Genomic DNA, 114,370 nt, shown 5'->3' with positions numbered 1-114,370 from the left:
GCGCAGCAGATCGTCCGGGGTTCCCTCGAAGACGATCCGGCCGCCGTGCCGGCCCGGCCCCGGTCCGAGGTCGATCACCCGGTCGGCCGCACGGACGACGTCGAGGTTGTGCTCGATGACGACCACCGTGTTGCCCCGGTCGATCAGATGGTCGAACAGCTGGATCAGCGTATCGATATCGCGCAGATGCAGCCCGGTCGTCGGCTCGTCGAGGACGTAGAGGGTGTGCTGGTCAGCGCGCGCGAGTTCCCTGGCGATCTTCAGCCGCTGGCATTCCCCGCCGGACAGCGTGGTCAGCGACTGCCCGAGCCGCAGATAACCGAGTCCGACCTCGTCGAGATGCCGCAGGCCGCGCGCGACGGCGGGCAGTCTCCGGATGGCCTCCGCGACGGTCAGATCATCGATATCGGCGATGGTCAGGCCGTCGACGGTGTAACCGAGCACCCGATTGGTGAACCGGCGACCCTGGCACGCCGAGCACACTGTTTCCTGACCGTCCATGAACGCCAGATCGGTGTAGATCGCGCCGGCGCCCTCGCACACCGGGCAACCGCCCTCGGAGTTCGCGCTGAACAGCGCGGCGCTCACCCCGTTCCGTTTCGCGAACAGGGTGCGTACCGCGCCCGCGATGCCGGCGTAGGTGAGTGGCGTTGACCTCCGATTGGTGCCGACCGGACGCTGGTCGACCACGGTCGCCGGATGTTGCCGCACCAGTTCCGCGGCCAGACTCGACTTACCCGACCCCGCGACGCCGGTGAGGACGGTCAGCACACCGGTTGCGATGTCGACCGAGATGTCGCGCAGATTGTTGCGAGTCGCGTTGTCGATGCGCAGTTTTCCGGTCGGCACCCGCGGTGTGCGGCCGGTTCGGCGGATCCGCAACGCCCGCCCGGTAGGCGTGTCCGCGGCCGCCAACCGATCGAAGTCGCCGGTGAACACGATTCGCCCGCCGTCCGCCCCGGCTCCCGGGCCGACCTCGACGATATGGTCGGCCACTCGCATCACATCCGGATCGTGTTCGACCACCAGGACGCTGTTGCCCTTGTCCCGCAACGATTTCAGCAATTCGGTCATCGGCCGCACATCGTGCGGATGCAGTCCGACGGTGGGTTCGTCGAAGACGTACAGCATTTCGGTGAGGCTGCTGCCGAGATGGCGAACGGTCTTGATGCGCTGCGATTCTCCGCCGGACAGCGTCGTCGTCGGACGCGAGAGCGACAGATAGCCGAGTCCGATGTGGGTGAGGGCCCTGAGCCGTTCGTGCAGCGCGGACACCACCGACACGGTCTCGGGGGCGCGCACCCCGATGATCAGCTCGGCGAGCTCACCGATCTCCATCCGGCTCATCTCGACGATGGTGCGGTCGAGTACCCGCGCCGAGCGGGCCGCCGGATTCAACCGTTGCCCGTCGCATTCCGGACACGGCCCGGAGTGGGTGAACCGTTGCAGCACGGCCTGTTTACGCTCGGACAGGTTGTCGGAGGTGTGCAGGTACACCCGCTCGAACAGTTCCAGCACCCCTTCGTAGTCCTTCGGCGGGCGCGGCCGCAGGGCGGTGGCGGCCGGCCCGCCGTGCAGTAGTGCTTCGCGTTCGGCGGGCGTCCAGTCGCGCAGCGGCACCGTCGGGTCGAAGGCATCGAGTTCGGCGTAGCGGCGGTACCAGTACTGGCCGGCGGCGAAGCCGGGCAACCGGATCGCACCCTGTTCCAGCGAGAGATCCGGATCGAGTACCTGCTCCATATCGGGAACGAGGGTTTCGCCGAGACCGGAACAGGCCGGGCACATTCCGGCCGGATCGTTGAACGAGAAGTGATTGGATTCCCCCACGTACGGCTCCCCGATCCGCGAGAACAACAGGCGCAGATAGGTGTACGCGTCGGTGATGGTGCCGACCGTCGAACGCGCGTTGCCGCCGAGCCGCTTCTGATCGATCACCACCACCGGTGAGAGCCCGTCGATCAGGTCCACCTCGGGGCGCGTCCACCGCGGCAGCCGATTGCGCACGAACGGCGGATAGGTCTCGTTCACCTGGTACCCCGCCTCGGCCGCGACGGTGTCGAACACCAGCGACGATTTGCCCGAACCGGATACCCCGGCGAACACCACCAGCCGGCCCCGCGGCACGTCGATATCCACACTTCTCAGGTTGTTGGTGCGCGCTGCGCGAATGCGGATCGAAGTCATATCCCGACGCTAGGGACAGATGTGGACAACTTATGACCGCAATTCGCGGAGGATGGAGACATGAGCGCCACTCGCCGCCTGCTCGATCTGCTCGCCTATCTGCAGACCGGCCGCCGTTACACCGGCGCCGAACTGGCCGCCCGCCTGGAGACCAGCCCGCGCACGGTCCGCCGCGATGTCGAGCGGCTGCGCGAATACGGCTATCCGGTCACCACCCAGCCCGGCCCGGGCGGCTTCTACCAGCTCACCGCCGGCCGCATCCTCCCGCCGCTGGTCTTCGACGACGACGAGGCGATCGCCACGGTCGTCGCCCTCGGCATGCTCGCGGCGACGTCGGAACCCCAGCGCCAGTCGGAACCTCAGCGCCAGTCGGATATCGGCACCGCCGCCCTGCGCGCCTTCGGCAAGATCGACCAGTTGCTGCCGAAGCGCTTGCGGGGCCGGGCGAACGCGGTGCGAGCGACGGTGGAGACGGCAGCGGTGGCGGCGCCCGCGGTTGATGCGACGGTGCTGGCGCTCGTGGCCAAGGCCGCCGCCGACCACGAACAGCTCGTCTTCGACTACCGCACGCGCACCGGCGTCGTCACCCGGCGCCGGGTCGAACCGTATCGGCAGGTGTATCAGCATCTGCGCTGGTACCTGCTGGCCTTCGACCGAGACCGCGGGGATTGGCGCACCTTCCGCCTGGATCGGATCGCCGATATCGCCGCCACCGGAACATCTTTCGAGCCGCGACCGCTACCGGCCGAGTCGGCCGCGGGCTATCTGCGGCGCGAGCTCACCGCCGGCCGGCATCGCGCGGTCGTCACCGTCGCCGCTCCCGCCGCGGCGGTCGCCGACATCCTGAAATTCCAGGACTGCGATATCGAGTCGCGCGGGCCGCAGCGCTGCCGGGTCACCACGTGGGTGGATTCGTTCGAATGGCTGGTGCTCAATCTCGCCTTCCTCGACACCGATTTCGTGATCGAGGAGCCGCGCGCGTTCCGCGACCGATCCCGCGCTCTCGCAGCACGTTTGGATCGCGCGGCCGATGCCGCGGAACCGGGCTGACGCGCGGCGGCGCCCGGGCCGGCTCGGCACGTCGCGGACACGAGTCGATCGCGTAACAAATCGGGCGCGAAATCGGGGTTCGGACTGGCACGATGTACCCATGAACTCGCGGAGCGACGACGTGCAACCGCGTCCGCATCTGCGGCGGGGGCGCGCACGAGTCGATTCCGCTGCCGAGCCGGGCGCCGAGATCTGGGCACAGCGGGCCGATGCGGCCGAATCGGCGATCGTGTCCCGGCATCTGCGGCGGCTGTGGCTGCTGCCGGGCGCCGAACTGGGCGTGGTCGGCTGGCCCGCCACCAGGGGGGAGCGGCTGTTTCTCAGCTGGAACTACTGGTGGCAGGCTCATCTGATCGACTGCGCGGTCGATGCCGCCGACCGAGAGGCCACTCCGGTCCGCACCGCCCGTATCGCCGCCGTCGCGCGTGCGCTCCGGCTGCGCAACCTCACCGGCTGGACCAACAACTATTACGACGATATGGCGTGGCTCGCACTCGCTGTGGAGCGCGCCGAACGCACGCGGGGCCTCACCGAGGTGCGCGGGGCGCTGATCGCGCTGGAGCAGCAGCTCATGGCGGGGTGGCAGCCGGAGATCGGTGCGGTGCCGTGGCGTAAGGGCGCCGACTATTTCAACGCACCCGCCAACGGCCCGGCCGCCATCGCCCTGGCGCGCCTCGGGCATCACGAGCGCGCCGCGCAGATCGCCGACTGGATCGATGCCACGCTGCGCGATCCGGAAACGGGATTGATCCTCGACGGAATCCACCTGCCCTCGGGCCGGATCGAACGGCCGACGTTCAGCTACTGCCAGGGCGTGGTCCTCGGCCTGGAAACCGAACTGGCCGTCCGGACCGGAGACGCTCGTCACCTGGAGCGAGTGCAGCGGCTGCTCCGCGCGGTCGAGGACCACATGACGGAACGGAATGTCGTCACCGGCGGGGGCGGGGGCGACGGCGGTCTGTTCAACGGGATTCTGGCCCGGTATCTCGCGCTGGTGGCGATCATGCTGCCCGGTGACGAGATGCCGCAACGATCGGCCCGCCGCTCGGCGGCCGCGATCGTGAAGGCGTCGGCCCGCGCGGCCTGGGACCGCCGGCTCGAGGTCGAGGGCGATCCGCTGTTCGGCCACGACTGGAACGAACCGGCACGGCTGCCGTCCGGCACCGCCGGCGCCGGACGGCCGACCTCGGGTGGTTCGGTCACCCCGTCGCGGGCACCGGAACGAGATCTGTCGGTGCAGCTGTCGGGCTGGATGTTGATGGAGGCCGCGCAGGCGGTGACGGCCGCCGGACTCTGACGACGCTCGTCGGCCGGGCCGGTCAGTGCCGCGGATCGGTCCACACGATGCGCGCGGGCGCCGCGGTGGCCGCGCGCTCGGGGCGGACGGTGCGCAGCGGCACGGTGTCCGGATAGTCGGCGGCCCGAATCTCGAGCGGCAGCGTGTCCAGGGCATCCGAATCGAAAGCCTGCCGGTCGAAGCCCTGGGAGTCGAAGGTCTGGCCGTCGTGGTCCTCGAGGTCCACGTCGAAGTCCTCGGCCGGCCGCGACATCTCCGCCCGATACTGCCGCAGCCCGATGACCGTGCCGATGATCAGCACCACGACCAGCGAGCCGCTCACGGTCGGCATCAGCCAGGACACCTTGTTCAGGTATCCGCCGGTGTAGTAGCCGAGCAGCAGCAGAATCGGCGCCCAGATCACCGCGCCGATCGAACTGGCGACGGTGTAGCGGCGATGGTCCATTCCGGCGGCCCCGGCGACCAGCGGGCACAGCGTGCGCACCCACGGAATCCAGCGCGCGATGAGCACTGCCGCGAACCCGTGCCGATGCAGCAGATCCGATACCCGGGCCAGATTCTCGGCGTTGACGTATTTGCCGTTCTTGCGGGCTATCAGGCGATGACCGGTGCGGGTGCCGATCACATACCCCACCTGATTACCGGCGATGGCCGCCAGCATGGTCGCCACCACCAACGCCCATACCTGCGTATGCCCCGTCTCGTGGGAGGCGAAGATGATGCCGGCGGTCAGCAGCATCGAATCGCCGGGCAGGAACAGGCCGATGATCACCGCGCACTCGAGGAAGACGAAGACCAGGACGACGGTCCAGACGAGTGCCGGCCCGGCGGACTGCAGCGGATCGAATCCGCCCAGTGCAAGGGGTAACGGCGTAGCAGGCAATGGTGTCAGTGCGTGGGTTCGTTCGTCGGTACGGACATCGTGGGCTCCTCGATCTCGAGCACCGGCTCGTGGTTACGCAGCTTCTTCGCCACGGAGATGATGGCGGGCAGGATCGAGACGAACACGATCAGCAGGAAGATGGCCTCGACGTGATCGCGAATGAACCCGACGTTCCCCAGGAAGTACCCGAGGACCGTGATGCCGCCGGCCCACAGAATGCCACCGATGATGTCGAAGGTGAGGAATTTGCGGTAATCCATTTTCGACACGCCCGCGAGCACCGGCATGAAGGTCCGCACGATCGGCACGAATCGCGCCAGGATGATCGTCTTCGGACCGTACTTCTCGAAGAAGGCGTGCGTCTCGGTGATGTAGCGCTGTTTGAAGAAGCGCCCGTCCTCCCTGTGGAACAGCGCCGGCCCGATGGCCCGGCCGATCCAGTAGGCGCACTGATCGCCGGCGATCGCGGTCACCGCCACCGCCGGCACGAGCACCCAGATCGACACGGGCGGATGTTCGAGCGCCGCGAGCAGGCCACCGGTGAACAGCAGCGAATCGCCCGGCAGGATCGGGAACAGCAGCCCTGTCTCGATGAAGACGATGACCAGGATGGCCGGCAGCACCGCATTCGACATCCAGGTATCGGTCAGCAGATACATGGGGTCGAGCAGCTTGTGGACGGAGAATCCGTCGGCGAGGGTGTTCGTGATGGCCAGCGTGGTCACGGGCCCCACAGTACCGGTCACGGTGCGATCTCACCGAACCTCACGGGAACCTCTCAGGCGTTGGCGAATTTCGGTCAACCGAGTTTCGGACCGCTCCCGGCGGTCGACACGGGTGCGCGCCCGGCCCGGCAAGTCCGCCGCAAGCGATCCCGATCCCGGCCCGCCTTTCGCGACAACGGTCCATGAACTTAGGGTATGGGCTGACAGGATTGTTGTTCGCAGCACACATACGGAGGTCACTCAGTGCCCATCGCGACTCCGGAGGTCTACGCCGAGATGCTCGGTCGGGCCAAAGAGAACTCCTTCGCCTTCCCCGCGATCAACTGCACCTCCTCGGAGACCATCAACGCGGCCATCCGCGGGTTCGCCGAGGCCGGCAGTGACGGCATCATCCAGTTCTCCACCGGCGGCGCCGAATTCGGTTCCGGCCAGGGTGTGAAGGACATGGTCACCGGTGCGGTCGCGCTGGCGGAGTTCGCTCATGTGGTGGCAGCCAAGTACGACGTGACGATCGCGCTGCACACCGATCACTGCCCCAAGGACAAGCTGGACGGATTCGTCCGTCCGCTGCTGGCCATCTCGCAGGAGCGGGTCAAGGCCGGGCAGAACCCGCTGTTCCAGTCCCACATGTGGGACGGCTCGGCCATCCCGATCGACGAGAACCTCGAGATCGCCAAGGAACTGCTGAAGCAGTCGGCCGCGGCGAACATCATTCTCGAGGTCGAGATCGGCGTGGTCGGCGGCGAAGAGGACGGCGTCGAGGCCGAGATCAACGAGAAGCTCTACACCTCGTCCGAGGACTTCGCCAAGACCATCGACGCCCTGGGCGCCGGTGAGAACGGCAAGTACCTGCTCGCCGCCACCTTCGGCAATGTGCACGGCGTCTACAAGCCGGGCAACGTGGTGCTCAAGCCCGAGGTGCTGGCCGAGGGGCAGCGTGTGGCCGCGGCCAAGCTCGGCCTGGGCGACGGCGCCAAGCCGTTCGACTTCGTCTTCCACGGCGGCTCGGGTTCGCTGAAGTCCGAAATCGACGACTCGCTGAAGTACGGCGTGGTGAAGATGAACGTCGACACCGACACCCAGTACGCCTTCACCCGTCCGATCGCCGCGCACATGTTCACCAACTACGACGGTGTGCTGAAGATCGACGGTGAGGTCGGCAACAAGAAGACCTACGACCCGCGCAGCTACCTGAAGAAGGCCGAGACCTCGATGGCCGAGCGGGTCATCGAAGCCTGCAACGACCTGCGTTCGGCCGGTAAGTCGGTCAGCGCGAAGTAGTAGTTCCGGAAGCGGAACGAGGGTGCGTCGCCCGGTGGGCGGCGCACCCTCGGCATTCGCGGCCGCCGTGGTGACGGGTTGTCCCATTCGGAGCGGCACGGGATGATCATCTCCGTGAGCAGATGGGCACTGTGCCGGGTATCCGGTCGACGCGAGGAACGAGACCGGTGAGCGATCCGACCGGCCCCCAACCTGTTCCGCCCATCGGGCTCGACGTCCGCGTACTCGGTCCCGTACAACTCTCGGTCGGCGGCGCCGCCGTTGCGGTGGGCGGACCCAAACCGCGGGCGCTGCTGGCCGCCCTGGCGGTCAACCGGCGGCGTGCGGTCTCGTCGCAGGCGCTGGCCGATATCGTCTGGAACGAGGAACCGCCGGACTCCTATCAGGCGAGCCTGCAGGTGTTCGTCTCCAATATTCGTAAGGCGCTGCGCAATTCGGGAGTCGACTCGGCCGCGGTGCTGCGCACCGAATCCTCCGGCTATCGGCTCGAAATCACCGACGACGAGTGCGATCTGGGCCGATTCGAGGCCGCTCACAGGGCCGCGATCGAGGCCGCCGCGGCGGGCGACCACGAGGGCGCGTCGCGGTTGTACGGTGCGGCACTGGAACAGTGGAGCGGCAAAGCCCTCGACGATCTGTCGGGTACCCGCTTCGCCGACACCTTCGCCACCGCGATGGACGAGGAGCGCCTGCTCGTCGCCTCCGCCCGCATCGATGCCGAAATAGCTTGTGGCCGAGCCTCGTCGGTGGTCGGCGAACTGGTGGCGATGACGAACGAGCACCCGATGCGGGAACCGCTGTGGGTCCAGCTCATCACCGCGCTGTACCTGTCAGGCCGCCAGGCAGACGCGCTGGAGGCCTGCCGCCGGGTGCGTGCGGTACTCGCCGACGAACTCGGCATCGACCCTGGCCCGGCGCTGGCCGAACTGGAGAAGCGCGTGCTGCGGCAGGAACCGCTCAACACGATGGCCATCGCCCAGGTCGAGCGGATGGCCAAGGCGATGACCGAAACCGTCACCGAAACTCCGCGCAGCGCCCGCGCCGGACGGCTGCGGCTGGCGGACGGCCGGGTGGTGCCGATCGCCAAGGGCGGCTTGAAGATCGGCCGCATGACCGACAACGATCTGATCCTCGATGATCCGAAGGTCAGCCGCTATCACGCGCACGTCCTGCCCAGCCGGGCCGGGATGCTGATCAAGGATCTGGCCTCTGCCAACGGCATCTACGTCGACGACGAGGTCGTCGACGGCGGCACCATGCTGTTCGGCGGGGAACTCATCCGGATCGGTTCGACGGTGCTGAGTTTCGAGGCCGAAACCGAATAGGCCACATCGAACACACCCGCCGGTGCGCGATTACCGCCGTGGCGGGGCATCGCCCGGGTAGGGTCGGCGCGGGTGCTGTCCGCGCAGTGAGGTCGCGGGTAGGGGAAATCGTTCGGTCGGCGAGGGGTTGCGGATGCGTGTGCGCGTACCGGCTTCGGTCGCAGTGGTGCTGCTGGGCGCCGGACTGCTGGTAGGGATGCCCGGGCCTGCCGTGGCCGAACCCGGGACAGGTACGGCGGCAACGGTTTCCGGCACCGGGCCGTGTGCCACCGACCCCGCTCCCGTGCACGAGCCGGTGGTGCCGAAGAAGCTCGAGGTGCCGATTCCGTATCCGGTGGTGACCGTCGATCAAGCACCGCCGCCCGCTAACCCGAAGCGCACGAGCGTGGATCTGCCGGCCGATCCGTGCGTCAGCCCGTGCCCGGACCTCACCGACGGTCCGCCGCCCCCGCCCGGCCTGCTGAACCGGCTCGGCGTGCCGGAGGTGCTGCTGAAGCCGCAGCCGTTCTATTTCGCGCTGCCGCCCGGACCCTCGCCCGAACCCGAGCCGCCCGCGCCGCCGCGAGCCGCGCCGCCGACCGAACCGGGTCCGGTGGTGGCCGCGCGGCCGGCGCCGAAGGTGAGCCGGGTTCACGAGGTGGCCAAGGAGACCGGCGCGAATTCGGTGAACCGCACCGATAAGCGCTGGCAGGTCGCCGGCACCGACCTGGGCATCATGTGGGAGAGCGGGCCGGGGGAGATCGCGACGGCCTTCGGCGACACCGTCGGTCACGACTTCCATCCGCCGGGCGGGATGGGTGCGGATTGGCGCAGCAATCTGCTCGCGTTCAGCACGAATCGCGACCTGGACAAGGGCATGATCATCGACCGCATGGTCGCCGACGACCGTTGTCACGCCGCCGAGGTGCTCGCCAGTCGCAAGAAGGACAATATCGAGATCACCACGATCCCGACCTCGGGTTTCGCGCTGCCGCACCGAGGTTCGGCCGACGGCACCCGGCAGTTCATGAGCTACATGTCGATTCGGACCTGGAACAGCCTGCCCGGCACCTTCTACACCAACTACGGCGGCATCGCGTACTCCGACGATCACGGGCAGACCTGGACCAAGGATCCGCACGCGCACTGGGACAACATCTTCGGGCTCGCGAATTTCCAGGTGTCGGCGATGGTTCCGCAGGGCGACTACGTCTACCTGTTCGGCACGCCGAATACGCGGCTCGGCGCGGTCGGTCTCGCCCGGGTGCCCAAGGATGAGGTGCTCGACACCTCCGCCTATCAGTACTGGCGCGACGGAAACTGGACCCCGGTCGGTGGCGCCGCGTCCGCCACACCGATCGTCGACGGACCGGTCGGTGAACTGTCGGTGCGCTACGACGGCGTTCGCGGTATCTGGCAGATGAGCTATCTCGACACCGCCAAGGCCGCGGTCGTGGTGCGGGAATCGAATGCACCGCAAGGGGTGTGGTCGCCGAGTTCGCCGTTGGTGCCCGTCTCGGCCGAATATCCCGAACTCTACGGCGGATTCATCCATCCGTGGTCGACGTCGTCGGATCTCTACTTCACCATCAGCACCTGGAGCGACTACAACGTCTACCTGATGCACGCCCGGCTGGACTGACGCGCGGGATCAGGACAACTGGACCTCGGCCAGCGCGCGGCCGAACAGCTTCTTGCCCGCGGAGGTGGCGCTCAGCAGAATCGTCGCGACCCGACGCTGCGGGTCCAGGGACTTGATCCGGGCGGAGAATTCGATCGCGGCCGGCGAAAAACGTTCCACCGGAACGTATCCGGAGAAGCGCACACTGTAGCTTTCGATCGCTCCCGGATCCCCGAGCCACGAGGTCAGATAGTGCGCACCCAGACCCATGGTGAGCATGCCGTGCGCGACCACGGTGGGCAGGCCGGCCAGTTCGGCGGCGCGATCGCTGAAGTGGATCGGGTTGGGGTCACCTGCCACGCCGGCGTAGTTGACCAGATCGCCGCGGGTGAGTCGCATCGTCGCCGTGGGTAAGAGGTCACCGACCGCGAGATCGTCGAAATTCGGCTGGGTGTCGACGGTGATGCCCCTGCGCGAGTCGGCGCGCGAGGGTTCGGGGGTGGCCTCCTCGGTGCCGATCGGGATCAGCACCTCGGGAGCGGCCGGGCCGCCCTCCCGGCGATGCATGACCAGACCGTCGACCAGTCGCACGATATCGGCGTCGACCTCGGCGCCCAGGCGCGCCACGATGGTGGTGACACCCACCTGGACGACGGTGTCCTCGGCATCGAGGACGGTGGCCTTCACGGTGATGAAATCGTTCCCGCGCAAGTGGCGGATCGATTCGATCTCCGCCTCGCTGCGCAGCACGTCGCCGGCCAGGATCGGGCGGTGGATGTGGAACACCTGATCGGTCTGCAGGATCTGCGACAGGTCGTATTCGCTGAGCACGCTGTCGAGCAGGGCCTGCGTGGTCGCCATGCCGAGCACCGAGGCGAAGGTCGGCGGCGCCACGACGGCATCCCAGCCGAACTTGGCGGCGTCGGCCTCGAAGTGGTGGGCGGGGTGATGATTCTGCACGGCCCGCGCGAATTCGCGGATCTTCTCCCTGCCCACCTCGTAGCGGTCCCGAATCCGGTAGTGCCGACCGGCCAGTGCGGTGGATGCCGGCGCGGGGGGTGCCAGCTCCGGCATGTCCCTTGCTCCCTGCTCGATTCTTACTGCGTAAACGACAGCACCGGTCGACCACCCCGGAACGGATCAGCGGAGGGTCGGCGGCGTGACAATCCGGGCCATGCTATCGGCGTACCGGACCGCTGACCAGGTGTCTGTGACGTGCATCGCCGGCCACCGGCGCGATGTGACGCCGAGGTGACGCACGTCATCGACTCCGGCGCGGCTATTGCGCGGCGCCGGCGGGATCGCACACCTTCCAGCCGCCGTCGGTCTGCTGCAGATCGAAGGTACGGGCGGTCGAGCGGCTCGGATCGGCATCGGTGTAGATGTCGACCTGAGCGACGGCCTTGTCCCCGGTGATCTGGACGCCGTCCACGCCCGCGACCTTCGGGATCTTCTTCTGATCCACCGCCAGCTTGTGCACGCCGGCGTACTGATCGGGCGCGATGTTCTGGTAGAAGTCGTGCAGTTTGCCGCATGTCGCGGACTGCAGCTGGCTCAGGTTCCCGGACGCCAGGGCGTTGGTGTAGCTGTTGACCGCGCCCTTGACCTGTGCCTCCGGTGAATTGTCGGAACCGCCGGTGGCCAGTGCGACCACCGCCACGATCGCGACGATCACCACCACGACCGCACCGCCGGCGAGCAACAGCCAGCGCTTGCTGCGCGCGGGCTGTCCCGGCGCCGCATCCGGTTCCGCCGCCGGGACCCGCTGCGGTTGTGCCATCGGACGCGGTGGGACCGGTTGCGATCCACCCGGCTGGTTCGGCGTACCCGATTGTCCCGGTCCGCCCGGCTGGTTCGGCCCACCCGGTGCGCCCGGCCCGTTCGGCTGTGCGGACAGTGCCGGTGCGGTCATCTTGGTATCGGCAGGTGACGGCGCGCCGCCGGGGCGCGGGGTTTGCTCACCTTGTGCCGCAGGACCTTTCAGACCCTGCGCGCCGAGCGCTGCGGATGCTCCCGGCAGCCCCGGCCCACCCGGACGTTGTCCGGGTGCCCCGGCGCCATGCCCACCGGGGCCCTGCGGCCCGGGTGAACCCTGCCCCTGCGGTCCGTGCGCGCCCGGGCCTTGGGCGCCGGGCCCCTTCGGGCCCTGTCCACCTGGGCCCTTCGGCCCCTGTGCGTTCGAGCCTTGTGCGTTCGGGCCCTGTGCGCCTGGGCCCTTCGGACCCTGTGCGTTCGGACCCTGTGCACCCGGGCCCTGCACGCCTGGACCCTTTGCGCCCGGGCCCTGCGCGGCCGGGCCCTGTGTGCCCGGCCCCTGCGGGTTCGGTCCGCCGGGACGCTGGGGCCCCTGTCCGCGGCCCTGGGTACCGGGGCCACCGGCGGGCCCCTGCTGAGCCGGTCCGTTCGGACCGGCTCCGACTCGCTGTCCCGGCCCGCCCGAGCCTTGCCCCGGCCCACCGGGGCCGCCGGCCGGGCCCTGCTGTCCCGGTCCGCCTGCGGCACTCTGCCGGCCCTGACCGGGCCCGCCCGCCGGGCCTTGCTCCGGCCCGCCGCTCGTCCGCCCCTGTCCGGGTGCGCCGCCTGCGGGGCCGCGCTGGGTACCGGCGGCGGCAGCGGCTGCGCCGAGCCCCGCGGCACCGGCGGCCGGGCCACCGATGCGGCCCTTCGGTCCCGGGCCGCCGGCAGCGGGCCCTCGCGATCCCGGGGCGCCGGGCGCGCCCTGGCTCTGCTCACTGCCCGGACCGCCCTGTGCCCCAGGGCGCTTCGGTCCGCCCTGCCCGGCTCCCGGCCGCGTGGCGCGAAGCTTCTCGGTGGCCGCCGGGTCGGGCTTCTGAATGGGCAGGATCGTCGTGGCATCGTCGGACGGGTTCGAAATCGCGGGAACGTCCTGTGGTGCTTCGGCTTTCGGGTCCGATGCGGAGGTTCCCCGATCGCTGTTCGTCCCGCCGGACTGCTGCGCGGGGCTGGACTTCGCGGTCTTCTGGCCGCCCTTGCTGGACGAAACCTTGGGCAGTGCAACGGTTTTCGACTCGTCGATACCGTCGCCGTTCCCGTTCTCGGCAGCGGTCGGCGCCTTCGAGCTCGGCGCGGCGTCCCGGCCGGCTGCGGCACTTCCGGCGCCGCCGGCCTTCACGGCACCCGCGGCCTTCGCGCCCTTCGCGGTGCGCTCGGTATCGGGTGCGGCGGCCGGGCCGTTTGTCGTCGCCGGGCCGTTCGTGGCGGCGGATCCGGCAGTGCCGGTCGCGGCGTCGGACTTGCCGGAGTCCTCGGAGGTGGGAGCCTTGCCGGGTTCCTCGGTCTGCTCGCCGGATTCCGCGCGCCTGGGGATGGCGACCGTCTCCGCTTCGCCCGCCGCCGCACCGCTCGGCGCGGTGCCCGCCTTTCCGGCGGCGCCCTTCTCGGCACGGGCCGGCTCGGCGGGTTCGCCGCCGTCGCTCGCCGTCGAGCCGGGCGCACCGGCGGCCGGCTTGCCGGAACCGGCTGTACCGGAACCGCCGGACTCCGCGCCGGGCGCGCCCGCGCCGGACTTGTCGCCGGCCCCGGAATTCGCCTGTCCCGAAGCGATTTTCGCACCCGGCGCGCGAATGACCTGGGTTTGCGCCGACGGCGACGGCATGGGCGCGGTGGGGGCGGCGCCGGGCAGTTGATCCCGGGAGATGCGCTGGGTACGGTCCGGGGCGCCGGTGTCCGGTTCGCGGCCGGGAGCGGGCTCGCCCTGGGCGCCGGGTTTCGCCGGTCCGTCCGGACCCGCACCGGATGCAGCCTGACGCGGGCGGTCGCCGGAGGCGCCCTGGTGCGGCTTCTGGTCGTCGTTCGGGTCGGACACGCGCTACCCCTTGCTCACTATCGGCTGTCGGTCGTCGACTGTCGGTCTCAGACGGCCAGCCTAATGGGGTCGGGGCGCGTAGGAGGCGGCAGACGCGCAACCATATAAGGCCTCGCCATCGCGACCGGGGCCCGGCGCACCCGCTGCCCGGCGAGCCGATGCGGTGGCGGTGCACAATGAAGCCCATGACCTCCTTCGGTGATCTGCTCGGACCGCAGCCGGTATTGCTTCCCGAAAACACGGAAGCCGAACAGGCCCTGCTGGACAATCAGGACCCGGTCCAGGTCGCCGCCGCGCATCCGACGGCCTCCGTGGCCTGGGCGCAACTGGCCGAGGATGCGCTCGACCGCGCCGGCGTCGTGGGCGCGCCCGAGGGCCGGGCGGAGGTGACCCTCGATGTGGTGGCGGCCTACGCCTTCGCCCGCACGGGCTACCACCGTGGCCTGGACCTGCTGCGCCGCAACGGCTGGAAGGGCTTCGGCCCGGTGCCGTGGAGCCACGAACCCAACCAGGGCTTCCTCCGTGCGGTCGGCGCGCTCGCCCGGGCCGCCCAGGCCATCGGTGAGAGCGACGAATACGCCCGCTGCCTGGACCTGCTCGAGGATTGCGATCCCCGCGCCGCCGCCGAACTCGGTCTGGACTGAGACTGGCCGGCACGGAACGGTTCGCGACCGCCATCACCGTCGATGCGGTTCGCGACAGCGGTAAACAGCGCATGCGCAATGGATGGGTACGCCTGCGCCGATCCGCGCTTCCGATCTTTCAGTGCGCCGTGGGCGCGGCCCTGTCCTGGTTCGTCGCCCACCGGTTGGTGGGACATCCACAACCGTTCTTCGCGCCGATGGCCGCGGTCATCTCGATCGGCGTGTCGTTCGGTGCGCGACTGCGCCGATCCGTGGAACTCGTCGGCGGTGTGGCCGTCGGGATCGGGATCGGCGACTTCTTCATCGGACAGGTCGGAACCGGTGCGTGGCAGATCGCGCTCGTCGTCGGGGTGGCGATGGCGACCGCGGTATTTCTCGACCGAGGTGCGGTCATCCCGATGCAGGCCGCCAGTTCGGCGGTGCTGGTCGCCACGTTGATGCCGCCGCATACCGGCGGAGGTCTCAACCGCATGGTCGACGCGCTGGTCGGTGGGTTCGTCGGCGTCGTGGTGGTGGCCGCGATTCCGCTGCACCCCGTGCGCCGGGCCCGGCAGCAGGCCGCCGATATCCTGACCGTCCTGGGTGCGGCGCTGACCGAATGCGCCGACGGCCTCCACGAGCAGAATGCGGAGAAGGTCCGTGCCGCGCTGCATTCCGTGCGCGGTACGCAACCGCAGATCGACGGCCTGCGCAATGCGGTCGAGGGCGGGCGCGAGGTCAGCCGGATCTCGCCGCTGTACTGGAATTCCCGGCCTCGGCTCGAAGCGATCCGCGCGGCGGTCGACCCGCTCGACAATGCCGTGCGCAATACCCGAGTGTTGTTGCGCCGCGCCCTGACCCTGGTGCGCGACGACGAAATCCTCGATCCCCGAATGATCGCCGAGGTCGAAGAACTGGGGCAGGCGGTCGAAGTGGTGCGCCGCTACATGGTTGCCGAACCCGGCGAACAGCCCGATGCCGCCGAGGCCACGCGGGTCCTGCGGCGCGTGGCGAAGGGCGCGACCAAGGATCTGGTCGAAGGCGCCGGCCTGTCCTCGCTCGTGGTTTTCGCCCAATTGCGTTCCATCGTGGTCGATCTGATGCAGGTCTGCGGGATCAAACGCCTGTCAGCGCTCGCGCTGCTACCGCCGACCGTGCAGAACCCCTATGTGGCGCCGGAGGATTGACGACATGGCGGTACCAGTAGTCGCCGAGCGGTCCGCGAGGTCGCCGGGTCCGGCCGCGCACGGCCACCGCGATCGAATCGGGTAGTCGACTACTCGTGTCGCGGGTGAGCGCGGATCGTACGTTTGTCTCGACCGCGTCGACGAGGGGTGGCGCGGTCGGAAAACTTCGCGACGGATGCGACGTGCGGCCGATTGGTGTGCGGCCGACCGCGTAGGGGGCGGGCGCTCCGTCGCGAAGAGGGCCGCCCGGTTCCCGTTCGCCGGCGAATCGAACCGGAATCGGGCGCGCCCGCCGAAATTCGCGGGTCAGGTCCAGAAGCGGGTCAGATAACTACCGACGGCCGCCCAGTCCGACGGCACGCCCGACAGCTCGAACACCCAGTAGACGGCGTCGAAGAACACCCGATTGAGTTCGGGGACCCACAGGATCGCGAGCAACAGCAGCAGCCCGAACGGCTTCACCTGATCCAGCGAACGCCGGGTCTGATAACTCAGCGACGGCTCGATGATCGCGTAGCCGTCGGTGCCCGGAATCGGCAGCAGATTCAGAATCGTCGCGGTGATCTGCAGAAACGCCAGGAAACTCAGGCCGAACCAGAAGGCGGCATGGTCGTGGGTGGAGCCGGCGAATCGGACGATGACCAGCAGCACCACCGCGCACAACGCGTTGACCGCCGGACCCGCGGCGCTGATCGCACGCTGGATGCGTGCCGAGAAGTTCTGCGTATTCAGATAGACCGCGCCACCGGGCAGCGCGAACCCGCCCAGCGCGATGAAGAAGATCGGCAGTGCGATCGACAGCAGCGGATGGCTGTACTTCACCGGATTCAGCGTCAGGTATCCGCGCATCTGCACTTCGCGGTCCCCGGCTCGGTACGCCGTGTACGCGTGGCCGAATTCGTGCAGGCACACGCTGAGAATCCAGCCCGCCACCACCAAGACGAACACTCCCGCCTTGGCCCGGGTGGACAGCGGATCGGCATCCCAGGCCAGCGCCCCGCCCAGGGCGGTGATCACGACGATCAGCAAGAAGATCGGACTCGGGCTGATCCCCCGGCGGTACTCCCGGGTCCCTACGTGGTTACGCAAGCTGCCGCCTCCGGGGCCGTCGTCCGTACCGCGCTACTCGCCGAGCCGGGAAGGAGTAGCTCATCGCACCAGCAGCCAGGGCTCGTGATGACGGTAGAAACTCGACCGCGGCACGGTGCGATCGGCGGCGATGCCGTCGCGGGTCACCGCGGCGCCCGGCGAACCCAGCTGTACGGCCCGCCCGGCGACCCAGCGCTTCTTACCCCAGCCGCGTTGCACCGTCGCGCGCACGCCCGGCATCTCGAGTGTCGGCGAAACATGCAGTGCCGCAACCTTTCCGGTGAACAACCGGACTTCGTCGACGTAGGCCTCGCCCTCGAGTTTGCCGCCGTCGCGGCCGGTGATCGTGGCCCGGCCGACCAGGACGGTACCGGTCTCGTCACGGATCAGGGGGGTCGGCTCGGCCCGGCCTTCCAGCGCGCGTTTGGCGGCGTGCGAGCCCGTCCCGGTCTGATAGGCGCGAGAACCGTAGGTGCGATCGACCGGCACGTAGCCGATCTCGACGGCCAGCCGTTCGGTGCGCAGCAGATGGGTGAGCACCGCGGCCAGACCGGCGTCCTCACCCAGCACGATCAGTCGTGGCTGGTTGTCGGCGGCCAGCACCGGAAGCAGTTCGTCCAGTTCGGCGGTTTCGGGGATCGCCGTGGTCTGGGTAGTGGGCAGCGCCGCGAGCGCGATGGGCACGGGAGCGCCGTTGCAGCGGAGAACATGAGTACTCAACTGCCGAACACCCTCCTCGGACCTGCCAACGCCATCGCCCTCGCTGCCTACCGGGCGCACCCCTGCGGGGACGCCTCCGCAGGCCACTGTAATCGGCTCGGGCGGTCGGCGCGCTCTCCGCTGCGCCACGCGGGGGAGGAGGTGGCTGGTTACGGCACGAATTGTGTCCACTAGACTGTCCCTCCGGCCACCGCCACTTGGCGCGAGCGACGGGCCTCGGGAGCGCCGTCATCGGGCTCTGCAACGGCAGGTAGCTGCAGCGTCGCCGATGCTGCGTGTCGAAACCGTAGGAGACTCCCATGCCGGCAATCGTGCTGATCGGCGCCCAGTGGGGCGACGAGGGTAAGGGCAAAGCTACCGATCTGCTCGGTGGCCGCGTCCAGTGGGTGGTCCGCTACCAGGGTGGCAACAACGCAGGTCACACCGTGGTCCTGCCGAACGGCGACAATTTCGCGCTGCACCTCATCCCGTCCGGCATCCTGACGCCGGGCGTCACCAATGTCATCGGCAACGGTGTCGTCATCGATCCGGGTGTGCTGCTCGACGAACTCGCCGGACTGGAACAGCGCTCGGTGGATACCACCCGGCTGCTGCTGTCGGCGGACGCGCACCTGATCATGCCGTACCACGTGGCCATCGATAAGGTCACCGAACGCTTCCTCGGCAACAAGAAGATCGGCACCACCGGACGCGGCATCGGCCCCTGCTATCAGGACAAGGTGGCCCGCGTGGGCGTGCGCGTCGCCGATGTGCTGGACGAGAAGATCCTCACTCAGAAGGTCGAAGCCGCACTGGAATTCAAGAACCAGGTGCTGGTGAAGATCTACAACCGGCGCGCACTCGACCCGCAGCAGGTGGTCGACGAGGTGCTGAATCAGGCCGAGGGCTTCAAACACCGCATCAGCGACACCCGGCTGCTGCTCAACCAGGCCCTGGAGAACGGCGAGACCGTTCTGCTGGAGGGGTCGCAGGGCACCCTGCTCGACGTCGACCACGGCACCTATCCCTATGTGACGTCGTCGAATCCCACCTCCGGCGGCGCCGCGGTGGGCGCGGGCGTGGGCCCCAACAAGATCACCACGGTGCTCGGCATCCTGAAGGCCTACACCACGCGCGTCGGCTCCGGCCCGTTCCCGACCGAACTGTTCGACCAGTCCGGCGAATATCTCGCCAAGACCGGCGGCGAGGTCGGCGTGACCACCGGCCGCGCCCGCCGCACCGGCTGGTTCGACGCGGTGATCGCGCGCTACGCCACCCGGGTCAACGGCATCACCGACTACTTCCTCACCAAACTGGATGTGCTGTCGAGCCTGGACCGGGTGCCGATCTGCGTGGCCTACGAGATCGACGGCGAGCGGGTGGAGCAGATGCCCACCACCCAGACCGAATTCCACCACGCCAAGCCCATCTACGAGGAGATGCCGGGCTGGTGGGAGGACATCTCCGGGGCCCGCAACTTCGAGGATCTGCCGGCCAACGCGCGCGCGTACGTCGAACGGCTGGAAGAGCTTTCCGGTGCCCGCGTGTCCTGCATCGGCGTCGGGCCCGGCCGCGACGAGACGATCGTCCGTCACGACATCCTGAACTAGCGAAGACGCCGGGCTCAGTAGCAGGTGAGCGGCGCCAGCGGTTCGGTGGCGTGCGGGGTCAGCGACGCGTAGGTCGCCGCGATCGACTTCACCGCCACCCGCAGATCGGATTCGGTGTGGGTGAACGGGATTCGCAGAAAACGTTCGAACGCGCCCTGCACTCCGAAGCGCGGCCCGGCGGCGAGCAGTACGCCGTGATTGGGCGCGGTGGCGGCGAGGGCGGTGGAGACGGGAGCCGGTAGTTGCACCCAGATCGACATACCGCCGCGGCCGGGACTCACCTGCCAGTCGGGCAGTTCCTCGGACAGGGCTTCGAGCAGGGCGGCGCGACGGCTGTGTAGTTGTTCGCGGCGTTGTTCGAGGATCACGCCGGCATGGTCGAGCAGATAGCCGGTGGCCAGCTGATCCATCACCGGCGTGCCGAGGTCCACCGTGGACCGGGTGCCGAGAAGTTTCGCGATGAGCGACTGGTTGGCCCGAATCCAGCCGACGCGCAGGCCGCCCCAGAACGACTTGGACGCCGATCCGATCGTCACGATCTCCGATCCGCGGGCGAAAGCTGCTGCCGGAGGGGGTGTTTCGCCGTCGAGCTGCTGATCGACCATCGACTCGTCGACGATCACCGTCATGCGGGTCTCGCGGGCGATCGCGGCCAGTTCCGCGCGGGCGTCGGCGCTCATCAGCAGGCCGGTCGGATTGTTGAAGTCCGGCACCAGGTAGGCGGTACTGGCGGCGGTTTGCCGTGCGGCACTGCGGATTCCGTCGAGGTCCCAGGCTGCTTCCGGTTGTTCGGGGCGCAACGGCACGGGAACCGGCCGGGCGCCGACATCGCGGATCGCCTCGATCGCGTTGGGGTAGGTCGGGTGGTCGATCAGGACCCGTTCGGCGGGGGCGGTGAGCACATTGAGCAACAGCCGAAGACCGTGCTGCGCACCGAGAGTCACCAGAATCTGATCCGGTTCGGTGGGCAGACCGCGTTCGGTGTAGCGGCGGGCGAGCATCTCCCGCAGCGGCAGCACGCCCACCGGATCCATGCCGTGGGTGCCGAGGTAGATCGGAAGTCCTTGCAGCGCGGCGGAATACGCGTCGCTCATCTGCGGCGGCGCCGACATCGCGGCGTAGGTGAGGTCGATGGTGGGCTGTGCCGTCGGCGACATCACCGCCAGAATGCTGCGGGCCGGTTTGGTGCCGTCGTGTGCGACGTCGGAGGGCAGCGCCACCGTGCTGCGCGAGCCCTGCCGGCTGATCAGATAGCCGTGTTCGCGCAGCAGCGCGTACGCGGACGTGACCGTGGTGCGGCTGACGCCCAGTGCGGTCGCCAGGTCGCGTTCGCTCGGCAGGGCGATACCCAGTGGGGCCCGGCCGTCGTGGATCAGCAGGCGAATACTCTCCGCGAGCGCCAGATATGCCGGGCGCGCGCCGCGGCGAGCGGCGCCGGATTCGTCGTGCCGCCAGCGGCCCAGGTCGCGGGTGAGGGTGGCCGCACTGATCACGCGTATCGCCATAAGGGCCAGTATCCGGGTAGTGGCTATTTGATTCAAGTCCAGATGCGGGCAGGCTGGACCGCATGTTCTCCGGTCTCGCCGCTCTGCTGGTCGTCGCCGTCGTTTTCGTGGCCGTCCATCGCTATGCCACCGGCTCCGGCCGCCGCGTGGTCGCACTGTTCGATCGGTATCGCCCGCATGCGCCGATGGCGGACTGGTCGCTGCGCGAGGGCGAGTGCCGCGGCTGACATCCGGATTTCGATCAGTCCAGTCGGTGGTACTGGACTGCAACTGCCGAGATTGTCGGACCCTCGGTGCACACTGTGGGGTATGTCTGCGGGCAAGCTGTCCTCGGTCTCGGTGGCCGAATTCGATACGGCCATCGGCCGATGCGCGATGGGGTGGACCGATCCCGGCGTCGTGCGGTTCCAACTGCCGGAAGTCGTCGTCCGCGGTGCCGAGCCCACCCGGCCGTCGGCCTCCGGACAGATCTCGGATGCCGGTGCCCGCACGGCCGGCATGTTGCGCCGCGGTGTGGACGCGATCGCCGCCGAGCGGGTTCGCGTGGTCGACCCGTCCGGCGGGATGGCGGAGGCGATCCGGGCCATTCGCGCGCATCTGACCGGGGAGCTCGACGATCTGCGGTGGATTCCGGTGGACTACCGTGCCCAGCCGGAATTCCATCGCGCGGTGTACGACATCACGCGCACCATCGGCCCCGGACGCACACTCACCTACGGCGAGGTCGCCGCCCGGGCCGGGGCGCCCGGTGCGGCCCAGGCCGTCGGACAAGCCCTGGGCCGCAATCCCATTCCGTTGATCGTGCCGTGTCACCGCGTGCTGGCGGCCGACCACGGACTGCACGGTTTCTCCGCGCCGGGCGGCATCGCGACCAAGGCCCGGTTGCTCGAAATCGAACGCACCTCGGGATTCGGCGAACCGACCCTGTTCTGAGCGCCGCCGGGCCTATCGCGACGCGGGCAGCCGATCGAGGAAATCGGCGATGAGCGGGGCGATCTCACGCAGATGCGTGTCACGGGGCGCCCCTCCACGTCGACGCGCCGGTTCCGCACCTCGGTCACTTCGATCATGAGTGACATGCCTATCTGTGCTCTCTGGAGCGCTGCGGCAACCGCGCCCGCGTCGCCCGCTACAACCAGCGGCACCAGGGCGCCGATGGGTGAACGCCGGCGCGCTCACGGCGCGGCGGCACCGATGCGAACTACTTGTGTTCGGGGTTGGGGTTGATCGCGCCTTGGATGCCGTCGTTGGCTCGGTTGACGCCGTCGACCACCGCATCCGGGACGGTATCGGGAACCGGTGCGCTGAAACCGCCCACGCGCACTTCGCGCGGAGCCGGTGGTTCGCTCGGCTTCGGCTCCGGTTTGGGCGCGGCCCGGGGCGCGGACTGCGGCGTGGGCACGTGTTGTGGTGAGGCGGAACGCAATTCCGCCGGCTCGTCGGAGGGCGCCGGGGCATCCGGGGTGGTGACACCGGGCTGAACCGGGCCGGTCGCCGCCGCTGTACCGGCGAATCCGAGGACCACCGCGAGCGGCACCGCCGCCATCGCGACCCGAATACCCGTCATCAGATACCGATTTCGACGGATCACGCCGAGCACCACCCTCGTCAGCAAGCCTGCCTGTGCGGCGACCACGGCCGCCGCGAGCATCCTAATCGACTCCACGCCGGGTGTGCAGTGCCTGATGCTGTGATCCGTGCCGTCTCACCACGATCGGACCCCACCGTGATGGTCAGCGCTGTCTGCCTCGGGGCGGCTCGCCGCGCATCAGATCGGCGAGTGCCTCGCGATCGGTGACATCGAGCTTCGTACAGGCCCGATAGAGATGGCCCTCGACGGTCCGCACCGATACGGTCAGCCGGTCCGCGATCTGCCGGTTGCTGAGCCCGGCCGCGACCAGATTGGCGATTTCGCGTTCGCGCGCGGTGAGCGGAAGTGGTTGTGCCGATTGCCGAAGCGCCGGTGTGCTCGCGCCGCCGCAGGCCGCCGCCAGACGATTGGCCGTCGCGGCGGATTCGAGCAATCGGCGCCGATCGCCGTGCCGCTCGTGCACCGAGGCGGCCTGCGCGGCCGCGTCGGCGGCCGAGAGCAGGGCGCCCATCCGCTCGAATTCGGCTGCGGCCGCGTCCAATCCGGGCCCGTCCTGGGAGGCGACCGCCACGGCGTGGCGAGCCTGCACCTGCACCAGCGCGCCGTCGATCCGCGCGGCGATATCGGCGAGCCGCCCGGCGACAGTACGGTCGCCGAAGCGGGCCGCGGTGTGCAGGGCCATGGCCTCGATCGCATGCTGATGGGAACGGGCGGCGGCGTCGGCGGCTCCGATGGCCAGCCGGACGGCCGGCGCGACGGTGCCTTCGGCGGCGGCCTGCCACGCACGCGCGATTTCGAGCTGCGGTTCGTAGACCGCGCTGTGCCTGCCACCGCGCAGGCGCGCCTCGGCGATCGTCTCGGCGGCTTCCGCGGCCCGGCCCAGCGCCGAATAGGCCTCGGCCAGACGGATTCTCGCCGGGAACATCCACGCGGCGGCGCCCTCGGCGGTCAGCGCCGCGAGCGCCTGTTCGAGATTCTCGACGCCCTCCGGGAAGTGGCCCTGCGCCACGTCGACGGTGCCCTGCAGGATCTTCGACAGTCCCCAGGCCAGGTACTGTCCGGGCGCCGAATAGCCGAAATAGCCGGAGGCGCAGCGTCGTGCGGCCTCCAGTTCACCGGTGAAGGTGAGCGCCAGCACCTCCGCGTGGGCGGACATGAATCGCGTCGGCCCGTCGACCTGCTCCTCGACCTGATGGCCCCGCAGGGTGTACTCGCGCGCGGCCGCACCACGGCCCATCAGCGCCAGCGCGAGACCACCGCCGAACGACGCCCACCACACCGCCCAGGCCGGTGCGTCCGGTGTGGACATCACCGCCTCGGCATCGGTGAAAGCCTGCTCCAAACGGTTTTCGTTCACCTCGCACGCGGACGCCAAGCCCTGCAACGTCAACACGATCTTCGGATGCCGGACCCGGCTGCGCACCAGGGACAGCACCTCGTCGGCGCGGTCGGCATCGCCCATGGCCCACAGCAGATTCGAGACGCGGGTGCTGCCCCAGCGCGCCAGCTGCACCTCGTTCAACTGGTCCGGATCGAAACTGGCCAGCGTGCGTTCGGCCTCGATGCGATGCCCCTGCCACAGCAGTGCGCGCGCCAGCAGATCCGCGGACTCGACCCCGCCGCGACGCTCCACGGCCGCCCGCGCGAACCGCTCACCGAGCGGGATGTTCGCCAGCCCGATCGCATCGGCCGCGGCCGCCTCGAACAATTCCAGATCCGCGGATTTGTCACTGTCCAAAGCCAATTCGGCCAGCCGGATGCGATCGGAGGCGGATTTGATGGGCCGCTCCCGCAGCGACGAATACAGCCGGCCCCGGAGCCGGCGCGCCGAGGCGATACCGAGGCGCCGCCGGATCACCTCGCCGAACAGCGGATGGTTGTAGCGCACCAGCAGTTGGTGGCCGTTCTCGACAATCCTTATGACGCCGCGGGTTTCGGCCTGTTCGACCGCGTCCTCTCCGGCCAGTTCGGCCAGGACGTCCAGATCGATGGGCTCGCAGAAGGTGAGCAACTCCAGCACGCGCAGTACCGACTCCGGCAGCTGTTCGACGCGATCCTCCAGCAGCGCCGCCAGTTCCGAGGTCACCGCCGCGCGCCCGCGCAGCTGCCACACCCCGTTGACCTGTCGCAGCGTGCCCGCCTCCAGCGCACCCTCCACCAGATGCCGCAGGAACAGAGCGTTGCCGCCGGAGGACTCCCACATCAGATTGGCGGTGAATCCCTCCAGCTGTCCGCCGAGCATGGATTCGACCAGTTCGACGCTCTGCGGTTCGGAGAACGGCGCGAGGTCGATCCGCAGCAGATGACCGTCCTTCCACAGCGAGGTCACCGCATCCGGCACCTGCACCCCGCTGCGCACCGTGCAGACGATCCGCGCGGCCTTGTCGATGGCCAACTGCAGCAACAGCGTTGCCGAGAGCTGATCCAGCAGGTGGGCGTCGTCGACGCCGATGATGGTGTCGCCGTCGGCCAGCAGCGCCTCCCGGGCGGCGGCCATGAACGTGACGGGGTCGTGCGCGGTGTACACACCGACCATATGTGCGAACACGCCGAGCGGAATACTGCGTGCGGACTCGGTGCCCGCCACCCAGCGCACACTTCCGCCCACCGCGGCCGTCGCCTGCCGCGCCAGGGTCGTCTTACCCACACCCGCGTCGCCGGTCAGGATCGCGCCGACGAATTCGGTGCCGGTCAACGCGGCGCGAATCGACCCCAGTTCACCACCACGCTCGATCATCGGCCAGTTGCGAGGCATGAAATTACTGTAGTGCCTTGGCGAACCTGCGCGGAATGAACGAACCGCGAACGGCCGCAGCCCTATCCAGCGGAAACGCCGGTGCGCGGGGAACGCCCCGGTGGCGGCGCTCGCCACCGGGGCGCCGGTTCAGTTCGCCCACACCTCGTCGATGGCGGTGGCGGCCGACGGCGGCGGGGTGGGGGTGCCGCCCTGGGTGCGGGAGAAGCGCGGGGCCGGGGCGTGCTGGACCACGCCGTCGATCTCGACCAGCGATTCGCGGGCGGTGATGTGGCCGTTCTCGGTGGCCTCGGTGAAGGTCAGCACCGGGGTGCAGCAGGCGTCGGTACCGTCGAAGATCGAGGCCCATTCGTCGCGGGTCCTGGTCTTGAACTTCTCCGTGAACAGCTTGCGCAACTGGTCCTGGCCGTTGGGGTCGATCTGCATCGGCAGGCCCTCGGGGTCGATCTCGAGACCCTTCAGGAATTCGGCGTAGAACTGCGGTTCGATGCAGCCGACGGCCATGTACTTGCCGTCGGAGGTCTCGTAGGTGTCGTAGAAGGCCATACCGGTGTCGAGCAGGTTGGTGCCGCGCTCGTCCGACCACAGGCCCATGCCGCGCATACCCCAGATCATGTGCGAGAGCGAGAGCGCACCGTCGATCATCGCGGCGTCGATCACCTGGCCCTTGCCCGAGACGGACCGCTCCACCAGCGCGGAGAGCACACCCATCACCAGGAACATCGAACCGCCGCCGAAGTCGCCGACCATGTTCAGCGGCGGGACCGGGCGCTCACCCTTGCGGCCGATGGCATTGAGCACACCGGTCAGCGAGATGTAGTTGATGTCGTGGCCGGCGCGGTCGGCGAGCGGGCCGTACTGTCCCCACCCGGTCATCCGGCCGTAGATCAGGCGAGGGTTGCGCTCGAGGGTGACGTCCGGGCCCAGGCCCATCCGCTCGGTGACGCCGGGCCGGAAACCTTCCAGCAGCACGTCGGCCTTGTCGATCAGGCCCAGCACCTTCTCGATATCGGCCGGATCCTTGAGATTCGCCTCGACGATGGTGCGTCCCCGCCACTGCGGCCGTTCCATGAATCCCGGCAGCTGGCCGGGACGCTGCACGCGCACCACATCGGCGCCCAGATCGGCCAGCAGCAGTGCCGCGTGCGGGCCGGGGCCGATTCCGGCCAGCTCGAGAACCTTGATGCCCGCGAGTGGGCCCTGTCCGGTGGTGGTGGATGAAGTGCTCACGCCCTACCTCGGTTCGTCGTCGATCCTGCGACCGGCGGCGCGCGCCGGTGTTGACATTACGACAATAAGCGGTGGATGTGACGCACGGCATCCGGGTGCGGTGTAGGCGGCTATTCGATGATCCGCAGCGGCCGGGTCCGGTCCGGCGGCTGGTCGCGGTTCGGCGGTTGGTTGCGATTCGGCGGCTGGTTGCGATTCGGCGGCTGCGGCAGTTCCGAGCGGCGCAGCCGCAGCGTCGGCGGTTCGGCGCGCGGAATCGGCAGCGTCGGCACCGGATCCTCGGCCGAGCGCACCTTCACCGGCAGCCGGTAGCAGGCACGGGCGTTGTCCTCGAGCACCCGGTACATATCGGCGCCGACGGCCCGGCCGATGATCTCGATATCGGCGTCGCGGAACGGCCGCCCGGCCCGGTTGCCCGGCAGGTCGGAACCGAACATCAGCGCACCCGGATTCACCGCGTGCACCCGCCGCATCGCCGATTCCACGTCCATCGACACCCGCCCGAACCCGGAGGCCTTCACCCGGGCCCCGCGGTCCACCAGATTCAGCAGATAGGGCAGGCATTCGTCGGACATGCCCATATGGTCGATGCTCAGCGCCGGCAGTTTGGAGATGACCGGTTCCAGCGAGCCCAGCATGGATCCGTCGATGTAGAGCTCGACGTGCCATCCGGCGAGTTCGTAGGCGCGCACGGCCTGCATGGTCAGCGTGACGATGTCGACCGCGGCGCGCTTGAGGTTGAACCGGATCGCCCGCACTCCGGCCCGGTCCAGCTCGATGATCTGCTCGTCGGTGACGTCCGAGGGCAGATTGATCACGCCGACCCAGTTCGGCCCGAGTTCGGCCAGCGCGGCGATCATGAACGTGGAGTCGCTGCCCTGGAAGGACGCACTCACCACCGCACCACCGTCGACATCGAAGTGCGCCATGCGCTTTCGATAGTCGCCGATGGTGTACGGCTCCGGCAGGTAGCCCTGATTCTCGACCAGCGGGAACCGCGGGTCGATGATGTGAACGTGTGAATCGAACACGTGATCAGCATGCCTCAGGTCGGTGACGAATGCGGATCCGGCGTGATGTTCAGACCTTGTGCGGCTCGCTGGCGCGCAGCATGTCCTCGCGTTCGACGACCTTGACCCGCTCGCGGCCCTCGGGCTCGCCGAGCGAGCGTTCGTGGGCGTCGAGGCGATACCAGCCGGCCCAGGTGGTGAACGGAATGCCCTTGTCCTCGAGGAACTTCGTCACGGCCTCGGGATCGGGTTCGGCGGCCGGGGTGAAGGAGGCGGCGTCGTCGAGCAGGCAGGCGATGGTCTCGTTGGCGTCGCCCTTGGTGTGGCCGATCAGGCCGACCGGGCCGCGCTTGATCCAGCCGGTGACGTAGGTCTGCGGCAGGTAGCGGGCGGCGCCGTCTGCGCCCTCGTCGACGAGCACGCGTCCGGCCTCGTTGGGCACGGTGCCGGCCTGGTCGTCGAACGGAAGCTGCGGGATGTTCTGCGACAGGTAGCCGACGGCGCGGTACACCGCCTGGACGTCCCAGTCCTTGTAGGTCCCGGTGCCCTTGACGTTGCCGGTGCCGTCCAGGGTGGTGCGCTCGGTGCGCAGGCCGACCACCTTGCCGTCCTCGCCGATCAGTTCGGCCGGGGATTCGAAGAAGTGCAGGAACAGCTTGTGCGGGCGGTCGCCGACGTCGCGGATGGCCCACTGCTCGAGGGTGTTGCAGACCATGTCGACCTGCTTGGAGTGGCGGCGCGCGGCCTCGGAGCCCTCGTCGTAGTCGATGTCCTCGGGATCGACGATGACCTCGATGGTCGGCGAGTGGTCGAGTTCGCGCAGTTCCAGCGGGGTGAACTTGGCCTGGGCCGGACCGCGGCGGCCGAAGACGTGGACCTCGAGCGCCTTGTTGTTGCGCAGACCCTCGTAGACGTTCGGCGGGATCTCGGTCGGCAGCAGTTCGTCACCGGTCTTGGCGAGCACGCGGGCCACGTCCAGCGCCACGTTGCCGACACCGAGGACGGCGACCTTCTCCGCGTCCAGCGGCCAGGTGCGCGGCACGTCCGGGTGGCCGTCGTACCAGGAGACGAAATCGGCGGCGCCGTAGCTGCCGTCCAGTTCGATGCCCGGGACGCCCAGGGCGCGGTCGGCGTTGGCGCCGGTGGAGAAGATCACCGCGTCGTAGAACCGGCGCAGGTCCTCGAGGTCGATGTCGCTGCCGTAGTCGATGTTGCCGAGCAGGCGGACCTGCGGCTTGTCGAGGACCTTGTGCAGTGCGGTGATGATGCCCTTGATGCGCGGGTGGTCGGGCGCGACGCCGTAGCGAATGAGACCGAACGGGGCCGGCATGCGCTCGTAGAGGTCGATACTCGCCTCGACCTCGGACTTCATCAGCGCGTCGGCGGCGTAGATTCCGGCCGGTCCGGCACCGACGATCGCGATGCGCAGTGGGCGGTCGCCCGCGCCGCTCTTCGTTCCAGCGTGTTCGGTCATTTCTACGCGCACCTTTGGTCGAAAACTCTCGTCTTGTCAGCCGTCCTTCTTAGCTTAGGCTAAGTTGACGTACGGGCCGGGCCCCTGCCCGACTGCTCCGCCGATGCTGCCTCGTTGCCGCGCGGAGCTCTCCCGATCCGTGCACCGGATGTGGCCGGAGTTCTGGTGATTCTATCGGTGGCACACACCGTCGCTATTCCCGGTATCCGCGCGAAAATGCGGGCGTGATCTTCGACACTTCGGCCCACCGGGGATGATCGCACCATGAGTGACAGCGATCCGGCCGGCCGGAGCGACCCCCGGGGCGACGATCCGGCTACCTCGATCGATCAACGCGACACCACGCGATCGGCGACGCCGTTCCTGATCGCCGCGGCCATCGCGGTCCTCGCGGTGCTCGCCGTCGTGATCCTCGGAGTCACCCGCCCGGCTGAGAACAATCTCACAGATCCGGACCGGGTCGCCATCGCGGCGCGCAACTTCGCCACGGCGAGAAGCGATTCCGACGCCGACCGGCGCAAGACCACCGAATGCGCGGGCTTCGACGAGAAGAAGTCGCCGCTGGGCGCCGGCTCGGTCGGCAAGAAGGTGGAGATCGCCGGAGTCGACGCGGTGCACATCGACGGCGACCACGCCACGGCCTCGGTGACCAGCCGGATCGACGGTCACGAGACCGCGGCGAACTGGAATTTCGGCCGTGAGAACGGCACCTGGCTGGTGTGTGGCAACCCCTGAGCCGTCACCGTACATGTTTGACAATCGGGCCTGTGACCAGGCATTCTCGGTTCAGGTCATGAGTACCAGCGGTAAGCCCCGGCTCGCTGGTCGGCAACCCTCCTCCGCGGTGGGGTGCTCCGGGTGACGACCTGGCCGCGGTCCGACCGGACGCGGCAAGTGCGGATTCCGTAGGAGGTTCGACAAGTGAGTTACGCCGGTGACATCACGCCTGGGCAGGCGTGGGAGTTGTTGCGCGACAATCCCGATGCGGTGCTGGTGGATGTGCGCACCGAGGCCGAATGGCGATTCGTCGGAGTGCCCGACACCACCTCGATCGAGCGGCCGACCGCCCTCATCGAATGGGTCGACGGCACCGGCGCGCCCAATCCCGCGTTCGTGGAGCAGTTGAAGCAGGTGCTGGCCGATCGCGCGGGCGACAGCGATGCCCCGGTGATCTTCCTGTGCCGGTCCGGGCAGCGTTCGATCGGTGCGGCCACGGCGGCGACCGCGGCCGGCTTCGCGCCCTCCTACAACGTGCTCGAGGGTTTCGAGGGTCCGCTTGATGCCGAGGGGCATCGTGGTGGCGCCGGTTGGCGCGCACTCGGTCTGCCGTGGCGGCAGTCGTGAGCGGATCTGTTGTGCGGCAATTCTTTTCGTGGAGGCAGTCATGATCACCGGCGGTGCATTCGATCGGCCGCTGCCCGAGGGCGTGGGTCCGGCCACCCTGGGCGTGCGCGGCGGGCTGCGCCGCTCCGGTTTCGAGGAGACCTCCGAGGCGCTGTATCTGTCGTCCGGATTCGTCTACGAGAGCGCGGAGGCGGCCGAAGCGGCCTTCACCGGAGATATCGAACATTTCGTCTACTCCCGCTACGGCAATCCGACGGTCGCGATGTTCGAGGAGCGGATGCGGCTGCTCGAGGGCGCCGAGGCGTGTTTCGCCACCGCCAGCGGCATGTCCGCGGTGTTCACCGCGCTGGCCGCGCTGCTCGGGCAGGGCGATCGGCTGGTGGCCGCGCGCAGCCTGTTCGGTTCCTGTTTCGTGGTGTGCAACGAGATCCTGCCGCGCTGGGGCGTGGAGACCGTCTTCGTCGACGGTGAGGATCTCGACCAGTGGGAGCGGGCGCTCTCGCAGCCGACGGCCGCGGTGTTCTTCGAAACCCCCTCGAATCCGATGCAGACCCTCGTCGACGTGCGGCGGGTGAGCGAACTGGCCCATGCCGCCGGTGCGAAGGTCGTGCTGGACAACGTGTTCGCGACGCCGCTGTTGCAGCGCAGCCTCGACCTCGGCGCCGATGTGGTGGTGTATTCGGGCACCAAGCACATCGACGGACAGGGCCGGGTGCTCGGCGGTGCGATCCTCGGCACCGGCGACTACATCAACGGGCCGGTCAAGAATCTGATGCGCCACACCGGCCCGGCGCTGAGCCCGTTCAACGCCTGGACCCTGCTGAAGGGGCTGGAGACGATGCCGCTGCGGGTGCGGCAGTCCACGCAGTCCGCGCTGGCCGTCGCCGAGTTCCTGGAACGGCATCCGGGCGTGGCCTGGACGAAGTACCCGTTCCTCACCTCGCATCCGCAGTACGAGCTGGCGACCTCGCAGATGTCCGGCGGGGGCACCGTGGTGACCTTCGAACTCGCGGCGGGCGCCGACGAGGGCAAGAAGCGCGCCTTCGAGGTGCTGAACCGGCTGCGCATCGTCGACATCTCCAACAACCTCGGCGACGCGAAGACCCTGATCACGCATCCGGCGACCACCACGCATCGGGCGATGGGTCCCGAAGGGCGCGCGGCCGTGGGGCTCACCGACGGGGTGCTGCGTATCTCGATCGGACTCGAAGATGTGGAGGATCTGCTCGGTGATCTGGAGCAGGCGCTGAGCTGAGCATCGAGTCATTGACAGTATGCTGTCAATCATGACAGCATACTGTCATGATTGAAACGGTTCATCTGGCTGTGTACGACACCTTCGCGGATTGGGAGCCGAGCTATGTCACGGCCGGTATCAATCGCCCACTGATGCAGCGCGAACCGGGAACCTGGCGGATCCGCACGGTCGGCGCCACCCTCGAGCCGGTCACCTCGATGGGCGGGCTGCGCGTGGTTCCCGATCTGACTCTGGATCAGCTTTCCCCGGCCGACAGCGCGATGCTGATCCTGCCCGGCGCCGACATCTGGGAGGGCGGGCGCCTCGCCCCGTTCGCCCGGGCGGCAGCGGAGTTCCTGAGCGCCGGGGTGCCCGTCGCGGCGATCTGCGGCGCGACCTACGGACTGGCGCAGCAGGGCCTGCTCGATACTCGTCCGCACACCGGCAACGCCGCGGAAAACCTTGCCTCGACCGGATATTCGGGAGCGGGACACTATGTGGACGAACCGGCCGTGACCGACGGCGATCTGATCACCGCGAGTGGCATCGCGCCGATCGACTTCGCGCGCCATATCTTCGCGCGGCTGGATCTGTTCGAGCCGGCCGTCCTGGACGCCTGGTATCGGCTCTATGCGGACCGGGATCCGAGCGGGTTCTTCGCCCTGCAGGCCGCGGGGGCCGAGCCGGCATGAGTCGCGGTGATGCCGAACTGTTCTCCGCGGCGGCGATCACGACCTTCAAGCTGAACGGCCAATTCCTCACGATCGCGGAGGAATTGGCCAAACCGGCGGAGATCACCGCGGCCTGGTGGCAGGTGCTGGGCGCGGTGCTGCACGAACCGCTGCCGGTGTCGGGGATCGCCCGGGAGATGGGCATCACCCGCCAGAGCGTGCAGCGCATCGCGGACCTGCTGGTGGACAAGGGTTTCGCGGAATACCGGCCCAACCCCGCACATCGCCGGGCGAAGCTGGTGGCGATCACCGACGCCGGCTACGCGGCGGTCCGCCGGATCACCCCGCACCATGCGGTGATGGCGAAAAAGCTTGCCACGCACCTGGGTTCGGAGCGGTTCGGGCAGATCGTGGACGCGCTGAGCGACCTCTCGGCGGCGCTGGACGCGATCGAATCGGCGGGTGGCGCCGAGGCGAGCGACGACCGGGCTTGACCGAAGCCGCCCGGCCGCGTTCAGGCCGCGAACGGATTCCCGGTGCGTCCCACCAGATCGGCCACCGAATCGATCACCACCGTCGGCCGGTAGGGGAACTGTTCCACCGACGCCCGGGTCGAGATCCCCGAGGTCACCAGGACCGTGCGCATGCCCGCCTCGAGTCCGGCGATCACATCGGTGTCCATCCGGTCGCCGATCATCACCGCCGACTGCGAATGCGCGCCGATCTGCCGCAGCGCCGAGCGCATCATCAGCGGATTCGGCTTCCCGACGTAGTACGGGTCGCGCCCGGTGGCCCGGGTGATCAGCGCGGCCACCGAACCCGTCGCGGGCAGCACGCCCTCGCGCGAGGGCCCGGTCGGGTCGGGATTGGTGGCGATGAACCGGGCGCCGCGCTCGACCAGCCGGATCGCGGTGGTGATCGCCTCGAACGAATAGGTCCGCGTCTCGCCGAGGACGACGTAATCCGGATCGCTGTCGGTCAGTACGTAGCCGATCTCGTGCAGGGCGGTCGTCAACCCCGATTCGCCCACCACGTACGCCGTGCCGCCGGGACGCTGCTCGTTCAGGAAGGTGGCCGTGGCGGTCGCGGAGGTCCAGATCGAGGACGCCGGGATGTCCAGCCCGATCCGGCGCAGGCGGGCCTGGAGATCGCGCGGGGTGCGGATGGAATTGTTGGTCAGGACCAGGAACGGGATCTCACGCTCGGTCAGCTCCGTCAGGAACGCATCGGCGCCGGGGATGAGGTGGTCCTCGTGCACCAGCACGCCGTCCATATCGGTCAGGTAGGACAGAATCGGTTCACTGTCGGCAGTCACGAGCCAATTGTGGGCTATTGCCGATGGTGATGTGACGTTCCGGTAGGTGCGTACGCGCGGCGGTCGGAGAATTCGCACTGGTTATGGTCGAATGCGACCGCAGCTTGCCGCGCTGTGGAATGTCGGGACAGGAATTTCGGGACACCCGTCCAGCGCTGCACTCGGTCGACGCGGTCGTCTCCCGCCCGGGAGCCGGCCCAAGCACGCACGTGACGGCGAACAGGAGTGGCGCAGTGAGTGATCTCAAGCTGGGATACAAGGCGTCGGCAGAACAATTCGGACCACGCGAGCTGGTCGAGCTCGGCGTTCTGGTCGAAGAACACGGCCTCGACAGCGCGACCGTCAGCGATCACTTCCAGCCCTGGCGGCACGAGGGTGGTCATGCTCCGTTCTCGCTGGCCTGGATGACCGCGGTCGGTGAGCGGACCTCCCGCATCCAGCTCGGCACCTCGGTGCTGACGCCGACCTTCCGCTACAACCCCGCGGTGATCGCCCAGGCCTTCGCGACCCTCGGGGTGCTCTACCCCGATCGGATCATGCTGGGTGTGGGCACCGGGGAGGCGCTCAACGAGATCGCGACCGGTTACAAGGGGGATTGGCCGGAGTTCAAGGAGCGCTTCGCCCGGCTGCGCGAATCGGTCGATCTCATGCGCGCGCTGTGGAGCGGTGACCGGGTCGACTTCGAGGGCCAGTACTACAGCACGGTCGGCGCGTCGATCTACGACGTGCCGCCGGCCGGGATCCCGGTCTACATCGCCGCCGGCGGGCCCGTGGTCGCCCGGTACGCGGGCCGGGCCGGTGACGGTTTCATCTGCACCTCCGGCAAGGGTATGGACCTCTACACCGAGAAGTTGATGCCGGCCGTCACCGAGGGCGCGGAGAAGGTCGGCCGCACGCTCGACGACATCGACCGGATGATCGAGATCAAGATCTCCTACGACACCGATCCCGAACTGGCGCTGGAGAATACGCGGTTCTGGGCGCCGCTGTCGCTGACCGCCGAGCAGAAGCACTCGATCACCGACCCGATCGAGATGGAGGCCGCCGCGGACGCACTGCCGATCGAGCAGATCGCCAAGCGCTGGATCGTCGCCAGCGATCCGGACCAGGCCGTCGAGCAGATCAAGCCCTACGTCGATGCCGGGCTGAACCACCTGGTCTTCCACGCTCCCGGCCACGACCAGCGCCGCTTCCTGGACCTGTTCGCGCGCGACCTGGCGCCGCGTCTGCGCGCGCTCTGAGCCTTCCCGCGCGGCCGCTCTCTCGGATGTCACGCTCGGCCGCCCGAGCGTGACATCCGCTCGTTCCGGACCGATACGGCCCCGCTGTGCGTCCGTTCCGCCCGGTCCGTCCGCCCCTCGCGAGCCGGTCGGACTCGGTAGGGTGCTCACGGCGAGGAGGAGTGATGCTGTATTCGGGGGAGTTGTTCGCGGGCTACCGGATCGAACGGGTGCTCGGCGCCGGTGGAATGGGCGAGGTCTACCTCGCCCGGCACCCGCGGTTACCGCGATCGGACGCGCTGAAGGTCCTGCCGGCCCAGTACGCGGCCGATCCGGAGTACCGGGCGCGGTTCGAGCGAGAGGCCGATCTGGCGGCGAGTCTGTCGCATCCGGCGATCGTGAAGGTGTACGACCGCGGCGAGTACGAGGGCCGGCTGTGGATCGCGATGGAACTGGTCGACGGCGTCGATCTCGCCCGGCGACTGGCCGCGACCGGGCCGTTCGGGATCGACGAGGTGATCCGGATCGCGGAAACCGTTGCGGGAGCACTGGACCGCGCGAATGCGCAGGGTTTGGTGCACCGGGACGTGAAACCGGCGAACATCCTGCTGAGCGGGGACGGTGATGTGCTGCTCACCGATTTCGGCATCGCCCGGCAGGCCGCGGGCGCCTCCGATCTGACCGGAACCGGGGTCATGATAGGCACCCTGGACTATGCGTCGCCGGAGCAACTGAGCGCGCAACCGCTGGACGGGCGCAGCGACCAGTATTCGTTGGCCTGCACCATCTTTCACGTGCTCACCGGCGAAGCGCCGTTCGCGGACAGCAATCCCGTCGTGGTCGTCACGCGGCATGCCACGGCCACGCCGCCGAGCGTGCGGGCGGCGCGTCCGCACCTGCGTCCGGACGTGGACGCGGTCCTCGCGCGGGCGATGGCGAAGCGGCCGCAGGCACGGTTCGCATCGTCGTCGGAGTTCGCGGCGGCGCTGGGGGCGGCCTTGCGGGCCACCACTGCCGGCATGCCGCAGGGCGATCCGCAGGCGGCGATCGCGACCGTGCTCGCCGGACAGCTCGTGCCGTCGCCGGGCCGGCCGGGAGCACAGGCCGAACCACCGACGGTGCTCCAGCGAACCGGTGCGCCGTCGAGTGGAATCTGGTGGGGCGCAGGTGCCGCGGTCCTGATCGTGATCGCGATCGTGACGATCTTCGTGGTGCGGTCGGCCGGCCCCGATGAGATCGGTCCGACCGATGCCGCCCGGGCGCTGGCCCGGATCTCGGTAACCCCGCAGAGCCCGGATCTGAGTGCCGAACCCACCGGGAAGCGGTGGTCGGGCGAAGGGTCGGAGCTCCCGATCGGCGGCACGGACAGCGTGGTGCTCTACAACGGCACCAAGAAACTCGACATCATCGATGTGGAGTCGGGTGCGCTGTTGCACAGCGTCGACGTGGGGTGGAACGAATTCGGCGAGTGTGTCTTCACGGCCTCGGGCCGCTACGCGGGCTGCCGGACGCGGTACGGGGGCAGCGCCGCCGGAACCCGGGACGTGAATTCGGATTCGTACGCGACGCTGCTGATCGATACGCGAACGGGCGTGATCTCCGGTCGTCTGCCGGCCGCCACCGAAATCGTCTCCGCAGGAGAAACATTCGCCACGTTCGAACCCGAGCGCGAGGGGGCCGGGACGGGTTCGGTCATCGCCGCGGATGTCACCGGCAAGGTGCTCTGGCAGGCCGACGACATTCAGCCGGGTCTGGTCCACGGTTCCGGTGTGCTGTCGCTACAGAAGAATCCCGTGTCCGGTGATCCGTTCTCGAAGGCCGGTTTCGAATTGCGCAATATCGAAACCGGGAAGGTTGTGTATCAGGTGGCTCCGGACCACGTTCAGCCGAATACCGTGTGGGCTCCGGACTGGCTGGCCTATTCCGGCGGATTCGCGATCGGTGCGGACTTCTTCGCTCTCGACGGAACCAAGCGCGCCGGCGCCGGTCCCGGCTGGCGGGTCGTGGCGAGCCAGCCGTATGCCACCCAGGGTGACGACCCGGCGCCGAACGGCAACGACAAGCGCTACGCCGAACCGGATACGGCCCCGGCGCTGCCGGTGATGACGAACCGCGGCATGCTCGCCGCCTTCGATCCCGCGACCGGGGCCATGCTCTGGTCCAGGCAACTGCCGAAGGAAGCGAGTTACGGCCACGGTGTGTCCGTCGCCGGAATCGGCAGCAAGATTCTCCTTCGCTGGGACACCACCACGAAATCGGGCTCGGACTACCTAGAGAACAGATACAAGCTCGCCTACGCCTGGCTCGATGCGTACACGGCCGAGGGCGGTGTACTGCCGGACGACCAGGTCCCCTGGGCCACCGATGGGACCAGAGTGGTCACCGTCGCGCGTGGCGGTCAGGGCGGGATCACCGTCGTGGCGGCCGGAAAGAATCAGCACCCGGTGTGGTCACTCGACTTCGGCAGCAGCCCGATCCGGACCTTCGCCGGGCGGGCGTATCTGGCCCACAGCCGGATCGTGTGAAACCCTCACGCCTTGGTCAGGGCGAACAGGCGCAGATCACGCGTCGTCCGGCTGCGGTAGGCGGCATAGGCCTCGGTCGTCTCCACGAACCGGTCGAAGATCCGCTGTTTCCGGACCGGATCCTCGACCAGCTGTGCGTGCACCGGAATGCTCTGTCCCGCAAGAGTTATCGTCGCCTCGGGATGTGCCAGCAGGTTGGCGGTCCACGCGGGATGGCGGGCCTGACCGAAGTTGCTGCCGATCACGTACAGCGTGTCGCCGTCGTGGACGTACAGCAGCGGTGAGGTGCGCGGCTGCCCGGAGGCACGGCCGATGGTGGTGAGCAGGACGATCGGCGCGCCGATCGGGCCGAGCACGGTGTAGCGAGCGCCGGTGCGCTGCAACACTTTCCGATCCAGCGGCGTGAGGGTGCGGACCACGAGTGAACCGAATTTCGTCGCGGCGAACGCGCTCGCGGTACGTCCGAGCAGACCGGTCCGCGAACCCCATTGCCGATCCGGAAACTGTGCCGTCATGGACAGTGATCCTAAGGCTCTCGCCGGAGACGCGGGTGCCAGTGGCAGCGCTATCGTCCACCGCCGCGGACCGCGGCGACGAATTCGTATCCCTTCCGCCAGTCACCGTCACGCGGTGCGGTGAGCAGGTGATCGACGCCCGCCTCGGCGTAGGCGTCGAACAATTCCCGGGCTTCGCCGAGGTCGGCGGGCAACGGCGTGACGACGGAGACGGTGGGTGCGCTGCGCCCGAACGTCGCGGCGAACTCGGTCAATTCCTTTGTGGCGGTGGCGATATCCTGCGGCGCGAGCCCGATCGCGAGCCATCCGTCGGCGAATTCGGCCGCACGGCGCCGGGCGCGCGTTCCGTCGCCGGCCACCAGAATCGGCGGAACCGTCGCGCCGGGGGAGAGCGTGACCTCGGTGCCGTCCGGCAGCACGGCGGGCCGGCCGGCGATCAGATCGGGCAGCACGCGCAGATTCTCGTCGGTGCGCCGGCCCCGGTCGGCGAACGGCAACCCGGCCGCTCGCCAGCCGATATCGCCGTGGGCGGGATTGCCCGTGCCGACGCCCAGCAGCAGCCGATCCCCGGAGACGTACTGCAGTGCGCTCACCTGTTTGGCCGCCCACGCGGCCGGGCGCAGGGCGAGCAGCAGCACGCCGTAGCCGATGTGAATCCGTTCGGTCACCGCGGCCGCGGTCGCCAGCGTCACCGAACTCTCCAGAATCGGCGCGCTGGCGACGAGGTGGTCGGTCGACCACACCGAATCGAGGCCGACCTCCTCGGCGAACCGCGCCGCGGCGCCGATATCGCCGAGGATCGGCCGCTGGGGATCGGGGGTGGAGGTGGGGAGGAAGGTTCCGAGTCGCATGATGACAGATTATGGGCGGATCGTGAGCCGCTGAATGGCCGATAAGCGCAGGGGCATGTCCGAAACGCTCATTGCGGCGATCTGTCCGGCCGCGCCACAGCGAGACTCCGTCGCCCACCGCGGGTGACCTCGGCGTCTCCGGGCCACAACCAGCCGGCGGCACGAGACCGCGGTCGCCGGGCGACGGCTCGCGCACGCGACCGGCGGTGAGCCTGGTAGCCGCCCAGGATGTGATTTCACCGGCAGCGTCCGTGGGGGCGACCGCGGGCCGGTCCCCGCTCACTAAGCTCGGGGCCATGGCCGAACCCGCACCGTCCACCGTGTACATCGCGTCACTGGAAGGTGACACCGGCAAATCCACCGTGGCGCTGGGCATGCTGCAGATGCTCTCGGCGACGACGCCGCGGGTGGGAGTCTTCCGGCCGATCACCCGGTCCAACCGCGGCCGTGACTACATTCTCGAGCTGCTGCTCGAACACTGCACCGCCGATATCGACTACGAGCAGGCGGTCGGGGTCACCTACGAGCAGGTACACGCCGATCCCGACGCCGCGATCAGCGAGATCGTGATGCGGTTCCACGAGGTCGCCAAGGTCTGCGACGCCGTGGTGGTGGTCGGCAGCGACTACACCGATGTCGCTGGGCCGAGCGAACTGCGCTACAACGCCCGGATCGCGGTCAACCTCGGCGCGCCGGTGCTGCTGGTGCTGCGCGGGGCCGGGCGCAGCCCCGAGGACGTCGTGCAGGTCGCCCGGGTCTGCGAAGCGGAACTCGAACACGAGCATGCCCAGCTGATGGCGATCATCGTCAACCGCTGCGATCCCGAGCGGCTCGAAGACGTGCGGGACGCGATGGGTGTGCTGCCCTGCCCGTCGTGGACGATGCCGGAGGTGCCGCTGCTCACCGCGCCGACCATGAACGAACTGTGCGAGGCCATCGACGGCACCGTCTATTCGGGCGATCCGGAACTGCTGCAGCGTGAGGCGCTGAAGGTGATGGTCGGCGGGATGACCGCCGAGCACATTCTCGAGCGGCTCAGCGACGGCGTCGCGGTGATCGTGCCGGGTGACCGTTCCGACGTCCTGCTGTCGCTGGTGAACGCCCACGAGGCGGAGGGCTTTCCGTCGTTGTCGGGCATCATCATGAACGGTGGGATGTTGCCGGATCCGGCGATCGCGCGCCTGATGGCGGGCCTCAAGCCGAAACTGCCCATTCTCACCACGCAGCTGGGCACATTCGACACCGCCAGCGCCGCCGCGCACACCCGCGGACGGGTCTCGCTCAGCAGTATGCGCAAGATCGATACCGCGCTGGCGCTGATGGAACAGCGGGTGGACAGCCGGAAGCTGTTGGATCTCATCGAAGTTCCGGTGCCCTCGGTGGTCACGCCGCAGATGTTCGAATATCAGCTGGTGGAACGGGCTCGCGCGGATCCGCGCCGGATCGTGTTGCCCGAGGGCGACGACGATCGCATCCTGCGGGCTGCCGGGCGCGTGCTGCAACGCAAGATCGCGGAGCTGACCATCCTCGGTGACGAGGCCACCGTGCGCGCCCGCGCGGCCGAACTCGGTGTCGACATCGACGCCGCCCAGGTGCTCGATCCGCGCACCAGCGAGCTGCGCGCGGAGTTCGCCGAGGAATTCGCGCGGCTGCGCGCGCACAAGGGGATGACGGTCGAGCGGGCCCGCGAATTCATGGCCGACATCTCGTATTTCGGCACCATGATGGTGTATCGGGGCATCGCCGACGGCATGGTCTCCGGTGCCGCGCACACCACCGCGCATACGATCCGGCCCTCGTTCGAGATCATCAAGACCGAACCCGGCGTCTCGACGGTGTCGAGTGTCTTCCTGATGTGCCTGGCCGACCGCGTGCTGGCCTACGGCGACTGCGCGGTGGTGCCGGATCCGACCTCCGAACAGCTCTCCGATATCGCGATCTCCTCCGCCCGCACCGCGCAGCAGTTCGGGATCGAACCGCGGGTGGCGATGCTGTCGTATTCGACGGGCGAATCCGGATCCGGCGCCGACGTCGACAAGGTCAGGGCCGCAACCGAACTGGTGCATCAGCGGGCGCCGCACCTGCCGGTGGAGGGGCCGATCCAGTACGACGCCGCGATCGAACCGACGGTCGCGAGCACCAAACTGCCGCATTCCGATGTCGCCGGGCGCGCGACGGTGTTCATCTTCCCGGACCTCAACACCGGGAACAACACCTACAAGGCCGTGCAGCGCAGTGCGGGGGCGGTGGCGATCGGGCCGGTGCTGCAGGGATTGCGCAAACCGGTCAACGACCTGTCGCGCGGAGCACTGGTCGCCGACATCGTGAACACCGTGGCGATCACGGCGATCCAGGCGCAGCAGCAGGAGGCACGGTGAGTGACAATCGCGCAGCGGCTCGCTGTGCCGACCGGGTGCGGGTGTCCCGCAGGACACAGGAGGGCTGATGCAGGTATTGGTGATCAATTCGGGGTCGTCGTCGATCAAATATCAACTGCTGGATCCGGTTTCGGCGAATGTGTCGGCATCGGGGTTGGTGTCGCGCATCGGGGAACCGGTGCCCGAGGACGAGGTGACCGTCGAACATCACAGTGACGGAAAGAAATTCGAGCACACCGGCCCGATCGCCGATCACGCCGCCGGGCTACGGGTGGTGTTCGACCTGTTCGCCCGCAGTGGTCACGATCTGAGCGGAGAGGGCCTCTCCGCGGTCGGCCATCGGGTCGTGCACGGCGGCGAGATCTTCTACGAACCGACCCTGATCACCGATGCCGTGGTGGAATCCATCGACAAGCTCTCCACCCTGGCGCCGCTGCACAATCCGGCCAACGTCACCGGCATCCGCTCCGCGCGCGACCTGCTGCCCGATATCCCGCAGGTCGCGGTGTTCGACACCGCCTTCTTCCACGGACTGCCCGACGCCGCGAAGACCTACGCCATCGACGTGACGGTCGCCGCCGCGCACGGCGTGCGGCGCTACGGGTTCCACGGCACCTCGCACGAGTACGTGTCCGGTCGGGTGTCGGAACTGCTCGGCGGCGACCCGGCCACGCACAACCAGATCGTCCTGCATCTGGGTAACGGCGCCTCGGCGTCGGCGATTCGCGGCGGCCGGGCCGTCGACACCAGCATGGGACTGACGCCGCTGGAGGGGTTGGTCATGGGCACCCGATCCGGCGATATCGACCCGGGCATTCCGCTGCATCTGGCGCGGACCGCGGGGCTGGACATCGACGGCATCGATGAACTGCTCAACCGACGCTCCGGTATCAAGGGGCTCTCCGGGGTCAACGACTTCCGGCAGCTGTTCGACCTGATCGATTCCGGGGATGCCGCGGCGCGGCTGGCCTATGACGTCTATGTGCATAGGTTGCGCCATTACATCGGCGCCTATCTGGTGGATCTGGGCCGGGTCGACGCGATCACCTTCACTGCCGGGGTGGGGGAGAACAACGCGCAGGTGCGCGCCGACGCGCTGGCCGGTCTGGAACGCTTCGGCATCGCGGTGGATCCGGTGCGCAATGGCGCGAAAGATCGTGCGGCGCGCCACATTTCGCCGCCGGGCGCGGAGGTGGCCGTGCTGGTGGTGCCGACCGACGAGGAATTGGCCATCGCCCGGGCGGCCGCAGCTCTCGTAGGCTGAACCGGGTTCAGAACCAGCTCTTGGCGCGGATCGCGTTCGCCAGATCCACCAGGGCGTACCGGTGCGTCCTGCCGGGGGCGGTGCGGGCCAGCGCGCGCAGCCCGGATTCGATACCCCGGCGCAGTCCGCGTTCGGTGAACGGCTGCCCGAGCAGGGTGCTGCCGGACGCCTGCGGGCGGTGGCCGGCCTGCAGCCACGCCAGGGCGGTGCCGAGAACCAGGACCCGCAGCTGCGCGACCCGGCGTTCCGTGGCGGGCAGGGCCTGCAGCCGTGCCGCGGCGACGTGCAGGGTGGACTCCTCCAGCCGATCGGTGTCGACGTGCGCGTGTTGCTGGGTCTCGCCGTCCTCGGGACGCGAATCACCGGGTTCGGCGGGTTGTGCGGTGAGCAGTAACAGGACCGCGGTCAGCCGCGCCTCGGTGTAGTGGCGGGAGGCGGAGGGGACGTCGTCCAGGGCCGCGACCGCGGCGGCGACCCGGCCGTCGGCGGCCAGTTGCCGGGCGAGCCCGAAGGCTGCGCTGACCACGCCGCGGTCGGTCCGCCACACCGTGGCGTAGAACTTCTCGGCGCAGTGCCGCCACTGCGCGGGATCGGGCGAATCCCACTGTTGCAGAACCAGTTCCGCGGTCGCGGCGATGGCGAGTTTGGGCGCGATCTCACCGGGCAGCGCGCACAGCACCGCCTCGAAACTGTCGTAGGCGCGTTCGTAGTCCTGCTCGTGCAGCGCGATCAGGCCCTGGAACCAGTCGGTGCGCCAATCGTGTTCGCCCAGGTTGTCCAGCAGCTCGCGGGCCGCGGCCGGCTGGTCGAGATCGAGATGGACGCGAACCTCGGCCAGGATCGCCTCGCCGGCGAAACTGTCCGGCGCACCACCCGGCGCGGTCTCGGCTCGCCGCCGCGCGGCCCGCACCGCGTCGAGGGCGTGTTCCGGTTCGGAGTGCGCGGTCCCGGCCAGCAGTGCCGCCGACGGATCGGCCGGATCGATCAGCGGTACCGGCAGAGCGGCGGCGATATCGCGGGCGATGAGGTTCTTGCCGCGGACCACCCCGTCGGCGTAGACATCGGTCTGGCCGATCAGCTCGTCGGTGCCGAAACTGGTGCGCGGCGGACTGAACAACGTCGACAGTTGCGGATGTTCGGTACCGGTCTCGGCGGCCAGAATTTCGCGCAGCACACCCGCCAGCTGGGTGGTCATCACCCGGGCCGAGGGGAACCGGCGATCCGGATCGGGATCGGTCGCGGTCAGCAGCAGCCGATGCAGGGATTCGTAGCGAGCCAGGACCGGTTCGGCATCCGGATGCGGAATGCCGTCGGTGTAGCGGCCGGCGACCATCGGGATGTTCACGGTCAGCACCGCCAGGGTGCGGCCGACGGTGTAGATGTCGGTAGCGGCGGTCGGACCGGTGGCGGCGATCTCCGGCGCTTGGAAACCCTTGGTGCCGTAGAGATTTCCGTAGGAGTCGAACGGAGCCGTCGCGCCCAGATCGATCAGTTTCACCTGGTCCTCGGTGACCATGATGTTGTCGGGTTTGAGGTCGTTGTAGGCCAGCTCCAGCGCGTGCAGGTATTCCAGCGCGGGCAGGATCTCCAGGATGTAGGCGATCGCTTCCGGCACCGGCATCCGCTCCGGCCGCGGATGGGTGTCGAGCAGATCGCGCAGCGAGCGACCGCCCACGTACTCCATGACGATGTAGCCGATCGGCGAACCGCCGGGGCCCGGATGTTCGACGAAGTTGTGGATCTTGACGATGCTCGGATGGGCGAGTTCGGCCAGATATTGGCGTTCGGCCACGGCGACGGCCTGGGCCTCGGCATCCCCGCCGTGCAGCAGGCCCTTCAGCACGACCCAGCGGTCGCTGACATTGCGGTCGATCGCGAGGTAGATCCAGCCGAGCCCGCCGTGCGCGATACAGCCCTGAATCTCGTACTGCCCGGCGACGCGATCACCGGCCCGCAGGTACGGGCGGAAATCGTACGGCGCGCCGCAGTTGTCGCAGATGCCGACGGCGGTGGCGGCGTGCGCAGCCGTGGTGCGCCCGACCGGCCGGCCGCAGCGCCAGCAGTAGCGTCGTCCCTCCGCCACCACCGGATCGGCGAGCACCGCCACCATCGGATCGAGTTGCGGCACAGTGGGAATGGGAACGAGGCCGGCACCGAGGCGACGCACGGTGGGGCGCGAGCGGACCGTACGGCCGCTTCGCCCGGTGGGGCGACTCGGCTCGCTCGAATACGACGCGGTGTCCGGGCCGCCTGCGCCGGTCAGGTCGGCGGCGGTGTCCGGTCCGGTGAACGACGCTGCGGCCGTGGACAACTCGGCGCGTTGCGTCCCCGGAATGTGTTGCGACCCGTGGGTGCGTCGAGTGCCGGGGGCGCGCTGTGGCCCGGGAATGTGCTGCGTACTCGGGCTGTGTTGTGTCGTCGGGTTGTGCTGTGTCGTCGAGCTGTGCTGTGTGGTCGGGTTGTGCTGTGTCGTCGGGTTGTGCGGTGAAGTCGGGCTGTGCGGTGGCTCCGTGAGATGCCGAGTCCCCGGCGTTCGCCGTGGCCCCGGCGTCCGCTGGGTAGCCGGCGGTTCCGGCGCGGGGCGGGACTGTGGTGTCGTCGGATCCTCACCGGATTCCGGTGCGGGCGTCAGAGATGTCGGCGGGTACTCGGATTCGGGGAAGTCGTGGTGCTCGGACATGGATCAGTCCCGATAGGTCGGTTCCGGCGGTCCGGCCGCGGGACCCAGCGCGGGCGCCAGCCAATGCTGATAGAGCCGATCCCAGGTGCCGTCGGTACGCAACCGCTGCAGGGTGGCGTTCACGAATCGGACCATATCGTCGTTACCCTTCGGAACGCCGACGCCGTACGGCTCGTCACTGAGGGCGGGGCCCACCACATCGGCGTAGGGGTCCTGCGCCGCCAGCCCGGCGAGCAGCGCGTCGTCGGTGCTGATCGCGTCGACCTGGCGCTGCTGCAATACCACCAGGCAGTCCGCCCAGGTCGGCACGGTCATGATCGCGGCCGTCGGCTGGATGTGCCGAATCCGGTCGAGCGAGGTGGTGCCGCCCACCGCGCAGACGCGCTTACCGGCCAGATCCGCCATCGAGGTGATGCCGGACCCCTTCACCGCGAGGACGCGCTGATGCGACATCAGGTAGGTGGTGGAGAAATCGACGCGCTGGCGCCGGTCGCAGGTGATGGTCATGGTCTTCACCACGACGTCGACGCTGTGATCCTGCAGTGCCCGTTCACGATCCGCCGAACCGAGGATCCGGTATTCGATGCGGCGCGGATCGCCGAACAGATCGCGCGCGATCTCGGCGGCGACGTCGACGTCGAAGCCGGCGAGGGTGCCGCTGATCGGATCGCGGAAACTGAACAGATTGCTGCCGGGGTCCAGGCCGACCAGCAATCGCCCGCGCGCGCGGACGGCGTCGAGTGCGGGCCCGTGATCGGCGCCGGGGCGCAGGCTGGCGGTGGGATTACCGCATTGTGGTTCGAGATCCGGGGAGGATGCGGACTGTGGTTGTGTCACAACGGCATTGGCGGGCAGTGGCGGTTCGGTGTAGGTGCCGCTGCCGCCGGTGCGCGGGGCGCTCGGCGCACCGCCGCAACCGCCGGCCAGCAGGGCCGATGCCGCCAATGCCGCTACCGCGACCCGCCTCGCTCTCATCGGTACTCCCTCAAACGCGGCCACAGCCCGGCCACCACGAACACCGCCGCCAGCGCGGCCAGGGTGAGCGCGCCCGGGGCCAGGAAATCCAGCGACCGCGCGGCATCGGATATCTCCCCGCGCAACGTATTTCGTGTTTCACCCATACCGGCGGCGAGCGCGCTGTCGAGGGTGTCGACCGCCGCGCTGGCCTGCGCCGGGTCCGCGCCGATCGCCACCGCGGTGGCGGCCGGGAAATCGCCGCGGCCCAGCGCCTCGTTCATCCGCTGATGGGCCGAGCGCCAACGACCCAGTGCCGCATGCGCATTGCGCACATCGGCGGCGCCCGGTGCGCCGCCGGGATAGTGGGTGAGCAGATCATCGAGCCGCGCGGTGGCGGTGTCGTAGCTGTGGTCGTAGTCGCCGCTGGCATCGCGGCGCACCAGCTTCAACGTCTCCGCCGCCCGCGCCTGCTGGGCCAGGATGCGGCTCTCGGTCAGCTGGGCGCCCGGTACCGCGCCGTCGTCGCGTCCCGAGGTGGTCGCCACCGCCGAGAACGATCCGGCGATCACCGTCCAGGCCAACAGGATCAGCAGAATGCCGGAGGCCACCAGCAGACCCGGATTGAGCACTCGATGCCAGCGCCGGGCCAGATAGAACTGTGCCACCACCAGTGCGGCGAGTGTCAGGATCGGCAGTACGATCGCCGCCCACGGCGGCCGCACGTGCTGGCGCTGGGTCGCCGCGATGGCCGCGGACCGGTGCTCCTGCAACTCCTGCGCGTTCGGGAGCATGGTGGTCTGCATGAGATTCGACGCCTCGCTCAGATAGGCGGCGCCGACGGGATGGCCTTCGCGATTGTTGGCGCGCGCGGTCTCGACGAGCCCGGTGTAGACCGGCAGCTCGGTGGCCACACCGGTGCGCAGCCGGGTGTCGGCATCGGGTGTGGCCGAGCCGGGCGTGCCGGCGTTGTCGGACTGGGCCACGAGTTCCGCCGCCGCCTCACCGACCGCCTGGTCGTAGCGATCACGCACCGGTTTCGGCTCCAGCCCTCCGGAGATGAAGGCGGTACCGGCGGCGGCATCGGCCACCGACAGCGAGGTGTAGAGATGCTGTGCGGAATTGGCGTCCGGTTCGGCCTCGTCCAGCAGATAGTCCAGAGCGTGCTGACGGTGGCCCACCTCTCCGGAGGTGACGGCGCCGGCGATCAGGCACAGCCCGAGCAGTAACAGGCCCAGCGCGATCAGCCGCGCGGGGGACGAGCGCGCGAACGCGCGGACATCGGTCGCGTCGAGCCGGCTGCGCACGGCGGCAGCCGCGGCCCGCGGGGACAGCTCGTCGAGCTGCGAATGCCCGATTCGAGCCATGCCCACCTCCGTTCGTTCAGCGGGTTGCATTGTGCGGACTGAGCTTATTGTGGTCGTACCGGTACCGCCCGATATGTGTCGGTCACGACGGCGGTACCGGAGGCCGGCGGTCAGGACGCCGGCGCGGATCGGGACGAGGCGGAGCATGCGCGGTGACGGAGACGGCTTCTTGGAAAGCCCCGATGGGACGCGGCAGTGGGGCCTGTTCGGGGCCGCCGGACTGCTGCTGCGGGCACCCCGGCAGGGCGGCGGCGCATTGGTGCTGCTGCAACACCGGGCGCCGTGGAGCCATCAGGGCGGAACGTGGGCGTTGCCCGGTGGCGCACGCGACAGTCATGAGACCAGCGTGCACGCTGCGGTCCGTGAGGCGCAGGAAGAAGCCGGAATCGATCCGGAAGCGGTCCGCGTGCGCGGCAGCCGGGTGACGAGTACCGCGGACTCCGGCTGGACCTACACCACCGTGGTGGCCGATGTGTCGGAAACCTTGGCGACCACCGCGAATCGCGAAAGCGCGGAGCTGGCGTGGGTCCCCGAGGAGGAGGTCGACGCCCGGCCGCTGCATCCCGGATTCGCCGTCGCGTGGCCCGGGCTGCGCGCGGCCGCGGCCCGGCTCGAACTGGACGGCCTCGCCGAGGCGGCCGCCATCGCGGCGGTGCTGCCGCGCACGATCGACCTCGCCGATCGCGGCTTCCTGTGGCTCGACACGCACGATGCCGCCGCGCCGACCGCCCGGATCGCGCAGCGCGAGAACGGATCCGTTGGGTACGCGCGGTACGAGGAAACTCTCGTGCTGACCCTGGACCAGGTACTGGACTGAACGCCGTATGTGAATAGCCGTGTCCTCCCCATGTGTACGGCTGTGGATCAGTTCGCCGCGTTCTCCAGCAGCCGCTGTTTGAGTTCGCGGGCGGCGGCCTGAGGGTCGCGCGCCGCGGTGATGGCACGCACCACGACCACCCGGTCGGCGCCGGCCGCGAGCACCTCGGGCAGGCGGTCGCGGTCGATCCCGCCGATCGCGAACCACGGCCGGGTCGGATGCGACTCCGCTGTCGAGCGCACCAACTCGATACCCGCCGCCGTGCGGCCCGGTTTGGTCGGCGTATTCCACACCGGCCCGGTGCAGAAGTAGTCGATGTGCTCCTCGACGACCGCGAGTCCGGCCTGGTTGCGATTGTGGGTGGACCGGCCGATCACCACATCCGGCCCGACGATCCGGCGGGCGTACCACGGCGGCAGATCGCCCTGGCCCAGATGCAGCACATCGGCGCCGGCGGCCAGCGCGATATCGGCGCGATCGTTGACCGCGACGAGCGCGCCGTGGCGGCGGGCGGCGGCCTTCAGTTCGGCCAGCGCGCCGAGTTCGGCGCCGGCCTCGAGCGGCCCGAACTTCGCCTCGCCGGCCGAACCCTTGTCACGCAGTTGGATGATGTCGACACCACCGGAGAGCGCCGCCTCGGCGAATGCGGCCAGATCACCGGTATCGCGCCGGGCGTCGGTGCACAGGTAGAGCCGGGCCGAGGCCAGGCGTTCGCGCGGTGCCATCGGGCGTTGCGGTTGGGACGGTTGCACGGCTTCGACCGTAGCCGCGCTACCGTGGAGAGGCGAAACAAGAGGGCATTCCCGCAGCGATGGCGGCCGCGCGGGAACGCCGATTTCCCGGTGTCGGCCCGTGCACGGCGCGGTTCGTGCGAGGCCGGGACCCGAGCGAGGTGGAGTGATGCGAAGTCTGGCCGTCGTGGGTGGGGGTGTGATCGGTCTGGCGGTGGCCTGGCGGGCCGCCGAACAGGGCTGGTCGGTGACGATTCTCGATCCCGCTGTGGGGTCCGGCGCGTCCTGGGTCGCGGGCGGCATGCTCGCTCCTCTGTCGGAGGGCTGGCCCGGCGAGGACGACCTGCTCGAATTCGGCGCCGCATCATTGCGGCGCTGGCCGGAATTCGGTGCCCGGCTGCGGGAGGCCACCGGGGTCGACGTCTTCGTGGCCCGCCAGACCCTCACCCTCGCGCTGGACGCGGCCGATGCCGCCGACCTGCGCACGATCGCCGACTTCTGCGGAACCCACGGATATGCGATGCGCGTGCTCGACCGGGCCGGGGTCCGCGCGACCGAGGCCGGGCTCTCGCGGACCGTCCGGGCCGGTCTGCTGGCCGTCGACGAACCGGCGGTGGACAATCGCCTGCTGCTCGCGGCCCTGCGTCGCGGATGTGAACAGGCCGGTGTGCACATCGACTCCACCCCCGTGACGGCTGTGGACGAACTCGGCCACGACCGGGTCGTGCTGGCCGCCGGCTCGGCCAGCGCCCGGCTGTGGGAGCTGCCGGTGCGGCCGGTCAAGGGCGAGATCCTGCGGTTGCGCCGGCGCCCGGGCACCCCGCCGCCGCCCTCCTCGGTGATCCGCGCGCGGGTGCACGGCCGGCCGGTCTATCTGGTCCCGCGCGCCGACGGCCTGGTGGTCGGCGCCACGCAGTACGAGGCCGGATTCGACACCACCGTGACCGTCGCCGGAGTCCGCGACCTGATCGCCGACGCGGAAGCGGTGTGGCCGGCCCTCGGCGAATACGAACTGGCGGAGGCCGCCGCAGGCGGACGTCCCGCCACCCCCGACAATCTGCCGCTGATCGGATGGCTCTCGGATCGGGTGATCGCCGCCACCGGGCACGGTCGCAACGGCATCCTCGGCGTACCGATCACGGTCGACGCGGTGGCGGCGCTGCTGGCAGACGATGTCCTCGCCGAGGCGAAGGCCGCCGACCCGCACCGTTTCGCCACTGCCGAAACCGCTACTCCCGCATCATCATCAGGAGGTAACCAGTGACCGCGCAACCGAGTTCCGCGTCCCCATCGATTCCCGTCGGCGTCACGGTGAACGGCACCGAGCACGTCTTCGCGGAGCCGCTCACCGTCCGGGAACTGCTCGAGCGTCTGGAACTGCCGTGCCGCGGCGTGGCCCTGGCGGTGGACGGTGCGCTGTTTCCGAAGTCGCGGTGGGACGAGCCCGTCGGCCGGGGCTGGGAGATCGAGGTCCTGACGGCGGTGCAGGGTGGCTGACATGTCGGGCGCCGACCTTCCGGGCACGCAATCGCGGCCGGTCGAGCCGCTGCGGATCGCCGATCGCGAATTCGGCTCCCGGCTGATCATGGGCACCGGCGGCGCGGAGAATCTGGCGGTACTCGAGGAGGCGCTGGTCGCCTCCGGTACCGAATTGACCACTGTCGCCATGCGCCGCATCGACGCCGCGGGTGGAACGGGCGTGCTCGATCTGCTCAAACGCCTCGACATCGCCCCGCTGCCCAATACCGCCGGCTGCCGCACCGCCGCCGAGGCGGTCCTCACCGCGCAGCTGGCGCGCGAGGCGCTGGAAACCGAGTGGGTGAAACTCGAGGTCATCGCCGACGAACGCACACTGCTGCCGGATGCCATCGAATTGGTCTCGGCCGCAGAGCAATTGGTCGACGACGGCTTCGTGGTGCTGCCCTACACCACCGATGATCCGGTCCTCGCGCGCCGGTTGGAAGATGCCGGCTGTGCCGCGGTCATGCCGCTCGGTTCGCCGATCGGCACCGGGCTGGGCATCGGCAATCCGCACAATATCGAGATGATCGTCGAGGCCGCCGGGGTTCCGGTCGTACTGGACGCGGGAATCGGCACGGCGAGCGACGCCGCGCTGGCGATGGAACTGGGCTGTTCGGCCGTACTGCTGGCCACCGCCGTCACCCGTGCCCGGCATCCGGCCCGGATGGCGACGGCGATGGCGGCCGCGGTGCGGGCCGGCCACCTGGCCCGCCACGCCGGGCGTATCCCCAAGCGGTTCTGGGCGCAGGCTTCCTCACCCGCGGTGTGAACACGGGGATGTCCCCAGGTCGCGACTGGGTGAGCCCACCGGGACCCTAGGGGTCCCCCTCATCCTCGAGGATGACCGGACTCGCGACCTGTGAGCGATGGTCGCGTGCCGCTTTCTCGGGGAGACTGGTGCCCATGATCGAATGCAGAGGTCTTACCAAGCGCTTCGGTGCGACCGTTGCCGTCGAGAACCTGTCGTTCACGGTCACACCCGGCAAGGTGACCGGGTTCCTCGGCCCGAACGGCGCCGGTAAGTCGACCACCATGCGGATGATCCTCGGCCTGGATCAGCCCACGGCCGGGACGGCGGTCATCCAGGGCAAGCGCTACCGCGAGCTGGATCATCCGCTGCGCGCGGTCGGTGCCCTGCTGGATGCCAAGTGGGTCCATCCGAACCGGTCGGCTCGCTCGCATCTGCGCTGGATGGCGGCCTCCAACGACATTCCGGCCGGCCGGGTGGAAGAGGTGCTGCGGCTGGTGGGCCTCACCGAGGTCGCCGACAAGAAGGCCGGCGGATTCTCACTCGGCATGTCGCAGCGGCTCGGCCTGGCCGGGGCGCTGCTCGGCGATCCGCCGGTGCTGCTGTTCGACGAACCGGTCAACGGACTGGATCCCGAGGGCATTCTGTGGATCCGGCGGTTCATGCAGCGACTGGCCGCCGAGGGCCGCACCGTGCTGGTGTCGAGCCATCTGCTGTCGGAAATGGCGCAGACCGCCGACCATCTGATCGTGATCGGGCGCGGCAGGCTGATCGCCGACACCGACACCAAGGACTTCATCGCGAAATCGTCGGAATCGACCGTGCGGGTGCGCAGTCCGCAGCTGGACGAGTTGCGCAGTCTGCTCACCTCGAACGGGATGACCGTGCGCGAGGACGGCAGCGCGGCCGACCGCGAAGCCTCGGCCGACACCGCCCCCGCGCTGGTGGTGGTCGGGGAAACCAGCGACGCCATCGGCAAATTGGCGGGCGCGAACAGCATCACCCTGTATGAGCTTGCGCCGCAACAGGCTTCGCTCGAGGAGGCGTTCATGCGGATGACCGGAGGTGCGGTGCAGTACCACGGTGAGGGCGTCGAGCAGGCGATGGGAGGTGCGCTCTGATGGGTGTCGTCGCCGCGGAGCGGATCAAACTCACCTCGACCCGGTCGCCGTGGTGGTGTTCGGCGATCGTCGTGGCGCTGGGCCTGGGCCTGGCCGCCCTGATCGCGGGCGTCTCGCGGGCGAGTATGGGCCACGAGAACGAAACGACGCTGACCACGTCCGGCGCCATGGTCGGTGTCTCCGGCTTCGGCGTCATGGTTCTGATGATCATGGCCGCCCTCACCGTGACCAGTGAATACCGCTTCGGCATCATCCGGACCACTTTCCAGGCCACCCCGAACCGATCCCTGGTCCTCACCACCAAGGCCCTGCTGACCGGCGCCTACGCTGCGGTGCTGACCTTCGTGCTGGGCCTGCTGGCCTATCTCATCGCGAAACCGCTGGCCGGCGACGCGGGGCGGCAGATGAGCCTGAACTCCGACGCCGACTGGCGCGCGCTCTACGGACTGGCGATCTACGCCTTCCTGGCGGTGATCCTGTCGGTCGGCATCGGCGCCCTGGTGCGGCAGTCGGCCGCGGCGATCTCGCTGATCGTGTTGTGGCCCTTGCTGATCGAGACGCTGCTCGGTAGTTTCGGCAGCTTCGGCCGCAGCGTGCAGCCGTTCCTGCCCTTCGCCAACATCAACCGGTTCCTCGGGCAGGACGCCTCCTCCGCGGCGCACTGGCACTGGGGTCCGTGGGGCGGACTGGTCTACTTCATCGTCTTCGTGGCGGTCGTCTTCGGCGCCGCCCTGATCGTGGTCGACCGCCGCGACGCCTGATCCACAACCTGATACCTGCCCGTTCCCGGGCGCTCACCCTCGCGAAGCCCGGGAGCGGGAGGGCGGTCCTGTCGGGGGACTGCTATCCCGGTCACAGCCGCCACTGCCCGGCGGATGTGACGATCACCGGCCCGATGTGCAGCCGTTTCGCGCTGCGCATCGGGCCGGTGTGCTGTGTGCAAAGCCTTCGTTAACAGCCTCGCTGGACCTTCCGTGTGGAAGAGCCGGTGGGTAACATCGGCCGGGCAACCAACACGTTATCCATCGGCGGACCCAGCGCTGTGCCCGCTCCGTCCGATAGAGAGGTGGCAGGTGGCGATCATTGGCTACGCTCGGGATGTGAGCGAAAGACCTTCCGGCGACGGCGAAAACGCGTCCCGCGCAGCCCGTCCCGGAGATGCGCGAAACCGCACGGGCGGTTCGGGGTCGCGTCGCAACGGCACCGCCGGTAGGCAAGGCAAAAGGGGGACCGGTTCCGGTGCGGACAATCGTCGAAACGCCGAGGCCGACCGTCGAAACGCCGAGGCCGGCGACACGACACGAGCCGATGCGGCGCTGCCGGTCGACCGGCCCGAATCCGGCGTCGATCCCGGTGGCGATCCGGATGTCGAGATCGTGATTCCGCTCACGCCGGCCGACGAGGCCGAATCTCGCCTGCGGTCGTTCGGCCGGCGCAGATCCGATCAGCTGTCCTCGCTGATGGCCGCGGCCAATCAGCGGGCCGACGTGATCGGCGCGATTCGCAAGGCGCGCGAGAGCCTGCCCGGCGATCCCGCATTCGGCGACCCGCTGTCGCTGTCCGGCCCCGGCGGTGCGCGGGCGGTGGCCCGCGCGGCCGACAAGATCGTGGGCGACAATCCCAGCGCGGCCAAGGAGCTCGGTCTGGGTGCGCTGCAGGTCTGGCAGGCCATGCTGGAGCGCGTCGGCCGCGGGAAGGGCAGTGCGGAGATCACGGTGGTCTTCACCGACCTGGTGGCGTTCTCGCGGTGGTCGCTGTCGGCCGGTGACGAGGCGACGCTGGAGTTGTTGCGGCGGGTGGCGCGAGCCATCGAACCGCCGATCGTCGATCGGGGTGGTCAGGTCGTCAAGCGCATGGGCGACGGGGTGATGGCGGTCTTCGCCTCCCCGGACAGTGCGGTGCGTGCGGTGCTGACCGCGAAGAAGAACCTGGACCGGGTCGAGGTGGCGGGATATCGGCCGCGTATGCGGGCCGGTCTGCACACCGGGACGCCGCGCGAGATCGGCGGCGACTGGCTGGGTGTGGACGTCACCATCGCCGCCCGGGTGATGGAGGCCGGCGGCAACGGCAACACGATGATCTCGGAGACCACCCTCGAAGCGCTGGAGCCGAGCACGCTCAAGGAACTCGAGGTCGCGGCCAAGCCCTATCGGCGCAGTATGTTCGCCGCCCCGCTCAACGGCGTTCCGGAGGGGATGCGGATCTTCCGCCTCGCCGGAGACTAGGCGGTGGGCGTGATCGGCCGGTCTACCACCAGGTGACCGCGCCGACGACCGCGAGGACCGCGCAGACGCCCAGCATCACCGACAGCGCCCGCGAGTTCTTCCACATGGTGAAGGCGCCGCCGACCAGGAATCCGGCTACGGCCAGCAGGAGTACGAAGATGACGGAATTGGACACCCCGCCATCTTGCCCGGCGGCGCGCGGGCCCCGGACACCGGCCGGATCCACGGCTTCTACCTGCTGCTTCGGCAATTAACAAGCACGCAGGCTTGATTTTTTCTGCGCCCGATGTGAACCTGGAACCCGACGCAGCGCAGGTGCTGCGGCAGGCACGTCGCATGAGGAGGCGCCGCGCAGATGACGAGTCTCGGCGCCGACCCGGAGGTCCTCCGGATCGGCAACTGTTCCGGCTTCTACGGCGACCGGTCGAGCGCGATGCGCGAGATGCTCGAGGGCGGGCAACTCGACGTGCTCACCGGTGACTATCTCGCCGAACTGACCATGCTGATTCTCGGCCGGGACCGGATGAAGGATCCGGCCCTCGGCTATGCCAAGACCTTCGTCCGGCAACTCGAGGACTGCCTCGCCCTGGCGCTCGAACGCGGCGTGCGCATCGTCGCGAACGCGGGCGGACTCAATCCGGCGGGATTGGCGCAGCGGGTCGCCGAGGTGGCCGAAAAGCTCGGCCTCACACCGAAGATCGCCTACGTCGAAGGAGACGACCTGCTCCCGCGCGCCCAGCAACTGGGCTTGGGCGCGCCGCTGACCGCCAACGCCTACCTGGGCGCGTGGGGTATCGCCGAGGCGCTGAACGCCGGAGCCGATATCGTCGTCACCGGCCGGGTCACCGACGCCTCCGTGGTCGTGGGGCCAGCGGCAGCCCACTTCGGCTGGGCCCGAGACGATTTCGACGCGCTGGCGGGTGCGGTGGTCGCCGGGCACGTGATCGAATGCGGCACCCAGGCCACCGGCGGCAACTTCGCGTTCTTCACCGAGATCGAGAATCTCGACCGTCCCGGCTTCCCGATCGCCGAGATCCGCCGCGACGGCGGCAGCGTCATCACCAAACACGCGAACACCGGTGGTGCGGTCACCGTCGACACCGTCGAAGCGCAGCTGATGTACGAGATCCAGAGCGCGCGCTACGCCGGACCCGATGTCACCGCCCGCCTCGACAGCATCCGGCTCGCCGCCGACGGTGACGACCGGGTGCTGATCAGCGGCGTGACCGGTGAGGCGCCGCCGCCGCGGTTGAAGGTCTCGCTGAACACCCTCGGCGGCTTCCGCAACGAGATGACCTTCGTGCTGACCGGTCTCGACATCGAGGCCAAAGCCGCACTGGCACAGCGGCAATTGGAGAGCTGGCTGCCGGTGCGCCCGGCGGAACTCGACTGGTCGCTGTCGCGGCTGGACCGTCCCGACGCCGAGACCGAGGAACAGGCCAGCGCCCTGCTGCGCTGCGTGGTCCGCGACCCCGATCCAAATAAGGTGGGACGCGCATTCTCCAGTGTCGCAGTCGAATTGGCGCTGGCCAGCTACCCCGGCTTCACCATGACCACGCCGCCCGGAAACGGTGCGCCCTACGGCGTCTACACCGCGGGCTATGTCGACGCGGCCGAGGTCGCGCACACCGCGGTACTGCCCGATGGAACGCGCGTGCCGATCGCCCCGCCCGCGCAGACCCGGGAGCTGGACGAGGTGGCCGAACCCGAGCTGCCGAAACCGCTTCCGGCGAGTGAAACACGCCGTGTTCCACTAGGTTCCGTCGCGCTTGCCCGCAGCGGCGACAAGGGTGGAAACGCCAATATCGGGGTATGGGTGCGCACCGACGACCAGTGGCGCTGGCTGGTGCACACCCTCACCGTCGACACGCTGCGGGCGCTGCTGCCGGAGACCGCGAAGCTCACCGTCACCCGGCACGTCCTGCCGAACCTGCGAGCGGTCAACTTCATCGTCGAGGACCTGCTCGGCCTCGGCGTCGCCTATCAGGCCCGATTCGATCCGCAAGCCAAGGGACTCGGCGAATGGCTGCGTTCCCGCCACATCGACATACCCGTGGAGTTACTACCGTGAGCAGTGTCTGGCAGACGCCCGAGCGGCGTGAATTACGCACTACCGTCCGCGGTTTCGCCGAGCGCGAGGTGCTGCCCTATCTGGACGAATGGGAGCGTGCCGGTGAGATTCCCCGTGAACTGCACAAGAAGGCCGGTGCGCTCGGGCTGCTCGGCATCCAGTTCCCGGAGGCGGTCGGCGGTGCGGGCGGGGACGGGATCGACGCCGCCATCGTCGCCGAGGAGATGCACTACGCCGGCTGCTCGGGCGGACTGTTCGCCTCCCTGTTCACCTGCGGAATCGCGGTGCCGCACATGGCCGCGTCCGGCAACACGGAACTGATCGAACGCTGGGTGAAGCCCACTCTGGCGGGGGAGAAGATCGGCTCGCTGGCCATCACCGAACCCGGCGGCGGCTCCGACGTCGGCCATCTCACCACCAGCGCCGTGCGCGACGGCGACGACTACGTGGTCAACGGAGCGAAGACCTTCATCACCTCCGGGGTGCGGGCCGACTACGTCGTGACCGCCGTGCGCACGGGTGGCCCCGGCGCATCCGGTGTGTCGCTGCTGCTGGTCGAGAAGGACCGGCCGGGATTCACGGTCAGCCGCAAACTGGAGAAGATGGGCTGGCTGGCCTCCGATACCGCCGAACTGTCCTATGTCGACGTGCGCGTGCCGGTGTCGAATCTGGTGGGCGCCGAGAACTCCGGATTCGCCCAGATCGCACAGGCTTTCGTCAGCGAGCGGGTCTGCCTGGCGGTGCAGGCCTACGGGCATGCGCAGCGCTGCCTGGATCTGACCCTGGGGTGGTGCCGCGACCGCGAGACCTTCGGCCGCCCGCTGATCAGCCGGCAGGCCGTGCAGAACACGCTGTCGGAGATGGCTCGCCGCATCGACGTCGCCCGCGTCTACACCCGGCACGTGGCCGAACGCGCGGCGGACGGGGAAACCGATCTGATCGCCGAGGTGTGCTTCGCCAAGAACACCGCGGTCGAGACCGCGGAATGGGTTGCCCACCAAGCGGTTCAGTTGTTCGGCGGCCTGGGGTACATGCGCGAATCCGAGGTGGAGCGCCACTACCGTGATGTGCGCATCCTCGGCATCGGCGGCGGCACCAACGAAATTCTGACCAGCCTCGCGGCCAAGCGATTGGGGTACCGATCTTGAGCACTCTCCGTACAGCCATCGACCCGAACTCGGCGGACTACCGCACCGCCGCCGACGCCATGACCGAGAAGCTGGCCGAGGTCGAAGCCGAATACGCCAAGAACATCGCGGGCGGCGGCCCGGACAAGATGGCGCGCCACCGTAAGCGCGGCAAGCTCACCGCGCGCGAGCGCATCGAACTGCTCATCGACGAGGACTCGCCTTTCCTGGAGCTGGCGCCGCTGGCGGCCTGGGGCAGCGAATTCCACGTGGGCGCCTCGGTGATCGCCGGCATCGGCATCGTCGAGGGCGTCGAATGCATGATCGTGGCACCCGATCCGACGGTGCGCGGCGGCACGTCGAATCCCTGGACGCTGCGCAAGAACCTGCGCATGAACGACATCGCGCTGGAGAACCGGCTCCCGGTGATCGGCCTGGTGGAATCCGGCGGCGCCGATCTGCCGACGCAGAAGGAGGTGTTCGTCCCGGGTGGACGCATGTTCCGCGACCTCACCCGGCTCTCCGCGGCCGGAATTCCCACCATCGCACTAGTTTTCGGCAACTCCACCGCCGGCGGCGCCTACATTCCCGGCATGTCCGACTACACCGTCATGATCAAGGAACGCTCCAAGGTGTTCCTCGGCGGCCCGCCGCTGGTCAAGATGGCGACCGGTGAGGAGTCCGACGACGAATCGCTCGGCGGCGCCGAGATGCACGCCCGCACCTCCGGTCTGGCCGACTATCTCGCCGCCGACGAACGCGACGCCATCCGGATCGGCCGGTCCATCGTGCGGCGGCTGAACTGGCGCAAGACCGGGCCCGCCCCGCGTCCGCCCGCCGAGGTGATCGAACCGCTCTACGATTGCGAGGAACTGCTCGGCATCGTGCCCACCGATCTGAAGATTCCGTTCGACCCGCGCGAGGTCGTCGCCCGGGTGGTGGACGGCTCCGATTTCGACGAGTTCAAACCGCTCTACGGTTCCAGCCTGGTCACCGGATGGGCGGAGCTGCACGGCTATCCGGTCGGCATCCTCGCCAACGCCCGCGGGGTGTTGTTCTCCGAGGAGGCGCAGAAGGCCGCGCAGTTCATCCAGCTGGCCAACCAGTCGAACACCCCACTGCTGTTCCTGCACAACACCACCGGCTACATGGTCGGTAAGGAATACGAGCAGAAGGGCATCATCAAGCACGGCGCGATGATGATCAACGCCGTCTCCAATTCGAAGGTGCCGCACATCTCGCTGCTGATGGGCGCCTCCTACGGGGCCGGGCACTACGGCATGTGCGGGCGCGCCTACGATCCGCGCTTCGTGTTCGCCTGGCCCAGTGCGAAATCCGCGGTGATGGGCGGTGCGCAGCTGGCGGGCGTGATCTCGATCGTGGGCCGGGCCGCCGCCGAGGCGCGCGGCCAGGCGTTCGACGAGGAAGCCGACAAGGGCATGCGCGCGATGATCGAGGCCCAGATCGAGGCCGAGTCGCTGCCCATGTTCATGTCGGGCCGCCTCTACGACGACGGTGTGATCGACCCCCGCGACACCCGCACGGTATTGGGAATGGCGTTGTCGGCCATCCACAATGCCCCGATCAAGGGCGCCGAGGGCTTCGGCGTCTTCCGGATGTGAGGTCTGAGATGACAGTAGGGCCGATCACGAACGTTCTGGTCGCCAACCGCGGGGAGATCGCCCGGCGCGTGTTCGCGACCTGCCGGCGCATGGGCATCGCCACGACCGCGGTGTATTCCGACGCGGATGCGAACGCACCGCATGTGGCCGAGGCCGATGCGGCGATCCGGCTGCCCGGCAACACACCCGGGGAGACCTATCTGCGCGGCGATCTGATCATCGAGGCCGCCCACGCCGCGGGCGCCGACGCGATTCATCCGGGGTACGGATTCCTTTCCGAGAACGCGGAATTCGCTCGCCAGGTGATCGATGCGGGCTTGGCGTGGGTGGGCCCGCCGGTCGCGGCCATCGAGCAGATGGGTTCGAAGGTCGAATCCAAGAAGATGATGGACGCCGCGGGCGTCCCGGTGCTGGCCGAACTCGATCCGGCCGAGGTCACCGAGGCTCTGCTGCCCGTGCTGATCAAGGCTTCCGCCGGTGGCGGCGGGCGCGGTATGCGGGTGGTGCGCTCGCTGGCGGAGCTCCCGGATCAGCTGGAGGCGGCCCGGCGCGAGGCGGAATCGGCCTTCGGCGATCCGACGGTGTTCTGTGAGCGCTACCTGGAAACCGGCCGCCACATCGAGGTGCAGGTCATGGCCGACACCCATGGCCGGGTCTGGGCGGTGGGCGAGCGTGAATGTTCGATTCAGCGCCGGCATCAGAAGGTGGTCGAGGAAGCGCCGTCGCCGCTGGTCGAGCGGATCGCTCCCATGCGGGAGCGGTTGTTCGAGGCGGCCCGGCTGGCCGCCGAGGCGATCGCCTACGAAGGCGCGGGCACGGTCGAATTTCTCGCCGACGAACAGGGCGATTTCTTCTTCCTGGAGATGAACACCCGCCTGCAGGTGGAGCATCCGGTCACCGAATGCACCACCGGCCTCGATCTGGTCCGGCTGCAACTGCAGGTGGCGCAGGGCTATCGGCTGCCACCGGAGCCGCCGCCGATGCGCGGTCACTCCATCGAGGTGCGGTTGTACGCGGAGGATCCGGCACACGACTGGCAGCCGCAGAGCGGCGCGGTGCATCACATCGAATTCGCTTCGGGTACAGCGGAATTCACCGTCCTGACCGAGCCCGGTCTGCGGCTCGACTCCGGTGTGGTGGACGGTTCGGCGGTCGGGGTGTTCTACGATCCGATGCTGGCCAAGGTCATCTCCTATGCCGACACCCGCGAGGAAGCGGCGCATCTGCTGGCGACGGCGTTGCAGCGGGCCCGCATCCACGGTTTGGTCACCAACCGCGATCTGCTGGTGCGGGTGCTGCGGCATCCGGCCTTCCTCGCCGGTGACACCGATACCGCGTTCTTCGCCACCCACGGACTGGAAAACCTTGCCGCGCCGCTGGTTTCCCCCGGCGACGAGGCGCTGTCCATCGTCGCCGCGGCGCTGGCGGACGCGGCCGCCAACCGAGCGCGGGCGCGCGTCGGCGCGGCGCTGCCCAGCGGCTGGCGCAACCTGCCCTCACAGGCGCAGAGCAAGTCCTATGAGAGCCGGGTGTCGGGGACGCACGAGGTGCGTTACCGCCTCACTCGCTCCGGGCTCGAGGTCGAGGGTCACGAGGGACTCGAACTGATCGAGGCCACACCGGATGTCGTGGTTCTCGGTGTGCCCGGCGAGCGTGGCTCGGTGCGGCGCCGGTTCGAGGTCGCGCGTTACGGCGATCTGGTGGCGGTCGATTCGCCGCTGGGCCCGGTCGCGGTGCGCAGGCTTCCGCGTTTCTCGGACCCGGCCGACCAGGTGGCGGAGGGGTCGTTGCTGGCGCCGATGCCGGGTTCGGTGATCCGGCTGGGTGCCGAGGTCGGCGCCGCCGTCGAGAAGGGGCAGCCGATCCTCTGGCTCGAGGCCATGAAGATGGAGCACACCATCGCCGCGCCGGCGGCCGGTGTGCTGACCGAGCTGAATGTGGTCGCGGGACAACAGGTCGACGTCGGCGCCGTGCTGGCGGTCGTCCACGCCGAAGCCACCGCGGCACCGGCCGAAGCCGCCGCCGAATAGCGGCCCACTACAGGAGAATGTCCATGAGTTTCATCGAAACCGACGAACAGAAGCAGCTGCGGGCGGCCGTCGCCAAGCTCGCCGCGAAGTACAACTACCGCGACTACGTCTCCGCGAAGGCGCGCCGCAACGAGCCGCTGGACGAATTGTGGGACGAGGCGGGCAAACTCGGCTTCCTCGGTGTGAACCTGCCGGAGGAGTACGGCGGCGGAGGCGCCGGAATCTACGAACTGGCGCTGGTGATGGAGGAGTTGGCCGCCCAGGGCGCGGGCCTGCTACTGATGGTGGTCTCGCCCGCGATCTGCGGCACCATCATCACCAAGTACGGGACCGAGGAGCAGAAGCAGTACTGGCTGACCCGGCTGGCCGACGGCTCGTCGAAGATGGTGTTCGGCATCACCGAACCCGACGCCGGCTCCAACTCGCACAACATCACCACCACCGCGCGCCGCGACGGTGGCGACTGGATCCTCAACGGCCGCAAGATCTTCATCTCCGGTGTGGATCAGGCCGAGGCGGTGCTGATCGTCTCGCGCACCGAGGATTCCAAGACCGGCAAGTTGAAGCCGGCGCTGTTCATCGTCCCGACCGACACTCCCGGCTTCGAGAAGAACCGCCAGGAGATGGACATCATCGAACCGGACAACCAGTTCACGCTGTTCCTCGACGATGTGCGCCTGCCCGGCAGCGCGCTGGTGGGCCAGGAGGACGCCGCGATCGCGCAGCTGTTCGCCGGCCTGAATCCCGAGCGCATCATGGGTGCGGCGATGGCGGTCGGCATGGGCCGCTACGCCATCGACCGGGCGGTCGAATACGCCCGGGAACGGCAGGTCTGGAAGACGCCGATCGCGGCGCACCAGGGCATCTCGCATCCGCTGGCCCAGGTGAAGATCGAACTCGAACTGGCCAAGCTGATGATGCAGAAGGCCGCCGTCCTCTACGATTCCGGCGACGACTTCGGTGCCGCGGAGGCCGCCAATATGGCGAAATACGCTGCGGCGGAAGCGAGTATCAAGGCTCTGGATCAGTCCATCCAGACCCACGGCGGTTCTGGCCTGACCGCGGACATCGGTCTGGCGGGCATGCTAGGCGCGGCGCGGATCGCGCGGGTGGCTCCGGTGAGCCGGGAAATGATCCTGAACTTCGTCTCCCAGCACTCGCTGGGGCTGCCGAAGTCGTACTGAGCGGCGACCGGCCGGGGCGCCCCGCGCGGCCCGGCCGGAGGACAGCATCGACGAACCGGATGAGGAGGATGCACACGTGAGCGAAACCACCGGCACCGAGACCACGGGCACCGAAACCGCGGGCACCGAAACCGCGGGTACCGAAACGCCTTTCGTGCGGTACGACCTGCGCGACGGCTTCGCCGTGCTCACGCTGGATTCACCGCACAATCGGAATGCGTTGTCCTCGAAGCTGGTTCGCGAACTTCTCGACGGACTGCGCAAGGGCGGGGCCGACGAACAGGCCCGTGGGGTGATCCTCACTCACAGCGGTAACACGTTCTGCGCCGGCGCGGACCTCAAGGAAGCTCTCGACGCCGATCCGGCCGCGGCCGCCGACATCCGCACCGGATGGATGATCGACGTGCTGCGCGGCATCGTGGAACTGCACAAACCGGTGGTCGCGCAGATCGACGGCAATGTGCGCGCGGGCGGAATGGGTATCGTCGGCGCCTGCGATATCGCGGTCGCCGGACCGTCGAGCAGTTTCGCGCTCACCGAGGCGAGGTTGGGCCTGGCGCCGTTCATGATCTCGCTCACGCTGCTGCCGCGACTGACCTCCCGGGCCGCCGCTCGTTACTACCAGACCGGCGAGACCTTCGACGCGGCCGAGGCCGAGCGCATCGGGTTGATCACCGTCGCCGCCGACGATGCCGCCGCCGAGGTCGCCCGGCTGTGTGGCGAACTGCGCAAGGGGTCCCCGCAGGGGCTGGCCGAAAGTAAGCGGCTGGTGAACGCGTCCCTCGTCGCCGAATTCGATCGCACCGCCGATGAGCTGGCCAAACGCTCGGGCAGTTTCTTCGGCACGCCCGAGGTCATCGAGGGGATGACGGCCTTCTTCCAGCGTCGCCCACCCAGCTGGGCAGAATGAACCGATCATGACCGCATCGCACGAACCCAAGCAGGACCGCAGCCGGGCCACCCGTCAGCGATTGCTCGAGGCGACCATCGACTGTCTGGCCGATATGGGCTGGGCGGCGGCCACTGTCGCGGTCGTCGCCGAACGGGCCGGGGTCTCGCGCGGGGCGGCCCAACATCATTTCCCCACCCGCGAAGATCTGATCACCGCCGCCCTCGAGTACATGTTCGACACCCGGATGGCACAGGCCAAGACCGAGGCGGCGGCCGTGACCGAGGTGGCGCAGGGTGTGGGCCGCACCGAGGCGGTGGTGGCGCAGCTGGTCGAGTCCTATACAACTCCGCTGTTCAAGGCGGCGCTGCAGGTGTGGACCCATGCCGCGGCGGATCCGGTGTTGCGGGAACGCATCGTCCCGCTCGAGGCGCACTTCGGCCGCGTCTCCCATCGCCTGGCCGTCGAGGCGCTCGGCGTCGACGACTCCGATCCGGTCGCCCATCACCTGGTGCAGGCCACCCTGGACATGGCCCGCGGCCTGGGGCTGGCCGACGTCCTGACCGACGACTCGGTGCGCCGCAAGCAGATCGTGCACCAGTGGGCGGTAACCCTGCACATGGGACTGCACACCCCGCACTGACCTCACGCCCGCTGGTGGGAACAGCGCTGATGGGAAGGCCGCTGGGCTGCGCTAGCGTAATCGGACATATTCATCAGATATCGAGCGAGGGGAAATCGATCATGGATTCGGGTTCTGCGGCAGCTCTGGAAGGTATCCGGCAGGGGTATCTCAACGGCGATCCGGTGGCGACCGCGCTGTTCATCCCACTGTTCTTCATCGCCGGAATCTTCGGCCTCATCCAGGGGCGGCCTTTCTGAGACCGCGAATGTGAGCACCCGATTTGGTGCCGTCGCCCGGGACCGATAAGCTGACCGGGCTCCGGTTGCCGGAGCGCAGTTCTCGGCCCCGTCGTCTAGCGGCCTAGGACGCCGCCCTCTCAAGGCGGTAGCGCGGGTTCAAATCCCGTCGGGGCTACGACAACGGCAATGCCCGCCCTCTTCGGGGCGGGCATTGCCGTTTCGGTCACCGCGTTTCCGTCGAGGCCGGTGCCGTCGCGATGTCCTCGACGCCGCTGCCGGCGACCGCGTTGCGAAAGACCCAGCGCAGCCCCACGAATCGGGTCAGTGTCGCCACCAGATTCGCGACCACCAGCACCAGCAGTTCCACGTGCACGGACGCGTCCGGCGCCCACCGGTGCAGCGCGAACAGCGAACCACTGGTCAGCAGCCAGGCGAAGGTGAAGATCAGCAAACCCTGGAAGTGATGGGAGACCGCGTTGCCCGAGCCGCGCACGCCGAAGGTGAAGGCGCGGTTCGCCGCGGTGTTGGCGACCGCGGTGATCAGCAGGGCGGCGAAGTTCGCGGGTTGGGCGCCGACCACCGACTGCAACATCACATACAGGAGCATGTAGGCCAGCGTGGAGAGCGCACCGATGATGCCGAAGCGCACCAGCTGCCCGACCATGCCCAGCGGCACCCCGTCCACCAGTGGTTCCCGTCCGACGGCGGCGCGCAGTTCGTTGATCGGCAGGGCGCCGGTGGCCAGCCCGCGGCCCACCCGCCACACGCCGAGCAGATCCTTGCGGGCGGTGTCGATGATGTCCACGCGGCTGTCCGGATCGTCGATCCAGTCCACCGGCACCTCGTGGATGCGCAGTCCGGCACGTTCGGCGATCACCAGCAGTTCGGTGTCGAAGAACCATTCCCCGTCCTGGACCAGCGGCAGGATCCGGCGCGCCACATCGGTGCGCATCGCCTTGAAGCCGCACTGGGCGTCGGAGAACCGGGCCTGCAGCGAGGCCCGCAGGATCAGGTTGTAGCAGCGGGAGATGATCTCGCGCTTGGGGCCGCGCACCACGCGCGAGGATTTCGCCAGCCGGGTGCCGATCGCCAGATCGGAATGTCCGGAGACCAGCGGGGCCACCAGCGGCAGCAGGGCGTTGAGGTCGGTGGACAGGTCGACGTCCATATACGCGACGACCTGTGCGTCGGAGGCCTCCCACACCGCGCGCAGCGCGCGTCCGCGGCCCTTGCGGTCGAGGTGGACGACCTCGACCTCGGGCAGCTCCCCGGCGAGTTCGTGCGCCACGGCGAGCGTGGAGTCCGTGGATGCGTTGTCCGCCACCGTGATTCGAGTCGAGAACGGGAAACCGTCACGCAGGAACGCGTGCAGCCGGCGGACACATCCGGCGAGATCGCGCTCCTCGTTGTACACAGGAACCACGACCTCGAGCACCGGTGTGCGCGCCGAGTCGGGGGTGGTGGCCGCCTGGAACGCCATCGCTGTCTCGGTCATGATCCCAATTTCGGGTATCAGCCTTGGGCAGCGCTGCGCCCGGCCTGTGAGCTTCCTGGGAGCGCGCCGATTCGTCCGGACCTGGTCGGGTACCGAATTCAGTTCTCGCGCAGCCGCCACAGCGGCGACACCGGGCCGTGGCCGGCGCCGAGGTCGTAGGCATCCTTCAGACAGCGCGTGGTCCACTCCTTGGCGAAGGCCACCGCCTCGGGCACCTGGTAGCCGTGTGCCAGGGCGCAGGCGGAGGCGGCGGCCAGGGTGTCGCCGCCGCCGTGATCGTTGCCGGTCGTGATGCGGGGTGCGGTGAGTTCGTGGAAGCGGTCGCCGTCGAACAGCAGATCGGTGCTGAATTCGGAGGAGCGCAGATGGCCGCCCTTGACGACGGCCCAGCGCGGGCCGAGGGCGATCAGCGCCTCGGCGGCCTTGCGGGCACTGCGGTCGTCGGTGACGACGACTCCGGTGAGCAGCCGCACCTCGTCCAGATTCGGGGTCACCAGCGTGGCGCGCGGAATGAGCACCGAGCGCAGCGCGTCCAGGGCTTCCGCGTGCAGCAGCGGGTCGCCGTGCATGGAGGCCGCCACCGGGTCGACCACCAGTGGCGCCGTGCCGTCGCGTCCGATACCGACCTCGTCGCAGACCCGGGCCACCGCTTCGATGATCGCGGTCGAGGCCAGCATGCCGGTCTTGGCCGCCGCGACCCCGATATCGCCGGTCACCACGCGGACCTGATCGGCGACGGTCTGCGGCGGAATCTCGTGAAAACCGCTGACGCCGACCGAGTTCTGCACCGTCACCGCGGCCACGGCCACGCACGCGTGGACACCGAGCAACGCCATGGTCCGCGAATCGGCCTGGATACCCGCTCCACCTCCGGAGTCGGTTCCGGCGATGGTCAGCACCCGGACCGGGGTCGCGCCCGGTTCCGGCAACGGCAGCAATTTCACGAATCAGACCCTACGACGCACCCGGATCGGACGCGCACCGCGTACGGTCGAGATATCAGGATCATTCAGTTCCTGCAAACAAAGGACCTTATGTCCGACAAATCTCCGCGCAGCACGATGTCCAAGAAGTCCGGAAAGTCGCTCAAGGAGAAGCGAGCGGAGAAGAAGGCCAAGGGTGTCACCCAGTCGGGTGTCGAGACCACTTTCGAAGGGAAGAAGCACCGGTAGGCCCGCGCTGAGCAGTCCGGTGCGACTGCTCAGCAGCCCGGGACTCATCCCACCAGTGCGAAGAACCGCCGAATATCGCCGACCAGTACCGCGGGCGCCTCGTGCGCGGCATAGTGGCCGGCCGCGTCGTTCGGCCCACCGGTCACCGACCCCGCATCGTAGGAATTCCAGCTGACGATGTTCTTGTGATCGCGCTCGGCGAAGCGGCGGATCGACCGGAAATCTCCGGCGAACATGGCCAATGCGGTCGGGGTGGTGGTCGGCTCGCTCGGCCGCCCGGCGGCGTGGGCGTTCTCGTAATAGAACCGGATCGCGGAACCCGCGGTGCCGGTGAGCCAATACAGCGCGATATTGCCGATCACGAATTCCGGGTCGAGGCCTTCGCCGAAAAGCTGTGCGTTCCAGCCCAACAGGCCCAGCGGTGAGTCACTGAGGGCGTAGGCCAGCGTCTGCGGTTGCTGGCTGCAGAGGATGTTGAACGCCATCTTGTTGTCCTGGAACCACTGCAGGTGCGCCAGCGCCCCCATATCGTCCTCGGACAGTCCCTCGAATTCGGCCGGATCGCCGGTGGGGAAGGAGAACAATTGCGTCACGTGGACTCCCACGACGCGATCCCCGGCCAGCCGGCCGATCTCCGGGGAGATCATCGACCCGCCGTCGTTGCCGATCGCGCCGAAGCGCTGGTAACCGAGCCGGTCCATCAACTCCACCCAGGCGCGGGCGGTGCGCTGGGTGTCCCAGCCGGTACTGCGGGTGGGGCCGGAGAATCCGAAGCCGGGCAGCGAGGGCAGGACCACGTGAAAGGCCGGATCCGCGGGTGATTCCGGCTCGGTCAGCGCCTCGATCACATCCAGATACTCCAGCACCGAGCCGGGCCAGCCGTGGGTGAGGATCACCGGCAGCGCATCGGGCCGCGAGGAGCGGACGTGCAGGAAGTGAATGTCCTCGCCGTCGATTTCCGCGCGGAACTGTGGATACGCATTGAGTCGCGCTTCCGTTGCCCGCCAGTCGAATTCGTTCAGCCAGTACTCGGCCAGCGCGCGCACCCGATCGCCCGGTACGCCGTAGGCGTCGCCGACGCCGGGCAGCTCGTCCGGCCACAGCGCGCGGCGCAGCCGATCGGCGAGGTCGTCGAGGCGGTCCTGCGGGATGTCGATGTGGAACGGGCGGATGGTCATGATCGTCTCCCTTGTGGAACGGAATGTTTCGTTCTGTTAGAACCGTATCAGAACGGATCCTTCCGTTTCAAGTGCTAGGCTGAAACCATGCCGAAATCAGCCGACGCCCCAGCTCACCAGGCGCTTCCCGGCCGCAAGGCGCAGGCCGCGCGCAACGACGGGATCATCCTCGATGCCGCTCGCGCGGTCTTCCTCGCCGATGCGACCGCCCCGATCTCGGCCGTCGCCGAACGAGCCGGCGTGGGGATCAGCGCGCTGTATCGCCGCTATCCGAGTAAGGAGGCGCTGCTGCGCACGCTCTGCTACCAGGGTTTGTGCCGCTACAACGCCGAGGCCGAGGCCGCGCTCGAGTCGGCGTCCGACGCCGGCGTGCTCGCCGAATTCCTGCGCCGGGTGGTCGACGCCGATGTGCATTCGCTGACCGTGCGACTGGCCGGCACGTTCACCCCGGACGAATCGTTCGCGCCTCAGGTGCGGCGCTCCGCGGAGCTGAACGAGGAAATCCTGCGCCGGGCACAGGTTTCCGGCGCCGTCCGCGACGGCGTGACGATCGCCGACCTCAGCCTGGTCCTGGAGGCCTGCGCCGCGATCATCCTCCCCGATGCCACTCGCACCGCACAGCTGCGTCACCGCATACTCGCTCTACTGCTCGACGGACTGCGCACCTCCGGCGAACTCCCCGGCCCCGCACCGCAACCCGATGATTTCGTCGCCCGCTGGCAACCCCGGAAGTAGCGGCGACGTCACGGCTTGCTGTCGCCGGAGTGGCCTGGGTGCGCCTGGTGATCGGCCGCTGGGGGATCACCGGTCGGCCGAAGCGGGGCCGACCCAGGCGCGGAGTGCGGTGTGCAGCCCCTCGGTGGTGGAAGTGCTTGCGGCCCAAGCGATATACCCGTCCGGCCGGATGAGGGTGTACACCGGCGCCGGAACCGGGCCGAATCCGGGGATGATCCATTCGGTGGCCGGATCCGTGGCGCACACGATGTCCACCCGATCCTTCCGATCGCTGATATCGGGAATCTCGGCCGCGTTGCGCACCAGCAGAATCGGACGTCCCGAACGCATCAGCTCGTGCACGCGGGTGGGCCCGTCGGTGGTCGCGATATCGGCATCCGGCACGCGTCGGCCGCACAGCGGATGCTCGTCCCCGCAGTCGTAGCGGATGTCCAGGGCGGTGATCATGAGGCCGAGGCGGTGGCGCACCTCGTCGATGTCGAAAAGGTCGGACATGCTGTCGCGCAACGCGTCCACGTGCGCACCGGGCCGTGACAGCGCCGTCTGGGCGCGCGTGTTCCGCAGTACACGCGTGGCGATCGGATGGCGTTCGGATTCGTAGGTGTCCAGCAGTGCGTCGGAGGCGTCGCCGCGCAGCACGGCCGCGATCTTCCAGCCCAGATTGACCGCATCCTGCAGCCCCAGATTCTGGCCCTGGCCCCCGGCCGGGAAATGGATGTGCGCGGCGTCGCCCGCCAGGAACACCCGGCCGACGCGGTAGCGATCGGCCTGCCGGGCGGCATCGCCGTAGTGGGTGACCCACCGCGGGCTGTGCATGCCGAAATCGGTGCCCGCGAGTTCGGTGAACGCGCCGCGGAATTCGTCGAAGGTCAATGCGCTGCCACGTTCGCGCACCCGGTCGTGGCACTGGGCGATCAACCGGTACCACCCGGGCTCGAACTGGATCACCGAATAGTCGCCGGTCGCGCCGCGGGCGCCGAAGAACAGCTCGGCGGGCGGAGCGGCGAGTTCGACGTCGGCGATCATTCCCGTCACCGTCGCGTCCGTGCCGTCGAAGCCGATGCCCGCGAGCTTGCGCACCGAACTGCGCCCGCCGTCGCAGCCGACCAGGTAGGCGGCGCGGATCCGGCGGGGACGACTCCCGCCGACCTCGACCTCCACCCCGGAATCGTCCTGGCGAAATCCGGTGACGGGCGAATCCCACTGCACGGGCGCGCCGGCCGCCGTCGCGTGGCGGTCCAATTCGCGCTCGATCACCGACTGCAACACCGCCAGGGTGTAGGGGAAGCGGGTGTGGAAATCGCCGAAGTCGAGCGGGAGTCCGCCGAAATGGCCACGCGGCAGTGTGCGCCCCTGTCGCAGGAGGTCGTCGAGCAGACCGCGCTGATCGAGAATCTCCATGGTGCGCGCGTGGATACCTCCGGCCCGGGATTCACCGGTGCGCGCCGGCAGCGCGTCCAGTACCTCCACGGCGACCCCGGCCAGCCGCAATTCGTACGCCAGCATCAACCCGGTAGGCCCGCCACCTGCGACGACTACATCCGTTGTCTGCACGACCCGCTCCTTAACATTGTTAAACCCTTAACGTCGTTAAGGACACCAGAACATTGTTAAGCTGTCAAGCAATCGACTGGGAGGTGCGATGAAACTCGACGCCAACGCCATCGGCGCGGCCGCGCTGGAGCTGCTGGACGAGACCGGGCTCGACGGCCTGACCATGCGCAAGGTGGCGTCGGCGCTGAATGTGCAGGCGCCGGCGCTCTACTGGCATGTCAAGAACAAGCAGGAACTGCTCGATGTGATGGCGCGCGCGGTCTTCGCCGCCGCGGTCGACCGCGTGGAGGGACCGCGCCGGGGCGAGACCTGGCAGGACTGGATCGCCGAATTGGCCGGGCGCCTGCGCAGTTCGATGCTGCGGCACCGCGACGGCGGGCGACTGCTCGCCGGCACCTACGTCAGCGACGAATCCATGTGGCGCACCATGGAATTGACCCTACGCACGCTGGAGGACGCGGGTTTCTCCGCCGACGAGGCCGGGTGGGTCTTCCCGATCGTCCTGCATTACACGGTCGGATTCGTGATCGAGGAGCAGGCGCGCACCGGTGCGGATTACGGCGCCGACAATCCCTATGCGCATATCGACCGGGCGGTCGACCCCGATCGTTTTCCGCGCACGGCGAATCTGGTCACGAAGCTGTCCGCCGTCGATCCGGACGACGAATTCGACCACGGTGTTCGCGTGATCCTCACCGGCATCCGGACGCTCGCGAACATCGAGCGATGAGCCGGCCTCCGCGGGCCGGCGGCACATCTGCGGCGCCGACGCGCACCCTGGCGGCGGGCGGCGTCGGCGCGCGCAGCGCAACGGCAGCGCCGTTACGGCACAACAGCTTTCGCTGTCACGACACGACCGGCAGGTAGACCTTTCCGCCGGCCTCGGCGAATTCGGCAGACTTCTCGGCCATACCGGCCTCGATGGCCTCCACGTCGGTGAGCCCCTGCTTCTCCGCGTACTCGCGCACGTCGGCGGAGATGCGCATCGAGCAGAACTTCGGACCGCACATCGAGCAGAAGTGTGCCGTCTTGGCAGGTTCGGCGGGCAGCGTTTCGTCGTGGTACTCCCGCGCGGTGTCGGGATCCAGCGACAGCGCGAACTGGTCGTGCCAGCGGAATTCGAAGCGCGCCTTGGACAATGCGTCGTCGCGTTCCTGCGCGCGCGGATGTCCCTTGGCGAGATCGGCCGAATGGGCGGCGATCTTGTAGGTGATCACGCCGGTCTTCACATCGTCGCGATTGGGCAGCCCCAGATGTTCCTTCGGGGTGACGTAGCAGAGCATCGCGGTGCCGGCCTGTGCGATGATCGCCGCCCCGATGGCAGAGGTGATGTGGTCGTAGGCCGGTGCGATATCGGTGGCGAGCGGGCCCAGCGTGTAGAACGGCGCCTCCTCGCACAGCTCCTCCTCGAGCCGCACGTTCTCCACGATCTTGTGCATCGGGACGTGGCCCGGGCCCTCGATCATGACCTGCACGCCATAGGATTTCGCGATCTTGGTCAGCTCGCCGAGCGTGCGCAGTTCGGCGAACTGCGCCTCGTCGTTGGCATCCGCGATCGAACCGGGCCGCAACCCGTCGCCGAGCGAGAAGGTGATGTCGTATTTCGCCAGGATCTCGCACAGTTCCGCGAAGTTGGTGTACAGGAACGATTCCTGGTGGTGAGCCAGACACCATGCCGCCATGATCGAACCGCCGCGCGAGACGATGCCGGTGACGCGCTTGGCGGTCAGCGGGACGTACCGCAGCAGCACCCCCGCGTGCACGGTCATGTAGTCGACGCCCTGCTCGGCCTGCTCGATCACGGTGTCGCGATAGATTTCCCAGGTCAGCTGGGTCGGATCGCCGTTCACCTTCTCCAGCGCCTGGTAGATCGGCACGGTGCCGACCGGTACCGGCGAATTCCGCAGGATCCACTCGCGGGTCTCGTGGATGTTCTTACCGGTGGACAGGTCCATGATGGTGTCGGCGCCCCAGCGGGTGGCCCACACCATCTTCTCCACCTCTTCGGCGATCGAGGAGGTGACCGCGGAGTTGCCGATATTGGCGTTGATCTTCACCGCGAACTTCTTGCCGATGATCATCGGCTCGCATTCGGGGTGGTTGTGGTTGGCGGGGATCACGGCCCGGCCGGCGGCCACCTCGTCGCGAACCAGTTCCGGCGAAACACCCTCGCGCGCAGCGATATACCGCATCTCGGCGGTGATCGCCCCGGCTCTCGCCCAGGCCAGCTGAGTACGTGGTCCCGGCACGTCCGGTTCGGCCCAGCCGGCGCGGAGCTTCGGCAGTCCGGCCTCCAGATCGATCGTGGCCGAATCGTCGGTGTACGGGCCGGAGGTGTCGTAGACGTCGAAGTGCTCGCCGTTGGTCAGGTTGATCCGGCGGACCGGGATGCGCAACGTCGTCCCGTCGGCGTCGATCTGCTCGTAGTGCTTTGCGCTGCCCGCGATGGGGCCGGTGGTGACATGGTTCGACGACATGTGAACTCAATCCTCCCTACGCCGGCATTACCCGGTCAGGTTCGTACGGTCGACGGCCCTGAACCGCCCGAATGGGCTAGCCGTCCTCTCAGCCCGCTGGTGCGAGCCCCCGTTGGCACGATGTGGTACCCGGCCGAGGGTACCGCGCGACCGTGGGGCGCGTCACCGGGACCGCGATCGGCCCCTGAATCGGACTCGGTAGTCGAACCGGCCCCGCTACGTCGAATACAGTGCGTCGATCTCGTCGGCGAAGTCGCGCAGGACCACGTTGCGCTTGAGCTTGAGGGACGGGGTGAGATAGCCGTTGGCCTCGGTGAATTCGGTGCGCAGCAGCCTGAACTTCCGGACCGCCTCGGCTCGGGATACGGCCGCGTTGCCGTCGTCGACGGCGGCCTGGATCGCGCCCAGCAGCTCCGGGTCGGAACCGAGGTCGGCGACGGTGGCCTCGGAGGGCTTGCCGTGCAACTGCTTCCAGATCGGGAAGTGCTCGCTGTCGACGGTCACCAGGCAGGTGACGAAAGGTTTGGCGTCGCCGACGACCACGACTTCGCCGATGATGGCGTGGGCTCGAATGCGGTCTTCGATCACCGCCGGGGCGACGTTCTTGCCGCCGGCCGTCACGATGAGTTCTTTCTTGCGGCCGGTGATGGAGAGGTAGCCCTCGTCGTCGAGTGAGCCGATGTCGCCGGTGGCGAACCAGTCGTCGCGGAAGGTGTTCGCGGTGGCCACGGGGTTGTTCCAATAGCCGGGGAACATCTGGGGGCCCCGCAGCAGGATTTCGCCGTCGTCATCGATGCGAACCGTGGTGCCCGGCACCGGCTGGCCGACGGTTCCGATCTTCGGCCGGTCGTCCGGGTTGAAGGTGGCGATTCCGGAGGTTTCGGTCAGTCCGTAACCCTCCAGCACCGTGAAACCGACGCCGCGGAAGAAGTGCCCCAGCCGTTCGCCGAGGGGAGCACCGCCGGAGAGGGCGTGCGTGGCCCGGCCACCGAGCGCGGCCCGCAGTTTGCGATACACCAGACGGTCGAACAGCTGATGGCGTAAGCGCAGTCCCAGCGGGATGTGGTCGTTGTCCGAGGCGCGGCTGTAGGCGATCGCCGTATCGGCCGCGATGTCGAAGATCCGGCCCCGGTGCGTCAACTGCGCCTGCGTGCGTGCCGCGTTGAAGACCTTCTCGAAAACCCTCGGTACGCCGAGGATCAACGTCGGCCGGAAGGTTCCCAGCTCGTCGGTGACGTTCTTGACGTCACCGACGTGACCGATCTTGATCGGCACGAGCGCGGCGGCCACCTCGACGATCCGCCCGAACACATGGGCCAGCGGCAGAAACAGCAGGACCGACGACTCTCCCGTGCGGAACAGTTGCGGCAGGCGTGCGGTCGTATTGCTCAGTTCGCCGAGGAAGTTGCCGTGGGTGATCCGGCATCCTTTGGGCCGGCCGGTGGTGCCGGAGGTGTAGACGACGGTCGCGAGAGAGTCCGCCGCGATCGCGGACCGCCGTTCGTCCAGCGCCGCGTCGGTGACCTCGGCGCCGGCTCGCGCGAGGGTGGCGACCGCGTCCGCCTCGATCTCCCAGATGTGCGCGAGATCGGGCACCTGTTCTTGCACCTTGCCCACGACGGCCGTGTGCGCGGGGGTTTCCGTGATCACCGCGACGGCTCCCGAATCGGAGAGTATCCATTGCACCTGTTCGGCGGAGGACGTCTCGTACACCGGAACGGTGACGGCCGCGGCACACCAGATGGCGAAATCGAGCAGTGTCCACTCGTACCGGGTGCGCGACATGATCGCCACCCGGTCGCCCGGTTCGATACCGGTGGCGATCAGGCCTTTGGCCGCCGCCCGCACCTCGGCGAGGAATTCGACCGCGGTCAGGTCTTCCCATCGGGAGTCGCGTTTTCGAGCGATGACCGCGACGTCGGGATACTGTTCGGCGTTGCGGTGGACGAGGTCGCCGAGTGTGGCGCCGGGGGGAACTTCGTGTAGGGCCGGCAGGCTGTATTCGCGCATAGCTGCTCCTCATAAGCCGCGCTGCCGATGACGTTCACCGCGCTGAACAGGCTGGGAAAGCGTGCTGTGATGCCTATCACATTATAGTCTCGCCGCACAGTTGCGTTCGGTCGTAAGTGAGCCCGGCTACCGTGCGCGAGCGCGTCCGAAGCGACGGCCGACCGGTTGTGACGCCAGGAAGGTGCCCACCGCCGATCAGCGGCGAGCGGGCAGGATCTCGCCGCTGACCTCGCCCAACGCGATTCGCGCGCCGCCGGGGCCAGGGGCCGTCGCGGTGAGAAGGACCGTATCCCCGTCGGCGAGGAAGGTCCGCTCACAGCCGCCGATATCGACAGGGTGGGCGCCGTTGCCGGACAGTTCCATGAACGACCCACTCTGGTCCCGCCGGGGTCCCGAGATCGTGCCGGAGGCGAACAGATCGCCGGGCCGGGTGCCGGCGCCGTTGACGGTCAGATGGGCCAGCATCTGCGCCGCGGACCAGTACATCGCGCGATAGGGTGGCGCGCTCACGGGCACGCCGTTCCAATGCACCCGCACGTCGATGTCGAATCCCCAATCCTGGTGTCCCCGTAGATAGGAAAGCGGTTCGGGTGTTTGCTCCGGCACCGCGATCCGGGCGGATTCCAGCGCCGCGAGCGGAGTGATCCACGCCGCCAGCGAGGTGGCGAACGATTTGCCGAGAAACGGGCCGAGCGGCTGTCCCTCCCACGCCTGGATGTCGCGGGCCGACCAATCGTTGACCAGCGCCACGCCGAAGACGTGATCGGCGAAGTCGTCCACCGCGATCGACGTGCCGACCTCGGAACCGAGGCCGACGACGAAGCCGAGTTCCGCTTCGATGTCCAGCCGCGCCGACGGCGCGAATTCCGGTGCGCCCGAGTCGGTCCGGCGCTGCCCACAGGGTCGGATCACCGGCGTGCCCGAGACCATCACGCTGCCCGCGCGGCCGTGATAGCCGACCGGCAGATGACGCCAATTCGGCAGCAGCGCTTCACCGTTCGGCCGCAGGTACCCGCCGAGCCGGGTGGCGTGGTCGATACTGGCGTAGAAGTCCACGTAGTCGCCGATGGAAATCGGCAACTTCAGCCGCACCGAATCCAGCGAATGAATCGCTTCGGCGGGCAGCGGAGCGCGCGCGGCTTCCCGCAATCGTTCGCGCACGGTGTGCCAGTGGACCGGACCTCGAGCGAGAAAGTCGTTCACAGTCGGTTGCGCGAAGCGCGAATCTTCCAGTAGCGCAGCGATATCCAGCACATACGCGCCGAGCCGGACGCCCACGCGGAACGGCCCGCCGGGTGGTGCGAAGACTCCGTAGGGCAGGTTGTCCGGTCCGAACGGGTCATCGTCGGCCACGTTCAACCGCACCCTCGCGGTCACGCTCGCTCCGAACTCGGCCCGCGCCCCGACCAGGTCCACGCATAGTCCGGATCCTCGCAGGCCAGGGCCCCCTCGCCGAGCCCCAGCGGGCGGAAGGTGTCGACCATCACCGCGAGTTCGTCGAAGAATTCCACGCCGATACTGCGTTCGTAGGCGCCCGGCTGCGGACCGTGCGCATATCCGCCCGGATGCACCGAGACCGATCCCGGTCCGATCCCGGACCCGCGGCGGGCTTCGTAGTTTCCGCCGCAGTAGAACAGGATCTCGTCGGAGTCGACATTGGAGTGGTAGTAGGGCACCGGAATCGACAGCGGGTGGTAGTCGACCTTGCGGGGCACGAAATCGCAGATCACGAAGTTGGCGCCCGCGAAGGCCTGATGCACCGGGGGTGGCTGGTGCACGCGGCCGGTGATCGGTTCGAAATCGGCGATATTGAACCGGTACGGATACAGGCAACCGTCCCAGCCCACCACGTCGAACGGGTGATCGGCGTACACCATTCGGGTGCCGAGTATTTCGCCGCCGGGTCGATGTTTCACCAGCACCTCGACCTCGGTCCCGGACTCTTGCAGCGGTTCGGCCGGACCGTGCAGATCCCGCTCGCAGTACGGCGAATTCTCCAGGAACTGGCCGAATGCGGACAGATACCGCTTCGGTGCGGTGATATGTCCGGTCGCCTCGACGATGTAGCCGCGCAGCGGTTCCGGTCCGTCCGGCCGCCAGCGATGCGTGGTCGCCCGCGGCAGCAGCACATGATCGCCGGCGCGTACCGGCAGCCGCCCGAAGACGGTGTCCACCACACCGGAACCGGCCTCGACGTAGACGAGTTCGTCACCGATCGCGTTGCGGTACAAGGGGGATTCGCGCAGCGCCGCCACATAGGAGATGCGCACGTCGTCGTTGCCGAGGATCAGGCGGCGGCCGGTCACGACATCGGTCTGCGCGAGCACGGACTCGGGGAACAGTTCGTGCAGCCGCAGGTGCCGGTGCCGCAGGGGATGGTTGGGCACGGTCCGCGAATTCGGCGGCCGCCACGCGGAGGAGTCGACGATCGCCGGCGGCAGGCCGCGGTGATAGAGCAGCGACGAGTCCCCGGTGAAACCCTCCTCGCCCATCAGCTCCTCGTAGAGCAGCTGCCCCCGTGCGTCACGATGCTGGGTGTGCCGCTTCGGCGGTAGGGAACCCAGTTGCCGATAGAACGCCATACCGCTCTCCCGCCGGGTCGCTGGTCGAATGGACGCCGATTTCCATTTTAGCTAGCGCGATTGCCGGAGAGTGCGCGGTTTGGTCGGCAGATCTACCAGTCGGGCGGCGGTTTCGCGGCAGTCGCTCAGGCCGAGCGCAGCGCCCGATAGACCGCCGCGCCGACGAAGGCGCCCAGATCCTGCGGCGTCCACGTGTCGCCCTCGGTCACCAGGGTGCGCACCGCGCCCTCACCGGCGGATACCCACAGCTCCACCAGCGCGGGCAGTTTGCGCTCCGCGTCGACGGTTCCCCACGCCTCCAGGGTGGGCCGCAACCGGCGGGTGCACCGCTCGACCGCGAAGCTGCGCCCGCGCCCGAACGAACTCGCCACCGCCGGATCGGGATTGCCGTGCAGCAGTTTCCAGGTGTCGGGACGTTTGGAGACGGTCTCCAGCAGGGCGCGGAAGCCCTCGATGAAGACCTCCTCGTCGGCCTCGACCCGGCGCGGTGGGAGGGCGTCCATGATGCCGGCCAGCAGCAGCCCCTCCTCGCGCTGGATCAGGGCGTTGATGAGTTCGACGCGGTCGGCGAAGCAGGCATAGACCACCGGCCGGGTCACGGTCAGGCGTTCGGCCACGGCGGCGATGGTGACGGCCGCGATACCCTCGTCCGCCGCGATGCGCAGCGCCGCGTCCAGAACCTGTGGGCGTCGGCGTTCGGGGCCGAGATGCTGGGCCCGTTGACGCGGTCGTACCGCGGATTCCGAAGCCATGGCGAACAAGATAGCAGTGGTAGAGGCCGATTATGCGGGTCGGATCGGGTCGTCGGCGGGCAGGTGTCGCGCCGAGGCTCGGCCGCTGGCGGATATCGAATGCGAGCACATTCCGAGCAAATCGCCGCGAGGCGGCGCACGATTGAGAAAAGTGAATCGCGGATGGACTGGTCGGCCCACATAAGTTACCCCGTATTCTCTAGTCTCGGCCGGTTACGGTTGCGTAAGTGAACGCGGGTACGGCAACCTCCGACGGAGAACATCCCACGATGGCGAGGAGGCCCTGAGCGTGTCGCACTACAAGGCGAACATTCGGGATATCGAGTTCAACTTGTTCGAGGTGTTGGGGATCGGTGCGTTGCTGGAGGCCGGCGCGTACGGCGATCTGGATACCGAAACCGCACGCGGAATGCTCACCGAGGTGCAGCGGTTGGCCGAGGGGCCGGTAGCCGAGTCGTTCGTCGACGCCGATCGCAATCCGATCTCGTTCGATGCCGCCGAGCACGAGGTCGTCGTGCCGGACCCACTGCGCAAGACGGTCGCGGCGGTCAACGAGGCCGGCTGGTCCGGGCTGGGCATGCCCGAGGAGATGGGTGGGGCCGACGCCCCGTCGCCGCTGATCTGGGCCATCCAGGAAATGATCGTCGCGGCGAACAATTCGGCCAGCTTCTTCAATATGGGCCCGCTCATGCATCAGGTGCTCTATCGCGAGGGCACCGAGGAACAGCGCCGGTGGGCCGAGCACGCGTGGGCAAACCGCTGGGGCGGAACGATGGTGCTCACCGAACCCGATGCCGGATCCGATGTCGGCATGGGCCGCACCAAGGCGATCCAGCAGCCCGACGGCACCTGGCACATCGAAGGCGTGAAGCGCTTCATCTCCGGCGGTGACGTCGGCGATACCGCCGACAACATCTTCCACCTCACCCTGGCGCGGCCCGAGGGCGCCGGCCCGGGTACCAAGGGCCTGTCGCTGTTCGTGGTGCCGAAGTACCTGTTCGACTCGCAGACAATGGAATTGGGCGAGCGCAACGGCGTGCTGGTGACCAATCTCGAACACAAGATGGGCATCAAGTCCTCGCCCACCTGCGAGCTGACCTACGGCGGCGACAAGCCCGCGGTCGGTTACCTGGTCGGCGAGGTGCACAACGGCATCGCGCAGATGTTCAAGGTCATCGAGAACGCGCGCATGATGGTCGGCGTGCTGTCGGCGGGAACGCTGTCCACCGGATACCTGAACGCACTGGAGTACGCGAAGTCTCGCGTCCAGGGCGCCGACCTGACCCAGATGGCCGACAAGACCGCCCCGCGCGTCACCATCACCCATCACCCGGACGTCCGGCGCAGCCTGGCGCTGCAGAAGTCCTATGCGGAGGGTCTGCGGGCGCTGTACCTGTACACCGCGGCGTACCAGAACGACGATGTGGCACAGGCGAATTTCGGCGCCGACCCCGATACCGCCGCGCGAGTCAACGATCTGCTGTTGCCGATCGTCAAGGGCGTCGGCTCGGAACGGGCGTACGAAACCCTCACCGAGACGCTGCAGACGTTCGGTGGATCGGGATATCTGCAGGACTACCCGATCGAGCAGTACATCCGCGACGTGAAGATCGACTCGCTGTACGAGGGCACGACCGCGATCCAGGCGCAGGACTTCTTCTTCCGCAAGATCGTTCGCGACAAGGGCGTGGCGCTGGCACATGTCGCGGGGCTGATTCAGCAGTTCACCGAGAGCGAGCCCGACACCCTGAAGGCGGAGAAGACCCTGCTGGGTGCCGCGCTCGCCGATGTGCAGGCGATGGCGACCGCGCTCACCGGCTATCTGGTGGCCGCGGCGCAGACGCCGGAGGAGATCTACAAGGTCGGCCTCGGTTCGGTGCGCTTCCTGCATGCCGTCGGCGATCTCGTCATCGGCTGGCGGCTGCTCGCGCAGGCCCAGATCGCCCAGGCCGCGCTGGCCGGACAGCCGTCGGAGAAGGATCGGCTGTTCTACACCGGAAAGGTCGGTGTCGCATCGTGGTTCGCCAAGAACCAGCTGCCGCTGCTGAGCGGCGTGCGGGCCGTGGTGGAGAACCTCGACACCGACATCATGCGGTTGGAGGAGGGCGCCTTCTAGGCGCAAGACCTCTCACCGCGCACACGGCCGGCCGGGAAATCCCGGCCGGCCGTGGCGTATTCGTGTCCGACTCGCCCGCGTGCGGTACCCGAATGCGGGTACAACTGTCGGCATGGTGTTCCCGATGGCCTTCGGCTGGATCCAGGCATTGCTGGCGGTGCTCTTCGTCGTCGCGATCGCGATGCTGGTCACGGCCGTCCTCCGCGCCCGGAAAGCGGGCTGGCGCAGGCATATCGGGCGCGGCGCGAGCGGTCTGGTGGTGCTGCTGGTGGCGGTCGTCCTGCTGTGGGCGGTGACACTGCTGCAGACCTACCTCGGGCTGACCGGCGAGGTGAAGGCCGCACACGTCGTCGTGAAAAGCGTTGCGGGCAGCGACCATACCCTCGATGTGGAGCTCACCCTCTACGGCGACGGTCATCACGACGAGACCCGTCAGACCTATCGGATCGAGGGCGATCTGTGGGCGCTACAGGCCGACATCGTGGAATTGGAACCGTGGGTCAACGCGCTCGGCTTCCATTCCGGCTACAAGGTGACCCGGCTCTACGGGCAGCGCCTCGACGGCACCGCGGTGAGTCAGCACCAGACCATGCTCAACGGCGGCGACGGTGACTTCTTCACCGACATGCGCGATCACAGCTGGTACACCGAACCGTTCATCCGCTCGGCATACGGCAACGCGGTGATCGCGATGCCCGGCAGCTACGACGTCTACATCTCCCACGACGCCATCAAGACCCGGCAGAGCTGACCTCCGGCCCCGCCTGCTGCTCCGAGAATTCGACCACCACGGGTGCGTGATCGCTGGCGCCCTTCCCTTTTCGCTCCTCACGGTCGACGCAGGCGTCGGCGGCGCGGGCGCTCAGCGCGGGTGAGGCGAGGACGAAATCGATGCGCATACCCTCCTTGCGCGGAAAGCGCAGCTGGGTGTAGTCCCAGTAGGTGTAGACACCCGGGCCCGGGGCGAACGGGCGCATCACATCGGTGAATCCCGCCGCCACGACGGCCTCGAACGCGGCGCGCTCCGGCGCCGAGGTGTGCGTCTTGTGCGCGAAGAATTCCGGCGACCACACGTCGTCGTCGGTGGGGGCGATATTCCAGTCGCCGCACAGTGCGATCTGCGCCGACGGATCGGCCCGCAGCCACGCATCCCCGGAATCGCGCAGGGCCGCAAGCCATTCCAGCTTGTAGGTGTAGTGCGGATCGGTCAGCGTGCGCCCGTTGGGTACGTACAGGCTCCACACCCGGACGCCACCGCAGGTGGCGCCGATCGCCCGGGCCTCCACCACCGGCGCGCTCAGCAGCGAGGCCTCGGCGTCCTTGTCGAATCCGGGCTGGCCCGGGAAGGTGACCTCGACGTCGTCGATGCCAACCCGGGAGGCGATCGCCACTCCGTTCCACTGACTGAAGCCGGTGTGCACGATCTCGTAGCCGGCTTCCTCGAACCGCTCGGCCGGGAACTGGTCGTCGCGGCATTTGGTTTCCTGGATGGCCAGCACATCGATATCGGCGCGATCCAGCCACGACACGACCCGATCCACGCGAGATCGAATCGAATTCACATTCCAGGTGGCCAACCGCATGAAGGGAGATTAGTCGGCCGGTTCACTCCCGCCGGTGGCGGCCCGCGTCGGGGTCCGGGGCGGCGTAGCGGTAGTTGTGGTGGTCGACGAAGCCCATCTCCCGGTACATCGCGAGGGCCGCGGCGTTGTTCGCCTCCACCTGGACGTAGGCGTGGGTGGCGCCGCGCTTGTAGCCCCAGTTGATCAACTCGGCGCAGACGAGGGTGCCCAGGCCGTGACGGCGGTGTGGGGCGGCGACCGCGAGACAGCTCAGCCCGATCCAGCGGCGGCCGTCGGGGGCGGTGGTGAGGGCGCCGCGGCCGATCGCCAGCGGGGTGGGCAGGCCCAGCGCGGCGAAACCGAGTTCACCGTCGCGGACCGCGGTGAGCACGGCGGTGTCCGGCAGCGGCGCGGCCACGTCGACGGTGTCCTCGCCGCGGTGCCGGTGTAATTCCAGCCACGACGGATGCGGACCCTCGTCGATGCGGACCATCGACGGACCCTGCGGCAGGACGAACGTGGAGATATCGATGCCGAGCACCATTGTCTCGCCCCAGGTGAGCCAGCCCGGCGGCACCGGAGCCAGGCGATCGGGGAGCCGAAGTTGCAGCGGCAGGCCGTGTTCGGTGTACCACTCGCCGATGCGGTGCAGCGTGCGCATGTCGAGGGCGGCGTTGCGACCCGATTCGCCCAGCGGCACAGCGGAATTCGCGCGATGGGTGTACCCGTTGCCGATGCTGCACAGCCAGCCGTCGAACCAGGCCCGTTCGAGCCCGGGCCAGCCGTCGATAGCCGCCGCTTCCAGCGCCCGGATCTCACCGATCCGAATCGGCCTCGGGCCCAGTGCTTTCACCGCCACCACCCGATCGGTGGCGATGGTCACCACGGTGCCGTCGGAGGTGCGGACCTGCACCGGATCCGGTGCCACGAGCTCGCCGATCACATCCGTGAACTGCTGTGGATAACCCTCGGGCAGGCGGTACCGCACCACCACCCGGCGCCCGATCGGGATATCGGGACGGTCAGTCGTCATGTCCGAACGGATCCGGTACCTCGCCCGGCACCCAGCTCAAACCCGGTGTGCCCCAGCCGTTGCGCTTGATCGCCTTCTTCGCGGCGCGGGCGTTGCGGCCGATCAGCACGTCCACGTAGAGGAATCCGTCGAGGTGGCCGACCTCGTGCTGGAGCATGCGGGCGAAGAACCCCTCGCCCTCGATGGTGACCGGCTCGCCGTGTTCGTCGGTGCCGGTGACCCGCGCCCAGGCCGCGCGGCCGGTGGGGAACTGTTCACCCGGAACGGAGAGGCAGCCCTCCTCGTCGTCGTCGGGATCGGGCATGGTTTCGGGGATCTCGGAGGTTTCCAGCACCGGGTTGATCACCGCGCCGCGCCGCCGCCGCACCGAACCGTCGGGCTGCGCGTCGGGGCAGTCGTAGACGAACAGCCGCAGCGATTCACCGACCTGATTGGCGGCCAGCCCGACTCCGTTGGCGGCGTCGAGGGTTTCGTACATGTCCGCGATCAGGCCGGCGAGCTCGTCCGGCGACTGCGACACCTGCCGGGTCGGGTTGTGCAGCACCGGATCGCCGACGATGCGGATCGGGAGAATCGCCATGGTGGCACACTTTACGCGGCGCCGCGTGTACGGCCCGACACGCCGTACGACGCCTCGGTGAACGGGTGTGCCGCGTGGTTGAATGACGACGACTGTCGTCCGTTGTTGATTCGGCGAGGGAGCGATATGGACAGCGCAGCGGCCCGGAATCTATCCGCAAGCGAGGACAGCTCCGCGAGCGAAGAGATCGCGGCAGTGGTCGAAGGCGCCTCCGGCGCGGTGGTCGAGGTAGCCCCCGAGGGTGGGGTAGACGGTCTCACCCGCCGCGAACTGGAAATCCTCGATTTCGAGCGCAAGTGGTGGAAGTACGCGGGCGCCAAGGAAGAAGCCATCCGGGACCTGTTCGCGATGTCGGCCACCCGCTACTACCAGGTCCTCAACGCCGTCGTCGACAAGCCCGAGGCACTGGCCGCCGATCCGATGCTGGTGAAACGGCTGCGCCGGTTGCGGGCCAGCCGGCAGAAATCGCGGGCGGCGCGGCGGCTGGGCTTTCAGGTCTGACCGGCGGATGTCCGATGCGCGCGCTCGCTCATCCCTGCGACTAGGGTCGACACCGTGAGCAACCCGAATCCGCCCTCCGGTGGACCGCCGCTGCGAGCACTCGCGATGGTGCTGATCGCGCTGGCCATCGTCTTCGCGGGCCTCGGCGCGATGGCGCTGTCGAATTCGACGTCCGACTCCGCTGCCGCGGAGACCTCGGATACCGAGACGACGGCCGCCCCGATCACCACCACCCGCGCCGCCGCCACGACGCCCTCGACGACGGCGGCCACGACCACCGCGGCCCCGGCGACCACGCTCACGACGACCACCGCGGCGCCGACCAGCACCGCGGCCGGTGTGGACAAGTCCGTCCCGGTCCGGGTGCTGAACAACAGCACCGTCGCCGGCCTGGCCTCCAAGACCGGGAGCCAGCTCACCGCGGCGGGCTTCGATGTCACCGAGACCGGCAACTACCCCGGTGGTGTGATCGCGAAAACAACTGTCTACTACGGAAATTCCCCGCACGAACGGGAGACTGCCCAGGCGATCGCGAATGAGCTGGGCGTATCGGCCGAGCCGCGTTTCGCCGGAATCGCGGACTCGCCGCCGGGCGTCATCGTCATCGTCACCGGTAACTAGAACCCAACCGAGCCCCACCAGTGCGGTGCACAACGGCTCTGGCATCATCTTGTCCGGTAAGGAATCTGTTCAACCAGCACTACTCGTAAACTCGGTACTCGTAAAGGAGTTCTCCGATGGCCCCCTCCGCAACCCGTCGCCCGTCCTGGCGGACTGTGACCCCGATGCTGGCGATCGCGGCTTTCGGCCTGGTCGCATGCAGCAACAGCCAGGAGTCGAGCGACGTCAAGGGGACCACCCCCGCGGTGTGGACCGGTAGCGCCGGTCCGGCGGAGAACTCCGGCACCAGCGCCGAGCAGACCCCGCCCTCCGGCGATTCGGTGTCGGTGCAGTTGAAGGATCCCTCGGGCGCGCAGGTCGGCACCGCCACCATCGCCAAATCGGGCGACAAGCTGCAGATCACCGTCGACGCCCACGGCCTGCAGCCGGGCTTCCACGGCCTGCACATCCACCAGAACGGCAAGTGCGAGCCGAACTCCACCGCCCCGTCCGGCGGCGCGCCGGGCAACTTCCTCTCGGCCGGTGGCCATCTGCAGGTGGGCGACGCGAACACCCACCCGGCCAGCGGCGATCTGACCTCGCTCGAGGTCGGTAAGGACGGCACCGCGAAGCTGGTGACCACCACCGACGCCGTGACGCTGGACCAGATCAAGGGCAAGGCGCTGATGATCCACGCCGGCGCCGACAACTTCGGCAACATCCCGAACCGCTACCTGCAGGCCAACGGTGGCGCGCCCGGGCCCGATGCCGAAACTCTGGCAACCGGCGACGCGGGCGGCCGGGTCGCCTGCGGCGTCATCGGGTAAGAGCGGATTCGTCATGGGTGGGGCTGGCTCTCGAACGGTTCCCTGGAACGGCTCGCCCCGCCCGACGCTGGGCGTCGAATGGGAGATCGCGCTCGTCGACAAACAGACGCGCAATCTCTCCAATACGGCCGCCGCGGTCTTCGACCAGGTCGGTGATCTGCGGGCGCCCAACGGGCCGCCGCACGTCACCAAGGAGCTGCTGAAGAACACGGTCGAACTGGTCAGCGGTGTCCACGACACCGTCGGCGAGGTGGTCGACGAGATGCACACCACGATGGACACCGTGCGCGCGGCCGCCGACCGGGTCGGTGTGGATCTGTTCTGCGCGGGCACCCATCCGTTCGCCCAGTGGTCGACGCAACAGCTGACCCGCTCCGAGCATTACGACGAGCTGATCAGCCGCACCCAGTGGTGGGGGCGTCAGATGCTGATCTGGGGCGTGCACGTGCACGTGGGAGTCTCGCATCCGGAGAAGGTTTTTCCGATTCTCAACACACTGCTGCTCTCGTATCCGCATCTGCTGGCGCTGTCGGCGTCCTCACCGATGTGGGCCGGCATCGATACCGGGTACGCGAGCAATCGCGCCCTGATGTTCCAGCAGCTGCCGACCGCCGGATTGCCGTTCCAGTTCGAGAACTGGTCGCAGTTCGAGTCCTTCGTGCACGACCAGATGAAGACCGGTGTGTTCGAACAGCTCGGCGGTATGCACTGGGATATCCGCCCCGCGCCGAAGTGGGGGACCATCGAGGTTCGTGTATGCGACGGAATCCCCAGTCGCTTCGAACTTTCCGCACTCGTCGCGCTGATCCACTGCCTGATCGTGGATCTGGATCGCCGGGTGGAGGCGGGGGAGACCATGCCCACCCTGCCGCCGTGGCATGTGCAGGAGAACAAGTGGCGCGCAGCGCGTTACGGGCTGGACGCGATCATCATCACCGACTCCGACAGCAACGAGCGGCTGGTCACCGACGATCTGATGGATCTGCTGGACCGATTGCAACCCACCGCGAAATTGCTGCAGTGCGAGAACGAACTCGCGCGCGTGCCCGATATCGTCGAACGCGGGGCGTCGTATCAACGGCAGCGGCGAGTGGCGGCCGCCGCGCAGGGCGATCTCGTGGCGGTGGTGGACGCGCTGGTCAAGGAACTGAACAGCTGAGCCGTCGCTCCTCGTGCCCGACCGGTAGGAATCGGGCGACCTGCTCGTCGGCGAGGAAATCCAGCAGCAACCGGTTCATCAGCTCGGGCTTTTCCAACGGCCATCGCCGCATACGTGATCGGCCCGGGCACATCGGCGGTCCTGCCGTGTCCGCGGCGCTCCGGGACGAACACCCGATAGTGCCGGGCCAGCTCGCCCACCTGCTGTCCCCACGACTCGGCCGTCCCCAGCCCGCCGTGCAACAACACCACCGACGCACCGTCCCCGTGTACCTCGTAGTAGGTCCGCAACCCGGCCGCGTCGACGTATTCACCCATGCGTGCAGTCTGGCCCGAACGCACGGCTCGCGTCACCGGCCTGCTCGGTGTGGGACGGAACTCACCGGTTCCTTCGTGCAGCAACGGCTTTCGACTATCGCTGTTGGCCGGCGCGCTGGAATTCGCGCCAGGCCTTCTGGGTTTCGGTGAGCTTCGGGCGGGGCGTCCGGTTGCGGAAGAAGTTCACCACCATCGTCACCGGAACGATGAATGCGTGGAAGAAGATCAGATACGAGCCGCCGTCGAAGAGGAAGGCGAGGTAGAAGGCGTAGCCGAGGAAGAGGCCGCCGAAGATGCCGTTGAAGGATCGTGACGCGCTGCTCTGCCCCTGCTGCACCGACGCCATGGCGATCATGACGATCCCGCTGATCGCGAGCAGAGCGACATACCAAGTGAACATGGTTCGAACTGTGGCAGCGCGGCCCTGGTAATCGCTTACGGAAAAGTTGTCGCGGCGAGCGCTCGCCGCGGCAATGGCACAGATCACATCCGTCGCCGACGTTTCCGCTGCGCGAGGGGCGGCGTTCATGACCTGTTTACGATGATCGGGTGCTGCTCGATGATCCGCGTTCCGACTTCGGTGACGCTCGCCGTGGGCGGTTCCGGAAGTGGTCGCCGCACATCGGGGTCCGCGTGCTGGTCATCGCGGTCCCGGCGCTGCTGATCGTGTTGCAGATCCTGGCCGCGCGCAACAACTTCGAGGGCCCGCTGCACAGCCTCTGGGAGGATTTCGCCGGGACACCCAAATCGGTTTCCGTGCCGTGGGCGGGGCTGGCCCTGGCGCTGGTCGGATTGTCGTGGCGGTGGCGGTTTCTCACTGTGGGTGCGGCGGTGATCGTCGATGCCGTCTGCGCGACGATTCGCGTGCTGCTCGGCGGTCCGCTGACCGTCGGCAACGGCGCGGTCATCGCCCTCACCGCGGTGGTGCTGATCGCCTGGCTCGGCTGGGAGGGTACGCGCCGACGCAACGCCCTGCGGGCGGCGGCACTCGGATCGCTGCTGATCATCGCCACCAAGATCGGTGATGTGTGGCTGCACTTCACGGTGGTGGCCGGCCCCGACGTCCGCGACCGCTATCTGGTGCTGGCCGATCACGCTTTCGGCGAACCGGCCTGGGTGATGGGCCGGGTGATCGACGCCCTGGGCCCGGCGGTCTACGGCGTCTTGCATTGGGTCTACATCGAATTGCCGGTGGCCGCGATGGTGGTGGCGGTCTGGCAGTTGCGCAAGGTGGTGCGCACCGGGGTATGGCCCCGGCACTATCTGGTTCGCACCTTCCTGGTGCTGGGACTGGTCGGCCCGGTGATCTACCTGATCTTCCCGGTGGTCGGGCCGATGTTCGCCTTCGGGCCGGACGGACACGGTTTGCAGGTCGGCAACTATTGGCCGCATCTGGTGCCGCCCACCGACTACCACCCGACGCCGATGCCGTTCGACCGATACACGCCGCGCAACTGCATGCCCTCGATGCACACCGCCTGGGCGACCGCGGTTTTCCTGCACACCCGCCGCGACAACGACGGTGCGCCCGCACCCCGCTGGGTGCGCTGGCCCGGGACGTTCTGGTTGCTGGCGACGCTGTCGGCCACCCTGGGTTTCGGCTATCACTACGGCGCCGACCTGCTGGCCGGCGCGGTGCTGGCCCTGACCGTCGAGTCGGTGTTGCGCGCCCCCGAGCGCGGCTGGGATCGGGGGCGCGCACTGCTGGTCGCCGCCGGCTTCACACTGCTGATCGGCCTGCTGCTCGCCTACCGGTATCTGGCGGTGTGGATGGCCGAGTACCCGCTGCCCGCCGGGATCATCGCGCTCGGTTTGTTCGCCGGATTCGTGTCGGCGTTCTACCGCACCTGGTTCGCGCGCCCGGCCGCGTATGTGGCGGAACCGGTCGCGGTGTAGCGGTGTTCGGCCGTCGCGTCGTCATTCGTCGGGAAGGTCCTCGTCACCCAGTTCGTTGATCAGCAGCAGCCCGTCGCGGTGGCGTTGCTCCCGATAGGCCGTCCGGCCGACCAGGTGGGCGATGGCCGGTGCGGTGACGAGTGTGAACAGGCCGACGAGCACCAGCATCCAGACATTGGGATGGCCGCGCAGCTGGATCGCCGAACCGATCAGCATCAGGATCAGGCCGACGACCTGAGGTTTCGTCGCCGCGTGCATGCGCGAGAGGGTGTCGGGGAAGCGCACGATCGCCACCGCGGCGGTGGCGGCGAGGAATGCCCCGAGCAGGATGGTCCCGTACGACAACCAGATCAGCGCGGAATGGAAGAGGCCGCTCATGTGTCGTCCCGCACCCGGAAACGCGTGACCGCGGCCGACCCCAGGAAGCCGACCAGCGACAGCGCGACGATGCCGGGCACCACCGTGGTGTCGTCGCTGTAGGCGGCCCACACCGCCAAACCCGCCGCGGCGATGCCGACCAGCGAATCGATGCCGACCACCCGGTCCAGCGTGCCGGGACCGGCCAGCACCCGGAAGGAGGTGAAAGCCGCGGCGGCCGCCAGGAGCACGCCCGCCACGATCGCGACAAAGGTCATGAATCTACCTCCTGTTTCTTGCCTTCGAAGGCCCTGATCAGCAGGCCCTCCAAGCGGCGGGTGATGTAGTAGAACTTCTCGACCGCGTCGTCGCTGCCGACGTCGAGTACGTGCACCCACGCCACCCCGGCTACCCGGTCCAGCTCCAGCACCATCGTGCCGGGGATCAGATTGAGCACGTCGGCGCACAGCACCATCACCAGATCCGAGTCGATCGCGAGCCGCACCCGCAGCACACCCGAGACCGGCGCACCGGCCGGGCGTACCGCGAACCACGCGATCTGCACACTGGATTCGATCGCGTAATAGGCGGTGAGCATGATCAATTCGAGCAGCGGCAGCACCCGTAGCCCGCCGTTCACCGGCACCCGCGGCAGCGGCAGCAGCACCATGATCAGAATGCCGACCACCAGCCCGGCGAGCAGATTCGCGACGCTGGCGTTACCCCACAGCGCGGTGTAGACGACGGCGAGCCAGATCAGCACGCCGATGCGGACCAGTCGTTCCCGCGTCATCGGTGGCCTCCCGACTGCCACGTCTCCGGCGGCCCGAGCACGGTGTCCAGATATCGGTGCGGATCGTTGAGATCCTCGGCCGCGCGCTGGCAGATGCCCAGGATCGGGCCGGCGAACACCGTCAACGCGACCCCGACCACGATCAACGCCGCCGTCGGAGCCACCATCAGCCGGGGCATGCGGCCGGGGTCGACACGGTCGTCGAACAGCACATCGGTGGATTCGTCGATGAGCGCCGAGGGAGCGGCGTCGGCCAGCTCACCCTCCGGGGCCTGTACGCGCGGCCGCCAGAACGCTTTGCTCCACACCCGCGCCATGACGTACAGCGTGAGCAGGCTGGTCACCACCGCGCCGGCGATCAGCATCCAGGCCAGCGCGCTTCCGTCGGCGGCACCCGCCTGCAACAGCCGCACCTTGCCGATATATCCGGAAAACGGCGGAATTCCACCGAGATTCAGCGCCGGAATGCCGAACAGCAGGGCCAGCGCCGGACTCGCGGCCAGCAAACCGCCCAATCGGCTCAGCGACGCCGATCCGGCCTGCCGCTCGATCAGGCCCACCACCAGGAACAGCGTGGTCTGGACCAGAATGTGGTGCACCACATAGAACACCGTGCCGGTGGTGCCGCCGACGGAATTCAGCCCCACCCCGAACATCAGATAGCCGATATGGCTGACCAGGGTGAACGACAGCAGACGCTTGATATCGCTCTGTGCGATCGCACCCAGGATGCCGATCACCATGGTGAGCAGGCCGCACACCAGCAGCACATTGTCGAAAGTGCCGGCCGGCAGCAACAGCGAGTGCACCCGGATGATCGCGTACACACCGACTTTCGTCAGCAGGCCCGCGAAAACGGCCGTGACGGGTGCGGGCGCGGTCGGATACGAATCCGGCAGCCAGTTCGACAGCGGGAACACCGCGGCCTTGATGCCGAAAGCCACCAGCAGCACCGCACAGATCGCGCCGCGCACGCCCAGCGGCACCGTGCCCATCCGCACCGACATATCGGCCAGATTCAGGGTGCCCGTCGCCGCGTACGCCACCGCGATGCCGGTGAGGAAGATCAGCGACGACACCATCGACACCATCACATACGAGACCCCGGCCCGGACCCGGTCGGCGCTGGCGCCGAGCGTGAGCAGGACGAACGAGGCGGCCAGCAGTACCTCGAATCCGACGAACAGATTGAACAGGTCACCGGCCAGGAAGGCGAGCGAAACGCCCGCGCTCAGAATCAGATACGTCGGCTGGAAGATCGAGGTCGGCTGGCGTTCGGTGCCGTCGCTGATACCCTGCCCGACCGCGAAGATCAACACCGCGAGCAGCACGATCGACGACACCAGCAGCATGCCCGCCGACAGCCGGTCGACCACCAGCGTGATGCCGATCGGTGTCTCCCAGCCGCCGACCTGCACCGCCCCCATGCCGTCGCGGTCGGCCAGGTACAGCAGCACCCCGGAGATCGCGACCACCGTCGTCAACGCCGCCACCGAAATCGCCTGCTGCACGCGCGCTTTACGACCCACGATCAGGGTCGCGGCCGCGGTGAGCAGCGGAATCAGCACCGGAAGGGGGCAGAGCGCGGGGAGTAGACCGGGAGACGGGCTCATCGCTCGGGATCCTCGCCCTCGCGCTTCGCCGCGACCTTCACATCCTCGGGGTCGTCCTCGACCTGTTCCGTGGTGGTCAGCGCGAAGGCCCGATAGGCCAGGGCGAGAACGAACGCGGCCAAACCCATGGTGATGACGATCGAGGTGAGAATCATCGCCTGTGCGAGCGGATCGGCCGGATCGTGATGTCGCCGATCCGATTCGCCGAGTATCGGCGGCCGCCCGTCCGGACCGCTCATGGTGAGGATCAGCAGGTTCACCGCATTGCCGAACAGGATCAATCCCAGCAGCATCTTCGACACCGCGCGTTCGAGCACCAGATACACCCCGCAGGCGACCATGATCCCGATCAGGGCCAGCATGGTGATGTTCGCGCTCATCGCATCCCTCCCTTCGTCGAAGACGTCGTGCCGTCCAGGAATTCGATATCGAGGCGCGCGCCCAGGCTGCGCAGCACATCCAGCACCAGACCCACCACGATCAGATACACGCCCAGGTCGAACAGCATCGCGGTGACGAATTTGATGTGCCCGAGCACCGGCAGCGTGACCTCGATGATGGCCGAGGACAGCGGCGGCGCGCCCAGCAGCAGCGATCCGGTCGCGGTGCCCGCCGACAGCACCAGCCCGGCGCCCAGCACATGTCCGGCGTCGACCGGCAGCGCCTCGGCCAGTTCGTAGCGGCCGCCGGCCAGATAGCGCAGGACCAGTGCCAATCCGGCGGTGAGACCGCCCGCGAAACCGCCGCCCGGGGCGTTGTGCCCGGCGAAGAAGAAATACGCCGACAGCACCATGATGGTCGGGAACAGCATCCGGGTGGTCATCGCCATCACCATCGACCGGTCCCGCGGCGCGACCAGTGGACTGGCCCGCAACCAGTAGGACCGCTCCGGATCGGGGATATAGCCGGGGGCCTCGGAGACGCGCGGCAGGGTGCCGAATCGGCGGCTGCGGAACATCAGCGAGGCGACACCGGTGGCCGCGACCACCAGCACCGAGATCTCACCGAGGGTGTCCCACGCCCGGATGTCGACGAGCAGAACGTTCACCGCGTTCTTCCCGCCGCCGAAACTGTAGGCCGCGGAAGGGATTCGATGCCAGATCGGTTCCGTGCTGCGGGCCGCGGTGGCGAACGCCGCCACGATCACCACCGCGGCTCCGACGGCCACGGACAAGATGGCGCGGCGCACCTTCAGCGCGGCGGTGCGGATGGGTTCGATCTCGGCGGAGAACTTCCGCAGCACCAGCACGAAGATCACCAAAGTCAGCGTCTCGACCAGGAATTGGGTGAGGGCGAGATCCGGCGCGCCGTGCAGGGCGAAGATCACACCGCAGCCGTAGCCGGTGACACCGACGAACAGCACGCTGGCGAGCCGGTTGCGCATGACGGTGGCGCCCAGGGCCATGGCCGCCATCACCAACGCGATCACCAGTTGCAGTGAGGAGTCCCACGCCCGCACCGAGATACGTGAACGCGCGCCGATGAACAGCACGGCCAAGGGCAGCACCACGACCGTGGTCAGGATCAGACCCTGGTTCAGCGGCAGCGAACCACGCTGGGTGGCACCGGTCATACGCAGCGACAGCTGATCCATCGCGCGCAGCACGGCGTCGTAGACCCGGTCGGCGTTGCCGAGGCGTGGATTCACCGATTCGCCGATCCGGTCGCGGATCTCGAACAGCACCAGACCGCACGCGATGGCGATCAGGGTCAGAGTGAGCGGGGTGCCCCAGCCGTGCCACAGCGCCAGATGCGCCTGCAGCGGACCCAGTGTGCGGGCATAAGGCGAGAGCAGCCGGTCCATCCAGGGCGACGCGAGACCGGCGGCCAGCGAGGCCGCGGCCAGCACGGCCGGCGGCGCGACGAACAGCGCGCTCGGCCGATGCCAGGGCGGTTCCGGTTCGGGCACGCCCTCGGTGACGCGTGTGGTGCCGAACGCACCCCACACCATGCGTGCGCTGTAGCCGACGGTGAACATCGACCCGAGCACGATGCCGATCGCGACGGCGATCCGAACCGGCGCGCTCAGATTGCCCGCGTCCAGTTCGGCCGCGAAAGCGCTTTCCTTGCCGACGAATCCGAACAGCGGCGGAATCGCGGCCATACTCAGCGCGGCGATCGTCGCGACCGCGCACAGCACCGGCGCGCGCCGGCCGATTCCGGAGAGCCGGCGCAGATCGCGGGTGCCCGCACTGTGATCGATGATGCCGACCACCATGAACAGACATCCCTTGAACAGCGCGTGCGCGACCAGCAGCGCCGCACCGGCCAGCGCCGCCTCCGGCGTGCCGGTGCCGACCAGTACCAGCAGGAATCCGAGTTGGCTCACGGTGCCGAACGCGAGCACCAGTTTCAGGTCGTAGACCTGTAGTGACCGCAGGCCGGCCAGCAGCATCGACAGGATCCCGAGCGTGAGCACGATCGGATGCCACACCGGCGCCTCGGCCAGCCCCGGAGCCAGCCGCGCGACCAGGTAGATACCGGCCTTCACCATCGCGGCGGCGTGCAGATAGGCGCTCACCGGGGTGGGCGCGATCATCGCGCCGGGCAACCAGAAGTGCAGCGGCACGATCGCCGATTTGCTCAGCGCGCCGATCAGGATCAGCACCACCGCGATATTGGTCGACCAGTCGTGCGGATCGGCCCGCGCCACCACATCCGACAGCAGGTAGCTGTCACAGCGCTGCCCGAGCAGGACCAGGCCCACCAGCATCGCCAAACCGCCCGCGGCGGTGACCAGCAGCGCCTGCAATGCCGCGCGACGGCCGGTGCTCTGCTCGGCGTGATGGCCCACCAGCAGGAACGACAGCACCGTGGTGAGCTCCCAGAAAGTGAACAGCACCAGCATGTTGTCGCTGACGACCAATCCGAACATGGCCCCGGCGAAGGCCACCAGATAGCCGGCGAAGATGCCCAGGCGGGCTCGATCGTCGTCGTCGAAATATTCGGCGCAATAGGCCAATACCAGCGCGCCCACGCCCAGGACCAGCACCGACATGATGGAGGCGAGGCTGTCCAGACGCAGATCCAGATTCATGTGGATCTCCGGCGCCCAGGCGATCCGGACTTCGGTGTCGCTGTTCCAGTTCGCGATGACCCATACCAGCCCGGCCAGGGGCGCCAGGGCGATCGGGTAGAACCCGCGCCTTCCCCATACGCGCACAGCGAGCGGTGCGAGCAGGGCGGCACAAGCATGGGCTAGCAGGATGGCGAGCAAACGTCACTCCGTCGGTCGGCGGCGGGGTGGGGGCGCCCCGATCCTACTGCTGACTCCGAACTTCGGTGGCCACGGCCGAATCCGACGCGGCCCGGAACGTGCCCTTCCAGAGGCGATGGCTATATATCGGCTACCGATTCCGTGGTGGTCGGTTTGCGCCACGAGCGCAACGCCGTCAGGCCTGCCGCGCAGACGACGGTGATTCCCAGCGCGGTCCAATAGGGCGCCGCCGAGCTCATCGCCGGGGCCGGGCACAGGTACCACTGGCCGGGATCGGAGACGCACTGCGGCCGGTCGAGGTGATCGCGCAGGGCGGTGACCACCGACGGCACGAAGATGATCGCCACACCGAGCACCCGGGTCGGGTTGTATCGCGGTGCGGCACTGCCGAAGCTGTAGCCGGCCACTGCCGCCAGCAGCCCGCTCAGCACCGCGGCCTGCACGCCACCGTGGATCCGATGCCCGGAGACCAGCGCGCAGTACAGCGCCATCGCCGCCAACGTCGACATGGCGAGCATCGGCATCGGGCGCCGGAATCCCGCGATCAGCCCCAGTGCGATCAACACCACCAGGGGCGCCACCGACCACATCGGCAGCCGGCCCGGTATCAGCGCTCCGCCGACCGCCGACAATGCGACTGCCAGCAAGATCAACACACCGTCGCGCCGCGGCAGCAGAATCGCCGCCAGTAGGGCCGCGGCCACCGTCAGTGTCGCGGCGAACGCGATACCTCCGGTGCTGTCGGCATGCCGGGAAAGCCATTCCGCGCTGAACAGCCGGCCGATCACGAACGTCAGTCCCGCGACGATCGGCGCCATGGGCAATTCGACCGAGCGGCGCTCCACCGTGTCCTGCTTGCGATTGACGACCATGCCGACGATCACGAGCACGAGTGTGACCACGATCAGCCACAGGGGCGGCAGCGTCCTCGTCGACCAGCCCGGCGCGCTGATCACCCCGTCCCGCACGGTGCCCGTCGAGGTCGAGCCGAGCTGGCCGAAGACCACCGCCGCGAGCGCGCCCAGGGTCCAGCCGAACACCTGGAACCAGCCGCGCAGCACCGCCACCGCGATACCGCCGAGCAGAATTCCGCCCGCGAGCGCTTCGAGATAATTCAATGTGGCCGGCGCGATGCTCTGATCGCCGGTTTCGGCCAGCAGGTGGGCGAGGAACATGGTCACCACGCCGCACAGCGCCGTACCCCAGGCGACCAGGGCGTGGTTGACGGTGGTGGCGAAGACCGCGACGATCAGCGCGACGATGGCGCCGACGGCGATCGCTCGCGGCTGGCTGGCGGCGAGCATATCCAGTTGCAGCACCGAGGTCTGCGAGGCCCAGCGAAAGCCGGTGGGAAGCATCAACGACAGCCCGGCGACCAGGGTGGCCAGGGCCGCCGTGATCATCTCCAGAACCGCGTGGTGCGTGCGCACCAGCCGAAAATACCTGCGAACCGGGTCGAACCGGGGCAGACCTGCCGGATCGGGCGCTCCCGTCGGCAGGCCCCGGCGCGCGACGGATCAGGTGGTCGCGCGCCGGTCGGCGTACTGCCGCAATGATTCGACCTGATCGGCGTCGAGCGAGGGCCGCACACTGTCGCGGGCCGTCGCCAGATCCTGCGCGCCGATGGCGGCGACATCCATATCGCGGCGCATGGCGGCCATCGCGGCCTCGCGCAACAGCGCCGCGCAATCGGCCGCGGAATAACCGTTCAGGTCGGCGGCCAATGTGGCCAGATCCACGTCGTCGCCCAGCGGTACCGAGCGACTCGCGGTGCGCAGGATGTCGGTGCGCGCGGCGGCGTCCGGCGGCGGGACGAAGACCAACCGCTCCAGCCGTCCCGGCCGCAGCAGCGCGGGGTCGATCAACTCGGGCCGGTTGGTGGCGCCGACGACCACCACATCGCGCAGCGGTTCCACGCCGTCCAGTTCGGTGAGCAGGGCCGCGACCACGCGGTCGCCGACGCCGGAGTCGGTGCTCTGCCCGCGCCGAGGGGCGAGGGCGTCGATCTCGTCGAGGAAGATCAGCGACGGGGCGGAGTCGCGGGCCCGCTGGAACAGTTCGCGCACCGCGCGTTCGGAGGACCCGACCCATTTGTCCATCAATTCGGCGCCCTTCACCGCATGCACGCTGAGCTGCCCGCTTCCGGCCAGCGCGCGCACCAGGAAGGTCTTGCCGCAGCCGGGTGGTCCGTACAGCAGTACTCCGCGCGGCGGGTCGATACCCAGGCGCGCGAACGAATCCGGATGCCGCAGCGGCCACAGCACCGCCTCGGTGAGCGCCTGTTTGGTTTCGGTCATGTCGCCGACGTCGTCGAGGCTCAGGCTGCCGATCGCGAGTTCTTCCGTGCCCGACCGTGAGAGCGGCCGGATCACCTCCAGCGCGCCGACCAGATCCGCCTGGGTCAGTTTGGGGTCGGTGTGATCGTGGCTGGCCCTCGAGGCCGCCCGCAGTGCCGCCTCCCGGCACAGCGCCGCGAGGTCGGAGACGACGAAACCCGGTGTGCGAGAGGCGATCACGTCGAGATCGAGATCTTCGGTGGGTACCTTGCGCAGCAGTTGCTGGAGCAGTTCCGCGCGGACCGCCGCGGTCGGCAGCGTCAGCGCCACCTCACGGTCGCAGAGGTCCGGTGCGCGCAGCCGGCTGTCGACCGCGGCGGGCCGAGAGGTCGTGGCCAGGAAGGCCACGCCGGCGGTGGCCACCGCGGCGCGCAGCTGATCGAGAATGAGCGTCGCCACCGGCTCCGGCTGCTCCGGAAGCAGTGCGTCGATATCGGTGATCAGCAGGACTCCGCCTGCGCCGGAACATATTTCCGAGACCGCGAGCCCGACCTCGCGCAACCGGGTGCCGCTCTCGGACGCCCCGACCGTGGGCCCGTCCAGTTCCACGATGCGCCGCGGTGTCGACACGGCTCGTGCCAGTGTCGCCTTACCGGCGCCCGCGGGCCCGGTGATGAGCACGCCCAGATGCGGCGGGGCGCCGAGGGTCCGCAGCAGTTCCGGTTCGTCGAGCGCCAGGCTCAGCCATTCCGACAATTTCGCCGCCGGCGCGCGCACTCCCGCCAGATCCGCCACCGGCACGGCCGACGGACGCTCCCGCACCAGCATCCGGCTGCCGGGACGATTCGGCGCCAGCGCGCCCCGAGGATCGTGCGAGGCATCCGCCGCCGGGGCCGCCACACCCCATACCACCGCGCTGTTGGGCTGCACACTGACCGGGCCGCCGGCGGGATCGGTGGTGGTCACGGTCAGCAGTTCGGAGGTCCACGCGATCGCGAAGGTGCGCGAAAGCGCTTGTGTCGCAGCGGCGGAACTGGTTCCCGGACCCAGATCGCGGGGCAGCAACGACACCGCGTCACCCACGGTGACGACCTTGCCGAGCAGCGCCTGCCGCAGTGTGGATTCCGCGATCGCGCCCATCGCCGCGGCCGAGCCGGTCACCGAGATGTGCCGGGCCCCGTACACCGTCACGGGGGCCACGACGACCGCGCCGTCCTCGCGCACCCCGGCATTGGACAGCGTCACATCGTCGAGCAGGGCGACTCCGGCGGGCGTATCGCCGGGAGCCCGGCCGACCACCGCGGCCGTGCGCCGGGAACCGATCACGCTGATCCCGTCCCACTCCCGCAATCCGAGCGCCGCGAGCGCTTCGGAATGCAAGCGGATCACGCCCCGGCGGGCATCGGCGGCCGAGCGGTTGAGTCGGGCGGTCAGCGACAATTCAGGCACGCCTGCCATTGTGCCCGCGGCGCGGCCGCGGCCGTGGCGATCGAGCTCGCCGGATCAGCGGCCGCCCGGCCGGCGCAGCCGCAACCGCGCCGACGATTCGCGAATGCCCGGCGGCCGGCGCAGCCGCAACCGGGCGCCTTCGCCGATCGGCGGCATCCGCCGGGCGGCACGCCGCTGCGCGCGGCGTTCGGCCGGTTTGTGGTGCCACGTTTCCGGCCGTGCCGCCACCCAGCGCTGCGAGCGCCACGCGAACGGAATGTGCAGCAGGTACAGCCCGATCAGCACCATCAGCAGGATCAGCGGATAGGTGACCAGGGCGGCCGCGGCCAGCGCGACCAGCACCAGCAGCAGTGCCGCCGCCTGCGGCGCCACCGACACCGACTTCATCGCCAGCGTCGGGATCGTGCTGACGGCGAGCAGCGCCGCGAAGACGGTCCACGCCGCCACCACCGGGAAGTTGTTCCACCATCCCTCGCCGAATTGGCTGTGCAGCGCGATCGGCAGCAGCGCGATCAACGCCGCCGCCGGCGCGGGCACGCCGGTGAAGTATTCGCGCTCCCAGTCGGGCCGGGTGTCGTCGTCCATGATCGTGTTGAACCGGGCCAGGCGCAGCACGATGCTCACCGCGTAGATCAGCGCGATGATCCAGCCCGCGCTGTCCTGGCGCAGGAAGGTCACATACAGCACCAGGGCGGGGGCGACGCCGAAGGAGATGGCGTCGGCCAGCGAATCCAGTTCGGCGCCGATCTTGGTGGTGGCCGACAGCATCCGGGCCAGCCGGCCGTCGAGGGTGTCGAGGACGGCGGCCGCGCCGATCATCGCCAGGGCGATGTCGAGTGAGCCGTCGAGTGCGAATTTCACCGCCGACAGTCCGGCACACAGCGCCAGGATCGTCACGATGCTCGGCAGCAGGCGGATCGTGCGGCGGCGGCGACCCGGTTCGGTCACGGTGTTCTCGATCATGGCAGCAGTTCGGCCAGCACCGTTTCCGCGCCGATCGTGCGCTGCCCGGGCTCGACCAGCAGCCGGGTGCCGGCCGGGAAGTAGGTGTCGACCCGCGAGCCGAACCGGATCAGACCGTAGGTTTCGCCGATGCTCAACGCGTCGCCGACCTTCGCGTCGCAGACGATGCGGCGCGCCAGCAGTCCGGCGATCTGCACCACCGTCACGAGCTGGCCGGAGGCGGTCTCGAGCACCATGCTGTTGCGCTCGTTCACCGAACTGGCCTCCGGCAGATCCGCCGAGCGGAACTGGCCGCGCTGGTAGGCGATGGTGCGCACGGTGCCCGACACCGGGGTGCGCTGCACGTGCACGTCGAGCACCGACAGGAAGATGCTCACCCGGGGCAGCGGGGTGTCGCCGAGGTTCAGTTCGGCCGGCGGCACCGCGGTGTCGACGAGCGCGATCTCACCGTCGGCCGGGGCGACGACGATATTCGCCCGATTCGGCGGCACCCGGTGCGGATGCCGGAAGAAGGCCGCCGAGGCCGCGGCCGCGGTGAGTCCGGCGCGGCGCAGCCAGCGCCGGCGCCGCCCGCCGAGGACCGCCACCGCCAGCGGCGCGGCCACGAAGGGCAGGCCGGCGGGATGCAGCGGCGGAATCGCTGCTTTGACCAGGTCGGCGACATGACCGAGCCCGGTACGTTCGGGCGTACCGGGCGGGGTGGGGCGGCGGGCCACGGACTCCTCTTTCGTGCGCGGATGACATTCGGTCCGCAGAGCTTCCGGGACCGCGCTCACACCTTACGGGACACCGCATCACCGTGGCGTGGCCCCGATCGGGCGCACCCGCCGCCGCGGGCGGCTCAGTGAGCGGCTTTGCGGCCCGTGGCCAGTCGCACCAGCCACAGCAGGATCACCGCTCCGGCCAGGCAGGTGAGGAAACTGAACAGGAATCCGCCGCTGTGCACGTCGACGCCGAACAGTCGCAGGATGAAGCCGCCGATCAGGCCGCCGACCACGCCCACGACGATATTGAGCAGGATGCCCTGCTGTGCGTCGGTGCCCATGATCTTGCTGGCGATCCAGCCGGCCAGGCCGCCGATGATGATCCAGCCGATGATTCCGAGACCGAGCATCATGTCCTCCAGGGAAACTCGTCGGAAATTGCTTCTCCGCCTCGCCACGGTTCGGTATCGGAACCAGTCTGCGAGCCGGTTCTACACGAATCGATTGTGACAATACCCACCCTGGGGATTAACATTCCTACTAATATGAGGGGGCCTCATGTCTACGCGTTCGTAAAGCATGGACTCGTCGGTGACACCGTCGGTTCACGAATCACGAGCGCGTCGGCCCCCGGGGCCCGATGAAGGAATGTTCGATACGCGGGTGGCGCCCGGACCGGAACCGTCTTCCGGTTCTCCGGCCCGCCGGCAGGTACATAGGAGATGCGCGATGGCTGCTCGACTCGCCCAAGTCACCGGGGTGGAGCACACGGCGATGCTCGGGCTCGGTGTGTACCGCCCCGCCCGGGTCGTGACCAACGAGGAAGTCGCCGGACCGATCGATTCCAGCGACGAATGGATTCGCACCCGCTCGGGCATCCGGACCCGGCGGTTCGCCTCCGAATCCGAGACCATCATCGCCATGAGCGCCGCCGCGGCGCGCGATGCCATCGCGGCCGCGGGAATCACCGCCGAGCAGGTCGACTGCGTCATCGTCGCGACCTCGACCTGGCTGCTGCTCACCCCGGCGGCCGCTCCGCAGATCGCCACCGAGCTCGGGATGAACAATCCGGCCGCATTCGACATCTCCGCCGGGTGCGCGGGCTTCTGTCATGCGCTGGGTCTGGCCTCGGATCTGGTCAAGGGTGGTACCGCGGGCCATGTGCTGGTGATCGGTGTCGAGCGGCTCACGGACACGTTCAACCCGGCCGACCGCGGCACCGCCTTCCTGTTCGCCGACGGCGCCGGCGCGGTGATCGTCGGCCCGTCCGACGAGCCGGGCATCGGCCCGACCGTCTGGGGTTCCGACGGCGAACAGCATCACGCCATCCGCCAGGACAAGGACTGGATGGAATTCTTCCGGGAGATCGACGAGAAGGGCACCGACGCGGTCCGGCCATATCTGGCGATGGAGGGCACCGCGGTCTTCCGCTGGGCCGCTCATTCGCTGAAGAAGGTCTGCCTGGACGCGATCGAGCGCGCGGGCCTGACCCCCGGCGATATCGACGCGATGGTTCCGCATCAGGCCAACGGCCGCATCATCGAGATCATGGCGCGTGAGCTGAAGTTGTCGGCCAATTGCGCACTGGCCAACGACATCGAGGAGACCGGCAACACCTCGGCCGCCTCGGTTCCGCTGGCCATGGAGGCGATGCTGCGCTCGGGCGAGAGCAAACCCGGTGCGGCGGCGCTGCTGGTCGCCTTCGGCGCGGGGCTGTCCTACGCCGCGCAGGTGGCGAAGCTGCCGAACTGGCAGTAGCCGGTCGACGCGGCCGGGCCGGATCCCGCACCGGCCCGGCGCTGCGCGGAGGTGTCAGCCCATGGTCCACGTGACCGTCACCGTGAAGGTGACCGTCTGCTGACCGGGCTCCAAAGGTACGTCGGGTGCGGCGAATTGGGCCTTGGCCTGCGGTGGCGTCGATTCGCCGCTGCTGGTCTCGTTGATGGTCTTGACGTCCTTCAACTTCAGTCCGGACAGCACGGCGTACTGATTCGCGCGCGCCTTGGCGTCGGCGAAGGCGCCGGCTCGCGCGTCGGCGAGCAGTTTCGAATTGTCGTCGAGCGCGAACGAGACGCCGCGGATGCGGGTGTCGTTACCGCCGGCCTGCACCGCCGACGACAGGACGGCCGAGGCCTTGGGCAGATCGCGTACCACGACGTGCACGGTGTTGGTCGCGGTGTAGCCGGTGACGGTGCGGTCGGGGCCGTACTGGGGCTGCACCGACACATCGGTCGTGCGGATGTCCTCGCGCGTGGCGCCCGCGTTCACCATCGCGTCGGTGATCGCCTTGGCCTTGCCGTTCGCGTTCGCGATGGCGGTGGACACGTCGGGCGCGGTCACTTCGACACCCACGTCCGCGTTCAGGGTGTCCGGCGCTCCGCGCACCTGCCCGGTGCCTACCACCGTCACCTCGCGCGAGGTCCCCGAATCCGAACTGCCACAACCACTCAGCAGCACGGTGGTCCCCGCGAGCACCGCCATTACGCTCGCAACCCGTCGCATACCGGGCAAACTACGCGGCCGACCCCGCCCCCGCCCGCGGGCGCGCCGAATCAGCGCTCGGCCGCGACCTTGATCTTGCCGAGGGTTTCGTTCATCCCCGCGACCAGATCGGCCTCGAACTGCTGCTCGCCGCCGAGAAGTGCGTCGATCATCAGCCGCACCGGCTTGCGCACCCCGTTCGGAACATCGCGGCGCTCGGTCACCCGGGTGCCCGCCGCGGTGGGTTCGAGGGTGTAGCTCCACACGGTGGCGTTCTCGTTCATCCGGAATGCGAAGGCCTGATTGGGCTCGTAGCGCACGATGCGCGAGGAGGTCGGGTAGTACTTGCGGCCGACCTTGTTGAGGTTCACCGTCCACGTGCCGGCGCGGGGCGTGCCCAGCGGAATCATCTTCAGCGTGGTGGGGCTGAATTCCGGCATCCGTCCGAGATCGGAGACGACCGCCCACACCTTGTCCGGCGTGGCGGAGATGTCGATGGTGGCTTCCAGGGTGTTCGGCAACGCTGCCTCCGGGATCGTGACGGGCATGGTTATGACGGTCGGTAACGGTAATCCTAAACGTGGCAGCCGCACCCGCGACCCTGTGAGGGAGGCCACTTTTCGGTAGAAGATCAACTAGGTCACATTCTGATGTGATCCGTTTCGCCGGCCGTAATGAGCGACGCACAATGGCGGATAGACAACTACGGCAGGCAACGACGCAACAGACCGGAGCGCACGCTTCTACGTCCCTGTGAGGTGATCGGCCGTGAATATTCGAACCATCCTCCATCGCCGGCAGGCGGAATCGGTTCCGTTACTTCCCGATTCGGAATCCGGGCCGCTGGCCGCGGCCTTCCGCACCCCCGGCCGGCGATCGCGCCGCAACCTCGCCGAGCGGGAGGAAAGGCTCGAACGCCTGCTGACGCCGAGCGAACTCGACCTCGTCGAACACCGCCTGGTGTGATCGATGTGGTGCCCGTAGCGAACAGTCTGGGCAACGCGCCCGCCGGGCGCTCATACTTTTCGATGTGACCTCACCAGCTGCCGTCAAACCGGTAATTCTCAGTGTTGACGACGACCCCGGCGTCTCCCGGGCCGTGGTGCGCGACCTGCGGCGGCGGTACGGAGCCGACTATCGCATCATGCGCGCGGAATCCGGTGCCTCGGCACTGGACGTCCTGCGCGAACTGAAATTGCGCGGCCAGCCGGTCGCGGTATTGATCGCCGATTATCGAATGCCCGGAATGGACGGCATCCAATTCCTGGAGCACGCGATCGACCTGCACCCCTACGCGCGCCGGGTGCTGCTGACCGCGTATGCCGACACCAACGCCGCCATCGACGCCATCAATGTGGTCGACCTCGACCACTATCTGCTCAAACCCTGGGATCCGCCGGAGGAGAAGTTGTATCCGGTGGTCGACGCGCTGCTGGAATCGTGGCGCGGCGACGACCGCCGTCCGGTGCACGAGACGAAGGTGATCGGGCACCGCTGGTCGGCTCGCAGTTCCGAGGTGCGCGAATTCCTGGCCCGCAATCAGCTGCCGTATCGGTGGTATCTGGCAGACGATCCGGAGGGCCAACGCCTGCTCGAGGCCGCCGGGGCCGACGCCGAGCAGTGCCCGGTGGTGATCGATCCGAGCGGCAACGTGCTGCTGTCCCCGTCGGACAGTGAACTCGCCGGCTGTGTGGGCCTGAGCACCGATCCGAGTGGCGAGTTCTACGACCTGATCGTGGTCGGCGGCGGCCCCGCCGGGCTCGGTGCGGCCGTGTACGGCGCTTCCGAGGGCTTGCGCACGGTTCTGGTGGAGCGGACCGCGACGGGTGGGCAGGCCGGGCAGAGTTCCCGGATCGAGAACTATCTGGGCTTTCCCGACGGGCTGTCGGGCGCCCAGCTGGCCGATCGCGCGCGCCGTCAGGCGGTGAAATTCGGCGCCGAACTGATCACCGCCCGGGAAGTGGTCGGTCTCGAGGCGTGTGGTTCCGCGCGGCGCGTGCTCTTCTCCGACGGCTCCTGCGTCAGCGCACACTCCGTGCTGATCGCCACCGGCGTCAACTACCGCCACCACCCCGCCCCCGGAGTGGACGACTTCACCGGCCGCGGCGTCTACTACGGCTCGGCGATGACCGAGGCGGCCGACTGCGCCGAACGCGAGGTCTACATCGTCGGCGGGGCGAATTCGGCCGGGCAGGCGGCGGTATTCCTGTCCCGGCACGCCTGCACGGTGCACATCCTGGTGCGCGGCAGTTCGCTGGAGCAGTCGATGTCGCACTACCTGATCCAGCAGATCGAGGCCGTCCCGAATATCAAGGTGCACACCAACACCGAGGTGGTGGCCGCCGACGGCAGCGATCATCTGGAGCGAATCGTGTTGCGTAACAACGCGACCGGCGCCGAGGACAAGGTCGACGCCGAACGGTTGTTCCTGTTCATCGGCGCGGCGCCCGAAACGGAGTGGCTGGACGGGCTCGTCGTCCGCGACGAATTCGGCTACGTCCTGGCCGGACCGGACTTGATGGTCGACGGGTCCCGGCCGGCGGGCTGGGAACTGCCCCGCCCACCCCATCATCTCGAAACCAGCATCCCGGGCGTCTTCGTCGCCGGCGATGTGCGCTCCGAATCGGCGAAGCGGGTCGCGTCCGCGGTCGGTGAGGGCGCGATGGCGGTCATGCTGGTCCACCGATACCTCGCGAAACAATAGGAGGCGCACCGTGAGCGACAGCGTCCAGAACGACACCGTGAGCGACAGCGTCCAGAACGACACCGTGAGCGACAGCGTCCAGAACGACACCGTGAGCGACAGCGTCCAGAACGACAGCGGCCGTACCCTCACCGGCTCCCGGACCCTGTGTGATCCGGCGGAATTGCGCACCCTGTTCCTGTTCGAGAAGCTCGACGACGAGCAGCTGGCCTGGCTCTGCCGGGAGGGCCGGGTGGAACACTTCGAGCCCGGGCCGGTCTATCGCGAGGGTGAGCCCGCGACCTGCTTCTACGTCCTGATGGACGGTGAGGTGGTGCTGTCGAAACTGTCCGCGGGTGAGGATCTCGAACTCGTTCGTACCGATCACCGCGGCTCGTATGCCGGCGCGTGGACGGCGTATATGGGAGAGCGGGCCGACCAGAACTACAGCGGCTCGCTGACGGTGACGAAACCGTCGAAATTCTTCGTCCTGGACGCGGAGACCTTCGCCCGGATGATGCAGGAATGGTTCCCGATGGCCCTGCATCTGCTGGAGGGCGTGTTCTTCGGCAACCGCAATACCAACGAGATCATCGGCCGGCGGGAACGACTGCTGGCCTTGGGGTCGCTGTCGGCCGGACTCACCCACGAGTTGAACAATCCCGCGGCGGCCGCGGTGCGGGCCACCTCGTCGCTGCGGGATCGGGTCGCCGGTATGCGGCACAAGCTGAAGATGATGGCGCACGGCAAGTTCGACTCCGCCGCGCTCGAGGCGCTGGTGCAGCTTCAGGAGGAGGCGGCCACCCAGGTGGCCAAGGCGCCGATCCTCACCGCGATGGAGGCGGCCGACCGCGAGGACGAACTCGGCGACTGGCTCGCCGATCACAACATCGCCAACGGATGGGATCTGGCCCCGAATTTCGTCCAGGCCGGCTTCGACATCGATTGGCTGGAGAAGGTCGCGGGCACTCTCGAACACTGCGACGACGGCGTGTTCGAAGGCGCGATCCGGTGGTTGAACTACACCGTCGAAACCGAACTGCTGATGAACGAGATCACCGATTCGACCGGGCGCATCTCCTCGCTGGTCCATGCGGCCAAGCAGTATTCGCAGATGGATCGTGCGCCGTTCCAGGTGGTCGACATCCACGAACTGCTCGACAGCACGCTGGTGATGCTGGCCCGCAAGATCGGCGACGACATCTCCGTGGTCAAGGAGTACGACCGGGCGCTGCCCGAAGTTCCTTGCTACGCAGCGGAATTGAATCAGGTGTGGACCAACCTCATCGACAACGCGGTGGCGGCGATGAACGGATCCGGCACGCTCACGGTACGGACCTATCGCGAAAACGACTGTGCCGCAGTGGAGATCGGCGATACCGGGCCGGGGGTGCCGGAAGAGTTGCGGGATCGGATCTTCGAGCCCTTCTTCACCACGAAACCCGTCGGTGAGGGCACCGGACTCGGTCTCGACATCTCGTTCCGCATCGTGGTGAACAAACACGGCGGCGACATCCGGGTCGAGTCCACGCCGGGCGACACCCGATTCATCGTCCGGTTGCCGCTGGAGGCGGCCTCCGGACGTGGTTCGGTTGCCGCTGACGCCGAATCGTAAGGGCCGCATTTCGATCCGAACCGCACGGTAAGGCCGGGGTTTTCAATCGCCGATGTGGCCGGTACGCTGCGAGCCGCGCCGGAGGCATCCGGCGCGCGCCGGAGGAGATTCGGCGTTGCCGGACCACTCGGGGGTTACGCACGAGATGAAACGACTGACCGTGACGGCCGTCGCCCTGGGCGCGCTGACCGTCGCCCTCACCGGCTGCGGCGGCGGCGACCATTCGTCCGCCGATGCCAACGGCCTGCGCAGAAACGGTTCGGCCGCCACGACCTCGGCTCCCGCCCCCGCGTCATCGACGACCCCCGTGCCGGCGCCGTCGGCCGAGGCGCCCGGCACCACCGCACATCCGGAGAATTCCGGCCTGGGCCCGGCGTCGGCGACCACCTGCGACGAGTTCCGCAAACTCGATATCGAGGGTGAGAAGTCTCTGATGGACCGCATTCTCGCGGAGAACCCCGGCTCGAAGTTCGACGGCAGCCCGAATGTGGCGCTGGGGACCGCGAAGTTGGTGTGCCTGTCCAAGAGTGAGGCCGACAAGCCCGTCGCGGTCGCCATCGGAATCACGGAATAACACCTGCGCCCGGCGTGTGCTGGGCTTTTAGGTGATCCATACGAGATCGGCAAGTGCTGTGCCGCAGCGTGTTCGCATGTGCCGCGGCAGATGCGGCGCTCGAGCCGGGGAGATCTCGTGAAGAAATTCGTCGTCACCGCGTTGTCGTCGGCCGCCCTCGCCGTCACCTTGACGGCCTGCGCCCACGACGAGGAGAAGACCTGCTGCGCCGCGCCGTCGAGTTCGGCCACCGCGACTCCGGTGCCCTCCGACGACGGCTCGGGCCTGCGCCGCAATACGTCGCCGAGTCCGGCGCCGCCGCCGACCGGCGAGTCTGCGCGGCCGCACATCACCCTGCCGCACATCACCTGGCCGAAACGCGACCCGGGTGCCGGCGGCGAGTAACCTCGCCCTCGACTACCGGGCCTGCACTGGAGGGCGTAGCGGATGGACGATACGGGTCTGGCCGAATTCCAACGCCATCGTTCCCGCCTGTTCGCACTCGCCTATCGCATGCTCGGCTCGGCGAGCGAGGCCGAGGACGCCGTCCAGGAGACCTATCTGCGCTGGGAGGCCACCGAGCGTGCCGAGATCCGATCCGCCGAGGCCTGGCTGACCACGGTCGTGGTGAATCTGTGCCGGAGCTGGCTGGAGTCGGCGCGCACCCGACGCGAAACCTATGTCGGCCCGTGGCTACCGGAGCCGGTGCCCACCGGCGGGGGCGAACTCGGTCCGATGGAATCCGCGGAGCAGCGTGAACTGGTCTCGCTGGCGGTGTTGACGCTGCTGGAACGGTTGTCGCCCGCCGAACGCGCCGTTTTCGTCCTGCGCGAGGCCTTCGGTTACGCCCACCGCGAGATCGCCGACATGCTCGAACTGTCGGAGGCGAATTCACAGCAGCTCTACCGTCGTGCCCGCCTGCACGTCCGTAGCGAACACACCCGGTTCGACGCCGAACCCGCCCGTGCCCGGGAACTGTTCCAGCGCTTCCTCGTGGCCGCCCGGGCGGGCGATATCGCTGCCCTGGAACAGATGTTCACCGCCGATATCGTGTCGGTCGCCGACGGTGGCGGCAAGATGAGCGCGGCTCGCCGGCCCGTCGTCGGGGCGGGCCGGGTGGCGCGCTATCTGGCCGGTCTGTTCCACCGCGAGGTCGAGGATCTCGAACTGAGCATCGAGGAGGTCAACGGCGCACCGGCCGCCGTGGCCCGGGTCCACGGCGAGCTGCTGTTGATCGGCGCGGCCGATGTGGCCGAGGAGCGGATCTCGGCGATCCGGATCCTGGTCAATCCCGACAAACTCGCGTACTTCGGTCGCTTTCCCGCACCGGCGGAGGCCGAACGCCTGGGGTAGTGACGCGGAACACAGCCGAGCGTTGTCAGGGATCGGCGGGCTGTCCGGTCTGAAGGGTGTCGGCCTCGAGAAGGAGTCACCCATGAGCGCACATCACACCGCATCCCATCGAATCCTCGTGCTGGGTGCCGGCTACGCGGGCCTGGCCGCGGCGGGCAGACTCTGCAAGTCCCGCGGCGCGCAGATCACGGTCGTCGACAGCCGTGCGGAAATGGTCGAGCGGGTGCGACTGCATCAGCTCGCCGCCGGGCAGACGATCGGGCGCCGGGATCTGCGAACCATGCTGGAACGCAAGGGCGCCCACTTCGTCCGCGGCTGGGTTACCGCGATAGATACTGCGGCACAGGAGGTTTCGCTGTCCGACGGTTCGCTGCTGAGTTACGACACGCTGGTGTACACGCTCGGCAGCGCCGCGGACGTCGACAGCGTTGCCGGCGTACGGGATTACGCCCATCCGGTCGCGACCCTGGAGGACATCGCCGCGCTGCCGTCGCTGCGTGGCCGCGTCGCGGTGGTCGGCGCCGGGGCGACCGGTATCGAGACCGCGGCCGAACTGGCCGAATCGCATCCGGAATTGTCGGTGGCGCTAATGAGTTCGGAACAGCCCGGCTTCTGGCTCTCCGGTCGCGCGCAGCGGCATATCGCCGCCACCCTGGAGCGGCTCGGCGTCGAGGTGCACGCGGGCGCCAAGGTGGTCGAGGTCGTGGCGGACGGCGTGCGGCTCGCCGGTGGCGGGCGATTCGATGCCGAAACCGTCTTGTGGACAACGGGTTTCACCACGAGCGATCTCGCCGCCCGCGCGGGCCTGGCCGTCGATGCGCGCGGCCGGGTCCTGGTGGATGCCACGCTGCGCACCTCCGATCCGCACGTGTACGCCGCCGGTGACTGCGCCGCGATCGCCGGACCGGGCGGCCGCGAACTGCGGATGGCCTGTGCGACGGCGCTGCCGACCGGTTCCCATGCCGCGCGGTCGGCATTGGCCCGGATGCGCGGTGCGGAACCGGAGGAGCTGCGTTTCCGCTACGTCCTGCAATGCATCAGCCTCGGGCGTCGCGACGCGGTGGTGCAGTTCGTCCGCGCCGACGACGCCCCGACCCCGCGTGCCCTGACCGGCCGCCCGGCGGCGGTGGTCAAGGAGATGATCGTGCGCGGCGCGGCGATGCAGGCGCGCCCGTGACATGTCGTCAACTTATGGTTGACCGAGTCACGCTAGTCAACCTAAAGTTGACGAATGACCGAACGTATCCGCCTCGACGATCTGATCGAGGGCATCAAACTCGCCCGGCCCGACGACGTCCTGGAGCAACTGTCCGACGCCGTGGTGGTCGCCGGGCATATGAGCGAGGTGGCCGATCACCTGATCGGCCATTTCGTCGACCAGGCCCGCCGTTCGGGCGCCTCCTGGACCGATATCGGCCAGAGCATGGGCGTGTCCAAACAGGCCGCGCAGAAGCGTTTCGTGCCGAAACCGGGTGATCCCGCGATGGATCCGAATGCCGGATTCGCACGCTTCACGCCCCGCGCGCGCAATGTCGTGATGGCGTCCATGGAGGAGGCCCGGCGCGCGGGCAATCCGGAGATCCAGCCCGAACACCTCGTGCTCGGACTGCTCAGCGAGCCGGGCGCCCTGGCGGCGCATGCCATCGTCGCCAAGGGGGTGTCGCTGGACGCGGTGCGCCGGGTCGCGACGGCGGCGCTGCCGGCGGCGGTGGACGAGGTCCCCGCCCTCATCCCGTACACCGCGACCGCCCGTAAGACACTGGAGTTGACCTTCCGGGAGGCGCTTCGGCTCGGCCACAACTACATCGGCACCGAACATCTGCTGCTCGCGCTGCTCGAGCAGGAGGACGGAAGTGGTGTGCTGTCGGGGCTGGGTTTGACCAAGGCGGATATCGAACGCGATCTCGTCGCCCAGCTCGCCCCGTTCATGCCGCCGAATCCGGTGGACGCGCCGCCGGCCGCCCCGACGCCGCCCACGCCACCGACGCCGCCGAGCCCGCCCGCTCCGCCGCAACCGCCGGCCGCGCCGATCGCCTGATCGGTGCTCGCCGGCATCCGGCTTCGGCACGCCGGCGCGGTTCCGGAAACGGGTCCGGCACGACGCGTCGCGTCGGACCCGTTTCGCCGGTTTCGCGATCCGCCCAGGCCGCGACCCGGTTCCGAGGCGGTCACGGCGGACTCCATCACTCGCCGGTACAGCTGTGTAGTTGTGGGGCTGATGAGGTGATCGGTGGTCCGGATACGATATTGCTATGGCGGATGGATCGGATTCCGACCTGATCGCGGGGGAACTACGCGCAGACCTGCTGCGCGCGCTGTCCTATGTCGAAACCGAGGACGGCCCGGACGGCAGCTACATCGTCAACGGCGATCTGCCGCCCGAGGTGGCGCCCCCGTTCATCCGGGCGATCATGCGAATCGAGGCGGAGCTGCTGCTTCACGACGCCGAGCAGGTGACCGTGGAACGCGGCGAGCCACGCAGTCCGGAGGAGCGACGCACCGACGCCTTCGTCGCCCTGGCGCTGAGAGTCACCGACGATACGTGAGCGCGCCGACCCGGATACCGCGCCGTCCAGCCGATATCGCCGATTGCGATCGATGCGGCTGTCGGATCCGTAACCTTGCACTCGGTACCGTCGAGTGCTAGAAAGGTCCTGGCACTCTCGACCAGTGAGTGCTAGGTCGGGCAGGTGAGACCGGGTTCCCAGACACCCTCGGTCGTCCGTCGCGGGCACCGTACCTGGCCAGCGTAATGGGGCGATCCAACCTGCGGTCGCTCTGTGTGTCAGCCCCATATACATGTGGAGGATCTCAACGCAATGGCCAAGACAATTGCGTACGACGAAGAGGCCCGTCGCGGTCTCGAGCGGGGCCTGAACAGCCTCGCCGACGCGGTCAAGGTGACGCTGGGCCCCAAGGGTCGCAACGTTGTCCTGGAGAAGAAGTGGGGCGCCCCCACGATCACCAACGATGGTGTGTCCATCGCCAAGGAGATCGAGCTGGAGGACCCCTACGAGAAGATCGGCGCCGAGCTGGTCAAAGAGGTCGCCAAGAAGACCGACGATGTCGCCGGTGACGGCACCACCACCGCTACCGTGCTCGCCCAGGCGCTGGTGCGCGAGGGCCTGCGCAACGTCGCGGCCGGTGCGAACCCGCTGGGCCTGAAGCGTGGCATCGAGAAGGCCGTCGAGGCCGTCACCGCCAAGCTGCTCGACACCGCCAAGGAGGTCGAGACCAAGGAGCAGATCGCTGCCACCGCGGCCATCTCCGCCGGCGACGCGTCCATCGGTGAGCTGATCGCCGAGGCCATGGACAAGGTCGGCAAGGAAGGCGTCATCACCGTCGAGGAGAGCAACACCTTCGGCCTCCAGCTGGAGCTCACCGAGGGTATGCGCTTCGACAAGGGCTACATCTCGGGCTACTTCGTCACCGACGCCGAGCGTCAGGAAGCGGTCCTCGAGGACCCGTACATCCTGCTCGTCGGTTCGAAGGTCTCGACCGTCAAGGACCTGCTGCCGCTGCTGGAGAAGGTCATCCAGGCCGGTAAGCCGCTGCTGATCATCGCCGAGGACGTCGAGGGCGAGGCCCTGTCGACCCTGGTCGTGAACAAGATCCGCGGCACCTTCAAGTCCGTCGCCGTCAAGGCCCCGGGCTTCGGCGACCGCCGCAAGGCGCAGCTGGCCGACATCGCCATCCTGACCGGCGGCGAGGTCATCAGCGAAGAGGTCGGCCTGAACCTGGAGACCGCCACCGTCGACCTGCTGGGCACCGCCCGCAAGGTCGTGGTGACCAAGGACGAGACCACCATCGTCGACGGTGCCGGTGATGCCGACGCCATCGCGGGTCGCGTCGCCCAGATCCGCACCGAGATCGAGAACTCGGACTCGGATTACGACCGTGAGAAGCTGCAGGAGCGCCTGGCCAAGCTGGCCGGCGGTGTTGCGGTGATCAAGGCCGGCGCCGCCACCGAGGTGGAGCTCAAGGAGCGCAAGCACCGCATCGAGGACGCGGTGCGCAACGCCAAGGCCGCCGTCGAAGAGGGCATCGTCCCCGGTGGTGGTGTGGCGCTGCTGCAGGCCGGCCCGGCGCTGGACGACCTGAAGCTGACCGGTGACGAGGCCACCGGTGCGAACATCGTGAAGGTGGCGCTGGCCGCGCCGCTGAAGCAGATCGCCTTCAACGCCGGCCTCGAGCCCGGCGTGGTCGCCGAGAAGGTCGCCAACCTGCCGACCGGACAGGGCCTCAACGCCGACTCCGGTGAGTACGAGGACCTGCTGGCCGCCGGTGTCGCCGACCCGGTCAAGGTCACCCGCTCGGCGCTGCAGAACGCCGCGTCGATCGCCGCGCTGTTCCTCACCACCGAGGCCGTCGTGGCCGACAAGCCGGAGAAGGCCGCCGCTCCCGTCGGCGACCCGACCGGTGGCATGGGCGGCATGGACTTCTGAGTCCCGCCTTCCGGCAACACCTTTCGAACCGGTAGCCGGTCCGCCTTCGGGTGGGCCGGCTACCGGCGTTTCGGCGGCACGAACGCCGGCACCCAGCGCCGAAGCTCGCGGGTTTCGGTCACATTTCCCCTAATCTTCCGTGCGGCAACGGTTTTCGTAGATCGCATCTGGACATCGTGGCGTGTAAAACGCATTCTTTTCGGTTGGCTTCATCCGGAAGCCTTCGTTAGGGGAAAACGGAAATGTTCTCGATGGGCAAGATTGCCCTGGGATTCGTCGCGGTGTCGGCGGCGGTCCTCGTCGTCGCCGGAACCGGTTCGGCGGCAGCGGAGCGGGGCCCGGACGGCCACTACTACGGCGCGATGGCCATCTCCGACGCGGATGACGACGGCTGGACCATCGGATTCGCCCTCAACGCGCCCGATCAGGCGACAGCCGACGCGGGCGCCATCGCGCAGTGCTCCTCCGACGGTGAGCGGGGGTGCGCGACCATCGTGCGCTTCGTCGACGGATGCGGTGCCATCGCCCGGCGCGACGACATTCACGCCGGCGGCACCGGCGCGACCCTTCAGGAGGCCGAGCGCAACGCGATCGCCGCCCTCGGCCCCGGTCACCCGCCGACCCTGAGTTCGGACGGCTCCGGACCCGCGGTCATCTCCATCTCCCGCTGCAACGGCTGACCCGCAGCCGAAATCGTCGCGTATCCCGACGCGCACCCCGAATTGCGATCGGAAGCCGGTCCCGCACCCACGGCGGGCCGGCTTCCGGCATTTCGGGACGGGCTTCGGTCGGCGGCGGGAATTTCCCGCCGTGGGCCGATGTCGTGAAAGCTGTCGCGGTCGCATTCGATGTGCGTCGTTAGGCCGGATGACCAGGCGATTTGACTTCGAATGCGGTTGGCACGTAACTTATTCCAGGTCAGAGCGACACGGACACCGACCCGGAGCCGAAAGGCCCGGGACAACGAGGTCGGACGAGGAGCGCCTGACAATCACACTGGTTCGGTAAGAGGAACCCCGATTTGGTCGGGAGCTTCTGGCTGAGCTAAGCTGTAAAAGTTGCCCAACCGATCGACCGGGAAGTTTCCCGCGAGATTGCTGGTGCGTG

104 protein-coding genes, 1 tRNA gene, 1 pseudogene and 1 riboswitch (1 of these 107 cut by a window edge) are annotated in these 114,370 nt (G+C 68.4%); of the genes and pseudogenes, 58 read left to right on the top strand and 48 right to left on the bottom strand.

What is annotated here, in order from left to right; translation table 11 throughout:
* On the bottom strand, positions 1-2,184 hold the 5' portion of the coding sequence (locus tag NMI01S_RS25295) for an ATP-binding cassette domain-containing protein (protein WP_063001208.1). The gene continues 45 nt to the left of window position 1, outside the view; the window shows 2,184 of its 2,229 coding nt (coding positions 1-2,184); its start codon is at positions 2,182-2,184; its stop codon lies beyond the left edge, outside the window.
* A 60-nt stretch (positions 2,185-2,244) separates the two neighbouring features.
* Here NMI01S_RS25295 and NMI01S_RS25290 point away from each other — a divergent pair, with 60 nt between their 5' ends.
* A complete protein-coding gene (locus NMI01S_RS25290; protein WP_063001207.1) occupies positions 2,245-3,234 on the top strand; it encodes a helix-turn-helix transcriptional regulator in 990 nt (329 codons plus the stop codon).
* Positions 3,235-3,334: 100 nt separating this feature from the next.
* On the top strand, positions 3,335-4,531 hold the full coding sequence (locus NMI01S_RS25285) for a glycoside hydrolase family 76 protein (protein WP_084513248.1): 1,197 nt from the start codon (positions 3,335-3,337) through the stop codon (positions 4,529-4,531).
* A 220-nt stretch (positions 4,532-4,751) separates the two neighbouring features.
* Here NMI01S_RS25285 and NMI01S_RS25280 read toward each other — a convergent pair.
* Together NMI01S_RS25280 and NMI01S_RS25275 are read right to left on the bottom strand one after the other, a co-directional pair.
* A pseudogene (locus NMI01S_RS25280) lies at positions 4,752-5,423 on the bottom strand (DedA family protein); the annotation flags it as partial.
* Positions 5,420-6,073, bottom strand: a complete 654-nt coding sequence (locus NMI01S_RS25275) for a DedA family protein (protein WP_063001299.1) — start codon at positions 6,071-6,073, stop codon at positions 5,420-5,422. The pseudogene NMI01S_RS25280 and the gene NMI01S_RS25275, both read right to left, overlap by 4 nt.
* 309 nt (positions 6,074-6,382) lie before the next feature.
* On the opposite strand from NMI01S_RS25275, the gene fbaA reads away from it, so the two are divergent.
* The 3 genes from fbaA (at position 6,383) to NMI01S_RS25260 (ending at position 10,366) form a co-directional block, all read left to right on the top strand.
* The gene (gene fbaA / locus NMI01S_RS25270; RefSeq protein WP_063001206.1) at positions 6,383-7,420 is read left to right on the top strand and encodes a class II fructose-bisphosphate aldolase; all 1,038 of its coding nucleotides are present in this window, start codon (positions 6,383-6,385) and stop codon (positions 7,418-7,420) included.
* A 167-nt stretch (positions 7,421-7,587) separates the two neighbouring features.
* A complete protein-coding gene (locus NMI01S_RS25265; RefSeq protein ID WP_439956299.1) occupies positions 7,588-8,745 on the top strand; it encodes a BTAD domain-containing putative transcriptional regulator in 1,158 nt (385 codons plus the stop codon).
* Positions 8,746-8,878: 133 nt separating this feature from the next.
* On the top strand, positions 8,879-10,366 hold the full coding sequence (locus NMI01S_RS25260) for a glycoside hydrolase family 183 protein (protein WP_063001205.1): 1,488 nt from the start codon (positions 8,879-8,881) through the stop codon (positions 10,364-10,366).
* 9 nt (positions 10,367-10,375) lie between these two features.
* Here the strand turns inward: NMI01S_RS25260 and NMI01S_RS25255 are convergent, their stop codons facing one another.
* The gene (locus NMI01S_RS25255; RefSeq protein ID WP_063001204.1) at positions 10,376-11,419 is read right to left on the bottom strand and encodes a fused (3R)-hydroxyacyl-ACP dehydratase subunits HadA/HadB; all 1,044 of its coding nucleotides are present in this window, start codon (positions 11,417-11,419) and stop codon (positions 10,376-10,378) included.
* A gap of 205 nt (positions 11,420-11,624) precedes the next feature.
* Positions 11,625-14,171, bottom strand: coding sequence for an Rv0361 family membrane protein (locus NMI01S_RS35055; RefSeq protein ID WP_157126354.1), 2,547 nt, complete (start codon positions 14,169-14,171; stop codon positions 11,625-11,627).
* 185 nt (positions 14,172-14,356) lie between these two features.
* Here NMI01S_RS35055 and NMI01S_RS25240 point away from each other — a divergent pair, with 185 nt between their 5' ends.
* Positions 14,357-14,815, top strand: coding sequence for a DUF3151 domain-containing protein (locus tag NMI01S_RS25240; protein WP_063001201.1), 459 nt, complete (start codon positions 14,357-14,359; stop codon positions 14,813-14,815).
* A gap of 71 nt (positions 14,816-14,886) precedes the next feature.
* Positions 14,887-15,981: an FUSC family protein gene (locus NMI01S_RS25235; protein WP_063001200.1), complete on the top strand. Its 1,095-nt coding sequence runs from the start codon at positions 14,887-14,889 to the stop codon at positions 15,979-15,981.
* Between the two features lie 306 nt (positions 15,982-16,287).
* On the opposite strand, the gene NMI01S_RS25230 is transcribed toward NMI01S_RS25235, so the two are convergent.
* Together NMI01S_RS25230 and NMI01S_RS25225 are read right to left on the bottom strand one after the other, a co-directional pair.
* Complete coding sequence (locus NMI01S_RS25230) at positions 16,288-17,070, bottom strand: site-2 protease family protein (protein ID WP_063001199.1); 783 nt, start codon at positions 17,068-17,070, stop codon at positions 16,288-16,290.
* Between the two features lie 60 nt (positions 17,071-17,130).
* Positions 17,131-17,754 carry a hypothetical protein gene (locus NMI01S_RS25225; protein ID WP_245717014.1) on the bottom strand — a complete coding sequence of 208 codons (624 nt, stop codon included), beginning with the start codon at positions 17,752-17,754 and terminating at the stop codon, positions 17,131-17,133.
* A gap of 335 nt (positions 17,755-18,089) precedes the next feature.
* On the opposite strand from NMI01S_RS25225, the gene NMI01S_RS25220 reads away from it, so the two are divergent.
* On the top strand, positions 18,090-19,379 hold the full coding sequence (locus NMI01S_RS25220; protein ID WP_063001197.1) for an adenylosuccinate synthase: 1,290 nt from the start codon (positions 18,090-18,092) through the stop codon (positions 19,377-19,379).
* Positions 19,380-19,393: 14 nt separating this feature from the next.
* Here NMI01S_RS25220 and yczR read toward each other — a convergent pair whose 3' ends face one another.
* Positions 19,394-20,884 (bottom strand): MocR-like transcription factor YczR, encoded by a 1,491-nt coding sequence (gene yczR, locus NMI01S_RS25215; RefSeq protein WP_063001196.1) that lies wholly within the window; start codon positions 20,882-20,884, stop codon positions 19,394-19,396.
* A 62-nt stretch (positions 20,885-20,946) separates the two neighbouring features.
* Here yczR and NMI01S_RS35050 point away from each other — a divergent pair, with 62 nt between their 5' ends.
* The 3 genes from NMI01S_RS35050 (at position 20,947) to NMI01S_RS36450 (ending at position 22,047) form a co-directional block, all read left to right on the top strand.
* Positions 20,947-21,111: a hypothetical protein gene (locus NMI01S_RS35050; RefSeq protein ID WP_157126353.1), complete on the top strand. Its 165-nt coding sequence runs from the start codon at positions 20,947-20,949 to the stop codon at positions 21,109-21,111.
* A gap of 82 nt (positions 21,112-21,193) precedes the next feature.
* The gene (locus NMI01S_RS25210; RefSeq protein ID WP_063001195.1) at positions 21,194-21,817 is read left to right on the top strand and encodes a methylated-DNA--[protein]-cysteine S-methyltransferase; all 624 of its coding nucleotides are present in this window, start codon (positions 21,194-21,196) and stop codon (positions 21,815-21,817) included.
* A gap of 152 nt (positions 21,818-21,969) precedes the next feature.
* Positions 21,970-22,047, top strand: coding sequence for a CGNR zinc finger domain-containing protein (locus tag NMI01S_RS36450; RefSeq protein WP_157126366.1), 78 nt, complete (start codon positions 21,970-21,972; stop codon positions 22,045-22,047).
* Positions 22,048-22,085: 38 nt separating this feature from the next.
* Here the strand turns inward: NMI01S_RS36450 and NMI01S_RS25205 are convergent, their stop codons facing one another.
* The 5 genes from NMI01S_RS25205 to NMI01S_RS25185 all read right to left on the bottom strand — a co-directional run bounded on the left by NMI01S_RS25205 (position 22,086) and on the right by NMI01S_RS25185 (position 28,944).
* On the bottom strand, positions 22,086-22,535 hold the full coding sequence (locus tag NMI01S_RS25205; protein WP_063001194.1) for a hypothetical protein: 450 nt from the start codon (positions 22,533-22,535) through the stop codon (positions 22,086-22,088).
* Between the two features lie 82 nt (positions 22,536-22,617).
* On the bottom strand, positions 22,618-25,230 hold the full coding sequence (locus NMI01S_RS25200) for a LuxR C-terminal-related transcriptional regulator (RefSeq protein ID WP_063001193.1): 2,613 nt from the start codon (positions 25,228-25,230) through the stop codon (positions 22,618-22,620).
* 129 nt (positions 25,231-25,359) lie between these two features.
* On the bottom strand, positions 25,360-26,460 hold the full coding sequence (locus NMI01S_RS25195; RefSeq protein ID WP_063001192.1) for a CaiB/BaiF CoA transferase family protein: 1,101 nt from the start codon (positions 26,458-26,460) through the stop codon (positions 25,360-25,362).
* A 110-nt stretch (positions 26,461-26,570) separates the two neighbouring features.
* Positions 26,571-27,491 (bottom strand): amidohydrolase family protein, encoded by a 921-nt coding sequence (locus tag NMI01S_RS25190; RefSeq protein ID WP_084513246.1) that lies wholly within the window; start codon positions 27,489-27,491, stop codon positions 26,571-26,573.
* A gap of 49 nt (positions 27,492-27,540) precedes the next feature.
* A complete protein-coding gene (locus NMI01S_RS25185; protein WP_051025235.1) occupies positions 27,541-28,944 on the bottom strand; it encodes an FAD-dependent oxidoreductase in 1,404 nt (467 codons plus the stop codon).
* Positions 28,945-29,208: 264 nt separating this feature from the next.
* On the opposite strand from NMI01S_RS25185, the gene NMI01S_RS25180 reads away from it, so the two are divergent.
* The 5 genes from NMI01S_RS25180 (at position 29,209) to NMI01S_RS25160 (ending at position 32,690) form a co-directional block, all read left to right on the top strand.
* A complete protein-coding gene (locus NMI01S_RS25180; RefSeq protein ID WP_063001191.1) occupies positions 29,209-29,679 on the top strand; it encodes an Rv0361 family membrane protein in 471 nt (156 codons plus the stop codon).
* 54 nt (positions 29,680-29,733) lie between these two features.
* Positions 29,734-29,847: riboswitch (SAM riboswitch) on the top strand.
* An 18-nt stretch (positions 29,848-29,865) separates the two neighbouring features.
* Complete coding sequence (locus NMI01S_RS25175) at positions 29,866-30,288, top strand: rhodanese-like domain-containing protein (RefSeq protein WP_063001190.1); 423 nt, start codon at positions 29,866-29,868, stop codon at positions 30,286-30,288.
* Between the two features lie 40 nt (positions 30,289-30,328).
* On the top strand, positions 30,329-31,543 hold the full coding sequence (locus NMI01S_RS25170) for an O-succinylhomoserine sulfhydrylase (RefSeq protein WP_063001189.1): 1,215 nt from the start codon (positions 30,329-30,331) through the stop codon (positions 31,541-31,543).
* Positions 31,544-31,590: 47 nt separating this feature from the next.
* Positions 31,591-32,217, top strand: coding sequence for a type 1 glutamine amidotransferase family protein (locus NMI01S_RS25165; RefSeq protein ID WP_063001188.1), 627 nt, complete (start codon positions 31,591-31,593; stop codon positions 32,215-32,217).
* A complete protein-coding gene (locus tag NMI01S_RS25160; protein WP_063001187.1) occupies positions 32,214-32,690 on the top strand; it encodes a MarR family winged helix-turn-helix transcriptional regulator in 477 nt (158 codons plus the stop codon). Before NMI01S_RS25165 ends, NMI01S_RS25160 begins: the two co-directional genes overlap by 4 nt.
* A 20-nt stretch (positions 32,691-32,710) precedes the next feature.
* Here NMI01S_RS25160 and NMI01S_RS25155 read toward each other — a convergent pair whose 3' ends face one another.
* A complete protein-coding gene (locus tag NMI01S_RS25155) occupies positions 32,711-33,469 on the bottom strand; it encodes an HAD-IIA family hydrolase (protein WP_084513268.1) in 759 nt (252 codons plus the stop codon).
* Between the two features lie 275 nt (positions 33,470-33,744).
* On the opposite strand from NMI01S_RS25155, the gene fgd reads away from it, so the two are divergent.
* The gene (gene fgd / locus NMI01S_RS25150) at positions 33,745-34,752 is read left to right on the top strand and encodes a glucose-6-phosphate dehydrogenase (coenzyme-F420) (protein ID WP_063001185.1); all 1,008 of its coding nucleotides are present in this window, start codon (positions 33,745-33,747) and stop codon (positions 34,750-34,752) included.
* Between the two features lie 164 nt (positions 34,753-34,916).
* Positions 34,917-37,256 (top strand): serine/threonine-protein kinase, encoded by a 2,340-nt coding sequence (locus NMI01S_RS25145; RefSeq protein ID WP_063001184.1) that lies wholly within the window; start codon positions 34,917-34,919, stop codon positions 37,254-37,256.
* A gap of 5 nt (positions 37,257-37,261) precedes the next feature.
* Here the strand turns inward: NMI01S_RS25145 and NMI01S_RS25140 are convergent, their stop codons facing one another.
* Both NMI01S_RS25140 and NMI01S_RS25135 read right to left on the bottom strand, forming a co-directional pair.
* Positions 37,262-37,771 carry a nitroreductase/quinone reductase family protein gene (locus tag NMI01S_RS25140; protein ID WP_063001183.1) on the bottom strand — a complete coding sequence of 170 codons (510 nt, stop codon included), beginning with the start codon at positions 37,769-37,771 and terminating at the stop codon, positions 37,262-37,264.
* Between the two features lie 50 nt (positions 37,772-37,821).
* Entirely contained in the window at positions 37,822-38,622 is an 801-nt protein-coding gene (locus NMI01S_RS25135; RefSeq protein ID WP_063001182.1) for an LLM class flavin-dependent oxidoreductase, read from the bottom strand.
* Between the two features lie 296 nt (positions 38,623-38,918).
* Between NMI01S_RS25135 and pta the strand changes: the two genes are divergently transcribed.
* A complete protein-coding gene (gene pta, locus NMI01S_RS25130; RefSeq protein ID WP_063001181.1) occupies positions 38,919-41,000 on the top strand; it encodes a phosphate acetyltransferase in 2,082 nt (693 codons plus the stop codon).
* Between the two features lie 67 nt (positions 41,001-41,067).
* On the top strand, positions 41,068-42,264 hold the full coding sequence (locus NMI01S_RS25125; protein WP_063001180.1) for an acetate kinase: 1,197 nt from the start codon (positions 41,068-41,070) through the stop codon (positions 42,262-42,264).
* A gap of 7 nt (positions 42,265-42,271) precedes the next feature.
* Here the strand turns inward: NMI01S_RS25125 and NMI01S_RS25120 are convergent, their stop codons facing one another.
* The 3 genes from NMI01S_RS25120 to NMI01S_RS25110 are packed head-to-tail and all read right to left on the bottom strand — an operon-like array spanning position 42,272 to position 47,265.
* The gene (locus tag NMI01S_RS25120; protein WP_218021112.1) at positions 42,272-44,944 is read right to left on the bottom strand and encodes a serine/threonine-protein kinase; all 2,673 of its coding nucleotides are present in this window, start codon (positions 44,942-44,944) and stop codon (positions 42,272-42,274) included.
* A 3-nt stretch (positions 44,945-44,947) separates the two neighbouring features.
* Complete coding sequence (locus NMI01S_RS25115) at positions 44,948-45,919, bottom strand: glutamate ABC transporter substrate-binding protein (RefSeq protein WP_063001179.1); 972 nt, start codon at positions 45,917-45,919, stop codon at positions 44,948-44,950.
* A complete protein-coding gene (locus NMI01S_RS25110; protein ID WP_063001178.1) occupies positions 45,916-47,265 on the bottom strand; it encodes a GlnX family signal transduction membrane protein in 1,350 nt (449 codons plus the stop codon). Before NMI01S_RS25110 ends, NMI01S_RS25115 begins: the two co-directional genes overlap by 4 nt.
* A gap of 145 nt (positions 47,266-47,410) precedes the next feature.
* Between NMI01S_RS25110 and NMI01S_RS25105 the strand changes: the two genes are divergently transcribed.
* Positions 47,411-48,082: an NUDIX hydrolase gene (locus NMI01S_RS25105; RefSeq protein ID WP_084513244.1), complete on the top strand. Its 672-nt coding sequence runs from the start codon at positions 47,411-47,413 to the stop codon at positions 48,080-48,082.
* A 47-nt stretch (positions 48,083-48,129) separates the two neighbouring features.
* Here NMI01S_RS25105 and thiE read toward each other — a convergent pair whose 3' ends face one another.
* Positions 48,130-48,834: a thiamine phosphate synthase gene (thiE, locus tag NMI01S_RS25100; RefSeq protein WP_063001177.1), complete on the bottom strand. Its 705-nt coding sequence runs from the start codon at positions 48,832-48,834 to the stop codon at positions 48,130-48,132.
* Positions 48,835-48,982: 148 nt separating this feature from the next.
* On the opposite strand from thiE, the gene thiO reads away from it, so the two are divergent.
* From thiO to NMI01S_RS25070, 6 genes are all read left to right on the top strand, one after another.
* Positions 48,983-50,077, top strand: coding sequence for a glycine oxidase ThiO (gene thiO / locus NMI01S_RS25095; RefSeq protein WP_063001176.1), 1,095 nt, complete (start codon positions 48,983-48,985; stop codon positions 50,075-50,077).
* Positions 50,074-50,310 (top strand): sulfur carrier protein ThiS, encoded by a 237-nt coding sequence (gene thiS / locus NMI01S_RS25090; protein WP_063001175.1) that lies wholly within the window; start codon positions 50,074-50,076, stop codon positions 50,308-50,310. The genes thiO and thiS overlap by 4 nt, the downstream gene beginning before the upstream one ends.
* A 1-nt stretch (position 50,311) precedes the next feature.
* Positions 50,312-51,103, top strand: a complete 792-nt coding sequence (locus NMI01S_RS25085; RefSeq protein WP_063001174.1) for a thiazole synthase — start codon at positions 50,312-50,314, stop codon at positions 51,101-51,103.
* A 134-nt stretch (positions 51,104-51,237) separates the two neighbouring features.
* A complete protein-coding gene (locus tag NMI01S_RS25080) occupies positions 51,238-52,203 on the top strand; it encodes an ABC transporter ATP-binding protein (RefSeq protein WP_063001173.1) in 966 nt (321 codons plus the stop codon).
* Positions 52,203-52,964 carry an ABC transporter permease gene (locus NMI01S_RS25075; RefSeq protein ID WP_063001172.1) on the top strand — a complete coding sequence of 254 codons (762 nt, stop codon included), beginning with the start codon at positions 52,203-52,205 and terminating at the stop codon, positions 52,962-52,964. The genes NMI01S_RS25080 and NMI01S_RS25075 overlap by 1 nt, the downstream gene beginning before the upstream one ends.
* Before the next feature lie 699 nt (positions 52,965-53,663).
* Entirely contained in the window at positions 53,664-54,428 is a 765-nt protein-coding gene (locus NMI01S_RS25070; protein WP_063001297.1) for an adenylate/guanylate cyclase domain-containing protein, read from the top strand.
* Positions 54,429-54,450: 22 nt separating this feature from the next.
* On the opposite strand, the gene NMI01S_RS35415 is transcribed toward NMI01S_RS25070, so the two are convergent.
* Positions 54,451-54,603 (bottom strand): CG2302 family histidine operon protein, encoded by a 153-nt coding sequence (locus tag NMI01S_RS35415; protein ID WP_167669934.1) that lies wholly within the window; start codon positions 54,601-54,603, stop codon positions 54,451-54,453.
* Between the two features lie 180 nt (positions 54,604-54,783).
* On the opposite strand from NMI01S_RS35415, the gene NMI01S_RS25060 reads away from it, so the two are divergent.
* The 9 genes from NMI01S_RS25060 to NMI01S_RS25025 all read left to right on the top strand — a co-directional run bounded on the left by NMI01S_RS25060 (position 54,784) and on the right by NMI01S_RS25025 (position 64,390).
* Positions 54,784-56,499, top strand: a complete 1,716-nt coding sequence (locus tag NMI01S_RS25060; RefSeq protein WP_063001170.1) for an acyclic terpene utilization AtuA family protein — start codon at positions 54,784-54,786, stop codon at positions 56,497-56,499.
* Positions 56,496-57,647 carry an acyl-CoA dehydrogenase family protein gene (locus tag NMI01S_RS25055; protein ID WP_245717013.1) on the top strand — a complete coding sequence of 384 codons (1,152 nt, stop codon included), beginning with the start codon at positions 56,496-56,498 and terminating at the stop codon, positions 57,645-57,647. Before NMI01S_RS25060 ends, NMI01S_RS25055 begins: the two co-directional genes overlap by 4 nt.
* Complete coding sequence (locus NMI01S_RS25050; RefSeq protein WP_063001168.1) at positions 57,644-59,248, top strand: acyl-CoA carboxylase subunit beta; 1,605 nt, start codon at positions 57,644-57,646, stop codon at positions 59,246-59,248. The genes NMI01S_RS25055 and NMI01S_RS25050 overlap by 4 nt, the downstream gene beginning before the upstream one ends.
* An 8-nt stretch (positions 59,249-59,256) precedes the next feature.
* A complete protein-coding gene (locus NMI01S_RS25045) occupies positions 59,257-61,278 on the top strand; it encodes an acetyl/propionyl/methylcrotonyl-CoA carboxylase subunit alpha (protein WP_063001167.1) in 2,022 nt (673 codons plus the stop codon).
* A gap of 23 nt (positions 61,279-61,301) precedes the next feature.
* Entirely contained in the window at positions 61,302-62,462 is a 1,161-nt protein-coding gene (locus NMI01S_RS25040) for an acyl-CoA dehydrogenase family protein (RefSeq protein ID WP_063001166.1), read from the top strand.
* Between the two features lie 154 nt (positions 62,463-62,616).
* Positions 62,617-63,372 (top strand): enoyl-CoA hydratase family protein, encoded by a 756-nt coding sequence (locus NMI01S_RS25035; RefSeq protein ID WP_063001296.1) that lies wholly within the window; start codon positions 62,617-62,619, stop codon positions 63,370-63,372.
* Between the two features lie 7 nt (positions 63,373-63,379).
* On the top strand, positions 63,380-63,994 hold the full coding sequence (locus tag NMI01S_RS25030; RefSeq protein ID WP_063001165.1) for a TetR/AcrR family transcriptional regulator: 615 nt from the start codon (positions 63,380-63,382) through the stop codon (positions 63,992-63,994).
* Between the two features lie 101 nt (positions 63,995-64,095).
* Positions 64,096-64,233, top strand: coding sequence for a hypothetical protein (locus NMI01S_RS35410; RefSeq protein ID WP_157104452.1), 138 nt, complete (start codon positions 64,096-64,098; stop codon positions 64,231-64,233).
* 84 nt (positions 64,234-64,317) lie between these two features.
* A tRNA-Glu gene (locus NMI01S_RS25025) sits at positions 64,318-64,390 on the top strand.
* Between the two features lie 48 nt (positions 64,391-64,438).
* Here the strand turns inward: NMI01S_RS25025 and NMI01S_RS25020 are convergent.
* Positions 64,439-65,695, bottom strand: coding sequence for a bifunctional glycosyltransferase family 2/GtrA family protein (locus NMI01S_RS25020; RefSeq protein WP_245717023.1), 1,257 nt, complete (start codon positions 65,693-65,695; stop codon positions 64,439-64,441).
* A 113-nt stretch (positions 65,696-65,808) separates the two neighbouring features.
* Complete coding sequence (gene thiD, locus NMI01S_RS25015) at positions 65,809-66,654, bottom strand: bifunctional hydroxymethylpyrimidine kinase/phosphomethylpyrimidine kinase (protein WP_063001163.1); 846 nt, start codon at positions 66,652-66,654, stop codon at positions 65,809-65,811.
* Positions 66,655-66,744: 90 nt separating this feature from the next.
* Here thiD and NMI01S_RS35405 point away from each other — a divergent pair, with 90 nt between their 5' ends.
* A complete protein-coding gene (locus NMI01S_RS35405) occupies positions 66,745-66,882 on the top strand; it encodes a hypothetical protein (protein WP_167669933.1) in 138 nt (45 codons plus the stop codon).
* A gap of 44 nt (positions 66,883-66,926) precedes the next feature.
* Here the strand turns inward: NMI01S_RS35405 and NMI01S_RS25010 are convergent, their stop codons facing one another.
* On the bottom strand, positions 66,927-68,060 hold the full coding sequence (locus NMI01S_RS25010; RefSeq protein ID WP_063001157.1) for an epoxide hydrolase family protein: 1,134 nt from the start codon (positions 68,058-68,060) through the stop codon (positions 66,927-66,929).
* Positions 68,061-68,147: 87 nt separating this feature from the next.
* On the opposite strand from NMI01S_RS25010, the gene NMI01S_RS25005 reads away from it, so the two are divergent.
* Positions 68,148-68,795, top strand: coding sequence for a TetR/AcrR family transcriptional regulator (locus NMI01S_RS25005; protein WP_063001155.1), 648 nt, complete (start codon positions 68,148-68,150; stop codon positions 68,793-68,795).
* A 66-nt stretch (positions 68,796-68,861) separates the two neighbouring features.
* On the opposite strand, the gene NMI01S_RS25000 is transcribed toward NMI01S_RS25005, so the two are convergent.
* Positions 68,862-70,349, bottom strand: coding sequence for an FAD-dependent monooxygenase (locus tag NMI01S_RS25000; protein ID WP_063001153.1), 1,488 nt, complete (start codon positions 70,347-70,349; stop codon positions 68,862-68,864).
* An 88-nt stretch (positions 70,350-70,437) separates the two neighbouring features.
* On the opposite strand from NMI01S_RS25000, the gene NMI01S_RS24995 reads away from it, so the two are divergent.
* The gene (locus NMI01S_RS24995) at positions 70,438-71,079 is read left to right on the top strand and encodes a TetR/AcrR family transcriptional regulator C-terminal domain-containing protein (RefSeq protein WP_063001151.1); all 642 of its coding nucleotides are present in this window, start codon (positions 70,438-70,440) and stop codon (positions 71,077-71,079) included.
* A 115-nt stretch (positions 71,080-71,194) separates the two neighbouring features.
* Here NMI01S_RS24995 and thiC read toward each other — a convergent pair whose 3' ends face one another.
* From thiC to NMI01S_RS24970, 5 genes are all read right to left on the bottom strand, one after another.
* On the bottom strand, positions 71,195-72,826 hold the full coding sequence (gene thiC, locus NMI01S_RS24990; RefSeq protein WP_063001149.1) for a phosphomethylpyrimidine synthase ThiC: 1,632 nt from the start codon (positions 72,824-72,826) through the stop codon (positions 71,195-71,197).
* Positions 72,827-73,042: 216 nt separating this feature from the next.
* Positions 73,043-74,836: an AMP-dependent synthetase/ligase gene (locus NMI01S_RS24985; protein ID WP_063001147.1), complete on the bottom strand. Its 1,794-nt coding sequence runs from the start codon at positions 74,834-74,836 to the stop codon at positions 73,043-73,045.
* A 195-nt stretch (positions 74,837-75,031) separates the two neighbouring features.
* Positions 75,032-76,213 (bottom strand): fumarylacetoacetase, encoded by a 1,182-nt coding sequence (gene fahA, locus NMI01S_RS24980; protein WP_245717012.1) that lies wholly within the window; start codon positions 76,211-76,213, stop codon positions 75,032-75,034.
* Complete coding sequence (locus tag NMI01S_RS24975) at positions 76,210-77,418, bottom strand: homogentisate 1,2-dioxygenase (RefSeq protein WP_063001145.1); 1,209 nt, start codon at positions 77,416-77,418, stop codon at positions 76,210-76,212. The genes fahA and NMI01S_RS24975 overlap by 4 nt, the downstream gene beginning before the upstream one ends.
* Before the next feature lie 125 nt (positions 77,419-77,543).
* Complete coding sequence (locus NMI01S_RS24970; protein WP_063001144.1) at positions 77,544-78,170, bottom strand: TetR/AcrR family transcriptional regulator; 627 nt, start codon at positions 78,168-78,170, stop codon at positions 77,544-77,546.
* 289 nt (positions 78,171-78,459) lie between these two features.
* Here NMI01S_RS24970 and NMI01S_RS24965 point away from each other — a divergent pair, with 289 nt between their 5' ends.
* A complete protein-coding gene (locus NMI01S_RS24965) occupies positions 78,460-80,286 on the top strand; it encodes an acyl-CoA dehydrogenase (protein WP_063001143.1) in 1,827 nt (608 codons plus the stop codon).
* A 112-nt stretch (positions 80,287-80,398) separates the two neighbouring features.
* Positions 80,399-81,037 (top strand): hypothetical protein, encoded by a 639-nt coding sequence (locus NMI01S_RS24960; RefSeq protein WP_063001136.1) that lies wholly within the window; start codon positions 80,399-80,401, stop codon positions 81,035-81,037.
* On the opposite strand, the gene NMI01S_RS24955 is transcribed toward NMI01S_RS24960, so the two are convergent.
* The 3 genes from NMI01S_RS24955 to NMI01S_RS24945 are packed head-to-tail and all read right to left on the bottom strand — an operon-like array spanning position 81,018 to position 83,461.
* The gene (locus tag NMI01S_RS24955) at positions 81,018-81,869 is read right to left on the bottom strand and encodes an exodeoxyribonuclease III (protein WP_063001134.1); all 852 of its coding nucleotides are present in this window, start codon (positions 81,867-81,869) and stop codon (positions 81,018-81,020) included. The two genes, NMI01S_RS24960 and NMI01S_RS24955, sit on opposite strands and share 20 nt — an antisense overlap.
* Before the next feature lie 22 nt (positions 81,870-81,891).
* Positions 81,892-82,881 carry an N-acetylglutamate synthase, CG3035 family gene (locus NMI01S_RS24950; protein ID WP_063001132.1) on the bottom strand — a complete coding sequence of 330 codons (990 nt, stop codon included), beginning with the start codon at positions 82,879-82,881 and terminating at the stop codon, positions 81,892-81,894.
* A complete protein-coding gene (locus tag NMI01S_RS24945) occupies positions 82,871-83,461 on the bottom strand; it encodes a peptide deformylase (RefSeq protein ID WP_063001130.1) in 591 nt (196 codons plus the stop codon). The genes NMI01S_RS24950 and NMI01S_RS24945 overlap by 11 nt, the downstream gene beginning before the upstream one ends.
* 126 nt (positions 83,462-83,587) lie before the next feature.
* Here NMI01S_RS24945 and napA point away from each other — a divergent pair, with 126 nt between their 5' ends.
* From napA to NMI01S_RS24925, 4 genes are all read left to right on the top strand, one after another.
* Entirely contained in the window at positions 83,588-83,962 is a 375-nt protein-coding gene (napA, locus tag NMI01S_RS24940; protein WP_063001128.1) for a nucleoid-associated protein NapA, read from the top strand.
* Positions 83,963-84,016: 54 nt separating this feature from the next.
* On the top strand, positions 84,017-84,583 hold the full coding sequence (locus NMI01S_RS24935) for a LytR C-terminal domain-containing protein (RefSeq protein ID WP_063001126.1): 567 nt from the start codon (positions 84,017-84,019) through the stop codon (positions 84,581-84,583).
* Positions 84,584-84,699: 116 nt separating this feature from the next.
* The gene (gene sodC / locus NMI01S_RS24930; protein WP_063001124.1) at positions 84,700-85,389 is read left to right on the top strand and encodes a superoxide dismutase[Cu-Zn]; all 690 of its coding nucleotides are present in this window, start codon (positions 84,700-84,702) and stop codon (positions 85,387-85,389) included.
* Between the two features lie 13 nt (positions 85,390-85,402).
* Positions 85,403-86,548 (top strand): glutamate--cysteine ligase, encoded by a 1,146-nt coding sequence (locus NMI01S_RS24925; RefSeq protein ID WP_036506306.1) that lies wholly within the window; start codon positions 85,403-85,405, stop codon positions 86,546-86,548.
* On the opposite strand, the gene NMI01S_RS35040 is transcribed toward NMI01S_RS24925, so the two are convergent.
* On the bottom strand, positions 86,464-86,865 hold the full coding sequence (locus NMI01S_RS35040; protein ID WP_157126352.1) for an alpha/beta fold hydrolase: 402 nt from the start codon (positions 86,863-86,865) through the stop codon (positions 86,464-86,466). The two genes, NMI01S_RS24925 and NMI01S_RS35040, sit on opposite strands and share 85 nt — an antisense overlap.
* 94 nt (positions 86,866-86,959) lie before the next feature.
* The gene (locus tag NMI01S_RS24920) at positions 86,960-87,394 is read right to left on the bottom strand and encodes a hypothetical protein (protein ID WP_245717011.1); all 435 of its coding nucleotides are present in this window, start codon (positions 87,392-87,394) and stop codon (positions 86,960-86,962) included.
* 92 nt (positions 87,395-87,486) lie between these two features.
* On the opposite strand from NMI01S_RS24920, the gene NMI01S_RS24915 reads away from it, so the two are divergent.
* Positions 87,487-88,761, top strand: a complete 1,275-nt coding sequence (locus NMI01S_RS24915) for a phosphatase PAP2 family protein (protein WP_063001294.1) — start codon at positions 87,487-87,489, stop codon at positions 88,759-88,761.
* A gap of 21 nt (positions 88,762-88,782) precedes the next feature.
* Here NMI01S_RS24915 and mnhG read toward each other — a convergent pair whose 3' ends face one another.
* From mnhG to NMI01S_RS24860, 11 genes are all read right to left on the bottom strand, one after another.
* On the bottom strand, positions 88,783-89,139 hold the full coding sequence (gene mnhG / locus NMI01S_RS24910) for a monovalent cation/H(+) antiporter subunit G (protein WP_063001121.1): 357 nt from the start codon (positions 89,137-89,139) through the stop codon (positions 88,783-88,785).
* Complete coding sequence (locus tag NMI01S_RS24905; RefSeq protein WP_063001120.1) at positions 89,136-89,396, bottom strand: monovalent cation/H+ antiporter complex subunit F; 261 nt, start codon at positions 89,394-89,396, stop codon at positions 89,136-89,138. The genes mnhG and NMI01S_RS24905 overlap by 4 nt, the downstream gene beginning before the upstream one ends.
* Complete coding sequence (locus NMI01S_RS24900; protein ID WP_063001119.1) at positions 89,393-89,911, bottom strand: Na+/H+ antiporter subunit E; 519 nt, start codon at positions 89,909-89,911, stop codon at positions 89,393-89,395. Before NMI01S_RS24900 ends, NMI01S_RS24905 begins: the two co-directional genes overlap by 4 nt.
* Entirely contained in the window at positions 89,908-91,524 is a 1,617-nt protein-coding gene (locus tag NMI01S_RS24895; protein ID WP_063001118.1) for a Na+/H+ antiporter subunit D, read from the bottom strand. Before NMI01S_RS24895 ends, NMI01S_RS24900 begins: the two co-directional genes overlap by 4 nt.
* On the bottom strand, positions 91,521-91,904 hold the full coding sequence (locus NMI01S_RS24890; RefSeq protein ID WP_063001116.1) for a Na(+)/H(+) antiporter subunit C: 384 nt from the start codon (positions 91,902-91,904) through the stop codon (positions 91,521-91,523). The genes NMI01S_RS24895 and NMI01S_RS24890 overlap by 4 nt, the downstream gene beginning before the upstream one ends.
* On the bottom strand, positions 91,901-94,741 hold the full coding sequence (locus NMI01S_RS24885; RefSeq protein WP_063001114.1) for a Na+/H+ antiporter subunit A: 2,841 nt from the start codon (positions 94,739-94,741) through the stop codon (positions 91,901-91,903). Before NMI01S_RS24885 ends, NMI01S_RS24890 begins: the two co-directional genes overlap by 4 nt.
* 119 nt (positions 94,742-94,860) lie before the next feature.
* Entirely contained in the window at positions 94,861-96,171 is a 1,311-nt protein-coding gene (locus tag NMI01S_RS24880; RefSeq protein ID WP_063001112.1) for a hypothetical protein, read from the bottom strand.
* 87 nt (positions 96,172-96,258) lie between these two features.
* Positions 96,259-98,466, bottom strand: a complete 2,208-nt coding sequence (locus NMI01S_RS24875; RefSeq protein ID WP_245717010.1) for an AAA family ATPase — start codon at positions 98,464-98,466, stop codon at positions 96,259-96,261.
* A 54-nt stretch (positions 98,467-98,520) separates the two neighbouring features.
* On the bottom strand, positions 98,521-99,429 hold the full coding sequence (locus NMI01S_RS24870) for a CDP-alcohol phosphatidyltransferase family protein (RefSeq protein ID WP_063001108.1): 909 nt from the start codon (positions 99,427-99,429) through the stop codon (positions 98,521-98,523).
* Positions 99,426-100,145: a phosphatidylserine decarboxylase gene (locus NMI01S_RS24865; RefSeq protein WP_063001293.1), complete on the bottom strand. Its 720-nt coding sequence runs from the start codon at positions 100,143-100,145 to the stop codon at positions 99,426-99,428. Before NMI01S_RS24865 ends, NMI01S_RS24870 begins: the two co-directional genes overlap by 4 nt.
* Positions 100,146-100,270: 125 nt before the next feature.
* A complete protein-coding gene (locus NMI01S_RS24860) occupies positions 100,271-100,543 on the bottom strand; it encodes a GlsB/YeaQ/YmgE family stress response membrane protein (RefSeq protein ID WP_063001292.1) in 273 nt (90 codons plus the stop codon).
* Positions 100,544-100,862: 319 nt separating this feature from the next.
* Between NMI01S_RS24860 and NMI01S_RS24855 the strand changes: the two genes are divergently transcribed.
* A complete protein-coding gene (locus tag NMI01S_RS24855) occupies positions 100,863-101,891 on the top strand; it encodes a beta-ketoacyl-ACP synthase III (protein WP_063001106.1) in 1,029 nt (342 codons plus the stop codon).
* A 54-nt stretch (positions 101,892-101,945) separates the two neighbouring features.
* On the opposite strand, the gene NMI01S_RS24850 is transcribed toward NMI01S_RS24855, so the two are convergent.
* Positions 101,946-102,635 (bottom strand): SIMPL domain-containing protein, encoded by a 690-nt coding sequence (locus NMI01S_RS24850; protein ID WP_063001104.1) that lies wholly within the window; start codon positions 102,633-102,635, stop codon positions 101,946-101,948.
* Positions 102,636-102,685: 50 nt separating this feature from the next.
* Complete coding sequence (locus NMI01S_RS24845) at positions 102,686-103,135, bottom strand: SRPBCC family protein (RefSeq protein ID WP_063001291.1); 450 nt, start codon at positions 103,133-103,135, stop codon at positions 102,686-102,688.
* Between the two features lie 247 nt (positions 103,136-103,382).
* Here NMI01S_RS24845 and NMI01S_RS24840 point away from each other — a divergent pair, with 247 nt between their 5' ends.
* From NMI01S_RS24840 to NMI01S_RS24790, 11 genes are all read left to right on the top strand, one after another.
* The gene (locus NMI01S_RS24840; protein WP_063001102.1) at positions 103,383-103,580 is read left to right on the top strand and encodes a hypothetical protein; all 198 of its coding nucleotides are present in this window, start codon (positions 103,383-103,385) and stop codon (positions 103,578-103,580) included.
* A gap of 64 nt (positions 103,581-103,644) precedes the next feature.
* The gene (locus NMI01S_RS24835) at positions 103,645-105,318 is read left to right on the top strand and encodes an NAD(P)/FAD-dependent oxidoreductase (RefSeq protein ID WP_063001100.1); all 1,674 of its coding nucleotides are present in this window, start codon (positions 103,645-103,647) and stop codon (positions 105,316-105,318) included.
* Positions 105,319-105,409: 91 nt separating this feature from the next.
* The gene (locus NMI01S_RS24830) at positions 105,410-106,912 is read left to right on the top strand and encodes an ATP-binding protein (protein ID WP_167669942.1); all 1,503 of its coding nucleotides are present in this window, start codon (positions 105,410-105,412) and stop codon (positions 106,910-106,912) included.
* 145 nt (positions 106,913-107,057) lie between these two features.
* On the top strand, positions 107,058-107,486 hold the full coding sequence (locus NMI01S_RS24825; RefSeq protein ID WP_063001098.1) for a hypothetical protein: 429 nt from the start codon (positions 107,058-107,060) through the stop codon (positions 107,484-107,486).
* Positions 107,487-107,603: 117 nt separating this feature from the next.
* Positions 107,604-107,870 (top strand): hypothetical protein, encoded by a 267-nt coding sequence (locus NMI01S_RS24820; protein WP_157126351.1) that lies wholly within the window; start codon positions 107,604-107,606, stop codon positions 107,868-107,870.
* Positions 107,871-107,912: 42 nt separating this feature from the next.
* Positions 107,913-108,818: an RNA polymerase sigma-70 factor gene (locus NMI01S_RS24815; protein ID WP_063001096.1), complete on the top strand. Its 906-nt coding sequence runs from the start codon at positions 107,913-107,915 to the stop codon at positions 108,816-108,818.
* A gap of 82 nt (positions 108,819-108,900) precedes the next feature.
* Complete coding sequence (locus NMI01S_RS24810) at positions 108,901-109,995, top strand: NAD(P)/FAD-dependent oxidoreductase (RefSeq protein ID WP_063001095.1); 1,095 nt, start codon at positions 108,901-108,903, stop codon at positions 109,993-109,995.
* A gap of 54 nt (positions 109,996-110,049) precedes the next feature.
* A complete protein-coding gene (locus tag NMI01S_RS24805; protein WP_084513239.1) occupies positions 110,050-110,856 on the top strand; it encodes a Clp protease N-terminal domain-containing protein in 807 nt (268 codons plus the stop codon).
* Positions 110,857-111,070: 214 nt separating this feature from the next.
* Entirely contained in the window at positions 111,071-111,364 is a 294-nt protein-coding gene (locus NMI01S_RS24800) for a hypothetical protein (protein ID WP_030516558.1), read from the top strand.
* 273 nt (positions 111,365-111,637) lie between these two features.
* Complete coding sequence (gene groL / locus NMI01S_RS24795) at positions 111,638-113,263, top strand: chaperonin GroEL (RefSeq protein ID WP_036506233.1); 1,626 nt, start codon at positions 111,638-111,640, stop codon at positions 113,261-113,263.
* Between the two features lie 251 nt (positions 113,264-113,514).
* Positions 113,515-113,943 (top strand): DUF4189 domain-containing protein, encoded by a 429-nt coding sequence (locus NMI01S_RS24790; RefSeq protein ID WP_167669932.1) that lies wholly within the window; start codon positions 113,515-113,517, stop codon positions 113,941-113,943.
* The last annotated feature ends 427 nt before the right edge of the window (positions 113,944-114,370 follow it).

This window comes from Nocardia mikamii NBRC 108933 (genome assembly GCF_001613505.1).
Lineage (GTDB): Bacteria > Actinomycetota > Actinomycetes > Mycobacteriales > Mycobacteriaceae > Nocardia > Nocardia mikamii.
This window is presented reverse-complemented; position numbering and strand designations above follow the sequence as displayed.

Excerpts from the sequence above, each read along its gene's own strand:
- NMI01S_RS25005 (WP_063001155.1), top strand. The coding sequence starts at position 68,148 with ATGCCGAAATCAGCCGACGCCCCAGCTCACCAGGCGCTTCCCGGCCGC.
- napA (WP_063001128.1), top strand. The coding sequence starts at position 83,588 with ATGGACAGCGCAGCGGCCCGGAATCTATCCGCAAGCGAGGACAGCTCC.
- NMI01S_RS24945 (WP_063001130.1), bottom strand. The coding sequence starts at position 83,461 with ATGGCGATTCTCCCGATCCGCATCGTCGGCGATCCGGTGCTGCACAAC.
- NMI01S_RS25135 (WP_063001182.1), bottom strand. The coding sequence starts at position 38,622 with ATGCGACTCGGAACCTTCCTCCCCACCTCCACCCCCGATCCCCAGCGG.
- NMI01S_RS25185 (WP_051025235.1), bottom strand. The coding sequence starts at position 28,944 with ATGACCGAACACGCTGGAACGAAGAGCGGCGCGGGCGACCGCCCACTG.
- NMI01S_RS24975 (WP_063001145.1), bottom strand. The coding sequence starts at position 77,418 with ATGGCGTTCTATCGGCAACTGGGTTCCCTACCGCCGAAGCGGCACACC.
- NMI01S_RS25080 (WP_063001173.1), top strand. The coding sequence starts at position 51,238 with ATGATCGAATGCAGAGGTCTTACCAAGCGCTTCGGTGCGACCGTTGCC.
- NMI01S_RS24850 (WP_063001104.1), bottom strand. The coding sequence starts at position 102,635 with ATGCGACGGGTTGCGAGCGTAATGGCGGTGCTCGCGGGGACCACCGTG.
- NMI01S_RS25110 (WP_063001178.1), bottom strand. The coding sequence starts at position 47,265 with ATGGCTCGAATCGGGCATTCGCAGCTCGACGAGCTGTCCCCGCGGGCC.
- NMI01S_RS25200 (WP_063001193.1), bottom strand. The coding sequence starts at position 25,230 with ATGCCTCGCAACTGGCCGATGATCGAGCGTGGTGGTGAACTGGGGTCG.
- NMI01S_RS25120 (WP_218021112.1), bottom strand. The coding sequence starts at position 44,944 with ATGTCCGAGCACCACGACTTCCCCGAATCCGAGTACCCGCCGACATCT.
- NMI01S_RS24895 (WP_063001118.1), bottom strand. The coding sequence starts at position 91,524 with ATGAGCCCGTCTCCCGGTCTACTCCCCGCGCTCTGCCCCCTTCCGGTG.
- groL (WP_036506233.1), top strand. The coding sequence starts at position 111,638 with ATGGCCAAGACAATTGCGTACGACGAAGAGGCCCGTCGCGGTCTCGAG.
- NMI01S_RS24855 (WP_063001106.1), top strand. The coding sequence starts at position 100,863 with ATGGCTGCTCGACTCGCCCAAGTCACCGGGGTGGAGCACACGGCGATG.
- NMI01S_RS25030 (WP_063001165.1), top strand. The coding sequence starts at position 63,380 with ATGACCGCATCGCACGAACCCAAGCAGGACCGCAGCCGGGCCACCCGT.
- NMI01S_RS35040 (WP_157126352.1), bottom strand. The coding sequence starts at position 86,865 with ATGGGTGAATACGTCGACGCGGCCGGGTTGCGGACCTACTACGAGGTA.
- NMI01S_RS24800 (WP_030516558.1), top strand. The coding sequence starts at position 111,071 with ATGGCGGATGGATCGGATTCCGACCTGATCGCGGGGGAACTACGCGCA.
- NMI01S_RS24805 (WP_084513239.1), top strand. The coding sequence starts at position 110,050 with ATGACCGAACGTATCCGCCTCGACGATCTGATCGAGGGCATCAAACTC.
- NMI01S_RS25155 (WP_084513268.1), bottom strand. The coding sequence starts at position 33,469 with ATGGACGGCGTGCTGGTGCACGAGGACCACCTCATCCCCGGCGCCGAT.
- pta (WP_063001181.1), top strand. The coding sequence starts at position 38,919 with ATGGCCGAACCCGCACCGTCCACCGTGTACATCGCGTCACTGGAAGGT.
- NMI01S_RS25255 (WP_063001204.1), bottom strand. The coding sequence starts at position 11,419 with ATGCCGGAGCTGGCACCCCCCGCGCCGGCATCCACCGCACTGGCCGGT.
- yczR (WP_063001196.1), bottom strand. The coding sequence starts at position 20,884 with ATGGCGATACGCGTGATCAGTGCGGCCACCCTCACCCGCGACCTGGGC.
- thiO (WP_063001176.1), top strand. The coding sequence starts at position 48,983 with ATGCGAAGTCTGGCCGTCGTGGGTGGGGGTGTGATCGGTCTGGCGGTG.
- NMI01S_RS25285 (WP_084513248.1), top strand. The coding sequence starts at position 3,335 with ATGAACTCGCGGAGCGACGACGTGCAACCGCGTCCGCATCTGCGGCGG.
- NMI01S_RS25045 (WP_063001167.1), top strand. The coding sequence starts at position 59,257 with ATGACAGTAGGGCCGATCACGAACGTTCTGGTCGCCAACCGCGGGGAG.
- NMI01S_RS24960 (WP_063001136.1), top strand. The coding sequence starts at position 80,399 with ATGGTGTTCCCGATGGCCTTCGGCTGGATCCAGGCATTGCTGGCGGTG.
- NMI01S_RS25290 (WP_063001207.1), top strand. The coding sequence starts at position 2,245 with ATGAGCGCCACTCGCCGCCTGCTCGATCTGCTCGCCTATCTGCAGACC.
- NMI01S_RS24955 (WP_063001134.1), bottom strand. The coding sequence starts at position 81,869 with ATGCGGTTGGCCACCTGGAATGTGAATTCGATTCGATCTCGCGTGGAT.
- NMI01S_RS24905 (WP_063001120.1), bottom strand. The coding sequence starts at position 89,396 with ATGACCTTTGTCGCGATCGTGGCGGGCGTGCTCCTGGCGGCCGCCGCG.
- NMI01S_RS25205 (WP_063001194.1), bottom strand. The coding sequence starts at position 22,535 with ATGCTCGCGGCGGCCGTGGTCGCCGCACAGGCAGGCTTGCTGACGAGG.
- NMI01S_RS25180 (WP_063001191.1), top strand. The coding sequence starts at position 29,209 with ATGAGTGACAGCGATCCGGCCGGCCGGAGCGACCCCCGGGGCGACGAT.
- NMI01S_RS24870 (WP_063001108.1), bottom strand. The coding sequence starts at position 99,429 with ATGATCGAGAACACCGTGACCGAACCGGGTCGCCGCCGCCGCACGATC.
- NMI01S_RS24860 (WP_063001292.1), bottom strand. The coding sequence starts at position 100,543 with ATGCTCGGTCTCGGAATCATCGGCTGGATCATCATCGGCGGCCTGGCC.
- NMI01S_RS25020 (WP_245717023.1), bottom strand. The coding sequence starts at position 65,695 with ATGGCGTTCCAGGCGGCCACCACCCCCGACTCGGCGCGCACACCGGTG.
- NMI01S_RS25105 (WP_084513244.1), top strand. The coding sequence starts at position 47,411 with ATGCGCGGTGACGGAGACGGCTTCTTGGAAAGCCCCGATGGGACGCGG.
- NMI01S_RS25170 (WP_063001189.1), top strand. The coding sequence starts at position 30,329 with ATGATCACCGGCGGTGCATTCGATCGGCCGCTGCCCGAGGGCGTGGGT.
- NMI01S_RS25070 (WP_063001297.1), top strand. The coding sequence starts at position 53,664 with ATGGCCGCGGCCAATCAGCGGGCCGACGTGATCGGCGCGATTCGCAAG.
- NMI01S_RS25165 (WP_063001188.1), top strand. The coding sequence starts at position 31,591 with ATGATTGAAACGGTTCATCTGGCTGTGTACGACACCTTCGCGGATTGG.
- sodC (WP_063001124.1), top strand. The coding sequence starts at position 84,700 with ATGGCCCCCTCCGCAACCCGTCGCCCGTCCTGGCGGACTGTGACCCCG.
- NMI01S_RS25115 (WP_063001179.1), bottom strand. The coding sequence starts at position 45,919 with ATGAGAGCGAGGCGGGTCGCGGTAGCGGCATTGGCGGCATCGGCCCTG.
- NMI01S_RS24950 (WP_063001132.1), bottom strand. The coding sequence starts at position 82,881 with ATGACGACTGACCGTCCCGATATCCCGATCGGGCGCCGGGTGGTGGTG.
- NMI01S_RS25260 (WP_063001205.1), top strand. The coding sequence starts at position 8,879 with ATGCGTGTGCGCGTACCGGCTTCGGTCGCAGTGGTGCTGCTGGGCGCC.
- NMI01S_RS25145 (WP_063001184.1), top strand. The coding sequence starts at position 34,917 with ATGCTGTATTCGGGGGAGTTGTTCGCGGGCTACCGGATCGAACGGGTG.
- NMI01S_RS24890 (WP_063001116.1), bottom strand. The coding sequence starts at position 91,904 with ATGAGCGCGAACATCACCATGCTGGCCCTGATCGGGATCATGGTCGCC.
- NMI01S_RS25220 (WP_063001197.1), top strand. The coding sequence starts at position 18,090 with ATGCCGGCAATCGTGCTGATCGGCGCCCAGTGGGGCGACGAGGGTAAG.
- NMI01S_RS24810 (WP_063001095.1), top strand. The coding sequence starts at position 108,901 with ATGAGCGCACATCACACCGCATCCCATCGAATCCTCGTGCTGGGTGCC.
- NMI01S_RS25210 (WP_063001195.1), top strand. The coding sequence starts at position 21,194 with ATGTCTGCGGGCAAGCTGTCCTCGGTCTCGGTGGCCGAATTCGATACG.
- NMI01S_RS24920 (WP_245717011.1), bottom strand. The coding sequence starts at position 87,394 with ATGAACGCCGCCCCTCGCGCAGCGGAAACGTCGGCGACGGATGTGATC.
- thiC (WP_063001149.1), bottom strand. The coding sequence starts at position 72,826 with ATGTCGTCGAACCATGTCACCACCGGCCCCATCGCGGGCAGCGCAAAG.
- NMI01S_RS25085 (WP_063001174.1), top strand. The coding sequence starts at position 50,312 with ATGTCGGGCGCCGACCTTCCGGGCACGCAATCGCGGCCGGTCGAGCCG.
- NMI01S_RS24900 (WP_063001119.1), bottom strand. The coding sequence starts at position 89,911 with ATGACGCGGGAACGACTGGTCCGCATCGGCGTGCTGATCTGGCTCGCC.
- NMI01S_RS24985 (WP_063001147.1), bottom strand. The coding sequence starts at position 74,836 with ATGCGCGAATACAGCCTGCCGGCCCTACACGAAGTTCCCCCCGGCGCC.
- NMI01S_RS25010 (WP_063001157.1), bottom strand. The coding sequence starts at position 68,060 with ATGACCATCCGCCCGTTCCACATCGACATCCCGCAGGACCGCCTCGAC.
- NMI01S_RS35050 (WP_157126353.1), top strand. The coding sequence starts at position 20,947 with ATGTTCTCCGGTCTCGCCGCTCTGCTGGTCGTCGCCGTCGTTTTCGTG.
- NMI01S_RS25160 (WP_063001187.1), top strand. The coding sequence starts at position 32,214 with ATGAGTCGCGGTGATGCCGAACTGTTCTCCGCGGCGGCGATCACGACC.
- NMI01S_RS24925 (WP_036506306.1), top strand. The coding sequence starts at position 85,403 with ATGGGTGGGGCTGGCTCTCGAACGGTTCCCTGGAACGGCTCGCCCCGC.
- NMI01S_RS24790 (WP_167669932.1), top strand. The coding sequence starts at position 113,515 with ATGGGCAAGATTGCCCTGGGATTCGTCGCGGTGTCGGCGGCGGTCCTC.
- NMI01S_RS25125 (WP_063001180.1), top strand. The coding sequence starts at position 41,068 with ATGCAGGTATTGGTGATCAATTCGGGGTCGTCGTCGATCAAATATCAA.
- NMI01S_RS25140 (WP_063001183.1), bottom strand. The coding sequence starts at position 37,771 with ATGACGGCACAGTTTCCGGATCGGCAATGGGGTTCGCGGACCGGTCTG.
- NMI01S_RS25235 (WP_063001200.1), top strand. The coding sequence starts at position 14,887 with ATGCGCAATGGATGGGTACGCCTGCGCCGATCCGCGCTTCCGATCTTT.
- NMI01S_RS24815 (WP_063001096.1), top strand. The coding sequence starts at position 107,913 with ATGGACGATACGGGTCTGGCCGAATTCCAACGCCATCGTTCCCGCCTG.
- mnhG (WP_063001121.1), bottom strand. The coding sequence starts at position 89,139 with ATGAGCGGCCTCTTCCATTCCGCGCTGATCTGGTTGTCGTACGGGACC.
- NMI01S_RS35405 (WP_167669933.1), top strand. The coding sequence starts at position 66,745 with ATGTCCGACAAATCTCCGCGCAGCACGATGTCCAAGAAGTCCGGAAAG.
- NMI01S_RS24995 (WP_063001151.1), top strand. The coding sequence starts at position 70,438 with ATGAAACTCGACGCCAACGCCATCGGCGCGGCCGCGCTGGAGCTGCTG.
- NMI01S_RS25075 (WP_063001172.1), top strand. The coding sequence starts at position 52,203 with ATGGGTGTCGTCGCCGCGGAGCGGATCAAACTCACCTCGACCCGGTCG.
- NMI01S_RS24825 (WP_063001098.1), top strand. The coding sequence starts at position 107,058 with ATGAAACGACTGACCGTGACGGCCGTCGCCCTGGGCGCGCTGACCGTC.
- NMI01S_RS25060 (WP_063001170.1), top strand. The coding sequence starts at position 54,784 with ATGACGAGTCTCGGCGCCGACCCGGAGGTCCTCCGGATCGGCAACTGT.
- NMI01S_RS25240 (WP_063001201.1), top strand. The coding sequence starts at position 14,357 with ATGACCTCCTTCGGTGATCTGCTCGGACCGCAGCCGGTATTGCTTCCC.
- NMI01S_RS25040 (WP_063001166.1), top strand. The coding sequence starts at position 61,302 with ATGAGTTTCATCGAAACCGACGAACAGAAGCAGCTGCGGGCGGCCGTC.
- NMI01S_RS25275 (WP_063001299.1), bottom strand. The coding sequence starts at position 6,073 with ATGTATCTGCTGACCGATACCTGGATGTCGAATGCGGTGCTGCCGGCC.
- NMI01S_RS35410 (WP_157104452.1), top strand. The coding sequence starts at position 64,096 with ATGGATTCGGGTTCTGCGGCAGCTCTGGAAGGTATCCGGCAGGGGTAT.
- NMI01S_RS24970 (WP_063001144.1), bottom strand. The coding sequence starts at position 78,170 with ATGGCTTCGGAATCCGCGGTACGACCGCGTCAACGGGCCCAGCATCTC.